A 111,507-nucleotide genomic window follows, 5' to 3' on the forward strand; every position below is an offset into this window, starting at 1 on the left:
GCCTACGCCTTCGGGACGCGGCGCAACGAGACTCGGATGCTCGACGCCGCCGACTTCGGCCGCAACCCGCACGGCGGCGAGTTCGGCGAGTACGGCCGCTGCCAGGTCCGGTTCGGCAAGGCCAAGAAGGGCTCGCCGCCCAAACGCCGCGGGGTTCTGACCGTCTTTGACTGGACCCCGGACGTCCTGGACGAATGGTTCACCGAGGTCCGCCCGCTGTTCGGCACCGACAACAACCCGGCAGCCTGGTGCACCGTCTGGTCTCCGGCACCCCTGAACGCCTGTCGTTGCAGGTCATGGCCGCGCTCTGCGACATCCTGTCCTGCACCCCGGCCGACCTGGTGGCCACCACCGCCGAGAACGCCGACGTCCGCAAGACCGCCACCGGCGACCTTCCCACCCCGCCTTCGAACGTCGCGAAGCTCCGCCCCCGCGCGGCCCGCATCCTGCCCGACGCATGACCCGCCCCTACGCCACCGACGAACAGTACGAGCGCTGGTTCATGGCCGATTGCTGCCGATGCGGTCTCCGCAGGCACAAGGCCGGCACCTGGCCGGACGGATCCGTCTGCCGGACCTGTTCGGACCGAGCTGTCCGGACCGAGCTGTCCGGACACAGGGGATATGCCCGGGATGCGGCGAGGACCGGGCCCTTCCTGGGCTCCGTCCTGGTGACGGGGCCGCGATCTGCACTACCTGCGCCGGCTTCTCCCAGACCTTCGACTGCTCACGCTGCGGCTTCGAGGGCAAGCTCCTGCGCGGTCGGCTCTGCGAACGCTGCACGCTCACCGACCGGCTCACCGCACTCCTCGACGACGGCACGGGCCGCGTCCGTCCCCCGCTGGTCCCGCTGTTGGACCTGCTGGTGACGATGGACAAGCCCGGAAGCGGACTGGCCTGGCTGGACATGCGTCGCGGGCAGCTGGGAAACGCCTCGCAGCTGCTTCGTCGACTCGGCCTGGGCGAGATTCCGCTGACCCGCGATGCGTTCCACGAACTCCAGCCCTGGCGGGCAGCCTCCCACCTGGAAGAACTCCTCATGGCCTGCGGAGTCCTGCCCGCGGTCGACAAGCACATCTGTTCTTTCCAGCGCTGGCTCCCCGGCCATCTCTCCGACATCGCCGAACCCGAGCACACCAAGACGATCAAGCTCTTCGCGACCTGGCACGTCCTCCCCGGACTACGAGCCCGAGCCGAGCGGAGCCACATCACACCCAGCATCCGCCGCTTCGCCAGCGAACAGATCAAGTACGCTACCGCCTTCCTGCAATGGCTCGGCGAGCGGAACACCACCCTCGCGTCGTGCGGCCAGGTCGACATCGACGCCTGGTTCGCCGAGCACGCCGAGCACGCCCGCACCCGGCTGAGAGGCTTCCTCAACTGGGCCATGCAGAGCCGTCACTGCCGACGTTCCTTGACCATCCCCACAATGGAGATCTCCCGCCGGCCCGCACTGAGCGAAGACGAACGCCTCGCCGCCCTGGGCAGACTTCTGATCGACACGGAGATACCGATGCGACTCCGCGTCGCCGGAGTCATCGTTCTTCTCTACGCACAACCGCTGAGCCGCGTCGTCCGGCTCACCCTTGACGACGTCATCCGCAACGGCGACGCCGTGCTGCTACGACTCGGTGAGCCACCCTCGCCCGTCCCGGCGCCGGTCTCCGCCCTGCTGCTGGAGCACATCACGAACCGCGGCAACATGAACACCGCGACCAACCCGACGGCCCGCTGGTTCTTCCCCGGCCGCCGGACCGGCCAGCCGCTCGGCCCCAACCACCTGTCCGCGCTCCTGAACGAGGTCGGAATCCCAATCGCCGCCGCCCGCGGCGCCGCCATCCGACAGCAACTCCTCGAACTGCCCGCACCTGTCGTCGCGGACGCTCTCGGCTACCACGACAAGACCACCAGTCGCCTCCGCAACGAGACCGGCGGCACCTGGAGCCGATACGCCGCCGGAGACCACGGGAGGTCACCGGTCGGCTGGGCACCCAAAACAACCGGCGAGAGTTGGTTTCGCGAGCCCATTTGTCATCGGTGCGATGCGAGAACTCGGCCTTCAGGTGATACGAACCGGATCACAGGACACTAGCCCTGCCGTTCCAGCCATTCCGAAATCACCTGGTTGGTTTCTTCTGGCATTTCCTCCTGGACCCAGTGACCGCAGTCCAGGCCGACCACTTCCACGTTGGGCACGAACTCTGCCAGTCTTTCGAACCTCGGGATCGCGAAGTCCTGGTCGCCGTAGATCATGAGGGCGGGCTGCTTGATGATCGGGTCCGCGTCCGCCAGCTGGTGCCAGTTGCGGTCGAGGTTCCTGTACCAGTTGATGCCGCCCGTGAATCCCGACGTCTCGAACGCGGAGACGTAGACGGCCAGGTCGCTGTCGCTCATGATGGGCTCACCGAGTGGTGTTTCCGCCTTGGCGAGGTTGATAAATGCCATGCCCGGCTCAGGGGGTGCGGGGGGCACGTTCTTCCGGTAGAGGTTGCGGAGGAACTGGGAGGTGTTGGCATCGAATGCGGCGTCCGCGACGCCCGGCTGCCGGTTGAAGTGGACGAAGTAGAAGTCGCCGCCGAGGAAGGTTTCCATGACCTCGATCCACGGCGTTTCTCCGCGCTCCTGGTAAGGCAGGCTCAGGTTGATCAGCTTGTTCACCCGGTCGGGGTGCAACAGGGTCAGTCCCCAGACGACGAACGCACCCCAGTCATGGCCGACGAAGGTGGCGTCCTCGTAGCCATAGTGGTCCAGGAGCGCGACGAGGTCACCCGTCAGGTGTTCGATGTCGTAGTCCGTCACCTCGGCCGGGCGGGATGAGTTGCCATAACCCCGCTGGTTCGGTGCGATGACGTGGTAGTCAGCCGCTGCGAGGACGGGCATCTGGTGACGCCAGGAGAAGGCATGCTCCGGCCAGCCGTGGCAGAGCACGATGGGCTTGCCCTTGTTTTCCCGGCCCGCCTCGAAGACTTCGAGCTCCACACCGTTGACCTGGATGAGGGTGGGCTCGGGAAATTCTGCTTGACTGAACACTGCATTTCCTCTCTGGGGGCGTTCGCTGGCGGTTGACCTCCTCGATGAGGTCATGCTGCGACCTTGCTGCCCAAACCGGTCACCCCATGACCGGTTTTTATGAGAGTTTTGTCGGTATGCGATCCAATCGGCTGGTGGCCATACTGCTCTTGCTCCAACGGCGCGAGCAGGTGACAGCCGCAGAGGTCTCCCGAGAGCTGGACGTCTCCGAACGCACCGCCCGCCGTGACCTCGACGCCCTGGCCATGGCCGGGGTGCCCGTGTACTCCGTGCAGGGCCGAGGCGGCGGCTGGCGCCTCGTGGGCGGCGCTCGTACCGACCTGTCCGGGTTGACCGCCAGTGAGGCACGCGCCCTGTTCCTGGCTGTCGGTCCGGCCTCGGATGCGACGCCGGCGATGAAAGCAGCTCTGCGCAAGCTCGTCCATGCTCTACCGAAGCCCTTCCAGGTGCAGGCCGAGGCAGCGGCGGCGTCGCTGGTCGTAGACCCGCAGCGATGGGGTGCGAGCCGGATCGAGCACCGGCCGCCTCGCTTCCTCGACGAACTCCAGGACGCGGTGATCAGCGGCGTCCAGGTGTCGCTCGGCTACGTCGACAGCAAAGGCGTCGAAACCCGGAGAACCGTCCACCCGCTGGGCATCGTCGCCAAAGGTCCTGTGTGGTATCTCGTCTCCAACACCGAGACCGGCCGACGGATCTTCCGGATCGACCGCGTGTCGTCCGCCCACCCGACCGGCGACCCTGTGCACCGACCCGGGGACTTCGACCTTGCCGAGAGCTGGAATGAGATCGCCGAAGAGGTCGATCGCAAACGAACGCCGCTGGAGGTCCAGGCGGTATGCACACCCGACGGGATAGGCATACTCCGGATGGCGCTCGGCGACCGGCTCGACGTGGGAGGTTCCACAACCGATGGCCGCATCGAGGTCGTGATCCGCGGCCCCAATGAGTACATCCTCGCCGGCGAGCTCTCCGGGCTGGTCGAATGGGTCGAGGTGACCGGCCCTCCGGGGGTCCGAGACCACCTGGCCTCGATCGGCAACGCCCTCGTGGAACGATACGGCCAGCCGCGCACCAGCGGAGACCTTCACCCGTCTTGAAGCGGACGAGGCAGGGCTTCGAGAACAGTTCCGCTCGATAGGCTGGGTTTGTCCGTTCCGGCAGGAGCCCGGTCACGACGCCGGCGGGTCCGCTGGCCTGGCTCTCTGCGGGTGGATCGTCTCGTGCCGGACCAGCATCGCCACGCACTCGGCGATCTTCCGGGTTCGCGTCTCGGCCCGCTTGACGGCATTGACCCGGCTGATGAGGGCGAAGCGGTTGGTCTTGGTGAGTACCTCGAACATCGCCTGCGCCGCTGGGTCGGCGGCGATCGCGACGCGCAGGTCGGCCGGCACCTCCGCTCCCGATGACGGCGCATAGGCGGCCGTCCACCGCCCGTCGGCCTTCGCGGCGTCGACCGCGGCGCGGCCGGCGGGCTGCATCAGGCCGGCCGCCTCCAACCGGGCCACGTTGGCGACGTTGCGCCGGGACCAGACGCTGCGGGGCCGGCGCGGGGTGTACCGCCGCCAGGAGCTCTCCTCGTCGCGCTTGCGGGCCTGCCCGTCGATCCAGCCGAAGCACAGTGCCTCGTCGACCGCCTGCTGCCAGGTCAGCGTGGTAACGGTGCCGCCCTTCCTGGCCAGGGCGAGCCACACGCCAGGAGAGGCGGTGTGGTTGTCCAGCAGCCACGCGCGCAGCGCCGCGCCGTCAGCAACGATCAACTCATCCAGCTCGGTTCCGGTCACCACCGCAGGTTAGTGCCGCAACCAGATGTCGCGACCTGTCGGGGTGACTCGTTGAGCCCGCGGCGTCGATGTCGGCCTGGCTCGCCCTCGCCGACGCCACCGTGAAGAACGGCTACCCTCTCCGGTCAGCTCAACGACCTCGGCGTCCCCACAGCCGCCGCCCGGACCGGAGCGATCCGCCACAGTGGGTCCTGGAGATGCCCGCCCCGTCGTCGTCGACGCCCTCGGCTACCACGACGTCATCGCGCCCCGCCTCGCATCCGAGGTCGGAGAAGACTGGAGTCGCTACGCCGACGACCACGTACGGTCACCAGCAGGCTGGGCCCCAGGCGGAACTGGCGACAGTTGAATAGGCGAGCCCACCAGTACCGAGGCCGGGGCCCTGTGAGGGGGGAAGCGCCGCCGGACGTCCTCCCGAACCAGGTCGGCCGCGTGCTCGCCGGTCCCGTCCCCGTCCCCGTCCCGCCCTTCCCCCTCCTCGCGTCATCTGACCGCCGGGCGTCTGCGGCGTCGGACGGCGCCCCGGTGGCCCCTGCGCACCGGGGCGCGGCCGTCCAGCTGTATCCAGAGACGGATCTCGGCCCCGCCCAGCACCGAGGAGCCGATGCGGACGTCGCCGCCGGTCGACTCCACGAGACGGCGGACGATGTCCAGGCCGAGGCCCGTGGAGCCGTCCGCGCCCGAGCCGCGGCCGCGGGCCATCGCCGCCTCCGGGTCGGGTATGCCGGGGCCCGCGTCCGACACCAGCACGATCACCGCGTCGTCGCCGTTGTGGACGTCGACGGCCAGGGCCGTTCCCTCCGGGGTGTGCCGGAAGACGTTGCCGAGGAGGGCGTCGAGGGCGGCGGCCAGGTCGGCGCGGGCCACGGGCACGCGCACCGGTCGGTCGACGCCGGCCGTGCGCACCTTGCGGCCCTCGTCCTCGGCGAGCGCCGACCAGAACGCCATCCGCTCCCGCACCACTTCGGCCGCGTCGCACCCGGCGCCGGGGCCGGGTACGGCCGTCTGCGGCTTCGCCTCCCGGGCGGTGCGGATGATCGTGTCGACCTCCCGCTCCAGCTGGGCGACCGCCGTGCGGGTCTGCTCGGCGGCCGGGGAGTCGCCGAGGGAGGCCGCGTTGAGCCGCAGCACGGTGAGGGGGGTACGCAGACGGTGGGACAGGTCGGCTGCCAACTCTCTTTCGTTGAAAAGCAGTTGGACGACCTGATCGGCCATGGAGTTGAACGCGACAGCCGCCAGGCGCAGTTCGTTCGGCCCCTCCTCCGGCACCCTCGCGCCGAGCTTGCCCTCCCCCAGTTCGTGCGCGCCCTCCACCAGCCGCCTGGCCGGCCGCACCATGCGTACACCCAGCCGGTCGGCGACCGCGACCGAGCCGACGACCAGCGCGAACCCGACCGCCGCCAGCACCGCCCAGGCCGTGCCGACGCCGTTGCTCATCTCGGACTCGGGGACGTACACCTCGATCACCACGGTTCCCAGGCTCAGCGCCACGGGCTGAAGGAGCGCGGACCCGCCCGGGACGTCCGTCGTGGAGGCGCGCCCCAGCTTCCGCACGGCCGCGACGTCCGCGGCTGCGGCGCGCTGCCGGCCGAGGTCGACGGCCGCCCGGCCGTCGACCGCCGGCAGGTGCACGGCCATGCCGTCGTCGGACCCGGCGGAGGCCACCACCCGTTCCAGCTGGTCGCGGTCGGTGGTGATGGACAGCGCCGGCACCACGACCGCGGCCTCCCGCTCCGCGTTGGAGAACGCGCGGTCGCGGGCCATCTCCCTGACGACCAGACCGAGCGGGACGGCGAAGGCGACCACGACCATGGTGGTGACCGCCAGGCAGACCTTGACCAGAGCCCATCTCACAGCACCGGCCCCCCTTCCCCCGGTGGTTCGAGCTTGACGCCGACGCCCCGCAGGGTGTGCAGATACCTCGGGCGAGCCGCCGTCTCGCCCAGTTTCCGCCGCAGCCACGACAGATGGACGTCGATGGTCTGGTCGTCGCCATAGGACTGCTGCCACACCTCGGCGAGCAGCTCACGACGCGGGACGACGACTCCGGGCCGGGCCGCGAGGAAGGCGAGCAGGTCGAACTCGCGGCGGGTGAGGTCGAGTCGTGCGCCGTCCAGCCCGGCCTGCCGACGCAGCGGGTCGACGGTCAGGCCGCCGACGCGCAGGACGCCGGAGGGCGCGGCCTCCCCGGCGCCGGGCCGGGCCCGCCGCAGCACGGCCGCCATCCTCGCCGACAGGTGCTCCACCGAGAACGGCTTGGTCAGATAGTCGTCCGCACCCGCGTTCAGCAGCCGGACGATCTCCGCCTCGTCGTCGCGCGCGGTGGCGATGATGACCGGGACGTCGGTGATGCCGCGCAGCATCTTCAGCGCCTCGGAGCCGTCCAGGTCGGGCAGGCCGAGGTCGAGCACCACCACGTCGAAGCGGAAGTGGGCGACCTCGCGCAGCGCCTCCAACGCCGTGCCCACGCTGCGCACGGTGTGCGAGGCGTCGGTCAGCTGCCGGATGAGCGCCGAGCGGACGAACTGGTCGTCCTCGACCACGAGCACACTTGCCATGCGCCGCAACCTACGCCATGCCGCCGAGCGCCATCCGGGCCTGTGGACAACTCGGCTCCTGTGGACAACTCGGCTCCTGAGCACGACCGGTGAGCGCCGTGCGTGGGGGTGGGCACATCCGTGCGACACGGGTGAGGCGGGTGGGGCAAGATGGCCGGCGATGCGCAGAGGACTCGTTCACGTACTGGCCTGGTCGCTCGCCACCGGCGCGGCGGTCACACTGTCGTGGTGGGGAGTCCACACGGTGCTGGCGGGCACGGTGTACGACCCGCCGCGCGCCCTGCCGCTCAGCGTGGCCGAGGCGACCGCTCCGGGGCCGAAGCAGCCTGCCCCGCCGACGAGCCGGCCTTCGGCGGAGCAGAGCCCGCCGTCCCCAGGGCGGACACCGACACCCCCGACGGCCCCGGCTCCCTCGCGGCCGGTGGTCGCGAGCCCCTCCGCGTCCACCACCACCGCTGCCTCGGCCTCCGCCTCCGCCTCCGGGCAGATCAAGAGCTACGACACCGACGGCGGGCGGGCCGTCTTCGAGCTCGGCCGGACGTCGGGGACGCTCGTCTCGGCCACCCCGGGCGCGGGCTGGTCGATGCAGGTGTGGAAGACGGAGTGGTGGATCCGGGTGGAGTTCACCTCCGGCGCGGACCGGGTGTCCGTCTTCTGCACCTGGCACGACGGGCCGCCCCGCGTGGAAGTGGGGACCTACTAGTGTCCTGCGCCTGAAATTCCTAGGTAGTTTCGGCTGAGTTGCGGGCGGTCAACACGCCTGGCTGGCGACTGAAGTTGGGCCACCAGGACGAGGCAGATCTACCGACGGATTACTGGCGCGGGACACTAGCCTCGCGCTTTCACGAGGTGGGGTGTCCGAGGCTTGATCAAATAAACGGAGAGTGCTCCTGACCTGCAACGATGGGACTTGTCTAGGGTCCTGTTGGCTGCACGGAAAGAAGCACTCTCCAGGTGAAGAAGCGTATCGGGTCGTACCCGCGTGTCCGCATCGAGGGCGGCGGCCGGACGGTGGTCTCGCAGGCCGGGGGTGTGCTGCTGGTCGAGACCGTCCGCAAGGCCGGCTTGGACACCGCGATATCAGCAGCGCTGACGCCGTGGCGGAAGGCTCGGGCGGTGCACGATCCGGGCAAGATCCTGCTGGACGTGGCCCTGGCGGTCGCACTGGGCGGGGACTGCCTGGCGGATGTCGCCATGCTGCGGGCCGAGCCGGCCGTGTTCGGGCCGGTGGCCTCCGACCCCACGGTCTCCCGCCTCATCGACACCCTCGCAGCCTCCGGGGAGAAGGCCCTGCGGGCCATCCGTGCCGCGCGGGCTGAAGTGCGCCGACATGTCTGGCGCTTGGCCGACCGCAAAGCGCCTGATGCGGGCGGGGCGGTGACCGTGGACCTCGACGGGGTGCTGGTGATCGCGCACTCGGACAAGGAGGACGCCGCACCCACGTGGAAGCGAACCTACGGCCACCACCCGCTGATGGGGTTCGTCGACCACGGGCCGGGCGGCACGGGTGAACCGGTCGCGGCTCTGCTCCGACCAGGCAACGCGGGATCGAACACGGCCACCGACCACATCACCGCCGCCCAACTGGCTCTGTCCCAGCTGCCGAAGAAGTACCGGTGCGGGCGCCGGACGTTGATACGGACCGACTCCGCGGGCGGCACCCACGACTTCGTGGCCTGGCTCGCTCAGCGGGGACGGTGGCTGTCCTACTCGGTCGGCATGGTAATCACCGGGGCGATCCACCAGCATGTGCTGAAGGTTCCGGCGTCGGCCTGGACGGCGGCCGTCGAGGCCGACGGCGAGATCCGTGACGGCGCCTGGGTCGCCGAACTCACCGGCGATGTCCTGGACGGCTGGCCGAAGGGCATGCGGCTGATCGTCAGGAAGGAACGGCCGCACCCCGGGGCTCAGTTGCGGCTCACGGATGCGGACGGCATGCGGCTGACCTGCTTTGCCACCAACACCTCGGGCCGGCCGATCGCCGAACTCGAGCGCCGTCACCGCCTGCGGGCCCGGGCCGAGGACCGCATCCGAACCGCCCGGGCCACCGGCCTGCGCAACCTGCCCCTGCACCGCACAGCCCAGAACCGGATCTGGCTGGAGATCGTGCAGATCGCTCTCGACCTGCTGGCCTGGATGCCCATGCTCGCCCTCACCGGCAAGGCCCGCCTCTGGGAACCCCGCCGACTACGTCACCGCGGCCGGACAGCTCGTGACCACCAGCCGCCGACGGATCCTCCGCCTGGCCCGGCACTGGCCCTGGGCCGGTCACATCACCGCAGCCCTCGACAGCACCTCAACACCCGAAGCAGTGGAATCCGGCGCCATCCCGAGGCGACACTCGGGCCCTCGGCCTGCACAGCCTCAGCCCACAGCACGAAAACGGTCCACCGACTCCGTCGGCGGACCGTCAAGAAAGATCGAGGCTAGTACTACAGGGCTAGATCTTGATCATCTGGAGTCGTAGCCGCCTTCGGAAATGGTGCCGTCGCGCCTCCGCCTGATGCGCGCGTCGCCAGATCGACCAGTGAAGTCCCTGGTCGATGGCGATGCGGGTCAAGCCGATCAGGTTGAACAGCCGCCGGACCTCGGCGACGGTCAGGGCCGCGAGCCGTCGCGTTCGCGGCCCGCGGTCACCGCCCAGGTCCGAAGAGCCCCCTTTTGCGGGGTTCGGGCCATCGCGGCCAGGAACGCCAATGCCAGCATGGCCATGGTGATATGGCGATGCCAGGCGTCGTATTTGCGTACCTGGTAGTTGTCCAGCCCGGCCTGCTGCTTGGCCGCCTCGAAACACTCCTCGACCGGCCAGCGCAATCCGATGACCGCCACCAGTTCCGGCAGTGACTCCCCGCGCGGGTTGTAGCATGCGACGAACCACGAGAACGGCACCCCGGCCGCCACGGCACGGTCGATCATGGCCTGGACCTGCTGCGGACGGGTTTGGAATACCACCTCGTCCGGGATCCCGGCCTCCCGGCGGCGTTCGAAGTCAACGGCCCAGGAATCCTTGGGCAGATAGAGCTCCCGGTCGATCAGTACACGGTCGCCACGACGGTTGACGTAGGCCAGGAACGTCCCGATCTGACAATTGTCGATACGTCCGAGGGTGCCGGAATACTGCCGCTGGACCCCGGCGGATTTGACGCCCTTCTTCTCGAACCCGGTGGGGTCGGCGATCAGCACGCCCCGGGGATCCGCGAAGCATTCCATGGCGTAGTCGCGGACCAAGTCCCGCATCAGAGCCGCGCTCCACGAGGTGAGGTTCAAGAACCGCTGGAGCGCCTTGGGCTCCTTCTCGCCGGCGAACTCAGCCATGGTGTGAGGTCGGGCCGGGGCGCCCTGCCGACGTTGCCGTCGGTGGGTTTCCCCGGCCCGCCTCCCGAACCGGACGTGCCCGCTCTCCAGGCATCCGGCTCTCCACAAGCCCTTTCAGACGGCCGCTGCCGTCGTGGTCCCGTTGGGCCAAGGCGAGGGGATCTTGTTGCCGCGGTAGAGGTAGCGGTGGGGCCGCACCTTCGCGCACTTGAACAAGGTCACCTCGTCGTCGGCGGGCCACCATCGGCCCGCGCTATAGCGGCGGCTCAGACTCTTCCAATTGGACCGGCGGTGTTTGCCACCCCCGTGCCCGATGCGGCTGCCGTTGTCGAGACCGTAGCCAGGTCTCGGCATTCCGGGTATTTCGGCCCGGAAGGTCCGTCACATCACCAAAGCAGGAGAGCTTCGGCTTGAGTACGGTCTCTCGTTTCCGTCTGCCGCTGGTGCGGCAGGGTTGCGCCACCTGCCCGCCCCGCTTCCGCCGTGCGGCGGAAGCGGGTGGCGCGGGTCTTCTGGTCGGCTCCACGAGGCTTCGACACCGCCGGGGCGGTGTCCTGGTCTCCGGCCACTCCGGTACCAGTCACTGCGGCTGCCGCGAGGGCGGCGAGGTTGAGTGCGGCGTTGTCGTCCCGGTCGATGACCAGATGGCAGGCGTCGCATTCGTAGGTACGGATGTGCAGCGGCAGCTTGGCTTTCACCGCGCCGCACCCGGAACAGGTCTTGGAGGAGGGGTACCAGCGGTCGGCCACGATGATGCGGGTGGCGTGGCGCTGGCTGGTCTTGTAGTCGAGCTGGCGGCGGATCTCGCCGAATCCGGCGTCGGCGATCCGGCGGGCCAGGCGCCGGTTGCGGAGCATGCCGGCGACGTTGAGGTCTTCGACCACGACGGTGCCGTACTCGGCGGCCACGGCGGTGGTGAGCTTGTGCAGGGCGTCTTCGCGGAGGTTCGCCACGCGGTGGTGGACCTTGTTGCGGGCGGCGTTGGCCTTCTCCCACCGCTTCGACGGCTGCTGTCCGGTGCGCCGGTCGGGGCCCTGGCGTCGGGACACGGTGCGGGAGGCGCGGCGCAGTCGCTTGCGCGCGGCGTCGTAGTGCCCGGTATTCGCGACGGTGCGGATCTCGCCGGTGCTGTCGGCCATGACCGCGAGGGTCTTCACCCCGAGGTCGATACCGACCGCGACATCCGGCCGCGCCACGCCTTCGGGGTCCCGCTTCACCTCGGCCTGGAAGGACACGAACCAGCGTCCGCGTTCGTGCCGCACCGTCGCGGACAGAATCCGCGCCGTCCCGGCCTGGACGCGGTCCAGGAGTTTCACGGTCGGCTCATGGACACGGATCGTGCCCAGGCGGGGCAGCGTCACATGCCGGCCACCCGCTTCGACGCGGATCGTGCCGGTGGTGAACCGGCAGGACAGGCGCGCCTTCCGCTTCGACTTGAAGCGGGGCATACCGACTCGCTTGCCCTTGCGCTGTCCGCGCTTGGACTTCGCGTAGTTGTCGAACGCGGCGGCGGCGTTCGCGAGGCCGGTGGAGTACGCCTCCTTGGAGTTCTCCTCCCACCAGGCCGCGAACCTCCAGTCGGTGTGCTTGGCCTCGTTGAAAGCCTTCCGCAGCGACGGCAGCGACCACGGACGCCACTGGGTCAGCTGCTCCTCGGCGATCCCGTAGGACTCCTCCGCGCGGCGCTGCCACCACGACGCCCCGACCCAGCCGACCGCCCAGTTGTACGCGGTACGGGCGGCGCCGCAGTGCGAGCGCAGCGCGTGCTCCTGGGCGGCGTTCGGGTCCAGCGCGAACCGGAACGCCTGCACCACGAACCCCGGCTGCGGCTGGAACTTCTTCACTCGGCGTCCTCGGCGGTCGCCACGGCCACCGCGCGGGCGGCGCGGTTCTTCGCCGCCCGCCGCCCGTACAGGCGGGCGCACGTCGACGTGAGCACCTCGGTGAGGTCCCGTACCAGGTCGTCAGCGGTCTCGGTGGGGTCGAGGACGACCAGGCGCCGCCCGGACGCCGACAGGACGGCCTCCAGGTGCTCGACACCGAACCGGGCCAGCCGGTCACGATGCTCGACCACGATCACCGCCGCCTGCGGGTCGGACAGCAGACGGTGCAGCTTGCGGCGCCGCCCGTTCAGTCCCGACCCGACCTCGGTGACGACCTCCGCGACCGGCAGACCGAGCCCGTTCGCGCCATCCACCACCCGTGACGCCTGCCGGTCCAGATCGGCTTTCTGGTCGGCTGACGAGACACGGCAGTACGCCACCACCCGTCCCGAGGCCGCAGAGACGGCCGGAGCGGGCTCGGCGACCAGCCACGTACCGGACGGCGCCTGACGGACCGGAACGGGCATCTTCCCGTCCTTCACCCATCGCCAGGCGGTCTGGTAGCTCACACCCTGCTGTCGCGCCCACTCCGAAAGCTTCACAAAACCAAGATATGCGAGATGTCCGACTAGAGATGACTATGAATGATTAGGAAATTCGTAGCAGCTTTCACCCTCGTTGGAGCGCCGCGGGGTAGACATGCTGGCCAGGCCGAAGATCGGCCGAGCGGTCTTCGGTGATCAGCGGCGGGGCAACCGGAACCGCCGGAAGGATCACACCTCGCATGTGAACTCTCGGTGCGTGAGGTCGAACCTTGAGAGGAACTACACCCGAAGGCGCTCGGCTCCGAGAATGCCGCTGGTGCGTCAGGATCCTGCGAACGTGTCGGCGCCGAGCACGGTCAGCAGGGCAAGCTTGTCGTAGCTCTCCGTGCCAGGTGTGGCGGTGAAGATGAGCAGGGACTGCCCTTGGTCGGGGTCGAGCAGTGTCTGGCAGTACAGGTCGATGCGTCCGACCTCGGGGTGGACGAAGCGTTTGGCGTTGCTCCACCGCAGTCCCACTTCGTGGCGGTTCCACAGCTCGGCGAATTCCTCGTTGTGTTGCAGGTCGGCCACGAGCGAGGCGGCCGGCGAGCCGGGCCCCTGCGCGGTGGCACTGGCGCGCAGGATGGCGACGTAGACGCGGCTGTGCAGGTGGTGGTCGTCGGGCAGGTACCGATGGCGGGCGGTGGGGTCGGTGAACCACCGGTAGAGGGTGCTGCGCGCCGGGCCGGTGTGACGCGTCTCGTCGCCGAGCAGCGCCACGGCGGGCGGCGTCTGTTGCAGCGTTTCACCGACCGTGCCCACGATCTGCGCGGGTGTGTCCTGAAGCCGGTCCATGACGCGCAGCAGGCCGGGACTGATGTGCGCTTCGCGTAGTCGCCGTGTCTGGAGGCGGTACCCGCACAGCAGGAACAGGTGGTCACGTTCGTCGGGGGTCAGGCGCAGTCCCCGGGCGATGGCCGCCGCCATCTGCTGCGACGGCTGGGAACCACTACCGCGTTCCAGCCGGGCCAGATAGTCGGCCGACATGTCGCACAGCTCGGCGACCTCCTCCCGGCGCAGCCCGGTCGTGCGCCGTCGTGCGCCGCGGCGCAACCCGACGTCCTCAGGTTGCAGGGACTCCCGGCGTCCGCGCAGGAAATCGGCCAGACCCTCGCCGTCCAATGCCGTGTCCACCATCGGGCTCCCCGCTTCGCATGTCGTATACCTCCGCCTCATTGTCCGGCAGGTCGACACGGGTAGCCACGCCCTGCGATTCAGTGGTTGGGCAGGTCCTTCATCCGCCGGCACGGGCCCCGTTCACTGGACGGCGTCAGGAATCAGGCAAAAGAGCCTCTGAAGGATTTCACTATGGCCAAATGGACCGCGGACCGGCTGCCGAGCATGGCCGGCGTGACGGTGGTGATCACCGGTGCCGGCGGGGGGATCGGGCTGGTGACCGCTCGCGAACTCGCACGGGTCGGCGCCCACGTGGTGCTGGCCGTGCGCAACGTCGACAAGGCGCGCCAGGCAGTGACCGGTATGCATGGAGATTTCGATGTCCGGCGACTCGATGTCGCCGACCTGGACTCAGTACGTGCGTTTGCGACGTCGTATACCGGCGACATCGATGTTCTGATCAACAACGCCGGGGTGATGGACATCCCGGCGGCGCGGACCGCGCAGGGCCTGGACGTACAGACCGCGACGAACTATTTCGGGCCGTTCGTGCTCACCAACCTGCTGCTGCCCCGGCTGACCGACCGCGTGGTGACGGTCTCCAGCCAACTGCACCGATTCGGCAGGCTGGACCTCGACGACCTCAATTGGCGCGCCCGCAAGTACAACGGGCTGGCCGTCTACGAGTCGTCCAAGCTCGCCGTTGTGCTGTTCTCGCTGGAATTGCAGCGCCGTTTGACCGCCTCGGGAAGCCGTGTCCGCTCGGTCATCGCTCACCCTGGCGTCGCGCGGACCGGACTGGCCACGCACTCGCCGCTGGGATTCGTCAACCGGCTCCCGTTCCTGGTCCAGGACGTCGAACGCGGAGCGCTGCCACTCATGTACGCAGCCACGCAGGACGTCCCCGGCAACGCCTACGTCGGTCCGGACGGGCTGTTCAGTTTCACGGGCTACCCACTGATCCGCAAGCCCAGCCGGGCCGGCCTGGACCCGGCCGTCGCCAAGAGGCTCTGGCAGGCAACCGCCACTCTCACCGGAACTGGCCTCTGAAAAAACCAGGCACGTTTCCCCGGTGCGACTCCGGGTGTAGTTCCTCTCAAGGTTCGGCATCACCGGCACCGAGCCGCGAGTTCACATGCGAGGTGTGATCCTCCTCCAAAGGAGCTACGCCCAAGTGAGTTTGCTGCTGACTGCCGAACTCGGACAGGCGCTCTCGGGCGCCCGTCCGGGAGGTGTCAGAGTTGGCGGAAGCAGACCGTGAGTGGCAGGGGTGTGCACCCGAGCGCCTCGTAGAGGGCTCGGGCCGGTGCGTGGAACTGGTCTCCTACGGTGCCGATCTCGACGACCTCGGCACCGAGAGCCCGCATCTGTTCGCATGCGTGCTCACACAGCGTGGCGCCCACATGGTGCCGTCGATGCCGGTTCGAGAGGGCGAGGATCGTGATCTCACCCTTTTTGCGGGCCGGAGCGACGCTCCACGCCACGTGACCTGCGATGGTGCCTTCTGCTTCGGCGACGGCGACGTAGGTGCGATGCGCGGGCGCGTGGAGCTCGGCGACCTGTTTGCGGTAGTCGTCGCGCCAGTTGCTGTGCTGAACAGCGAAGACGGCGCCACGTCTGCGCAGGTAGGCGCGGTTCATGCGGGAGGCGTACGCCTTGTCAGCGCGCACACGATCGGGGCGGACGCGTGGCCGGCCCACCCCGATACGGGGCACGCGAACTTTCTCCAGCACGGCCTCAAACTGCGGTGAGTCACCGCACTGCCCGGCCGTCATTGATGAGCACGGCACACGGTGGAGTCGACGCCTGGCTCCCACCTGATCGCACCCTTCGCATCGGCCAGGGACTGAGGCTGGGTAGTCCGAAGCTCGGTCCGAGAGCCGACCGCGCAGGGAGGGTTCACCCCGCGCCGGAGCGAGCGGGCCGGCGCTCAGTGGAAGACCGAGGGCGGCGGCGCCGGTGACGCCACCGCCGAGGCGTCCACCACGGCCACCGCGCCACCGGTGAAGTCGGTGAGCGCGCGGCCGTGTTCGACGCGGCCGGGGTGCGGATCGGAGGCGGCCCGTCGGGTCAGTTCGGCGGTCGGCAGGGGCAGGTCGGAGGCGACGAGCACCGCGTTGCCGAACCGTCTGCCCCGCAGCACGGTCGGGTCGGCGACCAGAGCGAGGTCCGGGAACCGCGCGGCCGCGGTGGCTATCTGACCGCGCAGGTGGGTGAGCGGCGGGCCGTCGGCGATGTTGGCGGCGTAGACCCCGCCGGGCTTCAGGGCCCTGCGGACCGCGTCGAGGAACTCGGTCGAGGTGAGGTGGGCCGGGGTACGGGCGCCGCTGAACACGTCGGCCAGGACGAGATCGGCCCATCCGTCGGGAACCTTGGCGAGTCCCTCCCGGGCGTCGGCGGATCTGACCCTGATCCTGGCCCCCGGATCCAACGGCAGCTCGCGGCGGACCAGTTCGACGAGGGCCGCGTCGCGTTCGACGACCTGCTGGGTGGAGCGGGGGCGCGTCGCGGCGACGTACCGGGCGAGGGTGAACGCGCCGCCGCCCAGGTGCACGACCTTCAGGGGCCTGCCGGGCGGGGCGACGAGGTCGATGACATGGCCCAGGCGCCGCTGGTACTCGAAGGAGAGGTGGGCGGGGTCGTCGAGGTCGACGTGCGACTGGGGGGCTCCGTCGATGAGCAGCGTCCAGGCCCTCGGCCGGTCCCGGTCGGGCACGAGCCGGGCGAGTCCGCCGTCGACGGACTGGGCGACGGCTGCGTCGGCGTCCCGCCCGCGCCGATTGTTCCTGGACTTTGCCATGACAGCATTTTCGCAGGCCGAGCGCGCTCCCCGCGCACCCGGTCGACAAGGGCGTCCGGCACGCGCACGCGTGTGCGGCGCGCAGGGGTGCGCCGCACACGGATACGCGGCACGCACGGACGTGCGGCCGGTCGCCCGCGCGGGCCCGCGGGCAACCCGGGCACATCGCGGCGGGGGCCGTCACCAGCAGCGGTCCGCCGCCTCGATCAGCCGGGCCGCCTCGCCCAGCGCCCGCCGCAGGACCGCCGGATCGGTGGCGAGGTCCGACTCGCCGGGCGGCACCAGCCAGTCCGAGCCCCGGGGCGGCGGCTCGGGGGCGAGTCTCAGCCCGCGGCCGTCGGTTCCGGTGCAGGTGCTGCCCGGTACGTCCCAGGCCTCCGCCGTGCCGGCCGGCACCACGAAGCCGAGGGTGTCATCGCCGTCGTCGTGCAGGACGGGCCCCATCCCGTCCCCGGCCGACGACGCCCTTCGCAGGATGTCGACCGCCTCCAACCCCTGACGGGTGGGCACCGTCACCAGGTCGCACGCCGCCACCGACGGCGTACGAAGATCGTTGCTCTGGCTGGTCTCCATCCCGGCCTCCACCGCGCAGCCTGCCTGTAGTCCGCAAGGATCAACGCCGGACGGCGTCAAGGGCTACGGCGGAAGTCCGCCGCAAAGGATGGCAGTTCATGGCAGATCGCGGTGGAGATATCCGGTTTGTAGCCAAACACCGCGTGACGGACCGATCACAGCGGGTACGTTCTTGCCCGCCGGGAACAGGGGTGCCAGGACAAGTCACCCCTGCTCCGGCATGGTTCGACGGTTCGCACGAGAGGACCCGGCCATGGCGTCGTCAACGGTGACCCCATCTCGGCCCGACCGGCCACCACGGCCCAACCGCGCCTTCCGGCAGTTGCGCGGGCAGCGCTCACCGGCCGAGTTCGCCGCACTCGTACGGCGGGCCGCCCGCGAGATCGGCGAACGGGTCAGCTGCGACGCGCGCTACATCGGGCGGGTCGAGGCCGGGGAGATCCGCTGCCCCAACTACGCGTACGAGCGGGTGTTCCTGCACATGTTCCCCGGCCGCACGCTCACCGACCTGGGTTTCGCACCTCGCTCGGCCGTTCGCGGCCGGGGGGCGCGCACCGCCGAGGAAGCGCCCTGCGCGCACGTCCTGCGGCCGGCGCACACCACGAGTGACGAGCGGGACACGGGTGAGACGGGTGAGGCGCACGAGCCGTATGACACGCAGAACCCGTACGACACGCACCACGACCACGAGGAGAGCGACGTGCTGCGTCGCGCATTCATGACCGGCGGAGGCGCCACGATGGCCGTCGCCACCCTGGGCCCCTTCGGGTTCGCGCACGACGCGTCCACCGCGGCGCGTCCCGTGCGCCGCGCGGGGACGAGCGAGGCGGGCGCGCTCGAGGAGGCGGTCCGCAGGATCCGGCTGCTGGACGACCGGCACGGGGCCGACGGCCTCTACCGGCGCGCGGCCGCTCCGCTGCGCGCCGCCTACGCGCTGCTGGACGCCGGGACCACCCGGCAGACGACGGCCGACCGGCTCCACTCGGGCGCCGGGGAGCTCGCCGTCTCCGTGGGCTGGCTCGCGCACGACTCGGGCCGCTTCGACGACGCACGCTCGCACTACGCCGAAGCCCTGGCCACCGCCCGGATGGCCGGCGACCGGGCGCTGGAGGCGCACGCCTTCTGCAACACCGCGTTCCTCGCGCGGGACGCCGGCCGCCCCCGCGAGGCCGTGCGCGCCGCCCAGGCCGCCCAGCGCGTCGCCCGCCCGCTCGGCTCGCCCCGCCTGATGTCCCTGCTCGCGCTGCGCGAGGCGGGCGGCTGGGCCGGGCTGGCCGACCGGGCCGGCTGCGAACAGGCCCTGGTGCGCGCCCAGGCCCTCTACGACCGGGGCCCGTGCGACCACGACCCCGAGTGGATGAGCTTCTACGGCGAGGCCGAGCTGGAGGGGCTCACGGCGCAGTGCTGGTCCGCGCTGGGCGAATGGCCGCGCGCGGCCCGGCACGCCGGACGGGCCGCGGAGCTGCAGGACCCGCACTTCACCCGCAACATCGCCCTGTACACGGCCGAGTTCGCGGACGACCTCGCGCGCGGGGGCCGCCCCGACGAGGCCGCGGTCGCCGGGATGCGGGTCCTGGACCTGCTGGGCCAGGTCCAGTCGTCCCGGATCCAGACGATGCTGGCGGGAACGGCCAGGGTGCTGCTGCCGCACCGGCGCGCCGGCGGCGTCTCGACGTTCCTGGATCGGCACGCCTCGACCCCGCGCATGCCCTGAGCGGCACCGGCGGTGGCACTCCGCGGTGACGGACGGCAGAGCACCGGCACGAACGGCCGATCACCGACGGCGGGTCGGGAACGGCGCGGCCAGGGGCGGCGGGTCGGGAGTGACGGAGCGCGGGGGCGGCCCGGCGGCAGCGGCCGAACCAGTCCGAACCGGTCCTGTCCGAACCGGTCCTGTCCGGCCCGAGTCCGCTCGCCCGCTCGCCCGCTCGCTAGGCGAGGTGGCCGAGATCGTTCCAGCTCTCGATCGCCGGTTCGCCGTACGCCCAGCCCAGCACCGACAGCGACGTCGGGTGAAGCCGGATCCGGGCCGCGAAGTCCAGCGGCAGGCCCAGCCAGCGAGCCCCGATGGAGCGGAGGATGTGGCCGTGGGCGAAGACCAGGACGTCCCGGTCGGCCGAGCGTGCCCAGGCGACGACCTCGTCCGCGCGGGCCGTCACCTCGACGAGGGTCTCCCCCTCGGGGACGCCGTCGCGCCAGATCAGCCAGCCGGGCCGGACGGCCTGGATCTCGGCGGGAGTCATGCCCTCATAGGCGCCGTAGTGCCACTCCAGGAGCGTGTCCCAGGTCTCGGCCCGTTCACCGAAACCGGCGAGCTCGCACGTCTCCCGCGCGCGGACCAGCGGGCTGGTGCGTGTCTCCACGCCCTCGAGGCCGTCGTAGGGGGCCCGGTGAAGCCGCTCGCCCAGGAGTTTCGCGCCTCTGCGGCCCTCCTCCAGGAGGGGCACGTCGGTCCTGCCGGTGTGCTTGCCGGACAGCGACCACTCCGTCTGTCCATGCCGGGCCAGCAGGATGCGCGGTGCCATGGGGGACCTTTCCGGGAGAACCCTGGCCGGGCCAGGGGAGGAATCAGGGGCGGATCCCCTCCATCATCGCTCACCCTGAGCAGGGGCAACCCGACGGGCGATCCCCGCGTCTTTGAGAGCCGGGGCGCTCGTCGCCGGCTCACGCGTACGCCGTAAAGTGACCTGTCCCGCGCCACCGGCGCCGCAGCGACGACACAGACGAACACACAAGAAGGGGGAGGCGATCGGATGCCGCAGACCGAGACACCAGGCACCGAGGCGGCCCCGCGGACACGGCTGCGCTGGTGGACCGAGCTGCCCCTGATCCTGCTGGTGTACGTCTGCTACTCGGCGGGCCGGCTGCTCGCGCGGGGCGACGTGACCACCGCGGTCGACCACGGCCTGGCGATCCTGCGCGTCGAGAAGTTCCTGCACATAAACGCCGAGCACCCGCTCAACAGGCTGTTCAGGACCGAGGCGTGGATAGGCGTGCCGGCCGACTTCTGGTATGCGTCGCTGCACTACCTGGTCACGCCGGTGATCCTGGTCTGGCTGTTCCGCTCCCGGGCGCTGCACTACCGGGCGGCCCGCACCTGGCTGATGACGTCCACCTTCATGGGCCTCATCGGCTTCACGCTGATGCCCACCTGCCCGCCCCGGCTGCTCGCGGCGAGCCACGGCTTCGTGGACACCATGGCCCAGTACAGCTCGTACGGCTGGTGGGGCGGCGAGGCGAGCGCGCCGCGCGGCATGGGCGGCATGACCAACCAGTACGCCGCCATGCCGAGCCTGCACGTGGGGTGGGCCCTGTGGTGCGGCGTGATGCTGTGGCGGCACGGCGGCACGCGCACGGCGAAGACGGCCGGCGTCGTCTACCCGCTGGTGACGACGCTCGTGGTGATGGGCACCGCCAACCACTACTTCCTCGACGCGGTCGCGGGCGCGGCCGTGATGGGCGTCGGGCTGCTGCTGACGCCGCTGGTGATGCGCGGCGCGGACCGCGCCCGGGTGTGGTTCACGGCCCGGGTCCCGCTGGTCCCGGCGGCCTCGACGGGCACATCGTCCCCGATTGTCAGTGGCGGATGCCAGACTTCCACGGGTGAGCGAATTCCACGGCAGCGCGAGTCACGGCCCCGGCCCGGCGCAGACCCCGACGTCTCTCCCTCGGACGCGGGGGAAGGCGCTGCGGCAGCGGCTCGCTGAGCTGCGCGGTCCCGACGTACCGGCCATGGCGCTGGACGCCCGGGCCCTCGCGGCGCTCGCCGCGAACCCGGGCTGCAAACGGCGTGCGATCCTCGACGGCGCCGGGGTCGACAAGGCGGCGCTGGCCGGCGCGCTGGGCTCGCCCTCGGCCTTCGGCCAGTCGCAGTTCGCCCTGACCCGCGGCAACGCCTTCGAGGCGAAGGTGAAGGCGGACGGCGGCGCGGAGCTGCTGCGGCTGGTGCACGAACGGCTGGACCCGGCGGCGCCGCCGCCCGTCGACGCGTCGGCGCCCGAGCTGGCGGCCATCGGCCCCGAGGGCCGCACCGCGCGCACCGCGCTGGCCCTGCGCGAGGCCACCGCCGCGACCGGCGGCTGGACCCTCCTGGACCACCCGATGCTCGCGCTCGACGTCGCGGGCTCCGCCGCCTTCCTCGAGCCGGACGCCGTGGTGGTGCACCCGGACGGCAGCTGGACGGTCGTGGAGATCAAGTCCTTCCCGATGCTGGACGGCTCGGCGGACCCGGCCAAGGTCGGTGCCGCCGCCCGGCAGGCCGCCGTCTACGTGCTGGCCCTGGAGGAGGTCGCCGCCCGCCTCGACCCGCCCCCGCGCGTACGCCACCGCGTGCTGCTCGTCTGCCCCAAGGACTTCTCCAACCTGCCCACCGCCTCCGCCGTGGACGTGCGCAAGCAGCGCGCGGTCACCAGCCGCCAGCTGTCCCGGCTCACCCGCGTCCAGGACATCGCCGACGCCCTCCCCGACGGCGTCTGCTTCTCCCCCGAGCTGCCCGTCGAACAGCTCACGGCCGCCGTGGAGTCGGTCGCGGCGACGTACGCGCCCGACTGCCTGGCCGCGTGCGAGCTGGCGTTCCACTGCCGGGACCGCTCCCGCGCGGCCGGCGCGGTCACCTCCCTGGGTCGGTCCGTGCGGGCCGAACTGGGCGCTCTGACGACCGTCGACGACGTCCTGGCGGCGGCCCGCGGCGAGGCCGGGGACCCGCGGGACCCGGCGGTGGCCGCCCTGCGCAGAGCCGCCTGGCTGCGGGCCGAGGCCCTGGACGCGGCCGCCCCGCGCGCCGAGTCGCCGGACGCGCCGTGGACCGGGCGGACGCCGGCCGCCGGGGCGGTGCCCGCGTGTCGCTGATCGCCACCCTCGCCCGGCTGGAGGCCGTCGCCACCGGCCGCGCCCGGCCCACCGCCACCGTCCGCCACCGGCGGCTGTCCGAGCGGCCGCTGGTCTTCGTGCCCCTGACCACCGCGGGTGAGGCCGGCGCCCCGCTGGGCGCACTGGTCGGCACCGACCGGGACGCGCCGCACCTGCTCGTCGTACCGCAGCCGCGCGACCGTGACCTGCGGTTCGCGTTCCTCGCCGAACTGGCCGACATCGTGCTGCCCTACATCGACTCCTACGCCGACGCCGTGGAGGCGGCGGAGCGCAACGAGACCGACCCGGAGACCGGCCGACGCGTCAAGGTCGAGGTCGAGCTGTGCGCCGACGCGCCCCAGCTGATCGTCCCCAGCCGCGCGGGCGTCGACTACGTGCGTCTCCTGGGCCGCTCCATGCGCTTTCGGCGCACGGTGGAGCAGGATCCGCAGACGCCGTATCCCGCGCCCCCGCGCGTGCCGCTGCTCGGGCGGTGGCTGACCCACTTCGGGGAGCGGTCCCGGGTGCCCGGCTCCTCCCTGTTGCAGGCCGTGACGGAGCTGCTGGGCCGGCACTGGGCCACGGGCCAGTCCAGCCTGGAGGACCAGCACCTCGGCGCGCTGCTCGCCTGGATCGACCCTCCGCAGGGCGAGACGGGCGCGCAGGCGGCTCTGCGGGCGGAGCTCGCGCGGGACGCGGACGGCCAGCTGCTGTGCCCGCCCGCCGGTCCGGCGACCGACCCGGCGTTCGACAACAAGCTGCTCGCGCCGGCCATCGAGCGCTACGACCGCGCCCGCACCGCCCTGGCCGCCGCCGAGGACGGACTGCAGGCCGACGACCGGCTGGGCGCGCTCACCGCCGCCGAGCGGGAGATCCGCGCGCTGGTGAGCAGCCGGACGCTGCCCACCTGGGACGCGGTGTGGCACGGCCTCGATCTGCTGCGGTCGCTGCCGGAGGGCGCGCACGTCGAGGAGCGCTGGACGCGCGACCGGTGGTCGTTCACCGGCCACCGCGACCGGGTCGTCGCCGGCGAGCCCCCGCAGCCCCGCCGGGACGACGCGGTCACCGCCGCGAACAAGCTCGCCACGCGCGAGCGCGAACAGGCCCGTCTGGAGGCCCAGGAGGCGCTCGACGACCCGCTGGTGATGGCGGCGCGGCGGCTGGCCGGAGAGGCGTTCGCGGGCGAGGTCGTCGACGTCGTCATGGCGTACAGCGAGGGAAAGAGGCCGAGCCCGCGCCCACTGGTCACCGTCCGCACGGAGGACGTGCCGCATCTCGCGGAGCGCGCGAAGGTGTACCGGTCGCTCGGCGGGAAGCCGCAGGCGGCGGAGTTCGTGCGCTGGGACGACGACGGTCACCACGCGGACGGCCCGGACGGCGTGGGCGGCGCGGACCGTGGGGGCCTGCTGGTGCTGCGGATCGTCGACAAGATGGGCCGCGGCAAGGAGCCGGAGGCGGGGTCCGTGCCGGAGAAGGGCGACCGGCTCTGCTTCACGGTCTTCGAGCACGAGCAGCGCGGCGGCGCGAAGCTGCCGGACCCGGAGGAGACGCCGTGGACGCACGGCGGGCCGCCCGGCGAGCAGCCGCCCGAGGCCCCCGACTCCGTCACCCAGGAGGACCTTCTGTGAGCACCGAGGCCGCCTTCGACCCCGGCAGCGCCGCGACCCGTGCCACCGACGCGATCCTGCGCGACACACTGCACGGCACCGCGCGCGGGGTGGTCGTCGACTCGCCGCCGGGTGCGGGCAAGTCCACGCTCGTCGTCCGCGCCGCGCTCGAACTCGCCGACGCGGGGCGCTCGTTGATGGTGGTCGCCCAGACCAACGCCCAGGTGGACGACCTGGTCGAGCGGTTGGCCCGCAAGAACCCCGAGCTGCCGGTGGGCCGGCTCCACAGCAGCGACGCCGACGCGTACGACAAGGCGCTGGACCGGCTGCCGAACGTACGGAAGTCGGCGAAGGCGGCGGAGCTGGCCGGGCTGCCGGTGGTGATCTCCACCGCCGCCAAGTGGGCGCATGTGAAGGTGGACGAGCCCTGGCGGCACGCGATCGTGGACGAGGCGTACCAGATGCGGTCGGACGGGCTGCTCGCCGTGGCCGGACTGTTCGAGCGGGCGCTGTTCGTGGGCGACCCGGGACAGTTGGACCCGTTCTCGATCGTGGGCGGCGAGCAGTGGGCGGGCCTGTCCTACGACCCGTCGGCCTCGGCCGTGTCGACCCTGCTCGCCCACAACCCGCAGCTGCCGCAGCACCGCCTGCCGGTGTCCTGGCGGCTCCCGGCGTCGGCCGCGCCCCTGGTCTCCGACGCGTTCTACCCGTACACCCCGTTCCGCAGCGGGACGGACCACGGCGACCGGCTGCTCTCCTTCGCCGTCCCCTCGGACGGCTCGGGCGTCGACCGGGTGATCGACGAGGCGGCGCAGTCGGGGTGGGGCCTGCTGGAGCTTCCGGCCCGCCACACCCCGCGCACCGACCCGGAGGCGGTGCGGGCGGTCGCCACGGTCGTGCGGCGCCTTCTGGACCGGGGCGGCGCGGCTGTCTCGGAGGGCTCCCCCGACCCGGTCCCGCTGACGGCCGGCCGGGTCGCGGTCGGCACGGCGCACCGCGACCAGGCGGCCGCGGTGCGGGCGGCGCTGACCGAGCTGGGTGTGACGGACGTGACCGTGGACACGGCGAACCGGCTGCAGGGCATGGAGTTCGACGTCACGGTGATCCTGCATCCGCTCTCCGGCCGCCCCGACGCCACCGCCTTCCACCTGGAGACCGGCCGGCTGTGCGTCCTGGCCTCCCGCCACCGGCACGCGTGCGTGATGGTGTGCCGGGCGGGGGTGGGCGATCTGCTGGACGACTACCCGTCGACGGAACCCGTCCAGCTCGGGACGCTGGTGAAATTCCCGGACGGCTGGGAGGCGAACCATGCCGTCCTGGCCCACCTCGCGGAACACCGTGTCCCGTGGAGACCGTGAGCTGCGAGCTGCCCGGGGGCCGGGAACATCGGGAGGCGTTCGGGGCTTGAGAGTTCGGGGCCGAATGGCTCTCGCGTCACCGGGGGACAATGGAAGGTGGTCCACTCCACCGGTGCTGTCCGCCGGTGGCGTCATCCGAACCGTACGAGGAGGCCGAGACATGGCGGAGCCCACGCCGCGTCGGAACGAACCGCGGCTACGCCCCGCGCCCCTGCTCTTCGAGCCCGCCGAGGCGACCGGTGATCCGGAGCACTTCTTCGACCTGGAGTCGATAGAGGATCCGGGGGCGCTGCTGGCGCGGGCGACGGAGCTGACGCTCGCGTTCCGTGCGGCGGCCGACCGGGCGGTCGAGTTCCAGGCCATGGCGGCCGCGCAACTCGCCGATCCGCGCCGCTTCGACCGGCTGACCGCTGCGGACATCGCCGAGCGGGCCGAGTGGACCGAGGACTACGCGAAGAAGATGGTCGAGTTCGGCCGCGATCTGCTGCGGGGCGACTCCGAGGGCCGGGGCCACGCCGACCCGGTGTGAACCGCCGAGCCACGGACCCACAAGGAACCACCGGACCACCGGACCACACGATCGCCGGACCACCGGACCACCGGACCACACGATCGCCGGACCACCGGGTCGCCGGACGACCCGATCGCCGGACCGTCGGACGACCGGATCGCCGGGACCGTCGGACGACGTCCGCGTGCGCCGCTCCAGACGCATCCGGTGAGCCGTGAGCCGCCTGGCCGGCCGGGCGTCCGATCTGCCGGGCCTCTGGACGTCGTGGCATCCGGGCGTCCGGCCTCCGACCGCCGGGTCACAGCCGGGCGTCCGGCCTCCGAACCGTCGGCGCCGGGCTGCCGGGCCGCCGGGCCGCAGCCGCCCGCTGGCATATGCCGGGCGGGCAAGATACCCCTTTCCCGCACCCTGCGTCCCGATTTCCGGCAACCCTGTGAAATCGCCCGTTCACTCCAGGTAGACCTTGCGGCATGAGCAGCGCATACGACGAACCCCTCGGCGTCACCCCGGACGGCGCCGCCTGGCTGGCGTCCGCCGGAACGTATCCGCGCAGCACGCTCGCCCTCTGGGAGGAGCGGCCGCAGGCTCCGGTGATCCTGCCGTGCGGCTCGGTGTTCGACATCGTCAGCGCGCCCGCGATGTTCGGGCGGCTGCTGCTCGACCGGCTGTGGGGCGAGGGGCCGGGCTCCGGTCCGGTGGCCGCGTTCCGCGGACGCACGCTGCTGTTCGCCGCGCCGGGCACAGCCCAGCGGCTGCCCTCGCTGCTGGAGTGGGAGGAGTGGGGTGCCGGCGGCCGCCGCGAGGGCCGCACCGCGACCGTGCCGCCGCTGCTGTGCCACGGCACCGGCGACGCGGTGACCGTGCCCGCGCTCACCCCCTCCGACGCCGGCTGCGCCACGCGCTGGCTGGTGGCCCCGGACACCCGTCACCCGTGGCTGCCGGGCCCCGAGATTCTGCTATGGGCGGCGGTCCGGGCAGCCCGCTCGGCCGTGCGCATATCGATTTCTCCTCCCCCCGACCAGGGTGCTAAGGTCTACGACGTCAGCAGGCGCCGCTAGCTCAGTTGGTTAGAGCAGCTGACTCTTAATCAGCGGGTCCGGGGTTCGAGTCCCTGGCGGCGCACAGACGGCAGAGGCCCCTCGCGGAAGCGGGGGGCCTCTCGCATGCCCGGCACGGGCGTCCCGGCGAGCGTCCGGCGCCCGGGTCGGCTCAGAGGTTCACGCCCGGAGTGATCTTGACCGTCCACTCTCCGGAGGCCGTGCGCCCCTCCACGTCCACGCGGACGCCGTTCCCTGGGACGCTGAAGCTCTCACCGGGACCCACCGGGGCGTCCGCGAGGGGCGGGTAGACGGAGTTCTCCCAGCAGGCCTCGGTGTGCGGGTGGGCGTCGAGCACCTCCACGGGACCGCGACCGGAGCGGGCGCCGCTGCTGACACGGTAGACGAGGACGCCGGTGCGGCAGGCCGCGCGGTCGTTGCCCACCGGGCCGCGCGCCTCGAAGGCGAGCGCGCTGTCGGGGCCGGTGCGCACCACCGCGAGCTTGACGCCGTCGCCGAGCCCGAAGGCCGGCGGGCCGGAGGCGCGGGCGACCGGCACTCCGGGGCCTGCGGCCAGCGGCTCCAGGGTCAGCCGGGTCGGGCCCGGGCCCCTCACGCACACCACCTGACGGTCGTCCAGCCAGCCCAGCTTCCACTTGTGCCAGGCGAACAGGTCCGGGGCGAGTCCGAACTGGCTGCCCATCAGGTCCCAGTCGCCCACGTAGGTGTCCCAGTCGCCCTTGCCGTCGGCGGGACGGTGGTAGAGGTCGGGCAGGTCGAAGACATGGCCGGTCTCGTGGGCGAGGACGAGCCGGTCCGGGGGGTGCTTCTCGAAGACGGTGACCACGCGGGGGATGTCCGAGCCGTCGGCGTGCAGCGGGGTCTCCAGGTTGACGACCTTCGTCGCGTCCGAGTCGACGCCGGGCGCGTCGGGGTCGGCCACGAAGTAGACGAGGTCGTAGCGGGAGAAGTCGACGTGCGGGTCGGCGGCGGCCAGCGCGTCGTGCAGATAGGCGGCCCGGCCGGCGGCGCTCCAGTCGCGCCGTATGGCGTACGCGGTGGACGGTTTCGGCATGCGGATCCACCGCTTGATCGGGTGTGCGCGCAGGGTGAACCTGCCGTAGGACGCCTGCCGGAAGAAGCGGCTGGTGGCCGGGAAGTGGTCGGCGGCCAGTTCGGCGGGGGAAGCCATGGGGGTCCAGTCCGGGAAGGACAGGAACACCATGACCGCGTCGAGGGCGCGCGTCGGGCGGGGATAGGCGGTGTTCCAGGTGTCCAGGCCCTCCGAGTGGTGGGCGTCGGTGCGGGTGAGGGCGCAAGGCGCGGTGGAGTAGGGCCCGGCGGCCGAGGGTCCGCCGGTCAGGGAGGTCGCGGCGAGCGCCGAGAGGGTGGTGAACACGGCCGCCGTACTGCGAAGTCGGGGGCAGGTGGACAGTCGCACGGGTCGCGGCAGACGCGGCACAGAGACCTCCGGGGGCGGTTCACGGGACACCGCCACCCAGCCTGTGTGAATTTGTCGTACTACGCCCTGTTTGCCTGCCCCAGAAGAGTGAGGCGGCGGGAATCGGGCATCACCCCGACACCCCCGGAGTTCTCACGGAACGTCACAAGCGGTCGTCCACTCTCAGAACAGGGCCAGGTGCGGGCAGAAACGATCTGTCAGAAGAGCGGGTTGTTCCGGGACACTGGGCAGTGGCTGCACGGATCCGGGGGCAGCCTCTATGATCGGCAGACTTTCCTGCACGGACAGCGATCGAGTGCACTGCGGGAGCGAGCGGTGAGCGGAACGTCCGAAGGGCCGACGCCCGCGGCAGACCTCGACCGGTCAGCCGTCACAGAGAGTGACATCGACGGTACGGGAAGCGGACCGCCGGCCCATCAGCCGCCGGTCTACCGTGCCGTCTTCAGCGCGGCGCCCCTCGCCATGGCCGTCGTCGACAGCGAGGGCCGCGTCGTCGACGCCAACGACGCGCTCGGCGCGCTGCTCGGCGGCGGCAGCGCGGGGCTGGTCGGGCGGGTCGCCTCCGATCTGCTGGACCTGGCCTCCGACGCCCGGACGTGGCACGCCTACCGGGAGGTGCTGAGCGGCCGGCGGGCCACGCTGCGCTGCACCCGGCGGCTGAAGCAGCCCGACGGCCGCTCGTTGTGGACGCAGGTCACGGTCTGCCCGCTCGACGCGGACGAGCCCGGCGTGCTGCTGTCCGTCGACGACGTCAGCGCCCACCGTGACCTGCAGGCGAGTCTGCGTCACCTGCAGATGCACGACCCGGTGACCCGGCTGCCCAACCGCACCCTCTTCTTCGAGCGGGTGTCGGCCGCGCTGGAGACGGAGGCGTACGAGCGGAGCGGGACCGGCCGGATCGGCCTGTGCTACCTGGACCTGGACGGCTTCAAGGCCGTCAACGACACCCTCGGTCACCGCGTCGGCGACCGGCTGCTGACCGCCGTCGCCCAGCGGCTGACGGACTGCGCCGCCGAGGCCGGGCAGACCCGGCCGAGCGTGCCGCTGGTGGCCCGGCTGGGCGGCGACGAGTTCGCCCTGCTGGTCGAGGCTTCCACCGGCACCGATCAGCTCGCCGACCTAGCCGAATGCGTGCTCAAGGCGCTGCAGGCGCCCTTCGACCTGGCCGGGCACCGGCTGAGCGTCTCCGCGTCGATCGGAGTCGTGGAACGGCACGCGGCCGGAACCACCGCGACCGGGCTGATGCAGGCCGCCGACACGACCCTGTACTGGGCGAAGGTGGACGGCAAGGACCGCTGGACGCTGTTCGACCCCGAGCGCAACGCCCATCTGATGACCCGGCAGGCCCTGGCCTCCACCCTGCGTCCCGCCATCGAACGCGGTGAGTTCCGGCTCGACTACCAGCCGCTGGTCGGCATGTCGGACGGCCGGCTGCGCGGGGTGGAGGCGCTGGTGCGCTGGGACCACCCCCGGTTCGGGCTGCTGTCGCCGAATCGGTTCGTCGCGCTGGCCGAGGAGGACGGCTCGATCGTCCCGCTCGGGCGATGGGTTCTGGCCACCGCCTGCCGGCAGGCCCGGCAGTGGCAGCTGGACAACCCCGGCGAGCCGCCGTTGTTCGTCAGCGTCAACGTGGCGGTCCGGCAGGTGTGGGACTCCGACCTGGTGGCGGACGTGGCGAAGATCCTCGCCGAGACCGGGCTGCCCCCGCGGCTGCTGCAGCTGGAGCTGACCGAGTCGGCGGTGATGGGCTCGGCGGGACGGCCGTTGCAGGCGTTGCAGGCGCTCAGCGAGATGGGCGTGGGCATCGCCATCGACGACTTCGGCACCGGCTACTCCAATCTCGCCTATCTGAGCCGGCTGCCGGTGTCGGTGCTGAAACTGGACGGGTCGTTCGTGCGCGGCTTCCAGTACGAGAGCGACAAGGAGGGGGCAGCCCCGCCGAACCCGGCCGACCAGGTCGTCGTCGAGGCGATGATCGACCTGGCCCACCGGCTGGGGCTGACGGTCACCGCCGAGTGCGTGGAGACGTCGGCGCAGGCGACCCGGCTGCGCAGCATCGGCTGCGACACCGGGCAGGGGTGGCTGTACTCCCGCCCGGTGTCCCCGGACCGCATCTCCGAGCTGCTGGGAACGGAACCCGGAGAGGGGCCCGCGGTGGAGCCCGAGCCCGGCGACGGGCCCGCGGTGGAGGGGCCGTTGGCGGAGGGGTCCGCGGTGGAGCCCGGCGACGGGTCCGGGACGCAGTCCTACGCCGTCGGCAACCCGTAGGCGTCGGCGACGAGTTCGTAGGAGCGCAGGCGCAGCTCGCCGCGGTGGGCGTGGCTGGTGAGCATCAGCTCGTCGGCGCCGGTGCGCTTGTGGAGGTCGTCCAGGCCGGTGCGGACCTCGTCGGCGGAGCCGTGGATGATGTTCGCGGTCCAGGAGTTCACGAACTCCCGCTCCATCGCACCGAGTTCATAGGCCTCCGCCTCCTCGGGGGAGGGGAACAGGCCGGGGCGGCCGGTGCGCAGCCTGACCATGTTGACGCCGGTGGCCAGGACCTGGCGGCGGGCCTCGCGCTCGTCGTCGGCGGCGAGCACGGAGACGCCGATCAGCGCGTAGGGCTCGGCGAGCACCTCGGACGGCCGGAAGGACTCCCGGTACAGGTCGAGGGCCGGGACGGTGTTCTGCGCGGAGAAGTGGTGCGCGAAGGCGAAGGGCAGGCCGAGCAGTCCGGCCAGACGGGCGCTGAAGCCGGAGGAGCCGAGCAGCCAGACGGGCGGCCGGTGCGGCGACTGGACGCCGCCCGGGGAGGTGCCCTGGACCGGGCCGGGGATGGCGTGGATCCGGCCGTAGCGGTGGCCGTCGGGGAAGTCGTCGTCCAGGAAGCGGATGAGCTCGGCGAGTTGCTCGGGGAAGTCGTCGGCGCCCTCGTTCAGGGTGGCGGACCGGCGCAGGGCGGCGGCCGTCGCGCCGTCGGTGCCCGGGGCGCGGCCGAGCCCCAGGTCTATGCGGTGCGGGGCCAGCGCCTCCAGGGTGCCGAACTGCTCCGCGATGACGAGGGGCGCGTGGTTGGGCAGCATGACGCCACCGGAGCCGAGCCGGATGCGCTCGGTGTGCGCGGCGAGGTGGGCGAGGATCACGGCGGGCGAGGAGGACGCGACCCCCGGCATCGAGTGGTGCTCGGCCACCCAGTAGCGGTGGAAGCCGCGCGACTCGGTGAACTTCGCGAGATCGACGCTGGTGCGCAGCGCGTCGGTGGCGGTACGGCCGGAGCCGACGGTGACCAGGTCCAGTACGGACAGGGGGACCGGGGCGCTCCCCCGCGCCGCGCCGCGGATCTCGTCGGCGGCCGCCACACCGGCCGTGGCCTCGCCGGCAGCGGCCGCACCGGCAGTGGCCTCGCCGGGCGTCGCCGCAGCTCTCCCGGTCGCCGTCGTCTCGGTCGTCGCGTCGTCCGCCGCCGTCTTGTCCGCCGCCACGGGGTCCTCCTGTCGTCGACCGTGTGTCCGTCCTCGTCGCCCAACAGGAGGCTGTCCCCGCTTATTCCCGGCCGCTCGCCCCGGGCCGCTCGTTCCTCCGGCCGCTCATTCCCGGGCCGCTCATTCCCGGGCCGCTCATTCCCGGGCCGCTCATTCACCCGGTCGCTCGTTCCCCGGGTCGGGAGGTCAGGCCTGCACGATCGGCTCCCGGACGAAGAGCGCGCCGAGCCCCGGTGCGTGCACGCGCCGGTCCGTCAGGCGCAGCGCCTCCCAGACCGTGACCTGGTTGGCGGTCAGGACCGGCTTGCCGAGCTCCTTCTCCAGCGCCGGCAGCCAGGCGGCCGTGTGCATGGCGGTGCCGGGCAGCAGAACGGCCTGCGCATCGGGCGTGTCGGCCGCGCGCGCGAGAGCGAGCACCTCCGCCTCGCCCCAGGCGCCGGTCTCCGCCGCGGTGACGGCCCCGGCGCTGTGGACGCCGGTCACCTCCAGGCCGCCCGCCTCGAGGAAGCCGGCGAAGAGCGTGGCCAGGTCGTCCGGGTAGGGCGCGGCGACGGCGACCCGGGCGGCACCGACCTCGGGCGCCGCGTGCACGAAGGCGAAGGAGGTGGAGGAGGCCGGCATCCCGGCGGTGGTGGCCAGGGTGCGCACCTGCTCGTGGGCGCCGTCCCAGCCGTGCACGAAGCCGCCGCTCGTGGAGGCCCACACGACCGCCTCGGCGCCGGCGAGCCGCAACTGCTCGACGCCCTTCGCGAGCCGCTCGGGCGTGACCGCACCCGGGCTCTCGGCCGCGCTCGGGCCCGGCGGGCCCCCCATCCGTAGCGCGTCGGCCCCGTGCGCGCCCTCCGCGACGTCCGTGCGGACCAGGTCCACCCGGATGTCACTGCCCAGGAGCTGCTCGATACGGGGGTAGTCGTCCTCGGCCGAGTGGCCCGGATAGAGGAAACCGAGTGCGGTCATGTCCAGCCTTCCTGGTGCTGCTCTTCTTCCGGCGGTACCGGGGCTTCCCGCGGCACGGGGAGTTCCCACAGCGCACGGGTGTCCGGCGGTTCGCGGGCCACACGCGCGCCGGGACTTCCAGCAGCGCTTGTACGGTCCCACCGCTCGGGTACCCAGTCGGCGCAACGCCGCCCACACGGTCACCTGGTTGGCCGAGATGAGCGGTATGCGTCGTTCCGCCCAGGGACGGGGGCGGGCCGGGCCGGAACCGGGGAACGGCAAGGGGAGCCGGGCCGGGGTGGGACGAGAGGGGAGAACAGGAGGGGGCGGGAAGCAACGGACGGGTGTGGCCGCCGTGTTGACGACGCCGCGTTTCGGGTGCGAACGTGGTCGATCCGCGCACGTCGGACACTCGGGACAGGGACGGAGGGGCACCGGATGAGCATCGCCCCCGCGGCTCCTCCCACGCTTCTCGTCCTCGACGCCGATCCCCTCCCCCGGCTGGGGCGGCTCACCGGGCGGGCCCGGGTGGTGCACACCGACGAGGCCTCGCTCGCGGAGCGGCTCCCGGCCGCGGACGTGCTGCTGGTCTGGGACGTCGGCTCGCACGCGGTGCGCGCCGCCTGGCCGGGCGGAGGACCCCGGCCGCGCTGGGTGCACACCGCGAGCGCGGGCGTGGACCATGTGCTGTGCCCGGAACTCGCGGCGTCGGACACGGTGGTGACGAACGCGCGCGGGATCTTCGACGAGCCGATGGCCGAGTACGTCGCCGCGCTGGTCCTGGCGATGGCCAAGGACCTGCCGCGCACCTGGGAGCTCCAGCGGCGCGGCGAATGGCTGCACCGGGAGAGCCGACGGGTCGCCGGGGGCCGTGCCGTGGTCGTCGGTTCCGGGCCGATCGGCCGGGCGATCGCCCGCACGCTGAAGGCGCTCGGGATGACCACGGCGGTCGTCGGCCGGGTCCCGCGCACCGGCATCCACGGTCCCCAGGACCTGGACCGGCTCCTCGCCCGCGCCGACTGGGTGATCGCCGCCGCCCCGCTCACCGAGCAGACACGCGGCATGTTCGACGCCCGGCGGTTCGGGGTGATGCAGCCCTCCGCCCGGTTCGTGAACGTCGGCCGCGGGCAGCTGGTCGTCGAGGACGCGCTGGTGCGGGCGCTGGAACGGCGCTGGATCGCCGGCGCCGCCCTGGACGTCGTCACCGAGGAGCCCCTCGCTCCCGACAGCCCGCTGTGGCAGGTCCCGGGGCTGCTGATCTCGCCCCACATGAGCGGCGACACCATCGATTCGTACGACGAACTCGGCGCACAGTTCGTGGAGTTGTTCGAGCGGTGGGCCGCGGGCCGGCCGCTGCGGAACGTGGTCGACAAGCAGCGCGGATACGTGCCCGGACACTGAGGGACCCCCGGGGTGGGCGAAGGCCCTCATGGACGCCGCTTCGCCGACGCCGCCGCCAGGACACCACGGGGCCGGCGCCCGTGGGACGCTCAGGCGGTGTCCGGGGCCGTCCGGCGCAGCTCCTCCTGCCAGAGCGGGCTCGCGACGTAGTGGTTGTCGTAGAGCTCGGAGCTCGCCCGGATCTCCTCGACGTCCGCCTCGCCGCGGCACACCCGCTCCAGGAGCCGGTAGTAGTCGAAGCGGTGCAGGCCGGGGGTGAAGAGGACGAGCAGTTCGGCGGTGCTGCCGGGGGCGGGCGCGAAGGCGTGCGGGACGGTCGGCGGGACCGTCAGGAAGTCGCCCGTGCCCAGGGTGCGCACCTCGTCGCCGACCAGGAAGCGCATCGTGCCGTCGAGGACGAGGAAGACCTCGGTCGCCTTCGTGTGGAAGTGCGCGGGGGCGCCGGGCGAACCCTCGGCGAAGGCCGCCTTGTTGGCGGTCAGGGCCCCGTCGGTGGCGCCCGCGTCGGCGAGCAGGGTGATCAGGCTGAGGGCGCCGTCCTGCACCGTCTCGGCCCGGTCGGCGCGGACGAGGAGGGGGCTGCTGCTCATGGGGACTCCCGGAGGTCGGTCGGTGGTCCGCGGGCGAGGCCGCAGGACCGGCACACGGACGAATCTAGGCGTCCGAAAGACCCGGTGAAGGGTTCAATGAAGGGCCGCTTTCATGGGTCAATCCTCGGGGTCGCCTTCGGCTCGACACCCGGGTCGTCCTCAGGTCGATCAAGCCGCGGTTCGGGAGCCGTCCGCCGGAGCCCGGGCCGCTCCGACGGCGGCCGGATCCTCCCTCGATGACGCCGATGCCGTGAACAGCGGGAAAAGGGCGTTGATCCGGTTACGAGGCCGTTCGGTGTGCGGGACGGCCTGGCGGACGGCGGGGAGTCCCGGACGGTCGCGCGGGCGTCGGCGCGTGACCGTCGAGCGCCTTTGCCATGGCGATGATCCGCTCTTGACCAGCGAGACCGCGACGCACCGGCCGGCCGGGCGCGCCACGCCCCTCCGCGGCCAAGCGCCCCGGCGACGAACCGGGCCGGAAGTGGCCCGCATGACTCGCATGAAGTCGGGTAGCCGCGCGCCCATGGCTCGACCACAGGCAAACCGATCAGAAACCGTCGACAGATCCCCCGGAGGGCTGAGCCGCCGTTCGCTCTTTGCGGGAGCGGTGTCGCTGGGCGTCGCGGGAAGCCTCGGAGCGGCCGGCTGCAGCCGTGTCCCGGACGGCGGAAAGGTGCTGGGAGGCAGTCTTCTGGACACCCTGCGCGATCAGGGATCCGTGAAGATCGGCATCGCGAGCGAGCCGCCCTTCGGCTACGTCGGCGACGACGGACAGGCCACCGGAGAGGCGCCCGCCATCGCGAAGGTGATCTTCAAGAGGCTCGGCATCGACGACGTCAGGCCGGTGCCGGTGGACTTCGGCGCCCTGATACCCGGGCTGAAGGCCCGGCAGTTCGACGTGGTGTCCGCGGGGATGTACATCAATCCGGTCCGGTGCGAGCAGGTGCTGTTCGCCGACCCGGACTACCTGATGCTGGACGCCTTCATCGTCAGGAAGGGCAATCCGCACGGCATCAGGACGTACGACGACGTCAGGAAGAAGGGGCTGAAACTCGCCTCGGGCAAGGCCTACGCCCAGATCGACTACGCCAGGGCGGCGGGCATCGCCGACGTCCTGGTCCTGCCGGACCAGGTGGCGGGCCTGGACGCGGTGGCCCAGGGCCGGGTGGACGCCTTCGCGGGCACCCGCATCACGGTCAGGTCGGCGGTGGCGGACTCGGCGCGCGTGTCGGCGACCGAGCCGTTCCAGCCCGTGGTCGACGGCAAGCCCGCCTACGGTGCGGGCGGATTCGCCTTCCGGCAGTCCGAACGGCGTTTCCGGGACGCGTTCAACGCGGAACTGCTGAGGCTCAAGCAGGACGACTACCGCGAACTCCTGCGGATCGTCGGTCCGTTCGGCTTCGCCAAGGCCGACATGACGGACCTCACGGCGAAGGAGCTGTGCGGCTGATGATGAGTTCGGAGTTCTTCACCACCTGGTTCCTGCCGGGCATCTGGATCACCGTCCAGGTGACCGTCTGCGCGGCCGCCCTCGGCGCGGTCATCGCATTCGGGACCGGTCTCGCCCGCGGCTCGCGGCTCTGGATCGTCCGCTTCGTGGCCGGCGCCTACTTCGAGGTGTTCCGTGGCATGTCGGCGCTGGTGCTGATGTTCTGGATGTTCTTCGCGCTGCCCCTGTTCGGCTGGCAGCTGGAGCCCCTGTGGGCGGGCGTCAGCGCGCTGGGCCTGACCTACGGCGCCTACGGCTCCGAGATCGTCCGTGGCTCGCTGGCAGCCGTTCCGGCGGCGCAGAAGGAAGCGGGCATCGCGCTCGACTTCACCCGGTGGCAACGGCTGCGGCTGATCGAACTGCCCCAGGCCTGGCCCGAGATGATGCCGCCGTTCAACAACCTGCTGATCGAGTTGCTGAAGGGCACCGCCCTGGTCTCGGTCATCACGGTGGCCGACATGACGTTCGCCGGCAATCTGCTCCGGCTCGGCACCAATGAGACCACCCCGGTCTACACGCTGCTGCTGGTCCTCTACTTCGTCCTCGCCTTCGTCATCACCCGCGGCATGCGGATGCTGGAGCGCAGGGCGAAGGCCGGGATCGGGGAGCGGCCCGAGAAGCGCGGCGGCGTCGGCACGAAGTCCGGCGGCGTGGGCACGAAGCCCGGCGGCGTCGGCGCGAGGTCCGGCGCCCGCGGCGAGAGCCTGCCGGCCGGTCCGCGGTCCGTGGGAGGTGGGCGATGAACTGGGACTGGAACGTCGTCGACGACTTCATGCCGCGGTTCTGGGACGGGGTGCTCGTCACCCTCCAGGCGCTGGCCGTGGGCAGCCTGATCGCCTTCGCGCTGGGGCTGGTCTGGGCGCTGGCGCAGCGGTCCGCGCGCGTCTGGGTGCGCTGGCCGGTCGTCGCGGTGACGGAGTTCATCCGCAACACGCCGCTGCTGGTGCAGCTGTTCTTCCTGTTCTACGTGGTGCCGAACTTCGGTCCCTCGATGTCGCCGCTCACCACCGGCATCGTCGGCCTCGGGCTGCACTACTCCACGTACACCGCCGAGGTCTACCGGGCGGGCATCGACGGCGTCCCGGCCGGCCAGTGGGAGGCGGCCACGGCGCTGAGCCTGTCCAGGGGCCGCACCTGGCGGGTGGTGATCCTTCCGCAGGCGGTCCGCCGCGTCGTCCCGCCGCTGGGCAACTACGTCATCGCCATGCTCAAGGACTCGCCGATGATCGCGACCATCGGCGCGTTCGACATGCTCGGCGAGGCCCAGACCTTCAGCAACGAGACCTTCACCACGGAGGCGCTGACCGTCGTGGGCGTGGCGTTCATCGTCATCGCCTACCCCGCCTCCCTCCTGATCCGAGCCCTGGAGCGACGCCTTGTCCGCTGAGACCGACACCGCACAGACCGAGACCGCCCGGACCGACACCGCACAGACCGACACGGCCCAGACGGAGACCGCGCAGACCCTCGACGCCGTCGCCGACCCGCCGGTGGACGGCAGCGAACTGATCCGCTTCGACCAGGTCACCAAGCGCTTCGGCGACAACACCGTCCTCGACCGGCTCGACTTCTCCGTCGACTCCGGCAAGCACGTCACGCTGATCGGCCCGTCCGGCTCGGGCAAGACGACGATCCTGCGGCTGCTGATGACCCTGGCCACTCCCGACGAGGGCACGATCAAGGTGGGCGGCGCGTATCTGACCCACGAGGAGCGGGGCGGCAAGCTGGTCCGGGCCGGCGAGAAGCACGTGCGCGAGGTCCGCAAGAACATCGGGATGGTCTTCCAGCAGTTCAACCTCTTCCCGAACATGAAGGTGCTGCGCAACATCACCGAGGCGCCGGTCACCGTCCTCGGCCTGTCCAAGGACGAGGCCGAGGAGCGCGCCCGCGAACTGCTCGAACTGGTCGGCCTGAGAGAGCACGTCGACAAGTACCCCGGCCAGTTGTCCGGCGGCCAGCAGCAGCGGGTGGCGATCGCCCGGGCGCTGGCGATGCGGCCGCGGGTCCTGCTGCTGGACGAGGTGACCTCCGCCCTGGACCCGGAGCTGGTCGTCGGCGTCCTGGACGTGCTCCGGGACATAGCCCGCAGCACCGACATCACGATGCTCTGCGTGACCCACGAGATGAACTTCGCCCGGGACATCTCGGACCAGGTCCTGATGTTCGACTCGGGCCGCGTCATCGAGTCGGGCCCTCCGCAGAAGATCTTCAGCGACCCCGAGCAGGAGCGGACCCGGGAGTTCCTCGGCGCCGTGCTGTGAGCCGGGGCCCCGGACGCGGGGGCGGTTTCCAGGGGTCGCGCCCTGGGCTCACGTCCGGGGCCGGCACGTACCTTCGCAACCGTCTTCCTGACGGGCGGGCGGAATCCTGTCGCCCCCCTCCCCGCAGGGCAGTCGGCCGTTATGGTGGAAGCGGTTCACCGACCGGATTACGGCCCACTACAGCAGCGCAGCCGACACCGGCTGACGCAGGGGGAACCGTGGCGCTGAAGCACGAGCAGACCGCGCCGTACCACTCGGCCCAGGAGGCGCTGCGCGTCCTGGACACGGTGGCGCGGCACTCCACCGGTATCACCGACGACGAACTCGCCCGCGAGAGCGGCCTCGGCGCGGAGCGACTGACCACGCTCCTGCGCATGCTGCGCCGCGAGGGCTACGTGGAGCAGACGGCCGACGGGGCGTACGTCACCGGCGACGCCCTCGCCCGGCTGGGATCCACGCACCATCGGGAGCAGGCCCTGCACGACAAGTTGCAGCACACCCTGGACCGGCTCCGCGACTCCGTCGGCGCCGCCGTCTACATCAGCCGGTACGTCGACGGCGAGGTCACGATCACCCAGTACGCCGACGGCCCGGCCACGCCGTCCGTCAACGAGTGGGTCGACTTCCGCTCCTCGGCGCACGCCACCGCGCTCGGCAAGAGCCTGCTCGGCCAGCTCGACCACAACGGCCGCCGCGACCACCTCTCGCGGCACAGGATGGCCCGGCTCACCTCGCACACCATCACCAGCGACAAGCTGCTGCTCTCCCGTCTGGAGGCACAGCCGCCCACGGTCCCGGTGCTCGATCTCCAGGAGTACGCGATCGGCACGGTCTGCGCGGCCGTCCCGATCACCGCCGGTTCCACGGCCGGCTGTCTGGCCCTGTCCCTGCCCGTCGCCCACGCCCACCGGCTCCGCCGGGCGGCCGAGACCCTGAACAGGAGCGCGGCGCCGCTGCTGCTGTCGCTGGCCATCTGAGACCCGCCCCGGGGAGGCGTGGCCGGGTGGTCGGGAGCACCCCCGCGGACCAGGTAGTATTTTCTTCGTCGCCAGCCGCCGAAGGCGGAGGGCGGGAGTCATGCGCCGCTAGCTCAGTTGGTTAGAGCAGCTGACTCTTAATCAGCGGGTCCGGGGTTCGAGTCCCTGGCGGCGCACAGATGAAGGGCCTCTCGTGAACACGAGGGGCCCTTCGCCTTGCCCGTCCTGCCCCACCCAGCCCCGCGCCGTGCCGTTCCTTTCACGTCTTCTGCGTCTTCCACGCCTTCCTCGCCTCGCCCGCCTTCCCCATCCCGCCCGCCTCGCCCGCCGTCAGCCTCCGGTAGGAGGTCTCCCCGGGCGGCCGCCACCACACCGGGTCGGCGCAGTGCGGCCCCTCGCGCCGCAGCAGCGCCCGGTGGATCTTGTTCGTGGCGGTGACGGGCATCCGCTCGACCACCCGCACGAACCGGGGCGCCATCTTCGTCCCCAGGTCGGGCTGGGCACGCAGGAAGGCGGCGAAGCCGGGCGGATCGAAGGTCCCGGCCAGCGTCGCCATCACCTGGTCCCCGGTCACCGGGTCCGGCACCGCGTAGACGGCGACGGCGGCCGCCCCCTCGTAACGGGCGAGGATGTTCTCGATCATCGCGGCGGCCAGGTTCTCGCCGTCGACGCGGAGCCGGTCGTCGGTGCGGCCGGCGAAGTAGAGATAGCCGGCGCGGTCGCGGTAGAAGAGGTCGCCGGTCCAGTACGCGCCGTCCTCACGGCGCCGCTCCGCCTCTGCCTCAGGGTTGCGCCAGTAGCCCTCGAAGGGGTTCGGGCCCCGGTTGACCAGCTCCCCGATCGCCTCGTCGCCGTTCAGCAGCCGTCCCCCCGCGTCGAACACGGCGGGCGGGCACTCCGCGCGCGTCCGCGGGTCGAGGACGACGAGACCGGCGGCCGCCCGGCCGACCGCCCCCGCCGGAGTTCCCGCCGACCACTGCACGGCCGCCCCGCCCTCCGAGGAGCCGTAGCCCTCCACCAGCCGCACGCCGAACCGCCGCTCGAACGCCGCCGCGTCCACCGCGCCCGCCTCGGTGCCGAAGCCCAGCCGCAGCACGTGGTCGCGGTCGTCCGGGCCCGGCTCGGTGGCCAGGATGTACTGGATCGCCCGGCCGACGTAGGTGAAGTACGTCGCCCGGTGGCGCCGGACGTCTTCCAGGAACGCCGACGCCGAGAAGCGCCGGCGCAGCGCCACCCCGGCCCCGGCCGTCAGCGCGGGCGCCCAGTCGGCGATCACCGCGTTGCCGTGGAACATCGGCATGCACACGTAGTGGACGTCGCCCGGGCCGACGGAGAACTGCCCGGCCAGGGAACGCCCGGCGGCGGCCAGCCGGCCCTGGGTGCAGATCGCGGCCTTGGGCGCGCCGGTGGAACCGGAGGTGAAGTAGAGCAGGAGCCGGTCGGCCGGGGTGGCCCGGGAGGCGTCCGGGCGGGCGTTCGCGTACGGGGCGAGCAGGGCGTCGTACTCCGGTGTGCCGGTGATCAGCAGCCGGACCCCTGGCAGGTCGAGGCTCTGGAGGAGGGGGAGGTGGGCGGCCTCGGTGATCAGCAGCCGGCACTGCGTGTGCAGGATGTCCCGGGCCAGTTCGGGGCCGCGCCGGGTGGAGTTGATCCCGGCGACGGCCGCCCCGGCGAGGGCCGCGGCCGACAGCCAGAGGGGGAACTCCGGGGTGTTGTCCAGCAGGACCCCCAGGTGCGGCGGGCCGCCGGGCGGCAGCAGGTCGTGCAGCAGGGCCGCCCGGGCGGCGGCGCCCCCGGCGACCTCGTGGTGCGTGAGGACGGTGTCCTCGCACCACAGCCCCGGCCTGCGGTCGCCCCAGCGGGCCGCCACGAGTTCGGCGACGGTGCCGGTCGCACTGGTGGACTTCATGGCGACGCACGGTAATTGACGGATCGTCAGATGTGGAGGGCTACGGCATGAGGTTGTCCGCCTCGTTGAACATCCAGTGGGCGGTGACCATGAAGAAGACACAGAAGGCGAGGACGACGCCCAGGAAGCTCAGCAGGCATCCCGACTCGGCGATGAGCCGGCCGCGGGCCGGGGCCTTGGCCGTGGCCTCCTCGGGGTGATCGGCCGCGTAGTGGACGGTGACGATGTCGCCCTCGAGGACGGTGCCCGGGCCGTTCTCCTCCTCGAAGCGGACGACCCGGCCGTCACGGGTGGTGAACTCGAAGACGTGGTGCAGGGTCGTGCTGATCGCGGTGTCTCCGCCCCCACTGGCCGTCGCGTAGGACCGCAGACAGCGCGCCTCCGCGGTGAGGCCGCCGCTCCAGGCACGGGCGATCCGCCGCGACCGGCCCAGCAGCCGGAACATGACGAACAGCAGGCCGACCGCCATGACGGTCGGCACGGCGTAGAAGAACAGCTCCATGGACTCCCCCGGTGTTCCGACGCCGGCCTGGTCGAACCGGCGTGCAGGGAACCTACCCGCGCGCGGGCCGGGGGGAGCTCAAGCGATGCTCAGGAACGGCAGCCGCTCAGGAATGGCGGCCACTCAGAACATGACGCCGGAGCGGGCGTGGAAGACGTCGGCCTCGTCGGCGATCGTCCACACGGCGACGATCACGTGACGTCCGCTGAGCCCGGACGGCGGCGTGCCGCTGCGGGAGAGGACCGACGGTGGCCGCCGACCGCCGCAGGGCAGCCGTGAGTTCAGCGAGCCGGACCGTTCAGGTCTAGACCAAGTTCGGGATTACTGCCGCTTCTTGGTCATGTCCAGACCAGTCACGTCTGCTCCTGCCGTCCCGCGCAGAACGCCACGGTCAGGTCCTTCACCAGCGCCTTGCGCTCGTAGTCGTCCAGCTCCACGAGCCCTCGCATCGTCAGCCGGGTCACCGTGTCCTCCACCGAGTCGACGACCGAGGTCAGCACCGTCGCCCGGTGCTGGGCGTCGAGCGCCGCGATCCGGCGGCGGTGCATCGCGGCGGCGACCTCGGGGGCGTACTCGATCCGGACCGGCTGCACCGAGAACACCTCCAGGCCGATCGCGCCGGCCTCCCTCGCCACCAGCCTGCTCAGCGCCTCGCCCGCCGCCTCCACCGAGCCCCGTCCCGCACCCGGCGTCTCCACCGGGATCCGGGCCAGCGCCGCCTCGACGCACTCGCGCAGATACGTCTCGTGGTCCTCGACGCCGAGCGTGGCCCGCGCGGTGTCCCGCACCCGCCACACCACCAGCGCCACCACCCGCAACGCCACCCCGCTGCCGTCGGCGGCCGGCATCGGCTCGCTGCGCCAGTGCCGCAGCCGCACGTCCACCCGGCGGCGCAGCAGCAGCGGGTTCACCCAGAGCAGTCCGGTGCGGCGCACGGTCCCCCGGTAGCGGCCGAACAGACCGAGCACCCAGGCCCGGCCGGTCCGCCCCCGGGCGAGCCCGCCGAAGCCGAACAGCCCCAGCGTGCCCGCGCCCGCGTACGCCGCCCACTGCGCCGGACCGAGCCCGGCGCCCGCGAACTCCGGCAGCCGCAGCGCCCGCTCCGCGACCCTCGGCAGCGTCCCGGCCCACCAGGAGGCGGCCGCGCACCCGGCCACCCCGCAGGCCCCGGCGAACACGCCCAGGACGCCGGGCAGCACCCGCGCCGGCCGCTCCACCAGACCGGGGTCGACCTGCGCCGCCGGGCGGGGCTCGAGCGGCGCCGGGCGGCGCAGCCGCGGCTGCTCCCCGGTGCCCGCCCGGCTGCCCACCACGGCGGGCGCGAGCTGCACCGACCGCGGCTCCGGCTCGTCACGGAAGAGCAGGTGGACGGGGATCTCGGTGGTCGCCTCGTTCTGGATGAGACGGGTGGGCCGGGTGGTTCCTTCGGGCTCGGGTGTGGGTGAAGTGGTCGTGTGCACTGCGTGCCTCCAGCCTCCGCGCCAGATACGCCATGACGGTGAGTGGGACTCCGGCGGCGAACGGACCCCCGGACGGCCCCGGTACGGGACCACGGAAAGACGGGACTGCGGGACTGCGGGAGTCCGGGACTGCGGGTCTACGAGAAGAGCCGCCGCCAGGTCTCCGGGCCGGGGTAGCCGTCGGCCGCGCCGCCGCGCCAGCCCTGGGCCCGCTGGAAGGCCTCGACTCCTCGCCGGTCGGCCTCGCCCCAGCGCGGTCCGGGACCTGTGGCGTAGAACCTGGCGAACCCCTTCTTCACCAGCTGCCTTCCCAACTGCGTGACGTGCGCGCTCCGCGCCCCGGGCCGGAACACGGCCCGGCCCGGATACGGAGGCACCCGCGGCGCCGGAGGAACGGCGGGCGCCCCGGCCGCACCGGACCCGGCGTCCGTGGCCGGCGGGGCTCCGATGTTCCTGCCCGTTCCGGTGATCAGCAGCGACCAGGTCCTCGGGCCGGGCCGGCCGTCGGCGTCGGCCCCGCTCCAGCCCTGCGCCCGCTGGAAGGCCCGGGTGGCCCCGCCGTCGGCCGCCGACCAGCGGGGGCCGGGGCCCGAGCGGTAGAAGCGCCCGGCGCCGCGCTCGACGAGGAGCCGGCCGAGGAGGGTGACGTAGGAGTTGTTCGCGCCGGGCCCGAAGACCGCCCGCCCCGGGAACGACGTCGCCGAGACGCTTCCGCCGACGGGCCTGTTCGCGCCCGCGGCACCGGCGACGATCACGCCGGCGTCGCCCGGCGCGGGTGAGGTGAGCCCTTTGTAGCGATAGGGGACGTAGCGGTCGGAATGGCTCCAGTAGGCGTACGGGGTGGCCTGGCGGCGCGTGATCGGACGGGTCTGCTCGTAGACGAAGTAGTAGCTGTGCGTGTAGTCCGTCCAGCCGCCGAAAACGACTACGTGCGACCCTTTCTCGGGGTCGGCCTTGTTATGGAAAAGCAGAATGTCACCGGGCTGGAGCTCCTCTTTGGCAATCCTCGTCCCGAACCGGTCGAGGCTGCCCGTCCACTCGTTCCCCGGCAGGTGCCAGGCCATGGAGACGAAGCCCGAGCAGTCCTGCCGGTAACCGTCATGCCAGAAGGCGCTCATGCTGTACGGGACCTGGGCCGAAACCCACAGTTTGGCCCGTCGGATGATGTCCGCCCGGGTCGTCGGAGGGGTTGCGACCGGCCCCGTCGGCACGCCGGGACGCGCCGGCTGCCCGGCAGGTCCGTGCAGCGGCGCCTTGCGTCCCTGCGGGGTGGTGGGTTCGTCACCTGCGGGAACGCCGGGTCGGTCGGGCGCCTGCTGGGCGGCGACGGCGGGCGCCGCCTGAGCGGCGCCGAGCGCGGCGGCCGTCGCTGTGGCGACGACCAGGGCGCGGTGGGCGGACGGGTGGCCGCCGGACGGAGCGGGCGAGAAAAGGTGGCTCGCCCGCCGCCGCGCTGCGCATCCGGGGCAGTCGCAGTCGCTCTCGGGATCGAATTCCTCGAATACCGGAGCCTCCATGCGATTCCCCTCACACTGCAGCTGAGAATGTCCGCGACTGCGCACGCTCGCAGTTTCTCAACTGTCCTCCCGACGCGCATGCTGACGGTCCGAATGATGTACGCGCGACCCGCCCGGCCCAATGACGCCGCCCGTCGCCCGCCGCCCGCCGCCCGCCGCCCGGGGCGCGGGGCGCGGGGCGCGGGTGGTTCTGGGCACACTCACAGGTCCTGTAGAGTTGTGCCGTCAGCAGGCGCCGCTAGCTCAGTTGGTTAGAGCAGCTGACTCTTAATCAGCGGGTCCGGGGTTCGAGTCCCTGGCGGCGCACGGACATCGAAGGCCTCTCGCGAGAGCGAGGGGCCTTCGTTCGTGTCCCACGTTCGGCGTCCAGCCCGAGCGGCGGCAACGTCCGGGTCAGTCCGTCCCGGGTCGTCGGCGCAGTCCACGCAACACGACGACGGCCGCGGCGACGCCCACGAGCACCAGACCGACGACCGCCTGCGCCTTGCCGGGACCTCCGCCGTCCACGCGCACCTCCTCGGCGGAGGCCGGAGCAGCGGCCCCGCCCCCGCCCGCACGCACCGGGGCGACGGGAGACGCGGAAACGGCGGCAGTGGCAGTGGCAGAGGGAGCCGGAGAGAGGGGAGAGCGGGGAGAACGGGGAGCGGAGGGAGAGGGAGGCGAGGGGGGAACCACGGGATCGGCGGGCGCGGTCCCGGCGGTGGGGGCAACGGGAGCGGACGGATCGTCCGCGGTCGCGGTCGCGGACGCGTTCTGGGACGCCGGTTCCGGGACCTCGATCCGGCCCTTCGCCCGAGCGCCGGCGCAGGTGATCCGCACGTCGTAGCCGCCCGCCGCGAGCGAGGAGCGGACCCGGGTGTCGCCGACGAGCGCGCCGCCCGCGCGGTCCGTGACGACCAGGCGGGCGTCCGCGACGAAGGCGGCCGAAGCCGCGGTGGCCGTCCTGCCGCCGCAGCCGGTGACCTTCAGCGTGATCTCGGTTCCCGGCGACGGCCTGGCCGGTGTGACGGTCACACCGCCCCCGCCGCCCCCGACGCCCCCCACGGCGCGGCCGCCCTCGGCCCGGCCGCCTCCACCGCCGCCGCCGTCCGAGGCGTACGCCGTGGGGAGGAGCACCGCGACGACGACCGCGACGCCCGCACAGACAGTGATCTTCAGGGAACCCATCGTGAACCTCCAGCTCTCTGGAGACTCCCCCGCCGGGACCGCGGGCGCATCCTCCGGCGGGGTGCCGTTGCTCCGTGCGTGCGCGGTCCGCGCCGCTACGGGTTTCAGATCCGGTCGACGAGATCCGCGATCGAGTCCACGATCTGCGACGGACGGTACGGGAAGTCCTCGACCTGCTCGGGACGGGTCAGGCCGGTGAGGACCAGGAAGGTCTGCATCCCGGCCTCCATGCCCGCCAGCACGTCGGTGTCCATACGGTCGCCGATCATCGCGCTCGTCTCGGAGTGGGCGCCGATGGTGTTCAGTCCGGTGCGCATCATCAGCGGGTTGGGCTTGCCCGCGAAGTACGGGCTCTTGCCGGTGGCCTTGGTGATCAGCGCGGCGACCGCCCCGGTGGCCGGCAACGCGCCCTCGGCGGAGGGGCCGGTCTCGTCGGGGTTGGTGCAGATGAAACGGGCGCCGTCGTTGATGAGCCGGACGGCCTTGGTCATGGCCTCGAACGAGTAGGTCCGGGTCTCGCCGAGGATGACGTAGTCGGGCTCGTGGTCGGTGAGGATGTAGCCGATGTCGTGCAGCGCGGTGGTCAGGCCCGCCTCGCCGATGACGTACGCCGTGCCCTCGGGCCGCTGGTCGTCCAGGAACTGGGCGGTGGCCATCGCGGAGGTCCAGATGTTCTCGGTCGGCACGTCGAGACCCATCCGCCGCAGACGGGCGTGCAGGTCGCGCGGGGTGTAGATCGAGTTGTTGGTGAGGACCAGGAACGGCTTTCCGGACTCGCGCAGTCTCTTCAGGAAGGCGTCGGCGCCGGGGATCGGTACGCCCTCGTGGATGAGCACACCGTCCATGTCGGTGAGCCACGACTCGATGGGCCTGCGGTCTGCCATGTGCGGGGTCTCCCTGCCGTACGCGAGCACGCGGTTGCGGCGCGTGCATGCGGTCACGCGGTCGCTGCGTGCGCCCCAGCCTAGTCACAGGCCCGATCTTGAGGGAATGGCCGGTTCCGGACCGTCCATTGGCTGGGACGCGACCTGGGGCCGCGACCGGGAGGAGGCCGGAAACCGGCCGGGAAGCAGCCGGGGGCGGTGACCGGCGTGGTTCAGCGGCGTCGGCGGGCCAGCAGCAGGGCCGCACCGCCGGCGAGGAGGCAGCCGGCGGCCGTGATGAGCACCGGGGGCGAGGTGAGGCCGGTGCGCGCGAGTTCCTCGGCCTCGTCGGCGAGGGAGGGGCGACCGGAGTCGGAGGCGGAGGCGTCGGGGCGGGGGGCGGGGGCCGTCGCGGCGCCGGTGGTGGGACCGCCCGTGGGATCGCCCGTGGTGCCGGTCGTGGGACCGGTCGTCGCCCTGGCTGTCCCCTCGGCCTTGGTCCCGGTCGTGGCCCCGGTTGTCGCCCCGGCCGTGGGGTCGGTCGTCGTCCCGGCGGTGGGGTCGGTCGTCGTCCCGGCGGTGGGGTCGGTGGTCGTCCCGGCGGTGGGGTCGGTCGTGGGGTCGGTCGTGGCCGGGTCGGAGTCTGCCGCCTCGACGGAGAAACGGTAGTCGTTCGACTGGCCGACCCAGTCGCCGTCGTCGCCGTGCCGCTGGACGACCGCCGCGTTGGCGGTGACGGCGTTGGCCGCGGCGTCCGGGGCGAGGGCGAGCCGCAGCTTGACGGTGAGGGTCCGGCCGGGGCCCACGCTGAACCCGCGGAAGCCGTCGGACGCGCTGCCGCTGCCGCTGCCGCTGCCGCCGGTGAACGCGCCGACGAGTTCGTCGTCGTCGGTGTGCTCGAAACGGACCGGGTGCGGTCGGCCGTCGGCGTAGAACTCCAGCCGCGGCTGGGACGGTTTCAGCGTGCGTCCGGCGTCGACCAGGACGACCACCGGGTGGATCGCGGCACAGGTGCGGCGGGTGGTGTTGGTGAGGTCGAGGTACCAGACGCCGTATCCGCCGCCCGCCCGGTAGGAGTCGGGACCGCCGTGGATGCGGGTGGTGAGCGGGAAGTCACCGGCGTCGGGGCCGGTGCAGCCCGGCGCGGCTTCCGCGTGTGCGGGCGCGGGGAGAAGGGCGGCGGCCGCGGCGAGGCAGAGGGAGACAGGCGGGCACAGTCGCATGAACACGTGAGCCTGCCGGGCCGTCCGCGACATCCTCCGCAGGCGCACCGCACGGCCGTGCGATTCCCCTCGTTCGGGCGATTTCGGGGCGAGATGAGCAAGTCGGGCGGATCCGGGTGATCTCGGGTGAGCCGCGGGAACCGGCGGGGCGGCTGCGGGGCCGCCGCTCCGGTCCGCGCCGCTCACCGTGTCATCCGGCTGTCATCCGGCTTCCCGGCCGAAGAGGGGGGCCAGGAGCAGGTGGGCCGCCCCGTGGGCCACGGCGCGCGCGCCGTACGGGGCGAGGCGCACCCGGACGGCGTCCTCCGGGGAGCCCTCCCGGCGGGCGCGGGCGTGCAGGACGGCCGTCACGCCGTGGAGGAAGGCCTCCGGGGCGGCCGCGATCGCGCGCCCGCCCAGCAGCACGGCGTCGATGTCGAGCAGCCCGGCCAGGTTCGCCGCGCCGACGCCGAGGACGCGCGCCGCCTCTCCGACGTCGCCCCGGCCGAGGGCGGCGAGGCACAGCGCCTCGATGCAGCCCCGGTTGCCGCACGAGCAGGGCGGGCCGTCCAGCTGGACGACCTGGTGTCCGAACTCGCCCGCGCCGGTGCGCGCCCCGCGGTGCAGGGTCCCGCCGATGACCAGGCCTGCGCCGAGGCCGGTGCCCAGATGGAGGCAGGCGAAGGAGCCGCGCTCGCCGCCGACGGCGAGGCCGAGCGCGGCCGCGTTGGTGTCCTTGTCGACGACCACCGGCGCCCCGAGCCGTTCCGCCAGCACGTCGCGCAACGGGAAACCGTCCCACTCGGGGAAGCCGGTGACCCGGTGCAGCACCCCACTGGCGTGGTCGAGGGGGCCGGGAAGGGCCACCCCGACACCGAGAAGAGCCGGGACGACGGCAAGCGGGGCCGACGCGGCAGCAGAGGGAGCCGTCGCCACGGGGGCGCGGGCGACGGCTGAGCCGGAGGCGGCAGGGCCGCGGCCCGTGTCAGGGGTGAGGGCGGCAGGGCTACGGCCGGCGACGGAGGCGACGGGACTGCGGCCGGTGTCGGCGGTGCCGGCGGGAGGGGCGGAGGGGGCGGGAGGGGCGGCGGCGGACGGGGTGCCGGCGAGGACCTGGGTCACCTCCCGGACCACCGCCTCCAGCACCGTCTCCGCTCCCGCGCCCAGCGACAGCGGCACGCATCGCTCCCTCACCGCCCGCCCGTCGAGTTCGGCCAGCACGACCCGCAGTTCGTCCCGGTCGAGGTGGACCCCGACCGCGTGGCCGGCCTCCGGCACCAGCCGCAGCACCGTGCGCGGCTTGCCGCCGGTGGACGCGCGGTGTCCCGCCTCCGCCGCCAGCCCCTCCTGCCGCAGCCGGGCGGTGATCTTGCTGACCGCCTGCGGGGTGAGCCCGGTGCGCTCGGCCAGTTCCAGCCGGCTGATGCCGTCCGGTCCCGCCGTCCGCAGCAGGTCGAGCACGAGCGCGGTGTTGTGGCTGCGCAGGCCCAGGAGGTTGACGCCTCCGTCCGTCCGGTTCACTGCCGGTCTCCGTCCGTCCCGTTCACGGCCCCATTCTCCCCCGTGCTTGCACTTTGGCAACAGCGTTGCGAAAGTGGGGCCCATGACAGGTACTCCTCTCCGTGTGGGTCTGATCGGTTACGGCCTCGCCGGCTCCGTCTTCCACGCCCCGCTGATCGCCGCCACCGAGGGCCTCGTCCTCGACACGGTGGTCACCTCGAACCCCGGGCGGCAGGAGCAGGCTCGCGCCGGGTTCCCGGACGTACGGGTCGCCGTCGCCGCCGACGACCTCCTCGCGCGCGCCGACGAGCTGGACCTGGTCGTCATCGCGTCGCCCAACAGGACGCACGTCCCGCTCGCGGCCGCCGCGCTGAAGGCCGGCCTGCCGGTCGTCGTCGACAAGCCGGTCGCGGGGACGGCGGCCGAGGCCCGCGCTCTGGCCGCCCTCGCCGAGGAGCGCGGGCTGCTCCTCTCCGTCTTCCAGAACCGGCGTTGGGACAACGACTTCCTGACTCTCCGCAAGCTGCTGGCCGAGGGCGAGCTGGGCGAGGTGTGGCGGTTCGAGTCCCGGTTCGAGCGGTGGCGGCCGCTGCCGAAGGGCGGCTGGCGGGAGTCCGGCGACCCCGCAGAGATCGGAGGTCTGCTCTACGATCTCGGCAGTCACGTCGTCGACCAGGCGCTGGTTCTCTTCGGCCCGGCGCTCTCCGTGTACGCGGAGGCCGACGTCCGCAGGCCCGGCGCGGAGACCGACGACGACACCTTCATCGCGCTGACCCACGCGAACGGCGTCCGCTCCCACCTCCATGTCTCGGCGACGGCCGCCCAACTGGGCCCGCGTTTCCGGGTGCTGGGCTCGAAGGCGGGCTATGTGAAGTACGGCCTCGACCCGCAGGAGGCGGCGCTGCGGGAGGGCGAGCGGCCCGGCACGACGGCGCACTGGGGCACGGAACCGGAGGAGCTGTGGGGCCGGGTGGGCGCCGGGGAGTCCCCGCTGACCGGCGGCGGACGACCCGAACGGACCCTCCCGGGCGACTACCCGGCCTACTACGCTGCGGTGGCCAAGGCACTGACCGACGGCGGTCCCAACCCGGTGACCGCCGTCGAGGCGGCCGCCGCCCTCGACGTCCTGGAGGCGGCCCGCCGTTCGGCACGAGACAAGGTGGCGGTGACGCTGTAATGGGCACCCACGAGATCACCCCGAAGTTCACCCCGGAGATCACCCCGAGCCTGGAGGAGCTTCAGGCGCAGGAACGGCGTCTGGTCTTCCGTCAGTTCACCCATGACGACGCGTGGGCGCTCGGCTCGCTCCTGGTGGAGCTGGCCCGCGAGCGCCAGGCGCCGGTCGCCGTCGACATCCACCGCTCCGGCCAGCAGCTCTTCCACGCGGCGCTGCCCGGCTCGGCCCCCGACAACGACGCCTGGATCGCCCGCAAGCGCCGGGTGGTCGAGCGCTTCGGCGCCTCCTCCTACCTGATCGGGACCCGCTACCGCGCCAGGGGCACGACGTTCGAGGACTCCTCCCGCCTGGACCCGGACGAGTACGCGGCCCACGGCGGCTCCTTCCCGATCAACGTGGCGGGCGTGGGCGTGATCGGCGCGGTGACGGTCTCGGGGCTGCCCCAGCTCGAGGACCACCGGTTCGTGGTGGAGGCGCTGGAACTGTTCCTGGAGAAGGAGCTGTAGGCCCCCAGACACAGGTCCCCGGGGCACCCCGCAGGTCTCCGGGGCGGGCCCGCCGATCGGCGCCCCACCTCGGGGGCCCACCTCCGTGACCCCTCAGGGCCGCCCCTGCGGGCCGTCCCGCAGTGGTGCGCCGCAGTGGCGCCCTGAGGTGCGCGGGGAGCCGCGCCACCGGCCACGAACGACCTGCGGCCGACCGGCGGCCGGCCGGCGGTCCCCCGCGCGCCCGGCGGAGCGCTACGCGTCCTTGAACTCCTGGCGCTGCCTGCCGAGCCCCTCGATCTCCAGCTCCACCACGTCCCCGGCCCGCAGGTACGGCTTCGGCTCGGGCTCGCCCATCGCCACGCCCGCGGGCGTCCCGGTGTTGATGACGTCACCGGGGTACAGGGTCATGAACTGGCTGACGTAGCGCACGACCTCCCCTACGGGGAAAATCTGCTCGGCCGTGGTCCCGTCTTGCTTCAGCTCGCCGTTCACCCAGAGCCTCAGGGACAGGTCCTGCGGGTCGGCGACCTCGTCGGCCGTCACCAGCCAGGGCCCCAGCGGGTTGAACGTCTCGCAGTTCTTCCCCTTGTCCCAGGTCCCGCCCCGCTCGATCTGGAACTCCCGCTCCGACACGTCGTGCGCGACGGCGTACCCCGCGACGTGCGCGAGCCCGTCCTGCGCCGACTCCAGATAGCGGGCCGTACGCCCGATGACGACCGCCAGCTCGACCTCCCAGTCGGTCTTGACGGACCGGCGCGGCACCAGGACGGTGTCGTACGGCCCCACGACGGTGTCCGCCGCCTTGAAGAAGACCACGGGCTCGGCGGGCGGCTCGGACCCCGTCTCCCGGGCGTGATCGTGGTAGTTGAGCCCGATGCACACGATCTTGCCGATCCGCGCCAGCGGCGGCCCGATCCGCAGCCCGGTCGCGTCCAGCGCCGGCAGCTCCCCGGACTCGGCGGCGGCCCGGACCCGGCCGAGCGCCACGTCGTCGGCGAGCAGCGCCCCGTCGACGTCCGGGACGACCCCGGAGAGGTCCCGCAGGACTCCCTCGGAGTCGAGCAGCGCGGGACGCTCCGCTCCGGCCGTACCGACTCGCAGCAGCTTCATGGTGACTGTCTCCCTCGATCGCGGGTCATCCGTCGGCGGGTGCAGCCATCGGATGACTGGTCGATCCTCCGGACTGGACGCCCACTCCGCAATACCCGGTTCACGTACTGGACCGTAATCGGTGGAACTTTGCCGACGGGCCGTCACCGGTAGAGGACGGCCCGCTCGATCGCGCTCCAGGTCGCACTCGTGATCACGTAGAGCGCGGCGGCCAGCGGCACGACGGCCACCGTGACCAGCGTGAAGAAGGACATGAACGGCATGACCTTGGTGAGGACGCCGGCCCCGGGCACGTCCTGGCCACCGGTCACGGGCAGCGACGTCCGCCTGGTGCGCAGGCAGGTGAAGGACGCGACGGCCGCGGCGACCGCGAAGAGCACCAGGTAGACCAGCCCCGCCCCGCCGACCGGACCGCCTCCCGCGAGCGCGTCCGCCCAGCGGCCGCCGAGGGGCGCGGCGAACAGACGGTGGCCGAGCAGTCCGTCGCCCGCGCCGCCGGCCGAGGAGCCGGAGAAGAGGCGGTAGAGCACGAAGAACGCGGGGAGCTGGAGCAGGCTGGGCAGGCAGCCGGAGAGCGGCGACACCTTCTCCTCGGCGTGCAGGTCCAGCACCGCCCGCTGGAACTTCTCGGGGTTCTTGCCGTGCTTCGCGCGCAGTGCCGCGATCTTGGGCTGCAAGGCCGTGCGGGCCTTCTGCCCACGGGCGGCCGCGCGGGACAGGGGATGCACGAGGAGTCGTACGAACGCGGTGAACAGGACGATCGCGGCGGCCGCGGAGGCGGTGCCGAACACGGGCTGGAGCAGGTCGGCGAGGTGCTCGACCAGGCCGGCGAAAACGGCCAGGGGTGCGGACAGCAGTACGGACATGGGTGAGGAGCCCTCCGGGGGTCTCGTCGTGCCGGTGGTGCGTGGAAGCGGCATGACGACCCGCGCGGGGTCACGGAGACGAAGCGGTGTGTGCCCTACGCGACGGTCGTCGGGAGGGCGTGACCGGGCGCCCTGGGGCGGGGCCGCCCGGAGGCGTCGGGATCGCGTTGCGGCAGGAAGGCCGTACGGCGGGCCCGGTCCCTGATGGCCGTCCGCACCCGGGTGGGCGGGACGGCGGGCGCGCTGCGGGCTGCCACCAGCGCGCAGACGGCGAGGGCCGATCCGGCCGCGGCGGTCGCGGCGAGCGCGACGGCGGCCGAGACGGCCGAGAGGCCGCCGGCGTCCAGGAGGAGGACGTCCATGACGAGCAGGAGGAGCAGCGGGACCGCTCGCGGGAACGAGCGTGAGAACGAGCGGGGGCTCGGGCGTGAGAACGAGCGGGGGAACGAGAGCGGGCTCGGGCGGGCGGAAGGCGAGGCGAACCGGTTACGGAACACGTTTCCCTCCATCCGTTGCCCTTTTCCCTCTTCCCTCGGGCGTCCGTCGACCGCCCCTCAGGCCTACCCGGTTTATACCCCACTCCGGGGCCGCGGTCAGCCTCGGCCCAGCCCAGGCCGCTTGCATTGCGGAGGCTTGCGTCACGGGACGAGGGTTTGCGCCCCCGGGTCCAGCTTGTATCAGGTGTGTGAGACAAGATCTCGACCACGGCATCTGTACCACGGGACGGCCCGGACGGACGGGGCGTGACAGCCCGAACGGACGGACTCGGCGTGACAGCCCGGACGGACTCGGCGGGACCGCGGGGCCGCCCGGAGGGGCTCCGCGGGGCCGTCCTGACGGGCTCGGCGGGGCCCTGCGAGGGGCCACCGGGCTATCCGCGAGGAAGCGTCGCGACCAGCTCGCCCCACACGACCAGGCGGTACCGGGAGGTGTACTCGGGCGTGCAGGTGGTGAGGGTGAGGTAGCGGCCGGGGGCGTCGTAGCCGTAGGCGGGCCGGGCGAGGGAACGGGGCACGGGCCGGATGACGCCCGCGTCGCGGGGTGAGGTCTGCGGCAGGACCTCGTCGACGACGTAGGTGTAGGTCGCGTCGCGGGTCGCCACCTCCACTTTGTCGCCCTTCCTGAGCCGGTTCAGGTGCCGGAAGGGCTCGCCGTGGGTGTTGCGGTGTCCGGCGACCGCGAAGTTGCCTTCCTGGCCCGGCTGTTGAGTGCCGGCGTAGTGGCCGACGTACCCCTTGTCGAGGACGTCCCGCTTGCTCGTGCCCTCGGCGACGGGGACCCGAAGCGCGAGGCGTGGGATGCGCAGGACCGCGTAGGCCTGCGAGGTGCGGGGCGTGCCGCCCGACGTCGGGCCCTTCGCGCCGCCGTCGCCTGTTCCCCCGAGGCCGCCGCCGTCACCCGCCCCGGCCCCCGAACCGGAACCGGCGTCCGAGCCCGCTCCCGTGCCCGTTCCGGGTCCGGAGCCGTCCGCGCCGACGCCGCCGCCGTCCCCCCACGCCCGCTCCAGCGCCTCCACGCGCCGCTCGGCGCCCTCCTTGGCCTCCCGGTTGGTCCACCACAGCTGATGCGCGACGAGAAGCAGCATCAACACCCCTGCGGTGACCAGGACTTCGGCACCGCTCCAGAGCACCCGCCGGTACCGGGCGCGCCGCCGCCGGGTGCTGTGCTGTACGAGGGGGATCCGCACGCGGGCACCATAGGCGGCGGGGGACGAGGTCTCCAGACTGTTCGCACGCTCGAACCCGCCCCGCCCTTCCTCCACAGGTTTGAGAAAGGGCTGTCGGAACTCTCGACAACACCAAGGAACACACCCGATGCTTCGTGACGCACAGCCGCAGAGAGCCGCGGACGCGAAGACGCACGACACGCCCTGAGGCGTCGCCCACCCACACGTTCCCGCACTGACGCAACGCACGCACAGACGCACGCATACACAGAAGCACTGACGCACTGACGCACTGACGCATCCGACGACGTCGGTCGGGACGACCGGCTGTCGATCGCAGTCATGAAGCGGAGAAGTCATGATCCGACGCAGGACACTGCTGACGGCCACCGGTGGCGCGCTCCTCGGAAGCGCCCTCGCGACGGGCACCGCCCGGGCGGACGCCACCATCGCCGTCAACCCTTCGACGACGTACGGCACTTGGGAGGGATGGGGTACGTCCCTGGCCTGGTGGGCGAACGTCTTCGGCGCCCGGGACGACTTCGCCGACATCTTCTTCACGACCAAGTCGGTCGCCTACAACGGCAGGACCCTCCCCGGCCTCGGCCTCAACATCGCCCGCTACAACCTGGGCGCGTGCAGCTGGAACTCGGTGGGCGGCACGTCGATGGCGGTGTCGCCCAACATCCCTCGCTTCAAGCAGATCGAGGGCTACTGGCAGGACTGGAACAACGAGGACCCGACGTCCTCCGCCTGGGACTGGACCGCGGACGCGACCCAGCGCGCGATGCTCCAGAAGGCGGTGTCGCGCGGCGCGACGACGGAGCTGTTCGCCAACTCCCCCATGTGGTGGATGTGCCTGAACCACAACCCGTCCGGCGCCTCGGACGGCGGCAACAACCTCCAGTCCTGGAACTACCGCCAGCACGCCTCGCACCTCGCGGCGGTCGCGTCGTACGCGAAGACGAACTGGGGCGTGAACTTCGCGACGGTCGACGCCTTCAACGAGCCGTCGTCGTCCTGGTGGACGGCGACCGGGACGCAGGAGGGCTGCCACATGGACGCGACCGTCCAGTCGGCCGTACTGCCCTATCTGCGGAGCGAGTTGGACAAGCGCGGCCTGACGGCGACGAGGATCTCGGCGTCGGACGAAACGAGCTACGACCTCGCCCGCACCACCTGGAACTCCTTCTCGTCGACGACGAAGGGGTACGTCAACCGGGTCAACGTCCACGGCTACCAGGGCTCGGGCGGCCGCCGCGACCTGCTCTACACGGACGTGGTGACGACCGCCGGCAAGGCGCTGTGGAACTCCGAGACCGGCGACAAGGACGGCACGGGTCTCACGATGGCGAGCAACCTGCTCTACGACTTCCGCTGGCTGCACCCGACGGCGTGGGTCTACTGGCAGGTCATGGACCCGTCCTCGGGCTGGGCGATGATCGCGTACGACCCGAACACGCTGGCGGCCGGCGCGGTCACCACGAAGTACTACGTGATGGCCCAGTTCAGCCGGCACATCCGTCCCGGCATGACGATCCTCGACACGGGCGTGAGCTACGCGGCCGCGGCGCTGGACAGGAGCGCGAAACGCCTGGTCATCGTCGCGGCGAACACGTCGTCCTCGGCCCAGACCCTGACCTTCGACCTGTCCCGCTTCACGACGGTGACGGGCGGCTCGTCGGGCCTGGTCCCGCGCTGGAACACGGTGACGAGCGGCTCCGGCGACCTCTACGCGTCCTACTCGGACACGCGCCTGAGCGGAAAGACGATCAGCGTGCCGTTCGCGGCGGGCGCGGTGCAGACCCTTCAGGTGGACGGGGTCACGGTCTAGCACGGCCGGGGAGGGCCGGCGCCGGGCAGAAGCGGCGTCGGCCCGTGGCGACAGCTGGCGCGACGGCCGGGGGCGGACGCGACGACGGCCGGGGGCGGCGATCCCGTCCGGAAGAGGGCGATCCCGGCCGGTCGAGGGGAATCCCGGCCGACTGGAGATCCACAACGCTGTCCAGACTCTGGACACCTCGACGAGCTGATCCGCAATCCCGCGCCCCCTGGCCTGCAGATATCTCTCTTTCGTCAGCGGGCGGCGCTACGGTGTCATCCATGCGCCCCGACACGCCTGCCGAGAACGTCGACCACACCGCCGAAGCGGCACGCCTGGAGCGGACCGCCGGCCGGTATCCCGAGGACGCGGAAGCCCTGCTGCTGCAGTCCGCGGCCCACCTGGAACTGGCCGGCGACCGCCCCGCCGCGACGACCCTGTACGACCGCCTGCTGTCGTCCCCGGACAGCCTGGAGAACCCGCATCTGGTCCGCGCCCTGAAGGCCGCGAACCTGTGGGAGTACGGTCACGAGGCCGAGGCCCGGGCCATCATCGACGGCATCCGCGCCGCGGCCCCCCGCGACCCGGCCCCCTGGGTGATCGTCGCCGAGTCCCTGGAGTCCCACGACGAGCTGGAAGCGGCGCAGAAGACGTTCACCGAGGGCGTCGACCTGCTCCTGGCGGACGTGCCGGAGCCCCCGCCGCACGCTTCCCACCCCCTGCTCTTCGGCCGCCACCGCGTACGCCGCATGCTGGGATCCGCTCACGACGACTGGGACGTCCTCGCCGACACCCTCCACACCTCCCCCGTCCCCCTGGACGAGCTCCACGACCCCAAACGCGTCTGGTCCCTGGGCTCGGACAACCCGGCCGAACTGCAGGCGGAGATCTCCCGCCTGCGCGCCGAGCTCGGCAGTTACCGCGAGGAACTGTCCCGCCCGTTCCCGGTCGCGGTCCTGCACTGGCCGGCGGCCGAGCTGGCGGAGCTGATCGCCGCGTACCCGACCCTGGAGGCGGAGTACCCCTCGCACGAGGAGCACCTGGCCGGCATAGAGGCGTCCCTGCGCGAGCTGTCCGCCTCGGGCACGCCCAACCTCGGCATCGTCACCGGCACGGTCCCCTCCTACGAAGCCTTCGCAGCCTCGGAGGCCTCGTCCCCGTCCGACACCGACCTCCTCCCCCAGTACGCGACGACCTTGGCAGCGAGGGGAAGGGCCACGGGATGGCCGCCGGAGCGGGGGGCGGTTTGTTGGTGCGGGTCGGGGCGGAGCTACAGCAAGTGTCACGGGGTTGGAGTGTAAGGAGGTCGGGGAGAGCGACCGACCAGGCCTCCATTCAGATAACAAGGTGAGTCACCCAGAAGAACGCGTACCTCAGCCTGCGAGCGAGTCATTCACTCTGACCCACTCCCGCCTCTCCGCTATGCCATTAAGCCAGCTCACGACCAGTGGAGGAATCCCATGTCAGACCAGAGCCCTGAAGGAATGCTGCCTGTTGACGTCGACTCCGGAGAAAGTGAAGAAGATGTTATAGACCGCCTCACTGCGGCCCGCGCAAGTATCTCTGCCACAGATTGGACAATCGAGACGATCGTCACTCAAATGCGCAAGGGGCGAATTGACCTCAACCCCAAATTCCAACGTCGCGCCGCTTGGACAAATCCCACCAAGAGCCGCTTCATTGAGTCCGCAATTCTCTCCTATCCAATTCCACAGATCGTCCTCGCGGAAAAGCCTGAACGCCCTGGGCATTATTTCGTGATCGACGGTAAGCAACGACTCCTGGCGCTACGCCAATTCTATGCCGGCGAAGGACTGGACAAGGATGTCGACTTTGAACCTTTCAAAATCACGGGCACCTCAATTCTGGAAAGCGTGCGCGGGTACGACATCAAAAAGCTCGAAAATCAACGCGTTGACCTGTTTGACGCGTTCGAGAATCACACAATCAGAACAGTATCGATCAAGGGCTGGGAGTCAGAAGACTTCCTTTACACGCTATTTCTACGCCTAAATACTGGAAGCGTACCGCTCTCACCACAGGAGCTCCGCCAGGCTCTAGTCCCGGGAGAATTTGTAAACTTCGTGGACGAGCAGTCAGGCGTTAGCCCAGGCCTACAGCATCTACTTGGCAACAAGGGCCCAGACCGTCGAATGATCGACGCCGAAATGCTCGTCCGCTATTTTGGGTTCCAGAATTCACCAGTGAAGTATCGGGGAAATCTTAAAGATTTCCTGGACAAGACCTGCGTTCACTTCAATAAATTCTGGTCCTCATCTCAGCGTGACATCATCGGGCAACTCTCAGACCTCGAGCGAGCGATCGACGTTGCGCGGCAGATCTTCTCTGACGAGGGCGCATGCCACAAGTGGTCTGGCGTTCGATGGGAGCGAAGTCTCAATCGGGCTGTTTTCGATGTTCAAGTTAATGCATTCACTGATGCCCGAGTGAGAGACATAGCTCTAGGGCGGGCTCCCGAAGTCAATGCGGCTTTCAAGCGGCTCTGCGTCGAGAACGATAGGTTCGTTGCTGCCGTTACCAGCACAACGAAGAGCATAGACGCAACCAGGAATCGATTCGATATCTGGAATTCAACCCTAGAGGAAATTCTTGGGGTTGCTCCCCGGCGACCCGCATGCCTGGACGACTGAGCGAGGCACCCATGAATCTCGTATCAGATCTGAAGAGCGACATCGAGGAATTGAGGGATGCCCTTCTTGACACAGACGCCCTCACAGTAGCTCCACCAGACGATCTCACTCGACGCCAACAACTTCTTATCACCTCCTTCGTGATCCTCGCACACGCGCACATTGAGGAGTTCATCGAAGAGCTCTTCGTTTCTTACGTGGACGCGCGCACCGCAGAGATAACTGAAGATTCAACACCACACTGCTTCATCCGACTTTCTCTGCACTTTTCTCCCGACCTGATTGGCCAGGGTGCAGGTAAATACCCCACGACTCAAATTTGCCAAACAGCCATTAACCTATACCGTTCAAAGGTAGTAAAAATCAATAATGGACTAAAGGCGGCGAATATAGCCGCCTTAGCCAGGCCTCTCGGGCTAAACGGGGACCAGCTTTCGGACAACTGTGAGCGGCTGTTCAGATCTCTAAATACACTCGGGGCGAAGCGCGGAAAAATGGCTCACACGTCATCCCAGTCAGCTAACGAAACTGTCTACGCCAGCCAAGCCGTGGGATGGGTGAACGATGTCGTAGACAACATCGATGAACTCGTCAAATTTCTCAACGGATCTATCCCGATCGCCACACCTACAACCTGAGTAGTCCGTGCTTTACCTGCTTTACACAGACAACTACGTGATGCTCTGCCAATTCGGGTTGGTTGGACTGGGGGGGCGGGATCACATACGCACAGCATTCCGGCTACCTGCTCCGAACGCCCATCGCGCCAGCGTTCGCGCTCCCGGCGTCAGTGGCCCCTGCTAGAAACTAGTCACGATGAACGAATAATCGAGGGGGCCAAGGGTGGTTCAGCCGGGGGACCTGTCACAACCGGTCGCGGGTGTGTACGAGGAGATCATCACCGTAGGCATGCAGGCGCAGATCGACCAGCTCAACACAGCTGGTTGGAAGCCGATTCACGCGGAGGTCAGCTCTGAGTCGTCGCCGCATGTTCTGGCGCGCTACATCAGTGAGGCCGTGGAGCGACGGTTGAGTCAGCTCCCCCATGGCCAGCAGGTCGCGGCGGCGAACCAGATCATGCAGTCCTTGGTCAGGAGCGCGCCGGATCCTGACGTCGACGAGGCGGTGACCACCATCGTCGATGGTCCTCGCCAACTCCTCGCCCTGGCTGAGCAGGAGGCTCCTGGTGTCTACGCCATCAGGCCCCTGACTCCCCTGTCCGAGACCGCATTGATCACCAACGCACCGGATGATCCAAGCCTGGGAGCGGAGTTGCGGGCAGAGCTCGCCACCGCTGACCGCATCGATCTGCTCTGCGCGTTCGTGAAGTGGTACGGGATAAGGGTCCTTGAGGACTCGCTCCGCGCGGCCAAGGCACGTGGTGTCCCGATCCGCGTCATCACGACCACCTACATTGGCGCCACCGATCGGCGCGCGTTGGACCGGTTGGTGCGTGACTTCGGCGCTGAGGTGAAGGTCAACTACGAGATCAGGTCTACCCGCCTGCACGCGAAGGCTTGGCTTTTCCGGCGGAACACGGGCTTCGACACGGCATACGTGGGCAGCTCCAATCTGTCGAAGGCAGCCCTGCTCGACGGCTTGGAGTGGAACGTACGCCTGTCCTCGGTCGCCACCCCAAGGGTCCTCGACAAGTTCGAGGCCACCTTCGACGCCTACTGGGCTGACACCGCCTTCGAGTCGTACGACCCCGATCGCGACGGTGAACGTCTCGCTGAGGCACTCGCACAAGCAGGCGGCACCGGGGCGGCCGAAGAACTCAAGATCAGCCTTTCAGGCCTTGCCGTGCATGCCCTCCCTCACCAGAAGGACATGCTGGAGCGCCTCCGTGTGGAGCGTGATGTTCGTGGCCGCAACCGTAATCTCCTCGTCGCAGCAACGGGTACGGGCAAAACCGTCATGGCTGCTCTGGACTACCGGAGCATGCGCGACAACCGCCATGGAGAGCTTCCCCGCCTGCTCTTCGTCGCCCACCGCAAGGAGATTCTGAACCAGTCCCTGCGGACCTACCGAGAGGTACTCGACAACGCCTCCTTCGGCGAGCTCCTCCACAGCGGCAAGGAACCACGCGACGGGACTCACGTGTTCGCCAGCGTCCAGTCGCTCAACCTCAAGCGGCTGGAGCAACTCGACCCCGAGCACTTCGACGTCATCGTCATCGACGAGTTCCACCACGCCACCGCGGAGACGTACCGGAGGGTCATCGAGCACTTCAAGCCGGCCGAACTGCTGGGCCTCACCGCAACTCCGGAGCGGATGGATGGGCGCAATATTCAGGACGAGTTCTTCAACGGGAGGATCGCTGCCGAGCTGCGTCTCTGGGAAGCTCTGGAAAACGATCTGCTGTGTCCCTTCCACTACTTCGGGCTCCCGGACGGAACGAATCTCGCCCGTCTCGACTGGCGTTCGGGCGCCTACGACCGGGATCAGCTCGGCAAGCTCTACACGGGTGACGAAGCTCGGGCGCGCATCGTCATCAAGCAGGTCGAGGACAAGATCTCGGCTCCAGCCGCCATGCGGGCCCTCGGTTTCTGCGTGACCAAGGCCCACGCGCACTTCATGGCGGAATGCTTCCGCCGGGCAGGATTCGATGCGGCGGCCCTTGATAGTGACTCTCGACCCGAAGTTCGCGAGCGGACACTGGCCGACCTCAAAGCTGGACGCATCCAGGTGATCTTCTCTGTTGACCTGTTCAACGAGGGCCTGGACATCCCCGACGTCGACACGCTCCTGCTTCTGCGCCCCACCAACAGCGCCACCGTCTTCCTCCAGCAACTCGGGCGCGGCCTGCGCAGAACGCCGAACAAGCCCGTGCTGACGGTACTCGACTTCATCGGACAGCATCGAGCCGAGTTCCGCTTCGAGGAGCAGTTCCGGGCTCTGACCAACCTCTCCCGCAACCGTCTCGTCGACAGCATCGAGCAGGACTTCCCGCAGCTGCCGTCCGGCTGCCAGATCATTCTGGAGGGCAAGTCCAAGGACCTCGTCCTCGCCAACATCCGCACACAGCTCAAGGCCACGATCACGACGTTGGCCAAGGAAGCCAGGGACTACGGCACCCCGCGTCTCGCAGACTACCTACGCGAGAGCCGACGCGACATCCAGGAGCTGTACAAGAGCGACAACTCCTGGACCAAGGTGTTGCGTAGAGCAGGGTTCATCCGAGAGGAAGCGCCACGGGGTGAAGCAGAACTCCTCAAGCGCGTTCATGCCTTCCTTCACGTCGACGACCCGGATCGCATCCATACGTATCTACGACTCCTCACCGAAGACGCCCCGGACTACGACTCCCTGTCTGCGGAGGAACAGTCGTACGCCCGCATGCTCTTCTTCAACCTGTGGGACAACGCGGGCGGTTTCACCAGCTACCGACAAGGCCTCGAATCGCTGCGCTCTCAAGCCAGGTTGCGGGATGAGCTTCAGCAGGTTCTGGCCTACGCCCTCGAAGAAGCGGACCACTTCCCCCTCCCGCTGGAAGGCCCGCTCGCGGGCGCCCCGTTGAAGATCCACAGCTCTTACAACCGGTCCGAGATCCTCGCGGCGTTGGGAGTGGCCCACCTGGGCGGGCAGATGCCGAGGGACTTCGGTCAAGGAGTTCGATGGGTGGAAGAACTCAACACCGACGCCCTCCTCATCACTCTGGAGAAGAACGAGCGCGACTTCTCCCCCACGGTCCGGTACAAGGACTACGCAATCAGCCCAAAACAGTTCCATTGGGAGTCCCAAAGCACCACTCCGGAGCATTCCGCAACAGGGCTGCGCTACCAGCAACACGCCCAGCAGGGGAGCAATGTCCTGCTCTTCCTACGCCGCTACAAGCGCAACAGCATCGGCAAGCCTGAACCGTGGATGCTCTTGGGACCGGCGACCTACGCGGGGCACACCGGCAGCAAGCCTATGGCGATCACCTGGGATCTACACCACGAGCTTCCTGCCGATGTGAGCTCTTACGCCTCGATCACGAGCTGACTCCGCCCTCCGCTCAGGCAGAGAGGTGGGCTTTCGCCTCGAAGTGCATCTGGGCTCGGTCCAGGAGGTCGTCAGCGTCGCGACCGTGTGTGTGAAGCCAGTGAAGGAGGTCCGCGATGATGTCGATCGCCGCCGCCTCCGCCCGAGCCAGGCCCAGCCGAGGCAAAGCCGCGGTCGTCCCGCCGGAAAGCTCCTCCGCCCCATAGAGGCCCAACAGCCCTTCGGCACTGCTCAGTCGTGGCGTGCCTTGGACTACGACGGGCGGACATCGGTCTGCCGCCAACTCGCACCAGGTCACTTTGCGATCTTCTCGAAGTTCGATGCCCCAACACACAGCGGTAGCGTCGACGAGTGCCATCCCACGACCACTCTCGGAGTCAACTCCGCTCTGTAGCAAGGTGGGTAGCGCTCGGGTGTCCGAGTCATGGATTTCGATCCGCAGGTGTGGGCCGTTCATCGAAACCGCCAGCGTGGCTGGCGTACCCGAACCCACGTGCGCAATCACGTTGGACGCCAGCTCAGTGACACACAGTTGTGCGTCCTCGACCACCTCGGCCAGACCCCACAGTCGCAAGTGGATGCGCATCAACCGGCGGAGGGCTGCCACCTCCTCCGGCTCCGCCGCGAAGTCGAGACTCCACGGCTTCCTCTGCGTGTGCTGGTCGTTATGCATCGAGACGAGTCCTTCCCACGTGATCCAGTCGCCGAGTGCAACTGAAGACACACTGAGAGTTGCATTGGAACTCTCAAAATGGAACTCTCACAACGAGCGATGTGGGAGTGGGGAGTCCGTGGACGCGCCCCCAGCGCACGCCCTCTTGTCCTCACGCTCCGGCGACCACGACGATTTGACCGATCAACACGAAGGGCCTGGAACATGGCAGTTGGACCGACCACTCGCAGGCGCCAGCTCGGTGCCGATCTTCGGCGCCTACGGGAAGCGAAAGACCTCACCCTCGAGGAGGCGGGCTCTCGCGTGGGAATCTCCAAGGCGACTCTGAGCCGCTACGAGACAAAGGAGGGGACCGTCAAGTGGCCTGCGGTCGACGCCCTGTGCCGCGAGTACGGCGCATCTGACGAAGAACGCGCCGCCTTGGTCGAGCTCGCCAAAGGGGCAAAGATCCAGGGGTGGTGGCGATCACTCGCCGACCCCATCCCTGAATCCATGAACCTCATGCTCACCCTTGAGGACGAGGTCGTACGCGAGGATCACTATGCGTGCATGTACGTCCCTGGGCTCCTCCAGACGCGCGCCTACGCTGAGGCTGTGCACCGAGCCTCCGAGACGGGGTGTTCAGAGCGGGAAGTCCAGCACATGGTCGACATTCGCATGAAGCGGCAGGAGCTCCTCGATCGCGCCGAGCCACCCCACCTCTGGTGCGTCATCGATGAAGCGGCCCTTCGACGCCGAGTTGGCGGCAGCAAGGTCATGCGAGAGCAGTTGCACCACCTGCTCAGCGTGTCCCAACGCCCTCATGTGACGGTCCAAGTGTTGCCATTTGCCAAGGGGGCGCACGCCGCTGCGGTGGGCAGCTTCGCTGTCCTACGAGGCCCAACTCCGGATCTGGACGTGGTCTACGTGGACCTGATCGGCGGTGGGCTCTTCATGGAAAAGCCACAAGAACTGGCACGCTATAGGTTGGCGTTCGAATACCTCAGCGCACAGGCACTCGACCTGGAATCCTCAGCGGAGATCATCGACCGCATACGCATGGAGTCCTGATGACCTCGCCCTCGACGCCCAGGTGGTTCAAGTCTTCCTTCAGCGGAGGCAGCGGGACCGAGTGTGTGGAGTGCGCTCGGAACGGATCCGCCATCCTCGTACGCGACTCCAAGCGCGAGGACGGCCCCTCCGTGGCCGTCCAGCATCAGGCTTGGCGGCTCTTTGTGGATTCGCTGCACAGGGAAGGGTTGGAGCGGTAGGGAAGGCGGTGCGCGCTTGGTGGCCGAGACCCGCACGGTGCCTGTGTTACCTCTCTGCTGAGCCGAACGAAACGCTCCTTGCGCGCAATCGCAGGCTGCTCCCCGAGAGGCGCAATCCGCTGCAATCCTCGGGCGCGTCCTGTCTCGACCACGCATCCTGGGTCCCCGGCGACCGCAACGGAGGGCGACATGACACTCAGGTTCCTCGGTACGACCAGTGACGACGGCGACTGCCCCACCCTGTACGACATCGAGGGAACAGACGAGATCCTCGTTCAGGGCGAGCGGGAGAGCGACCCGGAGCACCTGGCCCAACTGCGGGACGTCAAGGAGTCGGAGACGTTCGTCCGTGTTCCGCGCAGTCTCCTGACCCGCTACGCACCCAAGAGCGAAGCGCCTCGGCTCCAGCCGTTCGCCTCCGTCTCCGGGCTCTTCCGGGACTTCAAGCACACGGCTTGGCGCCTGGAGACACGGCGTGGCTACGCTTCCGACCGCAACAGCCCCAAGTGGGCCCGCTTCCTCGCGGGCGAGGACATCGCTCACGATCCTGACAACGCATGGCGGGAGAACGTCCGCGTGCAGACAGCTCTGGGCAAGCGGTTCGAGCGCGTGCGCCTGGTCGACGAACCCATGACCCAGGGGCAGCGGTTCCTTCTTGCCAGCGCGCCCGGCAACGTCGCCGCAGGCGAGGACATCCGCAACCTGACTCGCAGCCAGGCGCAGGAACTGCGAATGCCCGATCACGACTTCTGGCTCTTCGACTCGAAGATCGTCGCCCGCTTCGCCTTCGACGACCAGGAGACCACTCTCGGGGTGTACGTCACCGAGGAGCCGGCCGAAGTTCTCGCCGCCTGTCAGGCCCGCGATGCCGCCTGGCACCATGCAGTCCGCACCGAAGAGTTCGCCAGGCGGGTACGTTCCACCGTGTGAGCACGGACTATCAGACCGCCAGGGAGGCGCTCGGTGCACGGCTGCGCGAGCTGCGCACCGAGGCCGGTCTTGAGGGCAGGGCTCTCGCCACCGAACTCGGATGTCAGCCCTCGAAGGTCTCGCGGCTCCAGAACGGCAAGCAGACCCCGTCTCCAGCCGACCTGACCGCGTGGGCGCGAGCCTGTGGACGACCGGATGTCGAGGCTGAACTGCAAGGGCTCCGGGCCGGGCTGGAGGTGAAGCAGCGGCACCGCTCCTGGCGGCGCCAGTTGGCCGGTGGTCATCGTGGCCGCCAGGAAATCGCCGTCCGACAGACCGAGGTCACGAAGGCGATCCGCGGGCTTGAGGTCACCCGTGTGCCGGGCCTGTTCCAGACGCCGGAGTATGCCCGCGCCGTCTTCGACGCGAATGCGGAGTTCCGGAATATCAAGCCGACCACCGAGGCGGCCGTCGAGGCTCGGATGCGCCGCCAAGAGGCTCTGTACGCCCCGGGGAAAGTGTTCCGGTTCCTCGTGTGTGAGGCAGCCCTGTACCACCGCTCATGTCCGGCGGACGTGATGGCCGAACAACTGGACCGGCTGTACAACCTGGTGGGGCGGCGGCGGATCGAGCTCGGCATCCTGCCCTTCGGCTCACAGCTCCGCCGCACTGCCCCGCACGCCTTCTGGATCTATGACCGCCGGTTGGTCATCGTTGAGACGATCAGTGAAGAACTGTGGCTCAACGGCGAGGACGACATCCAACTGTACGAGCGGGCATGGGACTGGCTTGCCGAGTCCGCCGAGTACGGTGCGCCCGCACGCCGTCTGATCGGCCGGGCGAGGGCCTCCTTGAATCTCCCGTAGGCAATCGGCGGCAAGTGCCGGACCGGCACCCGCAATCACGCGCAATCGGCAAGCAGATGCGCAATTGCCCCGCCTACGGTCCTGGTCATGGCCATCAAGCTCGCCCGGTCTACCCGGCAGGCAGGCCAGGACTGGTTCCTGGGTTGCATTCGACATCCCACTGACGTGCTTCGCACCTGGGCCGCAGGGGAGTTGGCGCGGATTCCGAGCGGCGAGCACTGGCGCGTCGCCGAGGGGCCGTTGCTCTTCTCTCTCAGAGCCATGAAGTACTTGGGCAGTCGGCGACTCGGCCCCGTTGTGGCAGACGTGGCGACGGGGCAGGCCTGGTGGCTTCTGCCGACTGGTCTGCGTGACGAACTGGACGATGTGCCGCAGCTGACCGTGCAACCACAGGGCGGTCTGCTCGCCTGCCTGCCCGTCCTGAACACGATCGGTGAGCGCGGATGGCTGGAACCCCCGGACGGCTCCGGCCGCCTCACCGCCCCGGCCGCCTTGCGCATCGCCTTTGGTGCGGGTGAGCGACTCGCGTGACGACCACTACAGCCTCGCCAGGTACGAAGACCGACGAGCACCGCTGACAGATCGTGTTCCAAGCGTTGAGCCGCCCGCTCGGCACCGACTGGATCCCGTCGGATGCGGCTGTGAGCGGTCGTCGACCGACAGCTTGATCTCATCCTCCCTGGTTTCCGCCGCGTACGAACTTCGTCATGTCTCGCGGCGGTGCGAATTCCCTGTCCCTGAGTACGTGACAAACGTGCGGCGCTCCGGGAGAGGGCCATCCGAAAGTTCTCCACATCTCAAGGAGCCCATCCCATGAGCGTCACCGCCATCGCCGCCGAGACCCGCACCGGCCGTTCCCTCGTCAACGACACGGAGTTCGAGACCCTCGCCGCGTTCTGCGCCGACGAGTACGGCCTTGAGCGCTGTGTCGCCGAGCGGGTCGTCGACCAGGCGCTCGCACTCGTCTTCGTCATGGGGACCAGTGGTGACGGGGCGAGCATGGCTCCGTCGCGGCTGATCGATCCCGGGTGGCACACGCTGATCCTGCACACCGGCTGGTACGCCGACTGGTGCCGTCGCAACTTCGGCTACTTCCTGCACCACCAGCCGAAGTCCACGATCCGTACGCGTGGGCTGATGGCCGACGTGGTCGGACGGATCCGCGCCGCGGGGTTCGAGGTCGACGAACGGCTGTGGGGCACGGCGGCCGAGTGCAACCCACCTGCCTGCTGTGGCGACGGCGACGGCTGCTGACGTCCCTCCCCGGTCAGTGCGAGTCGGCCGGCTCGCCTCGTGAAGGCGCAAGAACGGACTCACTCATGAGCGTGACCGAGTTCACCGCCGACAGCCGCGTCACCGTATTCCCACTCCACCGCCTTACCGTCGCCTACGCCACCCGGTCCGGCGATGCACGCGGGCTCGGGGACATCGGAATCGTCGCCGTCGTCGACGAACAGGCCGATGGCGACGAACTCTGGCGGCTCGCCCACGACCTCGGTGGCCGCACTCAGGCACTGGACCAGGCCCGTTGGATCCTCACCCAGGCGAGCCGCGCCCGTGTGGTCAACGCGTACACGGATCTGCCGGATGCCAAGTGGACTGCGCGCATTTCTCGGTGCTTCCCGCTCGACGCCCTGTTCGCCAACCACGAAGTCCTCATGACGGGCCGGATCACCTTGGCTGGACACTGAGCTCTACGACCCGGCGGTGTCCGTGGTGCGCCTGAACAGTGAGCAAGGGATCCGACGACTGTGATCCACGCCACCGGAACCGTCCTCTTCGTCCGGAGAGGTAGGTGTGTGAGGTCCAACGGAGAGAGTGAAGAAGCTGCCGCCGGGGACGACGACGGGGCGCGGTTGCGGGGGCGGGTGCGCGGTGGGGAGCGGGCTGCGTTCGGGGAGCTCTACGAGCTGTACGCGACTGCCGTCTACAACCATGCCCTGCGGCTCACCGGTGACTGGTCGGTGGCCGAGGAGGTCATGTCGGAGACGTTCCTCGCCGCCTGGCGGGGGCGGGAGGACGTGGCCGTCGAGGGCGGCTCGTTGCGGCCCTGGCTGTTCGGGATCGCCACCAACAAGGCGCGCAACGCCGACCGGAGTCTGCGGCGGCGGCTCGCCTTTCTCGCGCGTCGGGCTTCGGGGGCGCAGGAGGTCGACGACTTCGCCGAGGAGATCTCGGGCCGGGTGGACGACGCCCGGCGGCTCGCCGACGTGCGGCGGGTGCTCGGACGGCTCCGGCGGCATGAGCGGGAGGTCATCGCGCTGTGCGTGTGGGGCGGGCTCGACTACGCGCAGGCCGCGGAGGCGCTCGGCGTTCCCGTCGGGACGGTGCGGTCGCGGCTGTCGCGGGCGCGGGCGCGGCTGCGGGAGTTCGTGGAGGGGGAGGAGCGTGAGAGACGTACGCCGCATTCCTCGCAGACAGGATTTATGGAACCGCGTTCACGTCGCGGAGAGGTAGAGAGTGAGACCGCGTTCGCGGTCCTGCCCCTTCAGGAGGAAGCCCGATGAACGCCACTCCGGCCGACCCCGAGCAGGGTGAGCGCGCGGAACTCGACGCACTGGGTGGACTGGGTGAACCCGGTGAACTCGGTCAACTGGCACGGCTGTTGCCGACCGGTCCCGTCGAGCAGGTGCTGCCTCCCGGGCGTCGTTCCCATCACAAGGACGTTCTGATGCAGCTCATCGATCGTGATCGCCGTGATCACGGTAATAGCCGTGATCGCCGTGACGAGACGGAGGGCGCCCGCCCGCTGTCGAGGCCCCACCGGCTCTCCCGGCCCGTTCTCGTCGCCGGGGCCGTCGCCGTCGCGCTGGCGGCCGGGCTCACCGTCGGCGTCGGCGCGGGGCGGCACGGCGGGGACGCGGCCGTCCAGGGCGGCGCGCGCAGCACGTCCACCGCCGGCGGTCACAGCGCCGTCGTCACGCTCGACCGGATCGCCGCCGTCGCCATGAAGGCCGACGTGCGGCCGGTGAAGGACGATCAGTTCGTCTACGTCCGCAGCCGGGTGGCGGAGAACGTGGGCGCGTTCGGGAAGCCCGTGATGCTCGGGCCGCTGCACGAGCGGCAGGTGTGGTTCTCGCAGGAGCAGGGGCCTGTGGTCGATGTCGGGCTGATCCGTGAGGACGGGCAGGACTGGCCGATCGGGGTCGGGGTGCCGGACGGCACGGACCCGAGGGACTCCGCGGTGCCGGCAGGCGTGCGGCGGCCGACCTACGCCTGGCTCGCCTCGCTGCCGACCGAGCCCGGGCACCTGCTGAAGCGGCTCTACCGCGAGACCGCCGTCGAGAAGGGCGACGACCGCGACCAGGAGGTCTTCGACCGGATCGGCGATCTCGTCGGGGAGCAGATCATGCCGTCCGCCACGGCCGCCGCCTTCTACCGGGCCGCCGCCCGCATCCCGGGCGTCACCGAGGTGGGCGACGCGGTGGACGCCGTCGGGAGACACGGCATCGCCATCGCCCGGGAGGACGCCGTGCACGGCACCCGCACCGAGTGGATCTTCGACGCCCGCACCCTGGACTACCTGGGCGAGCGCACCGTCTCCAGCCGGGACACCGAGCGGGCCAGGGCAGGTACGGTCTACGCGACCACGGCCGTGCTCGAACGCGCCGTCGTCGACAGGCAAGGACTGGCGCCCAGTGAGCGCCGTCGCGCCGGGCGGAGCTAGCGCACACGGTTCGCGGCGGCCGCACGGACCTTCTTCGTGCGGCCGTGCTCGGCCAGGAACGCGAGGGCCTGCGGGGAGGCGTCCACGGCTTCGACGAGTCTGCGCTGAAGCCAGTCCGAGGCGGTGCCGAGGGCGGCGACCGTGGCCGTCACAGGGGCGGCGGTCGGGGGAGTTCGGGCCCTCGGACCGGAGGGGGCGGTGAGGGCGCGGAGCAGGGTCCATTCGCTGAGGCGGGTCGTCAGGAAGGCGTCCTCCCCCACGGCCTCCTCCACGGCCTCCTTCATCACCTTCGTCCAGGCCTGCCAGCTCTCGTCGTCCGCGACGGTGGCGCGGGGGAACTCGGTGGCCGTCCGGTCCAGGTGGCGGACCACCGCCGAGCGGGCCATCGTCGCGTCCTCGTCGGTGAGGACGCGACGGACGAGGGACGTCTCCTCGGCGGCCGGGACGCGGGCGAGGGCCTCCAGGTACGCGGCGAACCTCGCGTGCTCGGGGGGTTCCCCGCGGGCCGGTGGTGGCCGGTCGTCGGCGTACTCGTGGGGCGTGCCGTCGGGTGTGCGGTGGGTGGGCAATGCGGGGTCCTTTGCCGCTCGGGGGACGAGGGGCGGTCGACGGGCGGTGGGGCCGGGGCGGGTTAGCCTCGTCGGTGAGCTGGATGATCAGGGCGAGGAGACAGACGATGGCGAAGGTTCCCAGCGCGGTGATCGCGGCGGGCGGGCTGGTCGGCGGGTACGGCGTGGCCCGGTGGACGAGGCAGCGGCCGCTGGGCGGGGTCGTCCTCGCCGTCGCGGGGGCCGCTGCCGCGCAGCGGTGGCGGCAGCAGGCGGGCGGGGCGGCCGCGGGGGCGCTGAGCGTCGCCTACATCGCCGCCTTCGCCGGGTCGCATCCGCTGTCGAAGAAGGTGGGCCCGTGGCCGTCGGTGTTCGGCGTGGCCGGGGCCGTCGCCCTGGCGTCCTGGGCGGTCGCCGACCGGCGCTCCTGAGCCGCCCCTGAGATGCCCGTGAGGCACGGCCCGTCGCCGAGATCTTCTGCAACGGGCCGTGTTCAGGAACGTTCGTCGAGGACCGCGTGCGGGGGCGTCCGGTGAGGGGCTGCCCGCCCCCGAGCCCGCCGACACCACCGCCCCCGCCCTTGGCGCCGGCCCTGGCCCCGGTACGGCCACCGACGGCACTCACCCCCGTCCCGGCCCGGCCGCCGCACCCGTGCTCGCCCCCGCCTTCACGCTCTCCCGCGACCGGAACGCCCGTCGGTAGCCCTGGGGGCTCGTGCCGGCGACCTTGCGGAAGCACTCGCGGAAGGCCGTCGGGGAGCCGAAGCCCGCCTGGGCGGCGATCCGTTCCACCGGGTAGGCCGTCGACTCCAGCAGGTACTGCGCGCGTCGCACCCGCGCCCGGTGCAGCCAGCGCAACGGCGTCGTCCCGGTCTGCTCGCGGAACCGGCGGTTGAGGGTGCGGGTGCTCAGGCCGGCCCGCTCGGCGATCCGGTCCAGCGTCAGATCGTCCGCGCAGTTGTCCTCCAGCCAGACCAGGAGCGGTTCCAGGGTCGCGCCGGCCGGGGCAGGCGTCAGGTCCTGGACGATGAACTGGGCCTGGCCGCCCTCCCGTTCGAGGGGCATGACCGACATCCGCGCGGCCTGCGCGGCGATCGTCGAACCGTAGTCGCTGCGGATCATGTGCAGGCACATGTCGAGGGCCGCCGCCGCGCCCGCCGAGGTGAGGAACCGGCCGTGGTCGACGTAGAGGACGTTCGGGTCGACCTCCACCTTCGGGTGACGCAGGGCCAGTTCGCGTGCGGCAGCCCAGTGCGTGGTCGCGCGCAGCCCGTCCAGCAGGCCCGTCGCGGCGAACAGGAACGCGCCGACGCACACGGAGGCGATCCGGGTGCCGTTCGCCGCCGCGTCGCGCAGCGCCTCCGCGACCCCCGGCGGCAGTTCGTGCGGCGGGTTCGCGACGCCCGGCAGGATGATCGTGTCGGCCTCGGCCAGCGCTTCGATTCCGTACGGCGCGCGCACGGTGAACGCCCCCGCGCTCACCTCCCCGGAGGGGGACGGCGAGCAGACCCGCACCCGGTACGCGGGGCGGCCGTCGGGCAGCCGCGCCCAGCCGAAGGCGTCGATCGGGGCCGACAGGTCGAAGGGGACCACCCCGTCCAGGGCCAGTACGGCGACGGTGTGCATGGCGAGAGCCTAGGCAGTCGACGGGTTCCCGCCAAGTCCGGGTGGCGAGGTCAACCGGCGGGAGCGCGGCAGTCACGTGCGGTGACCTGCGGGCACAGCATTTCGGCGGCGGTTCCGGGCGGCAGGCGAGAATCCGTCGGACTGTGGCATTCGCGCCGCTTCCCCGTGATCCTCACAACCTCTAGCGTCGGGACGTGACCAAGTTCCTCCTCGCCGTCCACGTCCTCGCCGCGATCGTCGCCGTGGGACCCGTGACCGTCGCCGCCAGCATGTTCCCGCCCGCCGCCCGCAAGGCCCTGGCCGCACCCGAGGACGCGGGCGCGACCGGGACCGTGCGGTTGCTGCACCGCATCTGCCAGGTGTACGCGGCCGTCGGCATCGCCGTCCCCGTCTTCGGGTTCGCCACCGCGGGCGCGATGGGGGTGATGGGCGATCCCTGGCTGATCGCGTCGATCGTGCTGACCGTCCTGGCGGCGGGCGTCCTGCTGATCCTCGTGCTGCCGGGGCAGGAGGAGCTCGTGGAGGGGCGCGGTGAGCGCGGGACGACCGTGCGACTCGCCATGTTCACCGGGGTGTTCAACCTGCTGTGGGCGACGGTGACGATCCTGATGATCGTCCGGCCGGGGTCGACGACGGGGGCGTAGGCGACCGGGGGCGGGCGCTGTCGCCCGCCCCCCGGGCCGCTACGCCGGCTTCGTCTCGCTGCCGGCCATTGCCTTCGTCGTGGGCGCCGCCGCGGTCAGGGGCTCGGCGACGTCCTCCAGGGAGCGTCGCTCGGCGTTGACCGCCAGGAACGCCGCGACCAGGCCCGCCAGGCACATCAGCGTCGCGCCGATGCAGAACGCGAGGACCGTGTCGCCGACCTTGCCCGTGTCGGTGAGGTCGGCGAACAGCAGGGGGCCGCTGATGCCGCCGGCGGCCGTGCCGAGGGCGTAGAAGAAGGCGATGGACATCGCGCGGGTCTCCATCGGGAAGACCTCGGACACCGTCAGATAGGCGCTGGACGCACCGGCCGACGCGAAGAACAGCACCGCGCACCAGCAGGCCGTCATCGTCGTCGCGTCGAGCGAGCCCCGGTCGAACAGCCAGGCCGTGCCGAACAGCAGCGCGCCCGACAGCAGGTAGGTCGAGGAGATCATCACCCGGCGGCCGACCGTGTCGAACAGCTTGCCCAGCAGCAGCGGACCGCAGAAGTTGCCGATCGCGATGACGGCGAAGTAGTAGCCGGTGTTGCCGCTCGGCACCTCGAAGAACTTCGTCAGGATCGCGCCGAAGCCGAAGGTGATCGCGTTGTAGAGGAAGGCCTGGCCGATGAAGAGGGCGAAACCGAGGAGCGCGCGGCGGCGGTACCGGGAGAACACCGTGCGGGCGATCTCGACGAAGGAGACGCCGCGCCGCTGGTGGATGGTCAGCTCGCCCTCGGCGCGCGGCAGCCCCTTCCCCTTGTCCTGCTCGATCTGCCGCTCGATGGAGGCGACGATCTCCTCGGCCTCCCGGTCGCGGCCGTGGATCAGCAGCCATCGGGGGCTCTCCGGGACATGCCGTCGCACGAGGAGGATCACCAGGGCCAGGACGGCGCCCAGGGCGAACGTCAGCCGCCAGCCGACGTCGGCCGCGAAGAGGTCCGTGTTCAGCGCGACGATCGACAGCAGCGACCCGGCGACCGCGCCCAGCCAGAAACTGCCGTTGATCATGAGGTCGACGCGTCCCCGGTACTGCGCCGGGATCAGCTCGTCGATCGCGGAGTTGATGGCCGCGTACTCGCCGCCGATGCCGAAGCCGGTGAGGAAGCGGAAGAGCAGGAACCACCAGGTGTCGAAGGAGACGGCCGTCAGGGCGGTGGCCGCCAGATACACCGCGAGGGTGATCATGAAGAGTTTTTTACGCCCCCAGCGGTCGGTCAGCCGGCCCCAGAAGAGCGCACCGGCGCAGGCGCCCGCGACATAGAGCGCGGCCGCGATGCCGGTGACCTGCCCGGAGGTGATGGGCAGCCCGCTGCCCGGCTCGGACAGCCGGCTCGCGATGTTCCCGACGACCGTGACCTCCAGGCCGTCCAGGATCCACACGGTGCCCAGTCCGAACACGATGGTCCAGTGCCAGCGCGACCAGGGCAGCCGGTCCAGGCGGGCGGGGATGTCTGTGGTGATCGTGCGGCCTCTCTCGGCCGGCACGGCGGCTTCGGCGATGGTCATGGGCTCCCTCCTCGGCACGCTCCTCGTCGAGCGGAACGGCGGTCGGGTTCCCGCGCCCCGTGCCTTCAAGCCCCCGGCGCCTACGCCCCCAGCGCCCGCGCCACGGTGTAGATCAGCAACCCGGCCAGCGAGCCCACCACCGTGCCGTTGATGCGGATGAACTGCAGGTCCCGGCCGATGTTCGCCTCGATCTTGCGGGTGGTGTGCTCGGCGTCCCAGCTCGCCACCGTGTCGGTGATCAGCGAGGTGATCTCCTTGCGGTACGTCGTGACGACGTGCACCGCGGCGCCCTCCACCCAGCTGTCGACCTTCTCCTGCACCTTGGGCTCGGTCGCCATCCGGGCGCCCAGCGAGAGCAGCGAGGCCCGCACGCGCAGCCGCAGCTCGCTGCGCTCGTCCTCCGCCGCCGCGACGATCATGGAGCGGACGGCGGTCCACGCGGACGCGATCAGGTCCTGGACCTCGCTCCGGCCCAGCACCTCGGCCTTCAGCCGCTCCACCCGCGCACGGGTGTCCGCGTCGGACCGCAGGTCGGCGGCGAAGTCCGTGAGGAACCGGTCGAGGGCGGCCCGGGCCGGGTGGGAGGGCATGTCCCGCATCTCCGTGCAGAAGCGCAGCAGTTCCTTGTACACGCGCTCGCCGACCTTCTTGTCGACGAACCGCGGGGTCCAGCCGGGCGCGCCACCCTGCACGGCGTCCATCACCGAGTCGGCGTGCAGCACCAGCCAGCCGTGCGCCCGTCTCACCACCAGGTCCACGGCGCGCCGGTGGCCGCCGTCCGCGACGATCCGCTCCAGCAGTTTTCCCATGCCCGGCGCGATCTCCTGGGCGTCGGCGCGCCGCGTGATCGCCTCCCCCACCACCGCCTGGACGTCCGAGTCGCGCAGCACCGTCAGCGCACCCCGCAACGCCGTCGCCAGCTCCGCCGTCACCCGGTCGGCGTGTGCGGGATCCGCCAGCCAGACGCCCAGCCGGGTGCCGATGCCCACCGCGCGCAGCCGCTGGCGCACCACGTCCTCGGAGAGGAAGTTCTCGCCGACGAACTCGCCCAGCGAGACGCCCAGCTGGTCCTTCTTGTTCGGGATGATCGCCGTGTGCGGGATGGGCAGGCCGAGTGGGTGACGGAACAGCGCGGTGACGGCGAACCAGTCGGCGAGCGCGCCGACCATGCCCGCCTCCGCGGCCGCCGCCACATAGCCCGCCCAGGGGCCCGCGCCCCGATGAGCGGCCCACTCAGCAAGGACGTACACCACGGCCACGAACAGCAGCAGCCCGGCCGCGGTGAGCTTCATCTGACGCACCCCGCGCTGTTTCTCCTCGTCCGCGGGGGTGAAGGAGGTCATCGCCCGGTAGGACGAGGCCGCGTCCGGTGCTGCCGCTTCGGTACGTTCCATTTGCTCCACCCGTTCGGTGATCCCGCGCACATTGTCCCTTCCTGACCGACTCCTGGAACGGAACGAGAGTTCCCGTCGTCTGTCAGGGCGGGGAGGTCAAGGGTGAACTCCCGCACCGGCTCGGAGCCCCTGGCTCCCCCGCGCACGAGGGGACACACACCCGCATGACCGCCAGGCGTCAGGGTTATGCCCTCCTGTCTGCGATCGTCGCCCTCGTCGTGGTGCTGTCGACCGCGATCTACGTCTCGGCCGCCGCCGGGCACGGCCGCGGTCACCGCCACGCGGGGGACGCCGTCGTCGCGGGCCCCGGCCCGCACCACGCCGCGCCCGTGTCCACCGGCGTCTGGGTGGGCGCCTGGGCGGCGGCCCCGGCCGGCGCGGAACCGGGCACCGCGGCCGACGGCATGGCGGGCCGCACGGTCCGCAACGTCGTGCACACCGGCGTCGGCGGGAGCGCCGCCCGCGTCACCCTGTCCAACCTCTACGGCGACCGCCCCCTCACCGTCACCCACGCCACGCTCGCCGTCGCCGCCCACGACGACAGCCCGGCCGCCGCCCCCGGCACCCTGCGCCGTCTCGGCTTCGGGGGCGCCGCCGCCGTCGTCGTCCCGGCCGGCGGGCAGGCGGTCAGCGACCCCGTCGCCGTCGACGTCCCGCACGACGCGGACATCCTGGTCAGCGTCCACTCCCCCACCTCCGCAGGGCCCGTCACCTACCACCCGCGCGCCCGGCAGACCAGCTACGTCGCCGAGGGCGAGTCCACCGAGGACACCAGCGGCGCCGCGTTCACCGGGACCACCCCCTACTGGCGCTACCTGACCGCACTGGACGTGCTCGGCGACGAGGCCGACGGCACCGTCGTCGCGTTCGGCGACTCCCTCACCGACGGCGTCACCTCCACGTCCGGCGCCAACCGCCGCTGGCCCGACGCCCTCGCCGACCGGCTGCGGGCCGCTCTCGCCGCCGACGGCGCACCCCGCTACGCCGTCGTCAACGCCGGCATCAGCGGCAACCGGCTCCTCGCCGACGATCCCCGGCACGGCGCCTCGGGCCTGCACCGCTTCGCACGCGACGTCCTCGGCCGCCCCCGCGTGAAGGCCGTCGTCATCGACCTCGGCATCAACGACATCCTGCGCAACCGGACGCTCGCCGACCCGCAGGCGATCGTGGCGGGCCTGCGCACCCTCGTCGACCGCGCCCACGCGCACGGCGTCAGAGCCGTCGGCGCCACCCTCACACCGTTCCGCGGCCACCGCGGCTACAACGCCGCGCGCGAGGACGTACGGCAGCAGGTCAACCGGGCCATCCGCACGGGCGGCCTGTTCGACGAGGTCGTCGACTTCGACAAGGCGCTGCGCGACCCGTACGACCCGCGCGGCCTGCGCCCGGAGTACGACTCCGGCGACCATCTGCACCCCAGCGACCGCGGCTACCGCCGGATGGCGCGGACCCTCGACCTGGAGAAACTCTCCGGTTCCGCGCCCGCCCGGCTGTAGCAGCCCCTCGCCCCCCGCGCCGGTGGGCCCACGGGCGCACCGGCGGCCCGGCCCCCGGCGCGCCGGACTGTCAGACCTCGTCGGGCCTTCAGACCTCGTCGGGCCTTCAGACGTCATCGGGCCTTCAGACGTCATCGCGCGGATCCCGACGGCCCGCGGCACCCGACGGCCCCCGCCGTCCCGCCGCGCTCCCTCCTCCGGGGGCCTACGAGCCTCCGGCCCCCGGCACCACGGCCCGCCGCTCCGGCGACCCTTCGCCCGAACTCCCCGGCGCGTACAGCATCTTCGCGATCACCGCCTCGATGTCCGGCTCCCGCACCGACAGGTCCAGCAGCGGGTACCGCGCCGCGATGTGCGCCACCAGCGGAGCCGCGGACGCCGACGCCGGGAACGCCAGCCACTGACGCGGGCCCTCCACCCTCACCACCCGCGCCGCCTCCCCCGCCTCGATCGGCGGCAGCTCCCGCTCCAGGTCCACCACCAGCGTCCGCTCGCTCTCACCCGCCTCGTGCAGCCCGGACAACGCCCCGTCGTACACCAGACGGCCGTGGTCGATGACCATCACCCGCGAACACAACTGCTCGATGTCCTGGAGATCGTGCGTGGTGAGCAGCACCGTCGTGCCACGCTCGGCGTTCAGCTCCCGCAGGAACTCCCGCACCCGCGCCTTGGAGACCACGTCCAGGCCGATCGTCGGCTCGTCCAGATACAGCACCTCCGGATCGTGCAGCAACGCCGCCGCGATGTCGCCCCGCATCCGCTGCCCGAGCGACAACTGCCGCACCGGAACCTCCAACAGCGCCGCCAGATCCAGCAGTTCGACCAGCCGGTCGAGGTTCTCCCGGTAACGCCCGTCCGGGATCCGGTACATGCGGTGCATCAGCCGGTAGGAGTCGATCAGCGGAAGGTCCCACCACAGCGTCGTACGCTGCCCGAACACCACCCCTATCCGATGCGCCAGCCGCGTCCGCTCGCGCGACGGATCGATCCCGGCGACCCGCAACCGGCCCCCGCTCGGCGTCAGGATCCCCGTCAGCATCTTGATCGTCGTCGACTTCCCGGCCCCGTTCGGACCGATGTAGCCGACCATCTCACCGCGCGCCACCCGGAAGGAGATCGCGTCCACCGCCCGCACCCGCCGCAGCTCCCGCTTCAGGAAACCGGTCCTGCGACGCACGTCGAAGACCTTCTCCACCCGGTCCACCTCGATGAACGCACTCTCCGACACCGTCACGTCCGCACTCAACTCCCCGTACTCCGGTACGACCTCAGTCCGACCCGCCACGCCAGCCCCGCCGCCGCACAGCACACCGACGCCACCAGCGGCGGCGCGAACGCCGCCCACTGCGGCAGCCCCAGCGGATACGGCCGGCCCAGCACATACGACGCCGGAACCCAGTTGACGAACGCCAGCGGGAACACGAACGTCACCCCCCGCACCAGCTCCGTGCCGAACACCGTCGGCGGATACTGCAACAACGTCTGACCGCCGTACGTGAACGCCGACTGCACCTCCGCCGCGTCCTGCGCGACGAACTGGAACGCCGCGCCCGCCACGAACAGCGACGCGAAGATCACCGCGCCGCTCACCAGCATCACCGGCACCAGCAACACCTTCTGCGGCGACCACACCACGTCCGTCGCCGCCAGCGCGTACCCGAACACCACCGTCGCCTGCACGATCCGGCTCACCCGGCGCAACGCGAACCGGTCCGCGGCGACCTGGGCCAGCACCGGCGCCGGCCGCACCAGCAGCGTGTCCAGCGTCCCGTCCCGCACCCGCGTGCCCAGCCGGCCCGCCGAACCGATCGCCAGATCCGCGAACCCGAACGACATCGCCGACAGCCCGTACAGAAACGCGATCTCCGGCAACGAATAACCGCCCAGCGCGTCGACCTGCGAGTACATCAGCAAGATCGCGACAAAATCCAGGCCCGTCACCAGCAGACTGCCCAGCGCCGTCATCAGGAACGACACCCGATAGGCGAGCGTCGAGCGGATCCACATCCCCGCGACCAGCCGATACGCCCGCAACCCCTGCGCCAGTCCCGCCGCCCGGCCCCCCTCAGCCACCCTGCACCACCACCCGCCGCGTCGCCGCCCGCTGCACCAGCCGCCCCACCGCCAGCAGCACCACCGCCCACGCCGCCTGGAACGCGAACGCCGACCACGGATCGACCACGCCCATCAGCACGTCCGCCGGCATCTGCAGCAACGCCGCCCACGGCAACGCCGCCACGATGTCCCCCAACGGCTGCGGAAACGCGTTCAACGGCAACGCCATCCCGGAACAGAACATCCCCGTCACCATCAGCGCCTGCAACGCACCCGTCCCGTCCAGCAGCCAGAACCCGCTCAACGCCACCAGGAACCGGATCCCGTAACTCACCACCATCGCCAGCGCGACCGCGACCAGGAACGCCGACCAGAGGGCCGGATCGCGCGGCAACGCCGTCGGGAAGAACAACGCCCCGAAGACGAACGGGATCACCCCGCGCCCCGCCAACTGGAACACCGCCCGCCCCACGTCCACCGCCAGCCACCACGCCTGGAGATCGGCCGGCCGGTACAGATCCACGGCCACGTCCCCCGTGCGGACCCGCTCGATCAGATCCGTCTCGAAACCGCCGCCCTGGATCGCCAGCGTCGCGAACAGCGCCTGCCCCAACCACACATAGGTCACCGCCTGCGACTGGTCGTAACCGCCCAGATGCGGTCGTTCGTCCCACAACGCCAGATATGTATAGACCAGGATCAGGCCGAAAACCGTGTTGGTGAACACCCCCGCGGCCGTGGCCACCCGGTAGGTCGCGTACCGTCGGAAACTCCCCACCGCGACGGCCGCGTACAACCGCGCCGATCCCAAGGCAACCCTCCTCCCCGCCCACGAGTCACCCCTGGTGCCCCCGTCGACACCGAAGCGCAGGAGCCTAGTGCGCCCGTGCCGTCGCGCGCCACGCGATTTCCGGCACAACACGCGCCGATTGTCGGGAACGGAACGCTTGGTGCGAGAGTCTTCAACACAGGGGCACAGAAGGCGTACGAGGCTTACGAGGCGTACGGGAACGTACCCACGCGACATCAGGAGTCCTGCAGCACATGAGTGACGATCCGCAGCCGCAGCAGCCGACCGAAGGCTCGGCACCAGGAAAGCCCGAGGCGGGTGACGGGGGAAGCGAGACGAAAGCGAAGCGACCCAAGCGCACCGGATGGCGCCGCCTCCTGCCCACCTGGCGGATGGTGCTGGGGACGTTCATCCTCGGCGTCCTGCTCGTCGTCGGCCTCTTCTTCCTCGGCTACTCGATGGTCGAGATCCCGCCGGCCAACGCCCTCGCCACGAAGCAGTCCAACGTCTACCTCTACGCCGACGGCACCGAGATCGCCCGCGACGGCACCGTCAACCGCGAGAACGTCGGCCTCGCCCAGATCTCCAAGGACGCCCAGCACGCCGTCCTGGCCGCCGAGGACCGCGACTTCTACACCGAGTCCGCCATCGACCCCAAGGCGATGCTCCGGGCCGGCTGGAACACCGCCACCGGCAAGGGCAAACAGTCCGGCTCCACCATCACCCAGCAGTACGTGAAGAACTACTACCTCGCGCAGGTGCAGACCGCCACGCGCAAGTTCAAGGAGTTCTTCATCTCGATCAAGCTGGACCGCGAGAAGTCCAAGGACGCCATCCTCGAGGGCTACCTCAACACCAGCTACTTCGGCCGCAACGCCTACGGCATGCAGGCCGCCGCCAAGGCCTACTACGGCATCGACGCCGCCCGCCTCACCCCCGCCCAGGGCGCCTACCTCGCCGCACTGGTCAACGCGCCCAGCGAGTACGACGTCGTCGCCCACCCGGAGAACAAGGGCGCCGCCCAGGCCCGTTGGAACTACGTCCTCGACGGCATGGTCACCAAGGGCTGGCTCAGCCAGACCGCACGCAGCGGCATGAAGTTCCCCACACCCAAGGAGACCTCCGGCGCCGACAACGGCATGTCCGGACAGCGCGGCTACCTCGTCAACGCGATCAAGGACTACCTGAAGAACAACAAGATCGTCACCTCGGACGAGCTGGAGGGCGGCGGCTACCGCATCACCACCACCCTCGACAAGAACAAGCAGAAGGCCTTCGTCGACGCCGTCAACGACAAGCTCATGTCCAAGCTCGACCCGAAGAAGCGCAAGGTCGACTCCTACGTCCGCGCGGGCGGCGCCGCCGTCGAGCCCAAGACCGGCAGGATCGTCGCCATGTACGGCGGCGTCGACTACGTCAAGCAGTACACCAACAACGCCACCCGCCAGGACTTCCAGGTCGGCTCCACCTTCAAGCCCTTCGTCTTCACCTCCGCCGTCCAGAACGACTCCACCACCCAGGACGGCCGCCTGATCGGCCCGAACACCGTCTACGACGGCACGAACAAGCGCCCCGTCCAGGGCTGGTCCGGCCCCTCCTACGCCCCCGAGAACGAGGACTACGTCAACTACGGCAACATCAACGTGCGCACCGCCACCGACAAGTCCGTCAACTCGGTGTACGCGCAGATGGCCGTCGACGTCGGACCCGCCAAGGTCAAGCAGACCGCGATCGACCTCGGCCTGCCCACCTCGACCCCCGACCTGCAGCCCTACCCGTCCATCGCCCTGGGCACCGCCAACGCGAGCGTCCTGAACATGGCCGAGGCCTACGCCACCCTCGCCAACCACGGCAAGCACGGCGCCTACAGCCTCATCAGCAAGGTCACCAAGAACGGCTCCGACGTGATGGAGTTCCCCCCGTTCAAGGCCTCCCGGGCCGTCAGCCGCGAAGCCGCCGACACCACGACCTCCGTCCTGCGCAGCGTCGTCGAGAACGGCACCGCCACCGAAGCCCTCGCCGCCGGCCGCCCCGCCGCCGGCAAGACCGGCACCGCGGAGGAGGACCAGGCCGCCTGGTTCGCCGGCTACACCCCCGACCTCGCCACCGTCGTCGCCGTCATGGGCCAGGACCCCGAGACCGCCCACCACAAGTCCCTCAGGGGCGCCATGGGCCTCGCCCGCATCAACGGCGGCGGCGCGCCCACCCAGATCTGGGCCCAGTTCACCAGGAACGCCCTCAAGGGCACCCCGGTCTCCGAGTTCAACCTCGAGGTCCAGGAGGGCGGCGACGCCTCCGCCCCGCCCTCCACGGAGAAGCCCGACGCCACCGCGTCCGCCGGCAGCACCCCGTCCGGCGACGGCACCAAGGGCGGAACGCAGGGCCAGAGCCAGGGACAGACCCAAGGCCAGACCCAGGGCCAGACGGGCGGCGGCAACACCACCGGCGGCGCCTCCACCGGCACCACCTCCGGCGCCACCACCGGCGGCGGCACGACCACCGGCGGCGCCTCGACCGGAACGACCTCCGGCGGCACGACGACCGGCGGCACCACCTCGGGCGGCACCTCCGGAACCACGGGCGGCACCTCGACCGGCACCACCGACGGAGGCACCACCGGCGACCCCGGCAACTCGACGGGCACCACCGTCGGCCCCCAGCTCGCAGCCGTCCGCCGCGACTGACCCCCCGGACGAAGGAACCCGGCGGGGCGGGCCCCCGCCGGGCCTCTTCGAAGACGGCCGATCGCAAGAAGGGCTGGTGACCACGGTCACCAGCCCTTCTTGCCGTCCGTCTCGGAGATCTCCCGAGGCGCTCAGCGGCCCCGCCCTCGCAGGACCGGCCCTCGCAGGACCCACCCTCGGAGGACCACACAGGTCCTCAGAGGTACAGACCCGTCGAGTCCTCCGACCCCTCGAACCGGTCCGCGGCCACAGCGTGCAGATCGCGCTCCCGCATCAGCACATACGCCACGCCCCGCACCTCGACCTCCGCCCGGTCCTCCGGGTCGTACAGCACACGGTCACCCGGCTCCACGGTCCGCACGTTCTGCCCCACCGCGACGACCGACGCCCACGCCAGCCGACGACCGACGGCCGCGGTGGCGGGGATCAGGATGCCTCCACCGGAACGCCGCTCGCCCTCGCCGGTCTCCTGCCGCACGAGCACACGGTCGTGCAGCATCCGGATGGGCAGCTTGTCGTGCCGGGGATCGAGGTCGTCTCTCTTGGCGCTCACACCACTGAACCTACCTGCCCGGAGCCGATCCGTGAGTGGCCGGGTCCGGGGCGGGCGACCCCGGCCGGATCATCCCCGGCGACGACGGGCGCCCAGGGCCAGCAGCCCCACGACCCCGACGACGACGAACGCCACCGGCACCACCCGCTCCAGCCGGGGCGCGCCGTCCTCGTCCACGAACTGCGCCCGCACCTCGCTCACCACCCGGTTGACCTGCACATAGGCCCTTCCCAAGGTGTGATCGACGTTGGCGACGACCTTGGCCCTGGCGTCCCCGACGATGGTCTTCGGGTGCACCCGCACCCCGATCTCGTCCAGCGTCTCCGCCAGCACCTCGCGGCGGGCCCTGATGTCCGCCTCGATCTGCGCCGGGGTTCTGGTGTCCGACGTCTCCGCCACGGTAAGGCCTCCGAAGTCAGCGATTCTTGTTCTGGACAGTCTGTCAGCTCCGTCCGCCGCCGCACGGTCAGGACCCCCGGTTAGGCTGGACCGATGAGCGAGCGACTCCAGCCCGGGGACGTGGCCCCCGACTTCACCCTCTCCGACGCCGACGGCAACCAGGTCTCCCTGTCGGACCACAAGGGCCGCAAGGTCATCGTCTACTTCTACCCGGCCGCGCTGACCCCCGGCTGCACGAAGCAGGCCTGCGACTTCACCGACAACCTCGACCTCCTGACGGGCGCCGGCTACGACGTCCTCGGCATCTCCCCGGACAGCCCCGAGAAGCTGGGGAAGTTCCGCGACAAGGAGTCCCTGAAGGTCACCCTCCTGGCCGACCCGGACAAGACCGCGCTCGACGCGTACGGCGCGTTCGGCGAGAAGAAGAACTACGGCAAGACGTACATGGGCGTCATCCGCTCCACGATCGTGGTGGACGAGGAGGGCAAGGTCGAACGAGCCCTGTACAACGTCCGCGCCACGGGCCACGTCGCCAAGATCATCAAGGACCTGGGCATCTGAAGCAGCCCCCTCCCGCCCAGCGGCCCCCGTCGGGCACCCGACCAGGGCCGCTTTCCCCTTTTCGGGCGTAACCGTCCGATAAGCGGTTCGTTACTTCGTACGAGACCACGAACACACGGTCGGAGACGGAGGGGGTTCAAAGTGGGCGCGAGCGCAACCGGCCAAGGGGACGCGTACAGCAAAGAAAGGCTCACGCGGGAGGTGGCCGAAGCGCGCAGCTGGGCCGACCTGATGCGACGGCTCGGCCTCGAGCCCAGTGGCGGCCGACGGCGGGTGTTGCAGAAACATGTCACCCGTCACGGCCTCGACACGAGCCACTTCGCCAAGCGCAGCCCGTGGCGCAAATACCCTGACGCCGCTATCGCGGAAGCCGCCGCCTCGTCGTCCTCCCTGCGGGAGGTCGCCCTGAAGCTGGGCGCCACCCCGGCCACGGGAACGCTCTCCCATATCCGACGCCGAATCCATGCGGCCGACATCGACGTCAGCCATTTCCCCGGCATCGATCGCCCCGAGGTAGACCTGCCCTTCACCACGGAGGAACTCCGGGCAGCCGCCGTCGTCACCACGAGTGTGCGTGGCGTGGCACGAGCACTCGGCGTGCCCGATGACAGCCGATCCCGGGCGACGCTGAATCGCATGCTGGCGGCCCACCGCATCGACGTCGGCCACTTCACGTATCGCCGGACGTCGATTCCCGAGGACGAGTTGCGAAGAATCGTGCCCACCGCCACCAGCTACGCCGATGTGATGCGTGGGCTCAGCATGGAAATCAACGACACCAACCACCGGCGCGTGCGGCGCGCCGTCACACGCCTCGATCTCGACACCAGTCACTTCAAGCGCCGATCCTGGGGGCGGCCCGAGCGTCCCGCCCCTCCGCCGACCGCGCATCGGGTGCTGGTCGTCCTGCCGGAACAAGCCGGCCGGACGAACAGGAACCGACTGCACCGGGCCCTGAAGGAGATCGGGGTTCCGTACGCATGTGCCGAGTGCGGCAATCCCGGAGAGTGGCGGGGTCGCTCGATCACCTTGCAGATCGACCACGCCAATGGCGACTGGCGGGACAATCGTGCAGCGAACCTGCGCTATTTGTGCCCCAATTGCCATGCGCTGACCGCCACGTGGTGCCGCCGCAAGAACGTAGGGCCACTCGCCGGGTGACCCTGGAGGCCCGTACACTGATGCCCTCTGGTCGAGCATGATGACCGTCTTTGAGCGGCCGTGATGGAATTTGGTCAGACATGCTGGGTTTAGGTCCCAGTGGGTTAACACCCGTGTGGGTTCGAGTCCCACCGGCCGCACCGATGAGGGGCCGTCCGTTCGGGCGGCCCCTCTCGTGTTCGCTCAGCCCAGCATTTCCCGTATCGCCGGTACCAGCGCCCGGAACGCCTTGCCTCGGTGGCTGATCGCGTTCTTCTCCACTGCCGTCAGTTCCGCGCAGGTCCGGGTCTCGCCGTCCGGCTGGAGGATCGGGTCGTAGCCGAAGCCGTTCGTGCCTGCGGGGGCGTGGCGCAGGACGCCGGGCAACCGGCCCTCGACCACGCGCTCGGTGCCGTCCGGGAGGGCGAGGGCCGCCGCGCAGGCGAAGTGGGCGGCCCGGTGTTCGTCCGCGATGTCGGAGAGCTGTGCGAGGAGCAGGTCCAGGTTGGCCCGGTCGTCGCCGTGGCGGCCGGACCAGCGGGCCGAGAAGATGCCGGGGGCGCCGTTCAGCACGTCCACGCAGAGGCCGGAGTCGTCGGCGACCGCCGGGAGGCCGGTGGCCTGGGCCAGGGTGCGGGCCTTGAGCAGGGCGTTCTCGGCGAAGGTGACGCCGGTTTCCTTGACGTCGGGGATGTCGGGGTAGGCGTCCGCGCCGACGAGGTCGTGGGGCAGGCCTGCGTCGGCGAGGATCGACCTGAGTTCGGTGATCTTTCCGGCGTTGCGGGTGGCGAGGATCAGGCGGGTCATGCGCCCCAGTATCCCCAGTGCCGCCGTCACCGGTTCGGTCGTCCCCGGTTCCGCCGTCCCCTGTTCCCGGCGTCCCTTGTTCTCTGTCGTCCCTGGCCCGTCGCTACGGCGTGCAGACCTTCGTGAGCTCGCCCGCCGCGTCGGTGACCGGGCTGAGGTCGGGCGTCTGATCGCCGTTCTTGACGGCCGTGCGGACGTTGGTCACGGCTGCCCGGAGGTCGTCGACGGCCTTGTTGACGTCGGCGTTGTCGGACTTGTCGCCGATCTTGTCGAGGTCGTTCTCGATGGAGGTCAGCGATTCCTGGGTCTGTGTCGGGTCGTTCGCGGCGTTCCGCACGGCCTGCTGGAGGTCGGTGACGCTGTCGGCGATGGAGTCGGCGGTCTGGACGCAGTCCAGGGCCTTGCCGACCGCGTCGCAGCCGGTCGCCGTCAGGAGCAGGGTGAGGGCGGCGGCCGCGGTGGCGGCGACGATGGTGCTGCGACGCCGGTGCGGGCGTCGGTTCACGGCCGTGGACATCAGTGGTTCCTCCGCTTGTCAGGCCCAGGAGGCCCCCGTCGGTGCACTGGCCAAGACGCGTCGGAAGGCGGGCCGGTTGCCCGGGCCCGCCTTCTTCTTGGTGTCCCCTTTACTTTTCCAGCACCGCGTCAAGTGCCTTGTGCTGCACAGCGGTGAGTTCGGCGCATCCGGAAACGGCCAGGTCCAGGAGGGAGTTGAGTTCGTCGCGGGCGAACGGCTGGGCCTCGGCGGTGCCTTGGACCTCGACGAAGCGGCCGTCGCCGGTGCAGACGACGTTCATGTCGGTCTCGGCGCGGACGTCCTCCTCGTAGCAGAGGTCCAGGAGGGGAGTGCCGTCGACGATGCCGACGGAGACGGCGCTGACGGTGCCGGTGAGGGGCCGGCGGCCGGCCTTGACGAGTTTGCGGCCCTGGGCCCAGGAGACGGCGTCCGCCAGTGCGACGTACGCGCCGGTGATGGCCGCGGTGCGGGTGCCGCCGTCGGCCTGGAGGACGTCGCAGTCGAGGACGATGGTGTTCTCGCCGAGCGCCTTGTAGTCGATGACGGCGCGCAGGGAGCGGCCGATGAGGCGGGAGATCTCGTGGGTGCGGCCGCCGATCTTGCCGCGGACGGACTCGCGGTCGCCGCGGGTGTTGGTGGCGCGGGGGAGCATGGAGTACTCCGCGGTGACCCAGCCTTCGCCGCTGCCTTTGCGCCAGCGCGGGACGCCTTCGGTGACGGAGGCGGTGCAGAAGACCTTCGTGTCGCCGAAGGAGACGAGGACGGAGCCCTCGGCGTGCTTGCTCCAGCCGCGTTCGATGGTGACGGGGCGGAGCTGTAGGGGGGTGCGGCCGTCGATTCGAGACATGGCGCTGAGCCTAGCCGCACATGCGGAAGGGGCTCCTCCCGCGTTGGGAGGCCGTGGGTGACCGACGGCGTCCGCGAGGGGGAGGAGCCCCTGAGGGGTGAGCGCGGGGCTCACTCACATCATGTCTTCGATCTCCGCGGCGATGGGGTCGGCGTCGGTGCCGATGACGACCTGGATGGCGGTGCCCATCTTGACGACGCCGTGGGCTCCGGCGGCTTTCAGGGCGGCTTCGTCGACCAGCGAGGGGTCGTTGACCTCGGTGCGCAGGCGGGTGATGCAGCCTTCGATCTCTTCGATGTTGTCGAGGCCGCCGAGTCCGGCGACGATCTTCTCAGCCTTGGTGCCCATGTTCGGTCTCCCTGAATTCCCTGGTGCGCGCCGCGGTTCTCCGGTGAGTCGCTTCGGCGCGGTAGCCCACAGTCGGTCCTGCTTCGCGAGCGATTGGGCGGTGTGTGTCCGAGGACGGGGTCACGGTGGCCCAATCGTTCGTTGCTGGTCTACACCACCTGACGGGCGGTCGCCAAACGGTGGGTGCGGTCTCGGCTTCGCGCTCGTGCGGCGCGTGATCTTCCGTTTCGCGGTCGCGCGGTCCGGTCCGAAGGCGCCGGACCGCGAGCCGGAGCAGGAGCGGGAGGAGGAGCGGGAGCAGGAGTGGGAGGAGGAGCCCGAGCGGGAGCCTGTACAGGAGGGGGAGGAGGGGCGGGAGGGCGCCGACGGGGCGTAGCCCAGCGTAGTTCCAGGAACACGGGGATCGCGGGTTCCTGACGCCACCTTCATCGTGCTACAACATGGTCTACACCACTGAGTGGTGTAGACCATCACCGATGGAGGAAGTCTATGAGCACCGCCACCGCGCCCACGGCGGCCCCCTCGAAGAAGTGGGGCTCGGGCCTGTTGCAGGGCCTGCAGAAGGTCGGCCGAAGCCTTCAGCTCCCGATCGCCGTGCTGCCGGCGGCGGGCCTCCTGCTGCGCTTCGGCCAGCAGGACGTGCACGACAAGCTCCACCTGCCCGACAAGGTGACGGCGGTGTTCGCCACAGCCGGTGGCGCCATTTTCGACAACCTGCCGATGCTCTTCTGCATAGGCGTCGCGATCGGCTTCGCCAAGAAGGCCGACGGCTCCACCGCACTCGCGGCGCTGGTGGGCTTCCTGATCTACAGCAACGTCCTGAAGGCGTTCCCGGTCACCGAGGCCAAGGTCCAGGCGGGTGCCGACATAGCCGCGACGTACAACAACCCCGGCGTCCTCGGCGGCATTCTGATGGGTCTGCTGAGTGCGGTGGTCTGGCAGCGGTACCACCGCAAGCGGCTGGTGGACTGGCTCGGCTTCTTCAACGGCCGCCGTCTGGTGCCGATCATCATGGCCTTCGTCGGCACGGCGATGGGCGTCCTCTTCGGCCTGGTCTGGGAGCCGATCGGTGAGGGCATCTCGAACTTCGGCGAGTGGATCACCGGTCTCGGCGCCTTCGGCGCCGGTCTGTTCGGGTTGATCAACCGCGCGCTGATCCCCGTCGGCATGCACCAGTTCGTCAACTCGGTGGCGTGGTTCCAGATCGGCGACTTCAAGGACTCCGCGGGCGCCGTCGTGCACGGCGACCTGACCCGCTTCTTCGCCGGTGACGCGACCGCCGGACAGTTCATGTCGGGCTTCTTCCCGATCATGATGTTCGGTCTCCCGGCCGCCGCGCTCGCCATGGCCCACACGGCCCGTCCCGAGCGCCGCAAGGCCGTCCTCGGCATGATGATCTCGCTCGCGCTGACGTCCTTCGTGACCGGTGTGACCGAGCCGATCGAGTTCTCGTTCATGTTCATCGCCCCGCTCCTCTACGTGATCCACGCGGTTCTCACCGCCCTGTCCATGGCGATCACCTGGGCGCTCGGCGTACACGCGGGCTTCACCTTCTCCGCGGGCTTCATCGACTACGCGCTGAACTGGAACCTGGCGACCAAGCCCTGGCTGATCATCCCGATCGGCCTGGTCTTCGGCGCCGTCTACTACTTCGTCTTCCGCTTCGCGATCACCAGGTGGGACCTCCCCACTCCGGGTCGTGAGCCCGAGGAGGAGGTCGAGGACCTCACCAAGGCGTAGGCGTCGGCCGGCGCACTCGCACAGAGCCCCCGGAGCCCTGAACCGCTCCGGGGGCTTTCGTCCGCCTGGGACCGGCTAGATCTCGTACGTGACTCTGGGCCGGGCCAGTTCCACCGGGCCGGCGAAGGTCGTGCGGGCGTCGGCGAGGTTGATCTCCGGGTCCGTCCACGGGGGGATGTGGGTCAGCACGAGCTTGCGCGCGCCCGCCCGGGTCGCCGCCTCGCCGGCCTCGCGGCCGTTGAGGTGCAGGTCGGGGATGTTCTCCTTGCCGTGGGTGAACGCCGCCTCGCACAGGAACAGGTCGGTGTCGCGGGCGAGTTCCTCCAGGGCGGGGCTGACGCCGGTGTCGCCGGAGTAGGTCAGCGACCGGCCGCCGTGCTCGACGCGGATGCCGTAGGCCTCCACCGGGTGCGCCACGCGTTCGGTGTGCACGGTGAAGGGGCCGATGTCGAAGGTGGACGGCTTGACCGTGTGGAAGTCGAAGACCTCGCTCATCGAGGAGGCGGAGGGCGTGTCGGCGTAGGCCGTGGTGAGGCGGTGCTCGGTGCCTTCGGGACCGTAGACCGGGATCGGGGCGCAGCGCCCGCCGTCGTGCCGGTAGTAGCGTGCGACGAAGTACGCGCACATGTCGATGCAGTGGTCGGCGTGCAGATGACTCAGGAAGATCGCGTCGAGGTCGTAGAGACCGCAGTGGCGCTGCAGCTCGCCCAGGGCGCCGTTGCCCATGTCGAGAAGCAGCCGGAAGCCGTCGGCCTCGACGAGGTAGCTCGAGCAGGCTGATTCCGCGGACGGAAACGAGCCCGAGCAGCCGACGACGGTGAGCTTCATAAAGCAGAATCCTCCGCTGGCGGGTGACCGAGATGTACCGGAAGGGATCCGTAAGGCGGACCGTGGAACGAATGATCGTCAAGTGGGGCGACAGGGGGCGTGCGGTCCGTCGAGCGTAAGGCGCGAAACCTCGGGTCGCTCCTCCACCAGGGGCTGTTGTGGGCGAACTCACCTGTGGTGTCACCGGTTCGGCTGGACCCGGGTCGTGAGAGGTGTGTGGAGGGCGCACGGTGGCAGGCGCGCGCCGGTAACGTCGTCGTATGCACACGTCCTGGTGGCTCGCGCTCGCGGCCGTGGTATTGCTCGCGCTGGTCGCGACGCTCGTGGACGGCTGGGGCCGGGGGCGGCGACCGCGGCGCCCGGGGACCCGGCCGGCGGGCCGGCGACCGGACCGCTCTACGGGTCGTTCGAAAGATCGCCCGAAAGGTCGCCCGCCGGGTCGGCCGGCTCGTGGGCGTGACGCGTCGGGGCGGCCCCGGCCCGCGGAGATCTGGTGGGCGGACGTGCCGTTCGAGGACGGGCCCGGCGCGAAGGACCGGCCGTGTCTGGTGCTGGTGGTGCGCGGTGACCGGGTGACCGTCGCGAAGATCACCAGCAAGTACCACGACGGGCGGCCCGGGGTGATCCCGCTCCCGCCGGGCGCCGTCGGCGACCCGCGGGGGCGGCAGAGCTATCTGGAGACGGACGAGCTGCGCCAGGTGCGGCTGGGCGACTTCCGGCGCCGGGTGGGCGCGGTGGACCGAGCCCTGTGGGACCAGGTCCGCCACCTGGCCACCTGAGGACCGCCGGAGCGTCCCGCCCGGCGGGTCCTGCCCGGAGCGGTCCCGCCCGGCGGAGCGTGCGGGCCGCCTGGCCGGGGGACCGGGCCGCGGGGGCCGAGTGCCCCGGCGGCCCGGCTCCCGTGCGGCCGGTTCCCCTGCGGTCGGTTCTCCTGCGGTCGGTTGTCCTGCGGTCGGCTCCCTGCGCGCCTACGCCCAGAGCTGGCCCTGCAGGGTCTCGATGGCCTCCTCGGTCGTGGCCGCCGTGTAGACGCCCGTCGACAGGTACTTCCAGCCGCCGTCCGCCACGACGAAGACGATGTCGGCGCTCTCTCCCGCCTTGACGGCCTTGTTGCCGACGCCGATCGCGGCGTGCAGGGCCGCGCCCGTGGAGACGCCCGCGAAGATGCCCTCCTGCTGGAGGAGTTCGCGGGTGCGGGTGACGGCGTCCGCCGAGCCGACCGAGAAGCGGGTGGTGAGGACGGAGGCGTCGTACAGCTCGGGTACGAAGCCCTCGTCGAGGTTGCGCAGGCCGTAGACCAGGTCGTCGTAGCGCGGCTCGGCGGCGACGATCTTCACGTCGGGCTTGTGCTCGCGCAGGTAGCGGCCGACGCCCATCAGCGTGCCGGTGGTGCCGAGGCCGGCGACGAAGTGGGTGATCGACGGCAGGTCGGCGAGGATCTCCGGGCCGGTGCCGGCGTAGTGGGCTCCGGCGTTGTCGGCGTTGCCGTACTGGTAGAGCATCACCCAGTCGGGGTGCTCGGCGGCGAGTTCCTTGGCGACGCGCACGGCGGTGTTGGAGCCGCCCGCGGCCGGGGAGGGGATGATCTCGGCGCCCCACATGGCGAGCAGGTCCCGGCGTTCCTGGGACGTGTTCTCCGGCATCACGCAGACGATGCGGTAGCCCTTGAGCTTGGCCGCCATGGCGAGGGAGATGCCGGTGTTGCCGCTCGTCGGTTCCAGGATGGTGCAGCCGGGGGTGAGCCGGCCGTCCTTCTCCGCCTGCTCGACCATGTGCAGGGCGGGCCGGTCCTTGATCGAGCCGGTGGGGTTGCGGTCCTCCAGCTTCGCCCAGATGCGGACGTCGGAGGACGGCGAGAGCCGCGGCAGGCACACCAGCGGGGTGTTGCCGACCGCGGCCAGCGGGGAGTCGTAGCGCATCGGGGCGGGCGGCCGATCAGGCCATGCCGCCGGCGACGGCCGGCAGGATCGTCACCGTGTCGCCGTCGGCCAGCTTGGTGTCGATGCCGTCGACGAAGCGGACGTCCTCGTCGTTGAGGTACACGTTCACGAAGCGGCGCAGCTTGCCGTCGTCCACGATGCGGGCGTGGATGCCCGCATGCCGGGTCTCGAGGTCGGTGAACAGGTCGGCGAGGGTGTCACCACTGCCCTCCACCGCCTTCTGACCGTCGGTGTACTGGCGGAGGATGGTCGGGATGCGGACCTCGATGGCCATGGCTGTGGGCTCCTGTCGGATGGTGTGGGCAGCGCGGATACGTGCGTGTGAGGCGCCGCGGCTCACGGCCGTGCGGCGGCAGGGCCTGCGTCAACAGATGGCGCTGGCGAGCCTGCACAGGTCGACGTGCAGCCGCGCCACGAGCAGTGCGCCCGGCGTCTTCGTGCTCACGTCGTTCAGAACCATGGGCTCATCGTATCGATTCCCGATCCGCCTTCCGGAGTGTGATCCCACATGATGGACGTATTGCGGCCGGGGAGTGAGACGCCCCAGGCCCGGCCCGGGACCGGGGCCGACGGACCGGGGCTCGGCGACCGGGCGGGCCGGACCGGGCGGGTCTGATCAGACGGGCCGGACCAGGCCGGTCGGACCAGGCGGGTCGATCGCCGTGGGGCGGCCGCGCGGCCCCTTCCCCGGGGAGCGGGCACGCCGTCGGTCGTCCCGTACCGGGTCCGTCCTGGCGGACGGCGGTCAGGGCGGGTCGGCCGGCCCGGCGACGGCGACGGAACCGTCTGTGCGGGGGCGGGTCGTGCGCGCGTCTGCGAAACGGCCACCGGCCGCCGGGGGCAGGTGGGTCAGACGACGGGTTTCCCGGTCAGCTCGACGCCCGCCGCGCGCATCTCCTCCAGGGCCTTGCCGGTGGTTCCCGCGGCCACGCCCGCGGTCAGGTCCAGCAGAACCTGGGTGCGGAAGCCCTCGCGTGCCGCGTCCAGGGCGGTGGCGCGTACGCAGTGGTCGGTGGCGATGCCGACGATGTCCACCTCGTCGATCCGGTGGTCCCGCAGCCAGTCGCCGAGGCCCACCCCGTTCTCGTCCGCGCCCTCGAAGCCGCTGTAGGCGGCCGCGTAGTCGCCCTTGCTGAAGACGGCGTCGACGGCGCCGGAGGCGACGGCCGGGGCGAAGTTGGGGTGGAAGCCGACGCCCTCCGTGCCGGCGACGCAGTGCGCGGGCCAGGAGTGGACGTAGTCGGGGTTGTCGGCGAAGTGGCCGCCGGGCGCGATGTGGTGGTCGCGGGTGGCCACGACGTGCCGGTATCCGGCGGGGGCCTGTCCGATCAGCTCGGTGATCGCGGCGGCCACGTCGGCCCCGCCGGCCACCGCGAGGCTGCCCCCCTCGCAGAAGTCGTTCTGCACGTCTACGACGATCAAGGCGCGGCGCATGGGCGGTGTCCTTCGATGGCGGTCCCCCGGCTCTGTCGATCGCGGGGGAGGGTGAAGTATTCGAGCCTAGAGACTTTGCCGGTCGTACGGGAGGGGGCGGCGCCCGGCGGTCGCCGGGCACACGCCCTAGTTACCCGACCGGTCGTGGACATACTCCGTGGGAATGACGGGTTCGCCGCGCGAGAGCTGGGTCGCGGACAGGGGCAGGCCGGCGCGGGCGGCGACGTGCCGGTCGCGGGCGACGTCGAGGGGCTCGCGGGTGACGACGGCTCCGCCCTTGACGAGCTCGACGAGCAGGAGGCGGTCGGCCAGCTCGGCGGGCACGGCCCCGGTGCCGACGACCTCGGCCTCCGCGACGCCGTGGGCGTCCGGCCGGCGGGCCGCCCACTTGCGGCCGCCGACGGAGGTCTTGCCGCCGGAGGACTTCTTCGCCACCGGCACGAGCGGCGCCTCGGGCTCGTCGGACTCGGCGCGGGCGACCAGTTTGTAGACCATGGAGGCCGTCGGGTGTCCGGAGCCGGTGACCAGCTGGGTGCCGACGCCGTAGGCGTCCACCGGGGCGGCGGCCAGAGAGGCGATGGCGTACTCGTCGAGGTCGGAGGTGACGATGATGCGGGTGCCGGTCGCGCCGAGCTCGTCGAGCTGGCGGCGGACCCGGTGGGCGACGAGGAGGAGGTCGCCGGAGTCGATGCGGACGGCGCCGAGCTCGGGGCCGGCCACCTCCACGGCGAGCCGGACGGCCTCGGTGACGTCGTAGGTGTCCACGAGGAGGGTGGTGCCCCGGCCGAGGGAGTCGACCTGGGCGCGGAAGGCGTCGCGCTCGTGGTCGTGCAGGAGGGTGAAGGCGTGGGCGCTGGTGCCCACGGTGGGGATGCCGTAGCGGAAGCCGGCGGCCAGGTCGGAGGTGGTGGTGAAGCCTCCCACGTAGGCGGCGCGGGCGGCGGCGACCGCGGCGAGTTCGTGGGTGCGGCGGGCGCCCATCTCGATCAGGGGCCGCTCGCCCGCGGCGGAGGACATGCGGGAGGCGGCGGCGGCGATGGCGGAGTCGTGGTTGAGGATGGAGAGGATCACGGTCTCCAGCAGGACGCACTCGGCGAAGGAGCCCTCGACGCGCATGATCGGCGAGCCCGGGAAGTAGACCTCGCCCTCGGGGTAGCCCCAGACGTCACCCGAGAAGCGGTACCGGGCGAGCCAGTCCAGGGTCTCGTCGTCGACGACGCCGCGCTCGCGCAGGAAGCGCAGGACGTCGGCGTCGAAGCGGAAGTTCTCGACGGCGTCCAGGACCCGCCCGGTGCCCGCGACGACGCCGTAGCGCCGGCCGTCCGGGAGCCGCCGGGTGAAGACCTCGAACACGCTGCGCCGTTCGGCGGTGCCCGCCTTCAGCGCGGCCTGCAGCATCGTCAGCTCGTACTGGTCCGTGAAGAGCGCCGTCGACGGAACTTCCACCGGCAGCCCAAGGTCCGCTACGTCCACCAAAGCTCTCCTGTCGTGACACTCCGGGTCCCGGCGTCGGCCGGGGGCCGGGGGTCGGCCCCCGGCGTATGCAGCATGACGACAGATGCTACCCCCTTTTCGTCGGTGTGACGATTTCCGTGCCCCGTGGCAGCATGGACGGTGTGACGTCACCCGCTCCCCTTGAGACCGAACGCACCGAGCCGGCGGAGGAGGTCTTCGCCGTCCCCGAGCCGGACGTCCCCTGGGTCACGATCGTGCACAACGATCCGGTCAACCTCATGAGCTACGTGACGTACGTCTTCCAGACGTACTTCGGGTACTCCAAGGACAAGGCCACCAAGCTCATGATGGACGTCCACCACAAGGGCCGGGCGGTCGTCTCCAGCGGATCCCGCGAGGAGATGGAACGCGACGTGCAGGCCATGCACGGCTACGGCCTGTGGGCCACCCTCCAGCAGGACCGGAAGTAGCCTGCCCTCCTATGCCTGGACACTTCGAACCGCTTCCCGGCGGCGGCGCGGCCGTCGCGCTCGACGACGTCGAGATCTCCATCATCCGGTCGCTGGCGGTGCAGCTGCTGGAGCTGATCGGCCCCGGCCCCGCCGAGGACGCCTCCGGCGATCCGCTCGCCGAGCTCTTCGCCGAGGGGCCGAGCGAGCCGCCGGCCGACCCGGTGCTCAGACGGCTCTTCCCGGACGCCTACACCGACCCGGAGGGCGCCCCGGGCGCCCGGGGCGCGGACGAGCAGAAGGCGCACTCCGCCGAGTTCCGCCGCTACACCGAGAACGACCTGCGGGCCGGCAAGCGCGACAACGCCCTCGCGGTGGTGCGCTCGCTGGACGCGCTGGCCTCGGAGGCGGCCGACGAGGGCGGGGCGGTGCTGAAGCTGTCGCCGCAGGAGTCGCAGGCCTGGCTGCGCGCGCTGAACGATCTGCGGCTCGCGATCGGCTCCCGGCTGGAGATCACCGACGAGGACGACACCGACCTTCTCTACCGGCTGCCGGACGACGACCCGCGCAAGCCGATGGTGATGGCGTACCTGTGGCTGGGCGGGCTCCAGGAGACCCTCGTGGCGACCCTTATGACATAGTCCGTCCGCCTTTTCACTCGCTCAGAGGACGCTCAAATCCGGATAACGATCGCATTACCGCGACGGCCGGGAGTGTCCTCTTTGTGCGTCGTTCATCCCCTTCTCCTTGTGTCGTGCGCCACACGTCCGCCCGCTGATCAGGATGGCGGGCGTGATAGATCTTCACGACCGCCCGGCGAACACCACCCGTATGTTCGGCCGGGTGCGCCACCGAGCCGGTTGATCGCCGGCCAGGCATCGCTCCATCAGTCCGGGGGGATCGAAACCCGACCCGAGGCCGACCAGAGGCCCGGTTCGGCATGGAGGAAGGCGCACCACACATGGCCTCTGAGAAGGTCACTGACACCGCTGTCACCGACACTCCCGAAGAGGGGTACGAACGCGGGCTCGGCAGCCGCCAGGTCCAGATGATCGCGATCGGCGGCGCCATCGGCGTCGGGCTCTTCCTGGGCGCCGGGGCGAACATCGCCAAGGCCGGTCCCAGTCTCATCCTGATGTACGCCCTCGCGGGCGGGATCATCTTCTTCATCATGCGGGCGCTGGGCGAGCTGCTGCTCTACCGCCCGGTCTCGGGCTCCTTCGCGGAGTACTCGCGGGAGTTCCTCGGCCCGTTCTTCGGTTACTTCACCGGCTGGACCTACTGGCTGATGTGGGTCGTCACCGGCATGGCCGAACTGACGGCCGCCGCGATCTACGTCAACTACTGGTTCCCGGCCGTCCCGCGCTGGGTCACCGCCCTGGTCTTCCTGGTGGTTCTCTTCGGGGTCAACCTGATCTCCGTGAAGCTCTTCGGCGAGCTGGAGTTCTGGTTCTCGATGGTGAAGGTCACCGCGCTGATCGGCATGATCGTGATCGGCCTCGGCGTCCTCACCTTCGGCTTCAGCAGCGCCGGCGACACGGCCGCGGTCTCCAACCTGTGGGCCTTCGACGGGTTCTTCCCCAAGGGCGTCGGCTCGTCCCTGATGACCCTCCAGGGCGTCATGTTCGCGTACCTCGCGGTCGAGCTGGTCGGTGTCACGGCGGGCGAGTCCGAGAACCCCGAGAAGACCCTGCCCAAGGCGATCAACACGCTGCCCTGGCGCATCGCGCTGTTCTACGTCGGCGCGCTCACGGTCATCCTGTGCGTGGTGAAGTGGACCGAGTTCGCACCGGGCGTCTCGCCGTTCGTCGAGGCGTTCGCGAAGATCGGCATCCCGGCGGGCGCCGGCATCGTCAACTTCGTCGTGCTCACGGCGGCCCTGTCGTCCTGCAACTCGGGCATGTACTCCACCGGCCGCATGCTGCGCAACCTGGCCGAGAGCGGCGAGGCCCCCGCGGCCTTCCGGAAGCTGTCGTCGACGAAGACGCCGGCCCTCGGCATCACGGTGTCGGTGCTGTTCATGGGCATCGGCGTGGTCCTGAACTACATCGTCCCGGAGAAGGCCTTCGGCTACGTCACGTCGGTCGCCACCGCGGCCGGCATCTGGACCTGGCTGATGATCCTGATCAGCCACGTGCTGTACCGCCGCGCGGTCGTCGCGGGCCGGCTGCCCGCGTCCAGCTTCCCGGCCCCGGGCGGCTCCGCGTTCAGCTGGGTGGCCATCGTGTTCCTGCTCTTCGTCACCGGCCTGATCGCCTACGACGCCGACTCGCGCGTGTGTCTGTACGTGATGGCGGGCTGGGCCGCTGCTCTCGGCGTCGGCTGGGCGGTCCTGAAGAACCGCGACCCGCAGATCGCCGCACGGCGCGAGCCGGAGTTCGAGAAGGTCGGCTGACAGGCCGCCCCCCGGGACTTCCGGCCGCAGGGAGCTCTCGTGGCGCCCCCTCCGGCAGCCTCAGGGACGTCCGCGACGCGGGCCGTTCCGCACCGTCCACCGGTGCGGGACGGCCCGCCCGTCGTCCACCGCCCGCCGTGCGCCGCCCGCCGCCCGGAACGCCGCCGCACGGCCCCGAGCCGGTTGCTTATCCTGGCGACCATGCTGACCATCACCCGGGCCCTGCACGACCAGATCGTCGCCCACGCCCGCAAGGACCACCCCGACGAGGCCTGCGGCGTCGTCGCGGGCCCGGCGGGCACGGACCGCCCCGAGCGCTTCCTCCCGATGCTGAACGCGGCCATGTCCCCCACGTTCTACGAGTTCGACTCGGGCGACCTGCTCAAGCTCTACCGCGAGATGGACGACCGCGACGAGGAGCCGGTGGTCGTCTACCACTCCCACACGGCGACGGAGGCGTACCCGTCCCGCACGGACATCTCGTACGCGAACGAGCCGGGCGCGCACTACGTCCTGGTCTCCACCGCCGACACCGACGGTCTCGGCGAGTTCCAGTTCCGCTCGTTCCGCATCCTGGACGGCGTGGTCACCGAGGAGGACGTGCGCGTCGTCGAGGCGTACTGAGGCGCGCCCCCGGCCCACTGCGGCGTCATGCGGCCGCGCTCCGCAGCAGCGCCCTGATGGGCCGCCACAGCTCCGGGACGACGATGACGCCTGCCGGGACACCGCTGCCGGGCGGGGTGCGCCATATCAGGCCGTCGGGATGGTGCAGGACCGCCGTGATCTCGTCCGGGGTCGGCGGGGCGGCGTTGCCGCGCAGGTAGACCGCCCGCAGGCCCAGGTTGCGCAGCCTGGTCAGGGCGCGCGCCCGGTTCTGGGCGTGGACGAGGACGCGGACGTCCGAGGCGGGGCCCGCGAGGTCCCCTCGGGGGGCGGGGCGGGGCAGGTTCAACGCCACCACCACCATGCCGTCGGGCAGCTTGCAGAAGCCTCCTGCGGCCATGCGGTCACACCCCCGTGTGCGTCGGTGTCGAGGTCGGTGTCAATAAGAAGAGCACAGGAGGCACCTAAACACGATCGGCGGCAACCCGCCAGGGGTTGCCGCCGATACGCGCTCTACCAGCTAAAACGTCGGCTACTTCGCCGAGGGGCCGACCTTGACCTTGATCGTCGAGCCGTTCGCGGGCTCGCTGACGATCTTGATCGAGGTGTTGGTGTCAGTGATCTTGACGCCCGACAGCGGGGTCGAGGCGTCGTAGTACGTCGACCTGCCGTCGTCGAAGACCGGGACGCCCGGACGGGACTTGATCTTGACCGCGACGTCCGCCTTGTGCAGCGTGATCGCGTCCGTGCGGTACCTGCTGAAGGTCGAGTCGAAGCTCTGCAGACGGGCGTTCATCGCGGTGCCGTCGGCCCACTTCAGCGGGGTCGGGTGCGAGTCGACCGGAAGGATCTGGCCCACACCGGGGTGCGCGCTGGTGTTGTTGTCCACCTGGGAGGTGTCCCACTTCCAGATCAACAGGCCGTTCTGGTACGCGTAGTGCTCCACCCAGTCGGGGCGGGTCGTGGAGAAGCCGAAGTTGTACGGGCCGACCTTGAGGGTCTTGTCGTACGACACGTACTGGCGGTTCTCGGCGATGTAGTACTGCGCGTAGTCGTCGCTGACGGACCCGCCGATGCGGGAGAAGCCGGTCGCCTTCCAGGCCGGGTCGGCGCTCTCCGCGTTGTCGGAGAAGAGCGTGGCTCCGTCGGCCGTCACCTTGATCTCGTCGGCCGTGAAGCCCTTCTGGGCCACGCCGCCGTCGGTGGCGTAGCGGAAGCGCAGGCTGAGCTTCTTGCCCGCGTAGGCGTCCAGCGGGAACGTCAGCTTCTGGTACGAGGCGACCGTGCCGGTCAGCGCGGGCTTGCCGCTGCCGTCACGCGGGATCGCGGTGCCGTCGGCCAGCGTGCCGTCGATGGGCGTGTAGTTGGCGCCGCCGTCCGTGGAGACCTCCACGTACGCGTAGTCGTAGTCCTTCTCGGTGTCCCACCAGGCGTCCATCGTAAGGGCGGCGGAGGACTTGCCGGTCAGGTCGACTTCGCGGGTGAGCGTGTTGCGCAGGTCGTTGCCGCTGCCGCTCCACCACTGCGTGGCGCCCTCGGCCGGGGCGACCACCTCGGTGGTGACCTTCTTCTCCGGCAACTGGACCACGAGGGCCTGGGCGTTCTTGGTGTTGTACTCCGCGACGCCCAGCGTGTGGCTGGACTTGCGGCCCGCCGCGGCGACGTCGTAGTCCAGCCAGCCCAGCTGGAGCTTGTCCCAGGCGTTCATGTCGCCGGGCAGGTCGCCGATGGCCTTCCGACCGGTGCCGAGCCAGGAACCGGACGACATCAGCGTCCAGAAGCCGGTGGAGTTCTCGCCGCCGCCGGAGGTGTCGTACTCGTCCGGCAGGCCGAGGTCGTGGCCGTACTCGTGCGCGTAGACGCCGAGTCCGCCGTTCTCCGGCTGGATGGTGTAGTCGCCGACCCAGATGCCGGTGTCGCCGACCTGGGCGCCGCCCAGCTTGTTGGTGTCCGGGCCGGTGGCGCCGGCGTCGGTGCCGAAGGCGTACCAGCGGTGGGCCCAGATGGCGTCCTCGCCCTGTGCGCCGCCGCCCGCGGACTCGTCCTCGCCGGCGTGCACGATCTGGAAGTGGTCGATGTAGCCGTCGGGCTCGTTGAAGTTGCCGTCGCCGTCGTAGTCGTAGCGGTCCCACTGGTCGAACGTGGCCAGCTCCGCCTTGATCTGCGCGCTGGTGGCGCCGGCGGCCTTGCGCTGGGCGACCCAGGCGTTCACGCCGTCCTGGACCGCGTACCAGGCGCCGGTGGTGGCCTTGTTGGAGCCGTAACGGGCCTCGTTGTACGGGACCTTGACCCAGTCGGCGACCTCGCCGTCGACCGAGTAGCGGCCCGAGGACTGCTTCTCGTAGTACTTCTTGAGCGACTCGGTGTTCTTGCCGGTCCCGAAGTACAGGTCCTGGAAGTGCTTCTGGTTGTAGTCCGCCTGCCAGGCCGTGGAGTTGTCCTTGGTCCGGTCGGGCGCGGCTATCCGGTTGTGCAGCGGGCCGGCCGTGCCGCCGTAGCGGGGGTCGACCTGGTCGCCGAACTCGACCAGGATCGTGAAGATCTTGTCGGTCTTCTCGCGGCCCAGCTCGACGTACTTGCTGTCGCCCTTACGGCTCTTGAGCTGGACGACTTTGGACCCGTGCCGGTCCTTGACGGACGCCTTGCCGGATATGACCTGCTTGAGAGCCTCCTCGCGCTGCGCGTCCTGCGTCTTGCTGAGCGGCCCGTCGAAGTCGTGCTCCTTGGCCTTCGCCGGCTGCGGGTCGCGCCGGTCCACCGCCGGGGCCTTCGCCGCGCCGTTCTCGGCGGCCTGCGCCACGGCGAACGTGGTGTACGTCGCCGAGGCCGCGGCCAGGGCGACGACGGTCGCGACCGTCCGATACGTCCAGGATCTACTGCTCACTTGATGTCCTCCCACGCACGCGCCCGTGCGCGCGGAAAGGGGGTATCCCTGTCAAGGAAGGTCCGCGCGCTGTTATACGCGTGTAGTCAAGTGACGCCATTTGACTACTGGTTTGCGAGAAAAGACAGACCTTGACTTGGACAAGTCAAATGCATTATCGGGAGCCGGTGTTCGCATTGCGGACATATGACGGCAACATGGCGGACCCTGACGGACCGTGACGGGCGCGCGGGACCGTCCACCTGATGGACGCCATGACTCCGTGCGCCCCCTGTGCACCGGCACCGTGGGTTAGGTCACGCTTACCGTCAGGTCCGCTCGGGCATGCAGCCGAATAGAGTCGAGACCGCCCCCGCTTCCGAGGACACGATTGCCATGCCTCGTCCGACTGTCGCACAGCTCACGTACGGGTCCTGCACCGTCATCTTCTCGACGCTCGCCATGCTGCTGCTGTCACAGACGAGTTCGGGCCCAGGGATCGCCGTCGTCGTCGTCGCCGCGGTCGCGCTCGGCGTGCTCGTCGCCATGACGGTGCCGACGCCGAAGCCGTCGAGGACCGCGGTGGCCCGTTCCGCCGCGAGTGCTCCCGCGAGCCGGCCCCAGCCCGTCAACGTCCCTGTCAACGTTCCTGTCACCGTTCCCGCGCACGCGCCCGTGCAGGCACCCGTGCCGGCTTCGGTCGCCGCGGCGCCCGAGCCCGTCCGGGAGCCCACGGCCCCCTGACCCGCCGCGCCACCGATACCGCCGTGCAGACGGCCCGCACGCCCCCTCGGGTGGCGTGCGGGCCGTCTGCACGGCTGCATGGAGCGGACGCTTCGAGGCCTCGGGTGCGGGCGGCCGGGCGACCGCCACGGCCGGACGGCCGTGGCCCGGACCGGGGCTCCCCGGCCCGGGCGTGAGGGTGGAGTCCCCCCGGCTCAGGCGCGCTTGAGGCGGACCGCCACCGTTTCGGCTGCCGTCACCGGCTGCCCGTAGTCCGGGTCGGTGGCCGTGGCCCGCGCCTCGACCTCGACGTCTCCGCGCTGGAACGGGGTGTCACCGGTGGGTACGGCCGTGGCGGTCCAGGCCGTGGGCGCGCCCGGGGTGCAGGACACCGGCGCGGTGAAGGAGCCGCGGATGAGCTTCTGCCTCTTCACCTGCGTGACGTTGCCGGAGACGTCCACCCTCACCGGCTTGCTGCAGCTCACCGTCCCGTGCAGACCGGCCTTGCCGTTCAGGGTGCTCGCCGTGCCGTCCAGGGCCACGGCGAGACCGAGGTCGAGCTGCGCCGGCGGCGCCGGGTTGTCGATGTGGACTTCACCGCGCGCCGCGGCGGCGCCTCCCTCGCAGTGCTGCTCGAAGGTGGCATCGAGCTTCGTCACGTATCCCTGCGGGCCGAACTCGACGTCGGCGACGGTGAATTCGCCGGTGAGCGTGTTGCATCCGCGGCCGTTGCCGCTGAGGTCCAGCCCCGGCTCGGCCGGCCCGTTGAACGGATGGCGGGTGGCGCCGGTGTAGGTGCCCGGCGCGAGAACCTTGCCGGACGGCGCCGCGAGGTCCAGGGACCACCAGTCACCGTTCGCTCCGTCCAGCTGGAGGTGGACCGCGTTGTGGGCGTTGTCGGCGGAGATGTCCATGCGGTCCTGGGACGCGGTCGCGTAGGCGTAGGACCGCCCGCCGCTGATGTAGTCGCCCTCGTCGCCGCCGAAGACGAACGACCCCTGCGTGACGGGCAGGGCGTGTGCCTCGCCGCCGGACAGCAGGCCGGTCGTGCCGGTGGCCATGCCCAGAGTCAGTACGAGGACGGCCGTCGTACGGGCCAGGACGCGTGTGGGCGTGCTGAGTGACATCGATGGTCCCCCTGAGAGATGAAGTGCCCCGTCGCCGGCCCGTCGTGCGCTTGACGCGTCGGCGGAGCGAGTCTGCCAACCAGAGGGATCCGCAACAACTGCGTTTTGGGCGAAGGAAGTTGATGTTTCGGCCCACCGTCGGGCGCTCGGACGCCTGGGACCCGGAGGGCCGGGACCGCCTCTTCGGCGGGGTCGTCGGCGGGGACTTCGGCCGGTTCGTCGGCGGGGTGGTCGGCGGGGGTGGTCGGCGGGGACTTCAGCCGGTGCTGACGACCACCGTCTTGGCCGCCTTGTCGTGCAGGCCCTGCTTGTACGGCTTGTCGAAGTAGCTCCAGCCGCCGCAGATCGCCGTCCACAGACAGGCGCAGCAGAAGGCGAACGGCACCCACAGGACCAGCGCCCGGATCAGCGACGTCTGCACGGAGGGCGTCGCGCCGTCGTCGAGGTCGGCCACGCGCAGGCCGAGCCACTTCTTGCCCAGCGTCCGGCCCGTCCTGGCGGTCAGGACCGTGTCGTACCCGACGTACAGGATCACGGCTACGACCTCGCGGCCGAAGGTCTTGCCGAACTCGATCCTGTCCGCGTTCGTCGTGTAGTTCGCGACCCCGAAGGCCCACGCCAGCAGCGTCACGACGATGAAGACGAGGACCATGTCGATGATCCGGGCGAGCGTGCGCCGGCCGCTGTCGGCGAGCGGGGGCATCCCGGCGAGCGGATCGGTGGGACGGCCGCCGTACGGGTCACCGCCGTAGGGGCCGCCCCCGTAGGGGTCACCGCCGTACGGGCCGCCGCCGGAGGGCGGAGGCTGCCCGGCGCCCCCGCCGTACGGCCCCTGGGGGCCTTGAGGACCCTGGGGCCCCTGAGGACCCTGCGGGGCGTCGTACGGCGAGCCCTGCGGGGGCTGCTGCGGCCGCTTCCTGAACGGGTCGTCCTCCGGCGGCTCGCCGCCGGAGGAGCCGGGGGGCGGTTCGGTGGTCATGCCCCCGAGTCGACCCCGAACCCTCGTGCTCCGCATCCGGCGAGCGGCCGTACGGGGTAGCGGGCACGGGAGTGTGCGGGCGGAGGCGGGATCCCGAGAGGGCGGGGCCCGAGCGGAGGCCGGGCCCCCGGGGAGGCGGGGCGGGGGGTCAGCCCGCGACGAACGTGTGCGCCGCCTTGTCGTGCCAGCACTGGCGCCACGGCTTGTCGAACAGGCCCCAGACGACGCCCACGACGCCGACCGCGAGCAGTCCGGGAACGCTGTAGACGAGCCAGCGGCGCAGGGCGGCCCCGAAGGTCGGGGGCTCGCCGCCCTCGATGTCCCGCACGTCCAGACCGAACAGCTTCTTGCCCAGCGTGCGGCCCCACTTGGCGGTCGGCACGGCCTCGTACACGATCCCGGAGACCAGCAGGACGGCGAGGACGATCCCCAGGTACACCGACGTCGTGCCGTCGAGCAGCCAGACGGTCACGGTCTCCCCGGTCAGCTTGGCCGCGTCGATCTTCTCTTTGACGTGGTCGAGGGCCTTCGCGCCGAGCGGCACCGCGGCCGCGCCGGTGACGGCCCCGAGGACGAGCGTGTCGACGAGACGTGCGGCCAGCCGTTTGCCGAGGCCTGCGGGACGGGCCGAGGCCTGACGCCGGGCCGCCGCCTGGAAGATGTCGTCCACCGGCGGTTTCCAGGGCGCGACGGGCCCGTCCTCGGCCCCCGCGAGCCGGTGCACCTGCTGCGCCCAGGAGGGCTGTCCGCCGCCGGGGCCGACGGGGGCGACGGGTGCGACGGGTTGCCGGGGGACGCTCGCGGCGGCCTGCTGCGGGACCGCCGGGGCGGGCGGCGCGGCCGGGAACCCGGCGGGGCCCTGGGGAGCGGGGGCGGGAGCCGGTGCGGTCTGCGCGGGGAGGGCCTGCGGGGGGCCGGCCTGCGGGGCGGGGGCGGGCTGGGACGCCGCCGCCCGCTCGGCGGCCGCCTTGCCCGCGCCGAACCCCGGCTTCGCGGGAGCCGCGCCGCCGGCCGCCGGGACCTGGCCCGGCGTCTGCGCGCCCGCCTGCTCCGGGAACACCGGAGCCGCCGGGAACGCCGAGGACGCCGGGGCGGAGGTCGGGCCCTGCGTGCCGGGGACGAAGGGCGCAGCGGGCGCGGCGTCCTGGTGGCCCGTGCGCGGGGCCGGGGCGCGGAAGGTGACGGTGCTCTTGTCGGGGACGAACCCGGGGGCGCCGGGCGGGGCCGTGCCGGGCGGCGATCCGGGCGCCGCGGCGCCCGGCGTCGGGCGGCGGAAGACGAACGTGCCGCCCGGGACCACGTCCCCGGCGGCCGGGCCGCCGCCGGGCTCCGGCTCCGCGGGCGGAATCGTCGCCGTGCCGTCCGTGCTCGTCGAGCGGCCCTCGGGCTGTGCCGGGGCGGGCGAGGGGGACCGCGGGTCGGCGCCCTGCAGAGCGCCCCAGGAGACCCGGCGGTCCTGTTCGCCGCCGAAGCCGGACTGGTGGGCGCGGTCGGCGCCCCAGGCGGAGGCCGGCTGGGAGGGGCCCCCGTAGGGGTCGGCCGGCGCGGGGTCCTCGTCGAAGAAGTGCGGGCCGGTCTCCTCGACGGAGGGCGCGTGCCCGCCGGACGGGGGCGTGAGCGGCCGGCCACCGGACGGCGCGGGCCGACTGGTGCCCGGTACCCAGGAGGCACCGTTCCAGTACCGGACGTATCCAGGGATGGACGGGTCCGGGTAGTACCCCTCGCGGGGCCTGTCGTCGCCGGGGGCCGGGGTGGGGGCGCTCATGTCCGTCGTCCCGTATCTGCTCGGGGGTGGGATGGGGGGACCACATCTATCAGACGCGCGCCTGAGCCAGGGCGGCTCTGGCCATACGGCCACCTTTCCGGGCAACTCCGTGCACGCTCTTCACACGTGCGAGGCCGCCCGCCGGGGCCCGGCGCGCACGGCCGCCGGAAAAGTTCTCCGGACCCGCGTAATGGTTCCGGGTCGACGCCCTCTCCACTCGTACGGGCCCGTGCGAAGGCCCGTACGAAGGCCCGTCCGACGGTCCGTGAAGGCCCCCGGGCCGGTGACGGGTTCCGTACCGAGAGGAGAAGGTCATGCGTCACACCGTGGTGGAGCGCGAGCTGGAGCTGAGGCTCGTCCTGTCGCCCGAGCGCAGCATCCCGGTCCCGGCCAGGCTCGGCTACCGCAGCGACGACCCGTTCGCCGTCCATGTCGCCTTCCACACCGACTCGGAGCACCCGGTCGCCTGGACGTTCGCCCGCGAACTGCTCGTGGAAGGGGTGTTCCGGCCGTGCGGGCACGGGGACGTGCGGGTGTGGCCGGCGAAGACGGAGGGTCGCAGCGTCGTGCTGATGGCGCTCAGCTCGCCCGAAGGCGACGCCCTCCTGGAGGCGCCCGCGGCCCAGGTCTCGGCCTGGCTGGAGCGGACGCTGCGGGTGGTGCCGCCGGGCTGCGAGGGCGAGTGGCTCGGCATCGACGACGCCCTGGCCGAGCTGCTCGCCCCCTCCCCCAGACTCTCGGCCTCGCTGGAACACCCGCTGGAACACCCGTTGTCGCAGGGGGGACCGGTCCCGGCGGACGACGCGTGGCTGCGCGACCCGTGGCCGGACGACGAGACGCGGGACGCGGATGAGTGAGCGCGGGCCGTCGGCCTCGGCGAGTGGACCGTCGACCTGAGGGTGCGGGCCGTCGGCCTCAGAACAGCTTGCCCGGGTTGAGGATGCCCAGCGGGTCGAAGGCGGCCTTGACCGCGCGCTGCATCTCCACGCCGACCGGGCCGATCTCGCGCGCCAGCCACTCCTTCTTCAGCACGCCGACGCCGTGTTCGCCGGTGATGGTGCCGCCGAGTTCCAGACCGAGGCCCATGATCTCGTCGAAGGACTCGCGGGCCCGCCGGCGCTCGTCGGGGTCCGCCGCGTCGAAGCAGACCGTGGGGTGGGTGTTGCCGTCTCCGGCGTGGGCGACTACCCCGATGGTCAACCCGTGCTTCTCAGCGATGCGTTCGACGCCTTCGAGCATCTCGCCGAGCCTCGAGCGGGGCACGCACACGTCGTCGATCATCGTCGTGCCCTTGACGGCGTCCAGCGCGACGAGCGCCGACCGGCGTGCCTGGAGCAGGAGTTCGGATTCGGCGACGTCCTCGGCGGGGACGACCTGCGTGGCGCCGGCCGCCTCGCACAGCGCGCCGACCGCGGCGAGGTCGGCGGCCGGGTCGGGGGTGTCGAAGGCGGCGAGGAGCAGGGCCTCGGTGGTCTCCGGCAGGCCCATGCGGGTCAGTTCGTTGACGGCCCCGACGGTCGTGCGGTCCATCAGTTCGAGGAGGGACGGCACATGGCCGCCGGCCATGATCCGGCACACCGCGTCACAGGCCGCGGCGCCGGACGGGAACTCGGCAGCCAGCGCCAACTGCCGCGGCGGCCGCGGCTTCAGCGCCAGGATCGCCCGCACGACGACGCCCAGCGAGCCCTCGGAGCCGACGAACAGGCGGGTGAGGTCGTACCCGGCGACGCCCTTCGCGGTGCGGCGGCCGGTGGACATCAGCCGTCCGTCGGCGAGCACCACGTCGAGTCCGAGGACGTACTCGGCCGTCACCCCGTACTTGACGCAGCACAGGCCGCCGGACGCGGTGCCGATGTTGCCGCCGATCGTGCACGTCTCCCAGCTGGAGGGGTCGGGCGGGTAGTACAGGCCGTGTTCGCCCACGGCCCGGGACAGGGCCGCGTTGACGACGCCCGGTTCGACGACGGCGATGCGGTCGACCGGGTTGATCTCGACGATGCGGTCCATCCGCGTCAGGGACAGGACGATGCAGCCCTCGGTGGCGTTGGCGCCGCCGGAGAGGCCGGTGCGGGCGCCCTGCGGCACGACCGGGACACGCAGCGCGGTCGCCGTGCGCATGACGTGCTGGACCTCTTCGGCCGTGCGCGGCAGGACGACCACGGCCGGGTTTCCGGCGGGGCAGAAGCCGGCCATGTCGTGGGCGTAGGAGCCCGTGACGTCCGGGTCGGTGAGGACGGCCTCGGCGGGCAGGCCGGCCAGCAGGCGGTCGAGGAGGTTGCCCGTCATGTCGTCGTGCGGCGCTTCCGAACGGCTCATGATCACAGGCTCGCACTTCGGGGCCATCGGTGTGAACCCGCCCACCGGACCCTTCCTCCGACGTCGTACGGTCGTCGTACTGACGCACAGTGAGCGCCATGGAGAAGGTCTCTCGGTTTCGGCGGCGGGTGCTCGTGGGTTCGCTCGTGGGGTGTCTCGCCCTGGGCGGCGGGGTGCTGATGTGTCTGCCCGGCGAGGGGCGGGCCGGGCGGACGCCCGTGGCCGCTCCCGGGGCGCAGGCGGGGGCGGCGGTCCGGGCGGGTGCGCCGGCCGCGCTCGCGGATCTGGCGGCGCTGGTCGAGGAGCGCGAGAGCCGGGTGCGGGCGCATCCGAAGGACGCCCGGTCGTGGGCGGTGCTCGGCGCCGCCTACCTGGAGCAGGGCCGGCGCACCGCCGACGTGGCCGCCCTGTACCCCAAGGCCGAGCGGGCGCTGCGGACCTCGCTGAAGGCGCGTCCGGGGAACAACGCCGACGCCCTCGACGGTCTGGCCGCGCTGGCCGCCGCGCGCCGTGACTTCCCGGCGGCGCTGGCCTGGGGCGAGTCCGCGCTGAAGGCGGCGCCCGGACGCTGGACGACGTACGCGCAGCTCGTCGACGCGTACACCGGGCTCGGCGACTACAAGAAGGCCCGCAAGGCCCTCGACCGGCTGACGGCGCTGCACTCGGGGCCCGTCGTGCGGGCGCGGGCGGCGGGCGTGTACTGGGACCAGGGCCGGCGTGAGGACGCGCAGGCCGCGCTGGCGGACGCGGCGGCGGACGCCTCCTCCCCTGCCGAGCAGGCGGCCTGGCTGGAGCGGGGCGGGCAGCTGGCCTTCGAGCGCGGCGAGCGGGAGACCGCGCTGCGGCACTTCCAGGAGGCGGTGCGGATCGACCCCGGGCTGTGGGCCGCGTGGGCCGGGCGGGGGCGGGCGCTGGCGGCTCTGGGGCGGACCTCGGAGGCGCTGCGCGCGTACCGGACGGCGCTGGCCGGGCAGCCGTCGCCGCAGTACGCGCTGGAGCTGGGCGAGCTGTACGAGTCGCTGGGGCTCGCCCGGGAGGCGGGGGCGCAGTACGACCTGCTGCGGGCGCGGGTGCGGGAGGAGGAGGCGGGCGGGGTGGACGGGGAACTGGTCCTCGGCCGGTTCGAGGCGGACCACGGTGACCCGGCCCTGGCGGTGCGGCGGCTGCGGGCCGAGTGGCGCAGACAGCCGGGGATCGCGGTGGCGGACGCGCTGGGCTGGGCGTTGCACCGGGCCGGGCAGGACGAGGAGGCCCTGAGGTTCGCCCTGACGGCCACCGACCGGGTGCACGGGGGTGCGATGCTCAGCGCGCCGTACGTCCACCACCTGGCCGTGATCGAGCGGACGCTGGGCAGGGAGGGGCCCGCCCGGCGGCATCTGCGGGAGGCCCTGCAGATCAACCCGTACTTCTCGCCGCTGCTCGGACCGCAGGCCCGGGCAGCGGCCGCACAGCTGGGCGACGAGCCGCCCCCGGCGGAACTGCCGTCCTGACGCCGGGCCGCGGCGGGACGTGCCGGCGCCGGACTGCCGCGGGGCTTGCCGGCGCCCGGCCGCCGCGGGGTCCTGCTGACCACGGGCCGCCGCGGGGCTTCCTGACAGCGGGCCGCCGGGGGTCCTGCTGAGCAAGGGCCGCCGGGTGTCCCGCCGGCCGGGGGCGGCCGTCCGCCGTTCCGGCTACAGGTTGCCGCGCTTGGCCTGCTCGCGCTCGATCGCCTCGAACAGGGCCTTGAAGTTGCCCTTGCCGAAGCCCATCGAGCCGTGGCGTTCGATGATCTCGAAGAAGACGGTCGGCTTGTCCTGGACCGGCTTGGTGAAGATCTGCAGCAGGTAGCCGTCCTCGTCGCGGTCGACGAGGATCTTCAGCTCGCGCAGGGTCTCGACGGGGACGCGGGTCTCGCCGGCCCACTCGCCGAGGGTGTCGTAGTACGAGTCGGGGGTGTCGAGGAACCGGACGCCGCCCGCGCGCATCGTGCGGACCGTCTGCACGATGTCGTTGCTGTTGAGCGCGATGTGCTGGACGCCCGCGCCGCCGTAGAACTCCAGGTACTCGTCGATCTGGGACTTCTTCTTGGCGATGGCCGGCTCGTTGATCGGGAACTTGACCTTCAGGGTCCCGTCGGCGACGACCTTCGACATCAGGGCGGAGTACTCGGTGGCGATGTCGTC

At 71.1% G+C, this 111,507-nt stretch carries 106 protein-coding genes, 4 tRNA genes and 1 pseudogene (2 of these 111 cut by a window edge); 55 read left to right on the forward strand and 56 right to left on the reverse strand.

Annotated features, from left to right (window positions below; all coding sequences use genetic code 11):
- On the forward strand, window positions 1–2,091 hold the 3' portion of the coding sequence (locus IE239_RS43450) for a hypothetical protein (RefSeq protein ID WP_444545006.1). 186 nt of this gene lie to the left of the window's left edge; the window shows 2,091 of its 2,277 coding nt (coding positions 187–2,277); its start codon lies off the left edge, out of view; the stop codon is at window positions 2,089–2,091.
- Here IE239_RS43450 and IE239_RS01005 read toward each other — a convergent pair.
- Window positions 2,088–3,029 carry an alpha/beta fold hydrolase gene (locus tag IE239_RS01005; RefSeq protein WP_190147266.1) on the reverse strand — a complete coding sequence of 314 codons (942 nt, stop codon included), beginning with the start codon at window positions 3,027–3,029 and terminating at the stop codon, window positions 2,088–2,090. The two genes, IE239_RS43450 and IE239_RS01005, sit on opposite strands and share 4 nt — an antisense overlap.
- A 116-nt stretch (window positions 3,030–3,145) precedes the next feature.
- On the opposite strand from IE239_RS01005, the gene IE239_RS01010 reads away from it, so the two are divergent.
- On the forward strand, window positions 3,146–4,126 hold the full coding sequence (locus IE239_RS01010) for a helix-turn-helix transcriptional regulator (RefSeq protein WP_190147429.1): 981 nt from the start codon (window positions 3,146–3,148) through the stop codon (window positions 4,124–4,126).
- A gap of 72 nt (window positions 4,127–4,198) precedes the next feature.
- Here IE239_RS01010 and IE239_RS01015 read toward each other — a convergent pair whose 3' ends face one another.
- From IE239_RS01015 to IE239_RS01025, 3 genes are all read right to left on the reverse strand, one after another.
- Complete coding sequence (locus tag IE239_RS01015; RefSeq protein WP_190147267.1) at window positions 4,199–4,810, reverse strand: YdeI/OmpD-associated family protein; 612 nt, start codon at window positions 4,808–4,810, stop codon at window positions 4,199–4,201.
- 483 nt (window positions 4,811–5,293) lie between these two features.
- Complete coding sequence (locus tag IE239_RS01020) at window positions 5,294–6,664, reverse strand: HAMP domain-containing sensor histidine kinase (protein ID WP_190147268.1); 1,371 nt, start codon at window positions 6,662–6,664, stop codon at window positions 5,294–5,296.
- Entirely contained in the window at window positions 6,661–7,368 is a 708-nt protein-coding gene (locus IE239_RS01025; protein ID WP_190147269.1) for a response regulator transcription factor, read from the reverse strand. The genes IE239_RS01020 and IE239_RS01025 overlap by 4 nt, the downstream gene beginning before the upstream one ends.
- Window positions 7,369–7,528: 160 nt before the next feature.
- Between IE239_RS01025 and IE239_RS01030 the strand changes: the two genes are divergently transcribed.
- Entirely contained in the window at window positions 7,529–8,071 is a 543-nt protein-coding gene (locus IE239_RS01030; protein ID WP_190147270.1) for a hypothetical protein, read from the forward strand.
- A 251-nt stretch (window positions 8,072–8,322) separates the two neighbouring features.
- Window positions 8,323–9,658, forward strand: a pseudogene (locus IE239_RS01035) (IS1380 family transposase); the annotation flags it as partial.
- A gap of 308 nt (window positions 9,659–9,966) precedes the next feature.
- Here IE239_RS01035 and IE239_RS01040 read toward each other — a convergent pair.
- The 5 genes from IE239_RS01040 to IE239_RS01060 all read right to left on the reverse strand — a co-directional run bounded on the left by IE239_RS01040 (window position 9,967) and on the right by IE239_RS01060 (window position 14,227).
- A complete protein-coding gene (locus IE239_RS01040) occupies window positions 9,967–10,791 on the reverse strand; it encodes an IS701 family transposase (RefSeq protein WP_434095669.1) in 825 nt (274 codons plus the stop codon).
- A 6-nt stretch (window positions 10,792–10,797) separates the two neighbouring features.
- Window positions 10,798–11,037, reverse strand: coding sequence for a hypothetical protein (locus tag IE239_RS01045; RefSeq protein WP_190147271.1), 240 nt, complete (start codon window positions 11,035–11,037; stop codon window positions 10,798–10,800).
- A 32-nt stretch (window positions 11,038–11,069) separates the two neighbouring features.
- A complete protein-coding gene (tnpB, locus tag IE239_RS01050; protein WP_190147272.1) occupies window positions 11,070–12,527 on the reverse strand; it encodes an IS607 family element RNA-guided endonuclease TnpB in 1,458 nt (485 codons plus the stop codon).
- Entirely contained in the window at window positions 12,524–13,108 is a 585-nt protein-coding gene (locus tag IE239_RS01055) for an IS607 family transposase (RefSeq protein WP_190147273.1), read from the reverse strand. Before IE239_RS01055 ends, tnpB begins: the two co-directional genes overlap by 4 nt.
- A gap of 264 nt (window positions 13,109–13,372) precedes the next feature.
- On the reverse strand, window positions 13,373–14,227 hold the full coding sequence (locus tag IE239_RS01060; protein ID WP_190147274.1) for a helix-turn-helix transcriptional regulator: 855 nt from the start codon (window positions 14,225–14,227) through the stop codon (window positions 13,373–13,375).
- 204 nt (window positions 14,228–14,431) lie between these two features.
- Here IE239_RS01060 and IE239_RS01065 point away from each other — a divergent pair, with 204 nt between their 5' ends.
- Complete coding sequence (locus tag IE239_RS01065) at window positions 14,432–15,256, forward strand: SDR family NAD(P)-dependent oxidoreductase (protein ID WP_229877686.1); 825 nt, start codon at window positions 14,432–14,434, stop codon at window positions 15,254–15,256.
- 185 nt (window positions 15,257–15,441) lie between these two features.
- On the opposite strand, the gene IE239_RS01070 is transcribed toward IE239_RS01065, so the two are convergent.
- From IE239_RS01070 to IE239_RS01080, 3 genes are all read right to left on the reverse strand, one after another.
- The gene (locus IE239_RS01070) at window positions 15,442–15,846 is read right to left on the reverse strand and encodes a GNAT family N-acetyltransferase (RefSeq protein ID WP_190147431.1); all 405 of its coding nucleotides are present in this window, start codon (window positions 15,844–15,846) and stop codon (window positions 15,442–15,444) included.
- A gap of 290 nt (window positions 15,847–16,136) precedes the next feature.
- Window positions 16,137–17,006, reverse strand: a complete 870-nt coding sequence (locus tag IE239_RS01075; protein ID WP_190147275.1) for a spermidine synthase — start codon at window positions 17,004–17,006, stop codon at window positions 16,137–16,139.
- A 180-nt stretch (window positions 17,007–17,186) separates the two neighbouring features.
- Entirely contained in the window at window positions 17,187–17,579 is a 393-nt protein-coding gene (locus tag IE239_RS01080) for a hypothetical protein (protein ID WP_190147276.1), read from the reverse strand.
- 253 nt (window positions 17,580–17,832) lie between these two features.
- Between IE239_RS01080 and IE239_RS01085 the strand changes: the two genes are divergently transcribed.
- Entirely contained in the window at window positions 17,833–19,293 is a 1,461-nt protein-coding gene (locus tag IE239_RS01085; protein ID WP_190147277.1) for an NsdA family TPR-like regulatory protein, read from the forward strand.
- A 217-nt stretch (window positions 19,294–19,510) separates the two neighbouring features.
- Here IE239_RS01085 and IE239_RS01090 read toward each other — a convergent pair whose 3' ends face one another.
- Window positions 19,511–20,104 (reverse strand): histidine phosphatase family protein, encoded by a 594-nt coding sequence (locus IE239_RS01090; protein WP_190147278.1) that lies wholly within the window; start codon window positions 20,102–20,104, stop codon window positions 19,511–19,513.
- 228 nt (window positions 20,105–20,332) lie between these two features.
- On the opposite strand from IE239_RS01090, the gene IE239_RS01095 reads away from it, so the two are divergent.
- From IE239_RS01095 to IE239_RS01125, 7 genes are all read left to right on the forward strand, one after another.
- Window positions 20,333–21,286 carry a phosphatase PAP2 family protein gene (locus IE239_RS01095; protein WP_190147279.1) on the forward strand — a complete coding sequence of 318 codons (954 nt, stop codon included), beginning with the start codon at window positions 20,333–20,335 and terminating at the stop codon, window positions 21,284–21,286.
- A gap of 25 nt (window positions 21,287–21,311) precedes the next feature.
- Complete coding sequence (locus IE239_RS01100) at window positions 21,312–22,427, forward strand: hypothetical protein (RefSeq protein WP_229877653.1); 1,116 nt, start codon at window positions 21,312–21,314, stop codon at window positions 22,425–22,427.
- Window positions 22,418–24,055: an amino acid adenylation domain-containing protein gene (locus IE239_RS01105; RefSeq protein WP_190147280.1), complete on the forward strand. Its 1,638-nt coding sequence runs from the start codon at window positions 22,418–22,420 to the stop codon at window positions 24,053–24,055. Before IE239_RS01100 ends, IE239_RS01105 begins: the two co-directional genes overlap by 10 nt.
- The gene (locus IE239_RS01110; protein WP_190147281.1) at window positions 24,052–25,392 is read left to right on the forward strand and encodes an AAA domain-containing protein; all 1,341 of its coding nucleotides are present in this window, start codon (window positions 24,052–24,054) and stop codon (window positions 25,390–25,392) included. Before IE239_RS01105 ends, IE239_RS01110 begins: the two co-directional genes overlap by 4 nt.
- 160 nt (window positions 25,393–25,552) lie before the next feature.
- Window positions 25,553–25,921, forward strand: coding sequence for a DUF8844 domain-containing protein (locus tag IE239_RS01115; RefSeq protein ID WP_190147282.1), 369 nt, complete (start codon window positions 25,553–25,555; stop codon window positions 25,919–25,921).
- A gap of 452 nt (window positions 25,922–26,373) precedes the next feature.
- Complete coding sequence (locus tag IE239_RS01120; RefSeq protein WP_190147283.1) at window positions 26,374–26,961, forward strand: bifunctional DNA primase/polymerase; 588 nt, start codon at window positions 26,374–26,376, stop codon at window positions 26,959–26,961.
- A tRNA-Lys gene (locus IE239_RS01125) sits at window positions 26,952–27,025 on the forward strand. Before IE239_RS01120 ends, IE239_RS01125 begins: the two co-directional genes overlap by 10 nt.
- A gap of 87 nt (window positions 27,026–27,112) precedes the next feature.
- Here IE239_RS01125 and IE239_RS01130 read toward each other — a convergent pair.
- Window positions 27,113–28,381 (reverse strand): M6 family metalloprotease domain-containing protein, encoded by a 1,269-nt coding sequence (locus tag IE239_RS01130; RefSeq protein WP_373308032.1) that lies wholly within the window; start codon window positions 28,379–28,381, stop codon window positions 27,113–27,115.
- A 336-nt stretch (window positions 28,382–28,717) separates the two neighbouring features.
- On the opposite strand from IE239_RS01130, the gene IE239_RS01135 reads away from it, so the two are divergent.
- Window positions 28,718–30,670 carry a putative bifunctional diguanylate cyclase/phosphodiesterase gene (locus IE239_RS01135; RefSeq protein ID WP_229877655.1) on the forward strand — a complete coding sequence of 651 codons (1,953 nt, stop codon included), beginning with the start codon at window positions 28,718–28,720 and terminating at the stop codon, window positions 30,668–30,670.
- Here the strand turns inward: IE239_RS01135 and IE239_RS01140 are convergent.
- Together IE239_RS01140 and IE239_RS01145 are read right to left on the reverse strand one after the other, a co-directional pair.
- Complete coding sequence (locus IE239_RS01140) at window positions 30,649–31,740, reverse strand: LLM class flavin-dependent oxidoreductase (RefSeq protein ID WP_190147434.1); 1,092 nt, start codon at window positions 31,738–31,740, stop codon at window positions 30,649–30,651. The two genes, IE239_RS01135 and IE239_RS01140, sit on opposite strands and share 22 nt — an antisense overlap.
- 309 nt (window positions 31,741–32,049) lie before the next feature.
- Window positions 32,050–32,820 (reverse strand): maleate cis-trans isomerase family protein, encoded by a 771-nt coding sequence (locus IE239_RS01145; RefSeq protein WP_190147284.1) that lies wholly within the window; start codon window positions 32,818–32,820, stop codon window positions 32,050–32,052.
- 417 nt (window positions 32,821–33,237) lie between these two features.
- On the opposite strand from IE239_RS01145, the gene IE239_RS01150 reads away from it, so the two are divergent.
- Window positions 33,238–34,200, forward strand: a complete 963-nt coding sequence (locus IE239_RS01150) for a D-2-hydroxyacid dehydrogenase (protein WP_190147285.1) — start codon at window positions 33,238–33,240, stop codon at window positions 34,198–34,200.
- An 89-nt stretch (window positions 34,201–34,289) separates the two neighbouring features.
- Here IE239_RS01150 and IE239_RS01155 read toward each other — a convergent pair whose 3' ends face one another.
- Window positions 34,290–34,790, reverse strand: a complete 501-nt coding sequence (locus IE239_RS01155; protein WP_190147286.1) for a cupin domain-containing protein — start codon at window positions 34,788–34,790, stop codon at window positions 34,290–34,292.
- 523 nt (window positions 34,791–35,313) lie between these two features.
- Here IE239_RS01155 and ehuB point away from each other — a divergent pair.
- The 6 genes from ehuB to IE239_RS01185 all read left to right on the forward strand — a co-directional run bounded on the left by ehuB (window position 35,314) and on the right by IE239_RS01185 (window position 39,693).
- Window positions 35,314–36,240: an ectoine/hydroxyectoine ABC transporter substrate-binding protein EhuB gene (gene ehuB, locus IE239_RS01160; protein WP_190147287.1), complete on the forward strand. Its 927-nt coding sequence runs from the start codon at window positions 35,314–35,316 to the stop codon at window positions 36,238–36,240.
- On the forward strand, window positions 36,240–37,022 hold the full coding sequence (ehuC, locus tag IE239_RS01165) for an ectoine/hydroxyectoine ABC transporter permease subunit EhuC (RefSeq protein ID WP_190147288.1): 783 nt from the start codon (window positions 36,240–36,242) through the stop codon (window positions 37,020–37,022). The genes ehuB and ehuC overlap by 1 nt, the downstream gene beginning before the upstream one ends.
- Window positions 37,019–37,666 carry an ectoine/hydroxyectoine ABC transporter permease subunit EhuD gene (ehuD, locus tag IE239_RS01170; protein WP_190147289.1) on the forward strand — a complete coding sequence of 216 codons (648 nt, stop codon included), beginning with the start codon at window positions 37,019–37,021 and terminating at the stop codon, window positions 37,664–37,666. Before ehuC ends, ehuD begins: the two co-directional genes overlap by 4 nt.
- A gap of 103 nt (window positions 37,667–37,769) precedes the next feature.
- Complete coding sequence (gene ehuA / locus IE239_RS01175; RefSeq protein WP_190147435.1) at window positions 37,770–38,540, forward strand: ectoine/hydroxyectoine ABC transporter ATP-binding protein EhuA; 771 nt, start codon at window positions 37,770–37,772, stop codon at window positions 38,538–38,540.
- A gap of 218 nt (window positions 38,541–38,758) precedes the next feature.
- Window positions 38,759–39,517 carry an IclR family transcriptional regulator gene (locus IE239_RS01180; RefSeq protein ID WP_190147290.1) on the forward strand — a complete coding sequence of 253 codons (759 nt, stop codon included), beginning with the start codon at window positions 38,759–38,761 and terminating at the stop codon, window positions 39,515–39,517.
- 102 nt (window positions 39,518–39,619) lie between these two features.
- Window positions 39,620–39,693 (forward strand) — tRNA-Lys (locus IE239_RS01185).
- A gap of 83 nt (window positions 39,694–39,776) precedes the next feature.
- On the opposite strand, the gene IE239_RS01190 is transcribed toward IE239_RS01185, so the two are convergent.
- From IE239_RS01190 to IE239_RS01205, 4 genes are all read right to left on the reverse strand, one after another.
- Window positions 39,777–41,426, reverse strand: coding sequence for an AMP-binding protein (locus tag IE239_RS01190; protein WP_190147291.1), 1,650 nt, complete (start codon window positions 41,424–41,426; stop codon window positions 39,777–39,779).
- 40 nt (window positions 41,427–41,466) lie between these two features.
- A complete protein-coding gene (locus IE239_RS01195; protein ID WP_190147292.1) occupies window positions 41,467–41,928 on the reverse strand; it encodes a DUF3592 domain-containing protein in 462 nt (153 codons plus the stop codon).
- Window positions 41,929–42,281: 353 nt separating this feature from the next.
- Entirely contained in the window at window positions 42,282–43,388 is a 1,107-nt protein-coding gene (locus IE239_RS01200) for an SPFH domain-containing protein (RefSeq protein WP_190147293.1), read from the reverse strand.
- 137 nt (window positions 43,389–43,525) lie between these two features.
- The gene (locus IE239_RS01205; RefSeq protein ID WP_190147294.1) at window positions 43,526–44,905 is read right to left on the reverse strand and encodes a peptidoglycan-binding protein; all 1,380 of its coding nucleotides are present in this window, start codon (window positions 44,903–44,905) and stop codon (window positions 43,526–43,528) included.
- 232 nt (window positions 44,906–45,137) lie between these two features.
- Between IE239_RS01205 and IE239_RS01210 the strand changes: the two genes are divergently transcribed.
- A tRNA-Lys gene (locus IE239_RS01210) sits at window positions 45,138–45,211 on the forward strand.
- A gap of 87 nt (window positions 45,212–45,298) precedes the next feature.
- On the opposite strand, the gene IE239_RS01215 is transcribed toward IE239_RS01210, so the two are convergent.
- The 4 genes from IE239_RS01215 to IE239_RS01230 form a co-directional block, all read right to left on the reverse strand.
- On the reverse strand, window positions 45,299–46,072 hold the full coding sequence (locus IE239_RS01215; protein ID WP_190147295.1) for a hypothetical protein: 774 nt from the start codon (window positions 46,070–46,072) through the stop codon (window positions 45,299–45,301).
- Window positions 46,073–46,176: 104 nt separating this feature from the next.
- Complete coding sequence (locus IE239_RS01220; protein ID WP_190147296.1) at window positions 46,177–46,956, reverse strand: HAD-IIA family hydrolase; 780 nt, start codon at window positions 46,954–46,956, stop codon at window positions 46,177–46,179.
- Between the two features lie 212 nt (window positions 46,957–47,168).
- Window positions 47,169–48,158 (reverse strand): LAVTG motif-containing sortase-dependent surface protein, encoded by a 990-nt coding sequence (locus tag IE239_RS43090; protein ID WP_308435372.1) that lies wholly within the window; start codon window positions 48,156–48,158, stop codon window positions 47,169–47,171.
- Between the two features lie 201 nt (window positions 48,159–48,359).
- Window positions 48,360–49,658, reverse strand: coding sequence for an ROK family transcriptional regulator (locus IE239_RS01230; protein WP_229877657.1), 1,299 nt, complete (start codon window positions 49,656–49,658; stop codon window positions 48,360–48,362).
- A gap of 82 nt (window positions 49,659–49,740) precedes the next feature.
- Between IE239_RS01230 and IE239_RS01235 the strand changes: the two genes are divergently transcribed.
- Window positions 49,741–50,814 (forward strand): Gfo/Idh/MocA family protein, encoded by a 1,074-nt coding sequence (locus tag IE239_RS01235; protein ID WP_190147299.1) that lies wholly within the window; start codon window positions 49,741–49,743, stop codon window positions 50,812–50,814.
- The gene (locus IE239_RS01240; protein WP_190147300.1) at window positions 50,814–51,320 is read left to right on the forward strand and encodes a heme-degrading domain-containing protein; all 507 of its coding nucleotides are present in this window, start codon (window positions 50,814–50,816) and stop codon (window positions 51,318–51,320) included. The genes IE239_RS01235 and IE239_RS01240 overlap by 1 nt, the downstream gene beginning before the upstream one ends.
- Window positions 51,321–51,554: 234 nt before the next feature.
- Here IE239_RS01240 and IE239_RS01245 read toward each other — a convergent pair whose 3' ends face one another.
- The 4 genes from IE239_RS01245 to IE239_RS01260 form a co-directional block, all read right to left on the reverse strand.
- On the reverse strand, window positions 51,555–52,412 hold the full coding sequence (locus IE239_RS01245; protein WP_190147301.1) for a fumarylacetoacetate hydrolase family protein: 858 nt from the start codon (window positions 52,410–52,412) through the stop codon (window positions 51,555–51,557).
- Between the two features lie 143 nt (window positions 52,413–52,555).
- Window positions 52,556–53,254 (reverse strand): YidC/Oxa1 family membrane protein insertase, encoded by a 699-nt coding sequence (locus IE239_RS01250; protein WP_190147436.1) that lies wholly within the window; start codon window positions 53,252–53,254, stop codon window positions 52,556–52,558.
- Between the two features lie 119 nt (window positions 53,255–53,373).
- Window positions 53,374–53,640 carry a DUF6412 domain-containing protein gene (locus IE239_RS01255; RefSeq protein WP_190147302.1) on the reverse strand — a complete coding sequence of 89 codons (267 nt, stop codon included), beginning with the start codon at window positions 53,638–53,640 and terminating at the stop codon, window positions 53,374–53,376.
- Between the two features lie 509 nt (window positions 53,641–54,149).
- Window positions 54,150–54,965, reverse strand: a complete 816-nt coding sequence (locus IE239_RS01260; protein ID WP_190147303.1) for a class E sortase — start codon at window positions 54,963–54,965, stop codon at window positions 54,150–54,152.
- A gap of 337 nt (window positions 54,966–55,302) precedes the next feature.
- Between IE239_RS01260 and IE239_RS01265 the strand changes: the two genes are divergently transcribed.
- The 5 genes from IE239_RS01265 (at window position 55,303) to IE239_RS01285 (ending at window position 63,404) form a co-directional block, all read left to right on the forward strand.
- Window positions 55,303–56,778, forward strand: a complete 1,476-nt coding sequence (locus IE239_RS01265) for a glycoside hydrolase (RefSeq protein WP_190147304.1) — start codon at window positions 55,303–55,305, stop codon at window positions 56,776–56,778.
- 269 nt (window positions 56,779–57,047) lie between these two features.
- On the forward strand, window positions 57,048–58,067 hold the full coding sequence (locus IE239_RS01270; RefSeq protein WP_190147305.1) for an SEC-C domain-containing protein: 1,020 nt from the start codon (window positions 57,048–57,050) through the stop codon (window positions 58,065–58,067).
- A 159-nt stretch (window positions 58,068–58,226) separates the two neighbouring features.
- Window positions 58,227–59,417 (forward strand): DUF262 domain-containing protein, encoded by a 1,191-nt coding sequence (locus IE239_RS01275; protein WP_190147306.1) that lies wholly within the window; start codon window positions 58,227–58,229, stop codon window positions 59,415–59,417.
- Between the two features lie 11 nt (window positions 59,418–59,428).
- A complete protein-coding gene (locus tag IE239_RS01280; RefSeq protein ID WP_190147307.1) occupies window positions 59,429–60,055 on the forward strand; it encodes a HEPN domain-containing protein in 627 nt (208 codons plus the stop codon).
- A 205-nt stretch (window positions 60,056–60,260) separates the two neighbouring features.
- Window positions 60,261–63,404 (forward strand): DEAD/DEAH box helicase, encoded by a 3,144-nt coding sequence (locus tag IE239_RS01285; protein WP_373308033.1) that lies wholly within the window; start codon window positions 60,261–60,263, stop codon window positions 63,402–63,404.
- A gap of 13 nt (window positions 63,405–63,417) precedes the next feature.
- Here the strand turns inward: IE239_RS01285 and IE239_RS01290 are convergent, their stop codons facing one another.
- Window positions 63,418–64,077, reverse strand: a complete 660-nt coding sequence (locus IE239_RS01290; RefSeq protein WP_190147308.1) for an ATP-binding protein — start codon at window positions 64,075–64,077, stop codon at window positions 63,418–63,420.
- A 204-nt stretch (window positions 64,078–64,281) separates the two neighbouring features.
- Here IE239_RS01290 and IE239_RS01295 point away from each other — a divergent pair, with 204 nt between their 5' ends.
- The 9 genes from IE239_RS01295 (at window position 64,282) to IE239_RS01335 (ending at window position 70,769) form a co-directional block, all read left to right on the forward strand.
- The gene (locus tag IE239_RS01295; RefSeq protein ID WP_190147309.1) at window positions 64,282–65,127 is read left to right on the forward strand and encodes a helix-turn-helix domain-containing protein; all 846 of its coding nucleotides are present in this window, start codon (window positions 64,282–64,284) and stop codon (window positions 65,125–65,127) included.
- Complete coding sequence (locus tag IE239_RS01300) at window positions 65,127–65,327, forward strand: DUF397 domain-containing protein (protein ID WP_190147310.1); 201 nt, start codon at window positions 65,127–65,129, stop codon at window positions 65,325–65,327. Before IE239_RS01295 ends, IE239_RS01300 begins: the two co-directional genes overlap by 1 nt.
- Window positions 65,328–65,516: 189 nt before the next feature.
- A complete protein-coding gene (locus IE239_RS01305) occupies window positions 65,517–66,257 on the forward strand; it encodes a DUF6879 family protein (RefSeq protein WP_190147311.1) in 741 nt (246 codons plus the stop codon).
- Entirely contained in the window at window positions 66,254–67,102 is an 849-nt protein-coding gene (locus IE239_RS01310) for a helix-turn-helix domain-containing protein (RefSeq protein ID WP_190147312.1), read from the forward strand. Before IE239_RS01305 ends, IE239_RS01310 begins: the two co-directional genes overlap by 4 nt.
- An 87-nt stretch (window positions 67,103–67,189) precedes the next feature.
- The gene (locus IE239_RS01315) at window positions 67,190–67,633 is read left to right on the forward strand and encodes a hypothetical protein (protein WP_190147313.1); all 444 of its coding nucleotides are present in this window, start codon (window positions 67,190–67,192) and stop codon (window positions 67,631–67,633) included.
- A gap of 282 nt (window positions 67,634–67,915) precedes the next feature.
- A complete protein-coding gene (locus IE239_RS01320; protein ID WP_190147314.1) occupies window positions 67,916–68,356 on the forward strand; it encodes a UCP032817 domain-containing protein in 441 nt (146 codons plus the stop codon).
- A gap of 65 nt (window positions 68,357–68,421) precedes the next feature.
- Complete coding sequence (locus IE239_RS01325) at window positions 68,422–68,793, forward strand: hypothetical protein (RefSeq protein WP_190147315.1); 372 nt, start codon at window positions 68,422–68,424, stop codon at window positions 68,791–68,793.
- Between the two features lie 165 nt (window positions 68,794–68,958).
- Window positions 68,959–69,609: an RNA polymerase sigma factor gene (locus tag IE239_RS01330; RefSeq protein ID WP_190147438.1), complete on the forward strand. Its 651-nt coding sequence runs from the start codon at window positions 68,959–68,961 to the stop codon at window positions 69,607–69,609.
- Complete coding sequence (locus IE239_RS01335; protein ID WP_190147316.1) at window positions 69,606–70,769, forward strand: CU044_5270 family protein; 1,164 nt, start codon at window positions 69,606–69,608, stop codon at window positions 70,767–70,769. Before IE239_RS01330 ends, IE239_RS01335 begins: the two co-directional genes overlap by 4 nt.
- On the opposite strand, the gene IE239_RS01340 is transcribed toward IE239_RS01335, so the two are convergent.
- Window positions 70,766–71,338, reverse strand: a complete 573-nt coding sequence (locus tag IE239_RS01340; protein ID WP_229877659.1) for a zinc-binding metallopeptidase family protein — start codon at window positions 71,336–71,338, stop codon at window positions 70,766–70,768. The two genes, IE239_RS01335 and IE239_RS01340, sit on opposite strands and share 4 nt — an antisense overlap.
- A 107-nt stretch (window positions 71,339–71,445) precedes the next feature.
- On the opposite strand from IE239_RS01340, the gene IE239_RS01345 reads away from it, so the two are divergent.
- The gene (locus tag IE239_RS01345; protein WP_190147317.1) at window positions 71,446–71,748 is read left to right on the forward strand and encodes a hypothetical protein; all 303 of its coding nucleotides are present in this window, start codon (window positions 71,446–71,448) and stop codon (window positions 71,746–71,748) included.
- Between the two features lie 189 nt (window positions 71,749–71,937).
- On the opposite strand, the gene IE239_RS01350 is transcribed toward IE239_RS01345, so the two are convergent.
- The gene (locus IE239_RS01350; RefSeq protein WP_190147318.1) at window positions 71,938–72,942 is read right to left on the reverse strand and encodes a GlxA family transcriptional regulator; all 1,005 of its coding nucleotides are present in this window, start codon (window positions 72,940–72,942) and stop codon (window positions 71,938–71,940) included.
- Window positions 72,943–73,136: 194 nt separating this feature from the next.
- On the opposite strand from IE239_RS01350, the gene IE239_RS01355 reads away from it, so the two are divergent.
- Complete coding sequence (locus tag IE239_RS01355; protein ID WP_190147319.1) at window positions 73,137–73,586, forward strand: hypothetical protein; 450 nt, start codon at window positions 73,137–73,139, stop codon at window positions 73,584–73,586.
- A gap of 39 nt (window positions 73,587–73,625) precedes the next feature.
- Here the strand turns inward: IE239_RS01355 and IE239_RS01360 are convergent, their stop codons facing one another.
- A complete protein-coding gene (locus tag IE239_RS01360; RefSeq protein WP_190147320.1) occupies window positions 73,626–75,134 on the reverse strand; it encodes an MFS transporter in 1,509 nt (502 codons plus the stop codon).
- Between the two features lie 80 nt (window positions 75,135–75,214).
- A complete protein-coding gene (locus IE239_RS01365) occupies window positions 75,215–76,528 on the reverse strand; it encodes a DUF445 domain-containing protein (RefSeq protein WP_229877661.1) in 1,314 nt (437 codons plus the stop codon).
- Between the two features lie 164 nt (window positions 76,529–76,692).
- On the opposite strand from IE239_RS01365, the gene IE239_RS01370 reads away from it, so the two are divergent.
- Window positions 76,693–78,024 (forward strand): SGNH/GDSL hydrolase family protein, encoded by a 1,332-nt coding sequence (locus IE239_RS01370; RefSeq protein WP_190147322.1) that lies wholly within the window; start codon window positions 76,693–76,695, stop codon window positions 78,022–78,024.
- A gap of 205 nt (window positions 78,025–78,229) precedes the next feature.
- On the opposite strand, the gene IE239_RS01375 is transcribed toward IE239_RS01370, so the two are convergent.
- Genes IE239_RS01375 through IE239_RS01385 form a run of 3 tightly spaced genes read right to left on the reverse strand, consistent with a single transcriptional unit; the run spans window position 78,230 to window position 80,890 of the window.
- Window positions 78,230–79,252, reverse strand: a complete 1,023-nt coding sequence (locus IE239_RS01375) for an ABC transporter ATP-binding protein (protein WP_229877692.1) — start codon at window positions 79,250–79,252, stop codon at window positions 78,230–78,232.
- Window positions 79,253–79,266: 14 nt separating this feature from the next.
- Entirely contained in the window at window positions 79,267–80,097 is an 831-nt protein-coding gene (locus IE239_RS01380; protein WP_229877663.1) for an ABC transporter permease, read from the reverse strand.
- Window positions 80,090–80,890, reverse strand: coding sequence for an ABC transporter permease (locus tag IE239_RS01385; RefSeq protein WP_190147324.1), 801 nt, complete (start codon window positions 80,888–80,890; stop codon window positions 80,090–80,092). The genes IE239_RS01380 and IE239_RS01385 overlap by 8 nt, the downstream gene beginning before the upstream one ends.
- Window positions 80,891–81,123: 233 nt before the next feature.
- Here IE239_RS01385 and IE239_RS01390 point away from each other — a divergent pair, with 233 nt between their 5' ends.
- Window positions 81,124–83,553 (forward strand): transglycosylase domain-containing protein, encoded by a 2,430-nt coding sequence (locus IE239_RS01390; RefSeq protein ID WP_190147325.1) that lies wholly within the window; start codon window positions 81,124–81,126, stop codon window positions 83,551–83,553.
- A 196-nt stretch (window positions 83,554–83,749) separates the two neighbouring features.
- Here the strand turns inward: IE239_RS01390 and IE239_RS01395 are convergent, their stop codons facing one another.
- Complete coding sequence (locus IE239_RS01395; RefSeq protein WP_373308038.1) at window positions 83,750–84,052, reverse strand: GroES family chaperonin; 303 nt, start codon at window positions 84,050–84,052, stop codon at window positions 83,750–83,752.
- Between the two features lie 123 nt (window positions 84,053–84,175).
- The gene (locus IE239_RS01400; protein WP_190147327.1) at window positions 84,176–84,505 is read right to left on the reverse strand and encodes a DUF3618 domain-containing protein; all 330 of its coding nucleotides are present in this window, start codon (window positions 84,503–84,505) and stop codon (window positions 84,176–84,178) included.
- A 93-nt stretch (window positions 84,506–84,598) separates the two neighbouring features.
- Between IE239_RS01400 and bcp the strand changes: the two genes are divergently transcribed.
- From bcp to IE239_RS01415, 3 genes are all read left to right on the forward strand, one after another.
- A complete protein-coding gene (gene bcp / locus IE239_RS01405; RefSeq protein ID WP_069769601.1) occupies window positions 84,599–85,066 on the forward strand; it encodes a thioredoxin-dependent thiol peroxidase in 468 nt (155 codons plus the stop codon).
- A gap of 141 nt (window positions 85,067–85,207) precedes the next feature.
- On the forward strand, window positions 85,208–86,227 hold the full coding sequence (locus tag IE239_RS41700) for an HNH endonuclease (RefSeq protein ID WP_229877665.1): 1,020 nt from the start codon (window positions 85,208–85,210) through the stop codon (window positions 86,225–86,227).
- 54 nt (window positions 86,228–86,281) lie between these two features.
- Window positions 86,282–86,367 (forward strand) — tRNA-Leu (locus tag IE239_RS01415).
- A 43-nt stretch (window positions 86,368–86,410) separates the two neighbouring features.
- Here the strand turns inward: IE239_RS01415 and rdgB are convergent.
- From rdgB to IE239_RS01435, 4 genes are all read right to left on the reverse strand, one after another.
- Window positions 86,411–87,013 (reverse strand): RdgB/HAM1 family non-canonical purine NTP pyrophosphatase, encoded by a 603-nt coding sequence (gene rdgB, locus IE239_RS01420; RefSeq protein ID WP_190147328.1) that lies wholly within the window; start codon window positions 87,011–87,013, stop codon window positions 86,411–86,413.
- A 103-nt stretch (window positions 87,014–87,116) separates the two neighbouring features.
- Complete coding sequence (locus IE239_RS01425; RefSeq protein ID WP_190147329.1) at window positions 87,117–87,530, reverse strand: hypothetical protein; 414 nt, start codon at window positions 87,528–87,530, stop codon at window positions 87,117–87,119.
- A gap of 109 nt (window positions 87,531–87,639) precedes the next feature.
- Window positions 87,640–88,377, reverse strand: coding sequence for a ribonuclease PH (gene rph / locus IE239_RS01430; protein ID WP_190147330.1), 738 nt, complete (start codon window positions 88,375–88,377; stop codon window positions 87,640–87,642).
- Between the two features lie 114 nt (window positions 88,378–88,491).
- Window positions 88,492–88,725: a PTS sugar transporter subunit IIB gene (locus tag IE239_RS01435; protein WP_190147331.1), complete on the reverse strand. Its 234-nt coding sequence runs from the start codon at window positions 88,723–88,725 to the stop codon at window positions 88,492–88,494.
- A gap of 214 nt (window positions 88,726–88,939) precedes the next feature.
- Here IE239_RS01435 and IE239_RS01440 point away from each other — a divergent pair, with 214 nt between their 5' ends.
- Window positions 88,940–89,101: a hypothetical protein gene (locus tag IE239_RS01440; protein WP_190147332.1), complete on the forward strand. Its 162-nt coding sequence runs from the start codon at window positions 88,940–88,942 to the stop codon at window positions 89,099–89,101.
- A gap of 113 nt (window positions 89,102–89,214) precedes the next feature.
- Window positions 89,215–90,465, forward strand: coding sequence for a PTS transporter subunit EIIC (locus tag IE239_RS01445; RefSeq protein WP_190147333.1), 1,251 nt, complete (start codon window positions 89,215–89,217; stop codon window positions 90,463–90,465).
- Window positions 90,466–90,540: 75 nt separating this feature from the next.
- Here the strand turns inward: IE239_RS01445 and IE239_RS01450 are convergent, their stop codons facing one another.
- Window positions 90,541–91,293 carry an MBL fold metallo-hydrolase gene (locus IE239_RS01450; protein WP_190147334.1) on the reverse strand — a complete coding sequence of 251 codons (753 nt, stop codon included), beginning with the start codon at window positions 91,291–91,293 and terminating at the stop codon, window positions 90,541–90,543.
- Between the two features lie 260 nt (window positions 91,294–91,553).
- Here IE239_RS01450 and IE239_RS01455 point away from each other — a divergent pair, with 260 nt between their 5' ends.
- Window positions 91,554–92,072 carry a type II toxin-antitoxin system PemK/MazF family toxin gene (locus IE239_RS01455; RefSeq protein WP_190147335.1) on the forward strand — a complete coding sequence of 173 codons (519 nt, stop codon included), beginning with the start codon at window positions 91,554–91,556 and terminating at the stop codon, window positions 92,070–92,072.
- A 189-nt stretch (window positions 92,073–92,261) separates the two neighbouring features.
- Here the strand turns inward: IE239_RS01455 and IE239_RS01460 are convergent, their stop codons facing one another.
- The 5 genes from IE239_RS01460 to IE239_RS01475 all read right to left on the reverse strand — a co-directional run bounded on the left by IE239_RS01460 (window position 92,262) and on the right by IE239_RS01475 (window position 96,140).
- Complete coding sequence (locus IE239_RS01460) at window positions 92,262–93,212, reverse strand: PLP-dependent cysteine synthase family protein (RefSeq protein ID WP_190147336.1); 951 nt, start codon at window positions 93,210–93,212, stop codon at window positions 92,262–92,264.
- A 16-nt stretch (window positions 93,213–93,228) separates the two neighbouring features.
- Window positions 93,229–93,507: a MoaD/ThiS family protein gene (locus IE239_RS01465; RefSeq protein ID WP_190147337.1), complete on the reverse strand. Its 279-nt coding sequence runs from the start codon at window positions 93,505–93,507 to the stop codon at window positions 93,229–93,231.
- A 90-nt stretch (window positions 93,508–93,597) separates the two neighbouring features.
- Complete coding sequence (locus tag IE239_RS43220; RefSeq protein ID WP_319301368.1) at window positions 93,598–93,693, reverse strand: putative leader peptide; 96 nt, start codon at window positions 93,691–93,693, stop codon at window positions 93,598–93,600.
- Window positions 93,694–94,082: 389 nt separating this feature from the next.
- Window positions 94,083–94,667, reverse strand: coding sequence for an isochorismatase family protein (locus IE239_RS01470; RefSeq protein ID WP_190147338.1), 585 nt, complete (start codon window positions 94,665–94,667; stop codon window positions 94,083–94,085).
- A gap of 126 nt (window positions 94,668–94,793) precedes the next feature.
- Window positions 94,794–96,140 carry a nicotinate phosphoribosyltransferase gene (locus IE239_RS01475; RefSeq protein WP_190147339.1) on the reverse strand — a complete coding sequence of 449 codons (1,347 nt, stop codon included), beginning with the start codon at window positions 96,138–96,140 and terminating at the stop codon, window positions 94,794–94,796.
- Window positions 96,141–96,274: 134 nt separating this feature from the next.
- Between IE239_RS01475 and clpS the strand changes: the two genes are divergently transcribed.
- The 4 genes from clpS to IE239_RS01495 all read left to right on the forward strand — a co-directional run bounded on the left by clpS (window position 96,275) and on the right by IE239_RS01495 (window position 99,590).
- Window positions 96,275–96,592, forward strand: a complete 318-nt coding sequence (gene clpS, locus IE239_RS01480) for an ATP-dependent Clp protease adapter ClpS (protein WP_190147340.1) — start codon at window positions 96,275–96,277, stop codon at window positions 96,590–96,592.
- Between the two features lie 11 nt (window positions 96,593–96,603).
- Entirely contained in the window at window positions 96,604–97,212 is a 609-nt protein-coding gene (locus tag IE239_RS01485) for a DUF2017 domain-containing protein (RefSeq protein WP_190147341.1), read from the forward strand.
- A 320-nt stretch (window positions 97,213–97,532) separates the two neighbouring features.
- Window positions 97,533–98,966 carry an amino acid permease gene (locus IE239_RS01490; protein WP_190147342.1) on the forward strand — a complete coding sequence of 478 codons (1,434 nt, stop codon included), beginning with the start codon at window positions 97,533–97,535 and terminating at the stop codon, window positions 98,964–98,966.
- 201 nt (window positions 98,967–99,167) lie between these two features.
- Entirely contained in the window at window positions 99,168–99,590 is a 423-nt protein-coding gene (locus IE239_RS01495) for a M67 family metallopeptidase (RefSeq protein WP_190147343.1), read from the forward strand.
- A gap of 25 nt (window positions 99,591–99,615) precedes the next feature.
- Here IE239_RS01495 and IE239_RS01500 read toward each other — a convergent pair whose 3' ends face one another.
- Both IE239_RS01500 and IE239_RS01505 read right to left on the reverse strand, forming a co-directional pair.
- Complete coding sequence (locus IE239_RS01500; RefSeq protein WP_190147344.1) at window positions 99,616–99,969, reverse strand: hypothetical protein; 354 nt, start codon at window positions 99,967–99,969, stop codon at window positions 99,616–99,618.
- 132 nt (window positions 99,970–100,101) lie between these two features.
- Window positions 100,102–102,453 carry an immune inhibitor A domain-containing protein gene (locus tag IE239_RS01505; RefSeq protein WP_190147345.1) on the reverse strand — a complete coding sequence of 784 codons (2,352 nt, stop codon included), beginning with the start codon at window positions 102,451–102,453 and terminating at the stop codon, window positions 100,102–100,104.
- Between the two features lie 375 nt (window positions 102,454–102,828).
- Between IE239_RS01505 and IE239_RS01510 the strand changes: the two genes are divergently transcribed.
- The gene (locus IE239_RS01510) at window positions 102,829–103,176 is read left to right on the forward strand and encodes a hypothetical protein (protein ID WP_190147346.1); all 348 of its coding nucleotides are present in this window, start codon (window positions 102,829–102,831) and stop codon (window positions 103,174–103,176) included.
- Window positions 103,177–103,370: 194 nt separating this feature from the next.
- On the opposite strand, the gene IE239_RS01515 is transcribed toward IE239_RS01510, so the two are convergent.
- From IE239_RS01515 to IE239_RS01525, 3 genes are all read right to left on the reverse strand, one after another.
- Window positions 103,371–104,282, reverse strand: coding sequence for a hypothetical protein (locus IE239_RS01515; RefSeq protein ID WP_190147347.1), 912 nt, complete (start codon window positions 104,280–104,282; stop codon window positions 103,371–103,373).
- A 256-nt stretch (window positions 104,283–104,538) separates the two neighbouring features.
- On the reverse strand, window positions 104,539–105,261 hold the full coding sequence (locus tag IE239_RS01520; protein ID WP_190147348.1) for an RDD family protein: 723 nt from the start codon (window positions 105,259–105,261) through the stop codon (window positions 104,539–104,541).
- Between the two features lie 148 nt (window positions 105,262–105,409).
- The gene (locus tag IE239_RS01525; protein ID WP_190147349.1) at window positions 105,410–107,026 is read right to left on the reverse strand and encodes an RDD family protein; all 1,617 of its coding nucleotides are present in this window, start codon (window positions 107,024–107,026) and stop codon (window positions 105,410–105,412) included.
- Window positions 107,027–107,340: 314 nt separating this feature from the next.
- Between IE239_RS01525 and IE239_RS01530 the strand changes: the two genes are divergently transcribed.
- Entirely contained in the window at window positions 107,341–107,883 is a 543-nt protein-coding gene (locus IE239_RS01530) for an SsgA family sporulation/cell division regulator (RefSeq protein WP_190147350.1), read from the forward strand.
- 58 nt (window positions 107,884–107,941) lie between these two features.
- On the opposite strand, the gene IE239_RS01535 is transcribed toward IE239_RS01530, so the two are convergent.
- Window positions 107,942–109,348, reverse strand: a complete 1,407-nt coding sequence (locus IE239_RS01535; RefSeq protein ID WP_190147442.1) for an FAD-binding oxidoreductase — start codon at window positions 109,346–109,348, stop codon at window positions 107,942–107,944.
- A gap of 92 nt (window positions 109,349–109,440) precedes the next feature.
- Between IE239_RS01535 and IE239_RS01540 the strand changes: the two genes are divergently transcribed.
- Window positions 109,441–110,832 (forward strand): tetratricopeptide repeat protein, encoded by a 1,392-nt coding sequence (locus IE239_RS01540; protein WP_190147351.1) that lies wholly within the window; start codon window positions 109,441–109,443, stop codon window positions 110,830–110,832.
- Between the two features lie 183 nt (window positions 110,833–111,015).
- On the opposite strand, the gene hppD is transcribed toward IE239_RS01540, so the two are convergent.
- Window positions 111,016–111,507, reverse strand: partial view of a 4-hydroxyphenylpyruvate dioxygenase gene (gene hppD, locus IE239_RS01545; protein WP_190147352.1) — the final stretch only. 654 nt of this gene lie beyond the right edge of the window; only the last 492 of its 1,146 coding nucleotides appear in the window; its start codon lies beyond the right edge, outside the window; the stop codon is at window positions 111,016–111,018.

This window comes from Streptomyces humidus, assembly GCF_014649655.1.
Taxonomy (GTDB): Bacteria; Actinomycetota; Actinomycetes; order Streptomycetales; family Streptomycetaceae; genus Streptomyces; species Streptomyces humidus.

What these genes read in the sequence shown, in the direction of transcription:
- IE239_RS01010 (WP_190147429.1), top strand. Translation starts at nt 3,146, where the DNA reads ATGCGATCCAATCGGCTGGTGGCCATACTGCTCTTGCTCCAACGGCGC.
- IE239_RS01025 (WP_190147269.1), bottom strand. Translation starts at nt 7,368, where the DNA reads ATGGCAAGTGTGCTCGTGGTCGAGGACGACCAGTTCGTCCGCTCGGCG.
- IE239_RS01030 (WP_190147270.1), top strand. Translation starts at nt 7,529, where the DNA reads ATGCGCAGAGGACTCGTTCACGTACTGGCCTGGTCGCTCGCCACCGGC.
- IE239_RS01045 (WP_190147271.1), bottom strand. Translation starts at nt 11,037, where the DNA reads ATGCCGAGACCTGGCTACGGTCTCGACAACGGCAGCCGCATCGGGCAC.
- IE239_RS01060 (WP_190147274.1), bottom strand. Translation starts at nt 14,227, where the DNA reads ATGGTGGACACGGCATTGGACGGCGAGGGTCTGGCCGATTTCCTGCGC.
- IE239_RS01065 (WP_229877686.1), top strand. Translation starts at nt 14,432, where the DNA reads ATGGCCGGCGTGACGGTGGTGATCACCGGTGCCGGCGGGGGGATCGGG.
- IE239_RS01070 (WP_190147431.1), bottom strand. Translation starts at nt 15,846, where the DNA reads ATGAACCGCGCCTACCTGCGCAGACGTGGCGCCGTCTTCGCTGTTCAG.
- IE239_RS01075 (WP_190147275.1), bottom strand. Translation starts at nt 17,006, where the DNA reads ATGGCAAAGTCCAGGAACAATCGGCGCGGGCGGGACGCCGACGCAGCC.
- IE239_RS01080 (WP_190147276.1), bottom strand. Translation starts at nt 17,579, where the DNA reads ATGGAGACCAGCCAGAGCAACGATCTTCGTACGCCGTCGGTGGCGGCG.
- IE239_RS01085 (WP_190147277.1), top strand. Translation starts at nt 17,833, where the DNA reads ATGGCGTCGTCAACGGTGACCCCATCTCGGCCCGACCGGCCACCACGG.
- IE239_RS01090 (WP_190147278.1), bottom strand. Translation starts at nt 20,104, where the DNA reads ATGGCACCGCGCATCCTGCTGGCCCGGCATGGACAGACGGAGTGGTCG.
- IE239_RS01095 (WP_190147279.1), top strand. Translation starts at nt 20,333, where the DNA reads ATGCCGCAGACCGAGACACCAGGCACCGAGGCGGCCCCGCGGACACGG.
- IE239_RS01100 (WP_229877653.1), top strand. Translation starts at nt 21,312, where the DNA reads ATGGCGCTGGACGCCCGGGCCCTCGCGGCGCTCGCCGCGAACCCGGGC.
- IE239_RS01115 (WP_190147282.1), top strand. Translation starts at nt 25,553, where the DNA reads ATGGCGGAGCCCACGCCGCGTCGGAACGAACCGCGGCTACGCCCCGCG.
- IE239_RS01120 (WP_190147283.1), top strand. Translation starts at nt 26,374, where the DNA reads ATGAGCAGCGCATACGACGAACCCCTCGGCGTCACCCCGGACGGCGCC.
- IE239_RS01145 (WP_190147284.1), bottom strand. Translation starts at nt 32,820, where the DNA reads ATGACCGCACTCGGTTTCCTCTATCCGGGCCACTCGGCCGAGGACGAC.
- IE239_RS01150 (WP_190147285.1), top strand. Translation starts at nt 33,238, where the DNA reads ATGAGCATCGCCCCCGCGGCTCCTCCCACGCTTCTCGTCCTCGACGCC.
- IE239_RS01155 (WP_190147286.1), bottom strand. Translation starts at nt 34,790, where the DNA reads ATGAGCAGCAGCCCCCTCCTCGTCCGCGCCGACCGGGCCGAGACGGTG.
- ehuB (WP_190147287.1), top strand. Translation starts at nt 35,314, where the DNA reads ATGGCTCGACCACAGGCAAACCGATCAGAAACCGTCGACAGATCCCCC.
- ehuC (WP_190147288.1), top strand. Translation starts at nt 36,240, where the DNA reads ATGATGAGTTCGGAGTTCTTCACCACCTGGTTCCTGCCGGGCATCTGG.
- ehuD (WP_190147289.1), top strand. Translation starts at nt 37,019, where the DNA reads ATGAACTGGGACTGGAACGTCGTCGACGACTTCATGCCGCGGTTCTGG.
- IE239_RS01190 (WP_190147291.1), bottom strand. Translation starts at nt 41,426, where the DNA reads ATGAAGTCCACCAGTGCGACCGGCACCGTCGCCGAACTCGTGGCGGCC.
- IE239_RS01195 (WP_190147292.1), bottom strand. Translation starts at nt 41,928, where the DNA reads ATGGAGCTGTTCTTCTACGCCGTGCCGACCGTCATGGCGGTCGGCCTG.
- IE239_RS01205 (WP_190147294.1), bottom strand. Translation starts at nt 44,905, where the DNA reads ATGGAGGCTCCGGTATTCGAGGAATTCGATCCCGAGAGCGACTGCGAC.
- IE239_RS01215 (WP_190147295.1), bottom strand. Translation starts at nt 46,072, where the DNA reads ATGGGTTCCCTGAAGATCACTGTCTGTGCGGGCGTCGCGGTCGTCGTC.
- IE239_RS01220 (WP_190147296.1), bottom strand. Translation starts at nt 46,956, where the DNA reads ATGGCAGACCGCAGGCCCATCGAGTCGTGGCTCACCGACATGGACGGT.
- IE239_RS43090 (WP_308435372.1), bottom strand. Translation starts at nt 48,158, where the DNA reads ATGCGACTGTGCCCGCCTGTCTCCCTCTGCCTCGCCGCGGCCGCCGCC.
- IE239_RS01235 (WP_190147299.1), top strand. Translation starts at nt 49,741, where the DNA reads ATGACAGGTACTCCTCTCCGTGTGGGTCTGATCGGTTACGGCCTCGCC.
- IE239_RS01240 (WP_190147300.1), top strand. Translation starts at nt 50,814, where the DNA reads ATGGGCACCCACGAGATCACCCCGAAGTTCACCCCGGAGATCACCCCG.
- IE239_RS01245 (WP_190147301.1), bottom strand. Translation starts at nt 52,412, where the DNA reads ATGAAGCTGCTGCGAGTCGGTACGGCCGGAGCGGAGCGTCCCGCGCTG.
- IE239_RS01255 (WP_190147302.1), bottom strand. Translation starts at nt 53,640, where the DNA reads ATGGACGTCCTCCTCCTGGACGCCGGCGGCCTCTCGGCCGTCTCGGCC.
- IE239_RS01265 (WP_190147304.1), top strand. Translation starts at nt 55,303, where the DNA reads ATGATCCGACGCAGGACACTGCTGACGGCCACCGGTGGCGCGCTCCTC.
- IE239_RS01270 (WP_190147305.1), top strand. Translation starts at nt 57,048, where the DNA reads ATGCGCCCCGACACGCCTGCCGAGAACGTCGACCACACCGCCGAAGCG.
- IE239_RS01275 (WP_190147306.1), top strand. Translation starts at nt 58,227, where the DNA reads ATGTCAGACCAGAGCCCTGAAGGAATGCTGCCTGTTGACGTCGACTCC.
- IE239_RS01280 (WP_190147307.1), top strand. Translation starts at nt 59,429, where the DNA reads ATGAATCTCGTATCAGATCTGAAGAGCGACATCGAGGAATTGAGGGAT.
- IE239_RS01290 (WP_190147308.1), bottom strand. Translation starts at nt 64,077, where the DNA reads ATGCATAACGACCAGCACACGCAGAGGAAGCCGTGGAGTCTCGACTTC.
- IE239_RS01295 (WP_190147309.1), top strand. Translation starts at nt 64,282, where the DNA reads ATGGCAGTTGGACCGACCACTCGCAGGCGCCAGCTCGGTGCCGATCTT.
- IE239_RS01300 (WP_190147310.1), top strand. Translation starts at nt 65,127, where the DNA reads ATGACCTCGCCCTCGACGCCCAGGTGGTTCAAGTCTTCCTTCAGCGGA.
- IE239_RS01305 (WP_190147311.1), top strand. Translation starts at nt 65,517, where the DNA reads ATGACACTCAGGTTCCTCGGTACGACCAGTGACGACGGCGACTGCCCC.
- IE239_RS01315 (WP_190147313.1), top strand. Translation starts at nt 67,190, where the DNA reads ATGGCCATCAAGCTCGCCCGGTCTACCCGGCAGGCAGGCCAGGACTGG.
- IE239_RS01320 (WP_190147314.1), top strand. Translation starts at nt 67,916, where the DNA reads ATGAGCGTCACCGCCATCGCCGCCGAGACCCGCACCGGCCGTTCCCTC.
- IE239_RS01325 (WP_190147315.1), top strand. Translation starts at nt 68,422, where the DNA reads ATGAGCGTGACCGAGTTCACCGCCGACAGCCGCGTCACCGTATTCCCA.
- IE239_RS01335 (WP_190147316.1), top strand. Translation starts at nt 69,606, where the DNA reads ATGAACGCCACTCCGGCCGACCCCGAGCAGGGTGAGCGCGCGGAACTC.
- IE239_RS01345 (WP_190147317.1), top strand. Translation starts at nt 71,446, where the DNA reads ATGGCGAAGGTTCCCAGCGCGGTGATCGCGGCGGGCGGGCTGGTCGGC.
- IE239_RS01350 (WP_190147318.1), bottom strand. Translation starts at nt 72,942, where the DNA reads ATGCACACCGTCGCCGTACTGGCCCTGGACGGGGTGGTCCCCTTCGAC.
- IE239_RS01360 (WP_190147320.1), bottom strand. Translation starts at nt 75,134, where the DNA reads ATGACCATCGCCGAAGCCGCCGTGCCGGCCGAGAGAGGCCGCACGATC.
- IE239_RS01365 (WP_229877661.1), bottom strand. Translation starts at nt 76,528, where the DNA reads ATGGAACGTACCGAAGCGGCAGCACCGGACGCGGCCTCGTCCTACCGG.
- IE239_RS01370 (WP_190147322.1), top strand. Translation starts at nt 76,693, where the DNA reads ATGACCGCCAGGCGTCAGGGTTATGCCCTCCTGTCTGCGATCGTCGCC.
- IE239_RS01390 (WP_190147325.1), top strand. Translation starts at nt 81,124, where the DNA reads ATGAGTGACGATCCGCAGCCGCAGCAGCCGACCGAAGGCTCGGCACCA.
- IE239_RS01395 (WP_373308038.1), bottom strand. Translation starts at nt 84,052, where the DNA reads ATGCTGCACGACCGTGTGCTCGTGCGGCAGGAGACCGGCGAGGGCGAG.
- bcp (WP_069769601.1), top strand. Translation starts at nt 84,599, where the DNA reads ATGAGCGAGCGACTCCAGCCCGGGGACGTGGCCCCCGACTTCACCCTC.
- rdgB (WP_190147328.1), bottom strand. Translation starts at nt 87,013, where the DNA reads ATGACCCGCCTGATCCTCGCCACCCGCAACGCCGGAAAGATCACCGAA.
- IE239_RS01425 (WP_190147329.1), bottom strand. Translation starts at nt 87,530, where the DNA reads ATGTCCACGGCCGTGAACCGACGCCCGCACCGGCGTCGCAGCACCATC.
- rph (WP_190147330.1), bottom strand. Translation starts at nt 88,377, where the DNA reads ATGTCTCGAATCGACGGCCGCACCCCCCTACAGCTCCGCCCCGTCACC.
- IE239_RS01435 (WP_190147331.1), bottom strand. Translation starts at nt 88,725, where the DNA reads ATGGGCACCAAGGCTGAGAAGATCGTCGCCGGACTCGGCGGCCTCGAC.
- IE239_RS01445 (WP_190147333.1), top strand. Translation starts at nt 89,215, where the DNA reads ATGAGCACCGCCACCGCGCCCACGGCGGCCCCCTCGAAGAAGTGGGGC.
- IE239_RS01450 (WP_190147334.1), bottom strand. Translation starts at nt 91,293, where the DNA reads ATGAAGCTCACCGTCGTCGGCTGCTCGGGCTCGTTTCCGTCCGCGGAA.
- IE239_RS01455 (WP_190147335.1), top strand. Translation starts at nt 91,554, where the DNA reads ATGCACACGTCCTGGTGGCTCGCGCTCGCGGCCGTGGTATTGCTCGCG.
- IE239_RS01460 (WP_190147336.1), bottom strand. Translation starts at nt 93,212, where the DNA reads ATGCGCTACGACTCCCCGCTGGCCGCGGTCGGCAACACCCCGCTGGTG.
- IE239_RS01465 (WP_190147337.1), bottom strand. Translation starts at nt 93,507, where the DNA reads ATGGCCATCGAGGTCCGCATCCCGACCATCCTCCGCCAGTACACCGAC.
- IE239_RS43220 (WP_319301368.1), bottom strand. Translation starts at nt 93,693, where the DNA reads ATGGTTCTGAACGACGTGAGCACGAAGACGCCGGGCGCACTGCTCGTG.
- IE239_RS01470 (WP_190147338.1), bottom strand. Translation starts at nt 94,667, where the DNA reads ATGCGCCGCGCCTTGATCGTCGTAGACGTGCAGAACGACTTCTGCGAG.
- clpS (WP_190147340.1), top strand. Translation starts at nt 96,275, where the DNA reads ATGGACGGTGTGACGTCACCCGCTCCCCTTGAGACCGAACGCACCGAG.
- IE239_RS01485 (WP_190147341.1), top strand. Translation starts at nt 96,604, where the DNA reads ATGCCTGGACACTTCGAACCGCTTCCCGGCGGCGGCGCGGCCGTCGCG.
- IE239_RS01490 (WP_190147342.1), top strand. Translation starts at nt 97,533, where the DNA reads ATGGCCTCTGAGAAGGTCACTGACACCGCTGTCACCGACACTCCCGAA.
- IE239_RS01495 (WP_190147343.1), top strand. Translation starts at nt 99,168, where the DNA reads ATGCTGACCATCACCCGGGCCCTGCACGACCAGATCGTCGCCCACGCC.
- IE239_RS01500 (WP_190147344.1), bottom strand. Translation starts at nt 99,969, where the DNA reads ATGGCCGCAGGAGGCTTCTGCAAGCTGCCCGACGGCATGGTGGTGGTG.
- IE239_RS01510 (WP_190147346.1), top strand. Translation starts at nt 102,829, where the DNA reads ATGCCTCGTCCGACTGTCGCACAGCTCACGTACGGGTCCTGCACCGTC.
- IE239_RS01515 (WP_190147347.1), bottom strand. Translation starts at nt 104,282, where the DNA reads ATGTCACTCAGCACGCCCACACGCGTCCTGGCCCGTACGACGGCCGTC.
- IE239_RS01520 (WP_190147348.1), bottom strand. Translation starts at nt 105,261, where the DNA reads ATGACCACCGAACCGCCCCCCGGCTCCTCCGGCGGCGAGCCGCCGGAG.
- IE239_RS01525 (WP_190147349.1), bottom strand. Translation starts at nt 107,026, where the DNA reads ATGAGCGCCCCCACCCCGGCCCCCGGCGACGACAGGCCCCGCGAGGGG.
- IE239_RS01530 (WP_190147350.1), top strand. Translation starts at nt 107,341, where the DNA reads ATGCGTCACACCGTGGTGGAGCGCGAGCTGGAGCTGAGGCTCGTCCTG.
- IE239_RS01540 (WP_190147351.1), top strand. Translation starts at nt 109,441, where the DNA reads ATGGAGAAGGTCTCTCGGTTTCGGCGGCGGGTGCTCGTGGGTTCGCTC.